The 115343-nt window shown below is 58.1% G+C and carries 112 protein-coding genes and 4 tRNA genes (1 of these 116 running past the window's edge); 55 read left to right on the forward strand and 61 right to left on the reverse strand.

Annotation, left to right across the window (positions count from 1 at the left end; all coding sequences use genetic code 11):
• Positions 1-136: 136 nt before the first annotated feature.
• The 6 genes from GOV80_RS18110 to GOV80_RS18135 form a co-directional block, all read right to left on the reverse strand.
• Positions 137-211, reverse strand: a tRNA-Phe gene (locus GOV80_RS18110).
• A 79-nt stretch (positions 212-290) separates the two neighbouring features.
• Positions 291-473, reverse strand: coding sequence for a DNA gyrase inhibitor YacG (locus GOV80_RS18115; RefSeq protein ID WP_170786818.1), 183 nt, complete (start codon positions 471-473; stop codon positions 291-293).
• Positions 470-1492 carry a ribonuclease E/G gene (locus tag GOV80_RS18120; protein WP_170786819.1) on the reverse strand — a complete coding sequence of 341 codons (1023 nt, stop codon included), beginning with the start codon at positions 1490-1492 and terminating at the stop codon, positions 470-472. Before GOV80_RS18120 ends, GOV80_RS18115 begins: the two co-directional genes overlap by 4 nt.
• Complete coding sequence (locus GOV80_RS18125; protein ID WP_170786821.1) at positions 1489-2067, reverse strand: Maf family protein; 579 nt, start codon at positions 2065-2067, stop codon at positions 1489-1491. Before GOV80_RS18125 ends, GOV80_RS18120 begins: the two co-directional genes overlap by 4 nt.
• Positions 2068-2078: 11 nt before the next feature.
• On the reverse strand, positions 2079-2297 hold the full coding sequence (gene infA / locus GOV80_RS18130) for a translation initiation factor IF-1 (protein ID WP_005978431.1): 219 nt from the start codon (positions 2295-2297) through the stop codon (positions 2079-2081).
• An 87-nt stretch (positions 2298-2384) separates the two neighbouring features.
• The gene (locus tag GOV80_RS18135; RefSeq protein WP_170786822.1) at positions 2385-3263 is read right to left on the reverse strand and encodes a carbon-nitrogen hydrolase family protein; all 879 of its coding nucleotides are present in this window, start codon (positions 3261-3263) and stop codon (positions 2385-2387) included.
• Positions 3264-3401: 138 nt separating this feature from the next.
• On the opposite strand from GOV80_RS18135, the gene GOV80_RS18140 reads away from it, so the two are divergent.
• On the forward strand, positions 3402-3617 hold the full coding sequence (locus GOV80_RS18140) for a hypothetical protein (RefSeq protein ID WP_170774005.1): 216 nt from the start codon (positions 3402-3404) through the stop codon (positions 3615-3617).
• Between the two features lie 15 nt (positions 3618-3632).
• On the opposite strand, the gene GOV80_RS18145 is transcribed toward GOV80_RS18140, so the two are convergent.
• The 10 genes from GOV80_RS18145 to GOV80_RS18190 form a co-directional block, all read right to left on the reverse strand.
• Complete coding sequence (locus GOV80_RS18145) at positions 3633-4232, reverse strand: GNAT family N-acetyltransferase (RefSeq protein WP_170786823.1); 600 nt, start codon at positions 4230-4232, stop codon at positions 3633-3635.
• Positions 4225-4623, reverse strand: a complete 399-nt coding sequence (locus GOV80_RS18150) for a ketosteroid isomerase-related protein (protein WP_170786825.1) — start codon at positions 4621-4623, stop codon at positions 4225-4227. Before GOV80_RS18150 ends, GOV80_RS18145 begins: the two co-directional genes overlap by 8 nt.
• A gap of 2 nt (positions 4624-4625) precedes the next feature.
• On the reverse strand, positions 4626-5078 hold the full coding sequence (locus tag GOV80_RS18155) for an arsenate-mycothiol transferase ArsC (RefSeq protein ID WP_170353273.1): 453 nt from the start codon (positions 5076-5078) through the stop codon (positions 4626-4628).
• A 3-nt stretch (positions 5079-5081) separates the two neighbouring features.
• Complete coding sequence (locus GOV80_RS18160; protein ID WP_170786826.1) at positions 5082-5561, reverse strand: UPF0262 family protein; 480 nt, start codon at positions 5559-5561, stop codon at positions 5082-5084.
• 76 nt (positions 5562-5637) lie between these two features.
• Positions 5638-6435 carry a glycosyltransferase family 32 protein gene (locus GOV80_RS18165; RefSeq protein WP_170786828.1) on the reverse strand — a complete coding sequence of 266 codons (798 nt, stop codon included), beginning with the start codon at positions 6433-6435 and terminating at the stop codon, positions 5638-5640.
• A gap of 35 nt (positions 6436-6470) precedes the next feature.
• Positions 6471-7772: a histidinol dehydrogenase gene (hisD, locus tag GOV80_RS18170; protein ID WP_170786830.1), complete on the reverse strand. Its 1302-nt coding sequence runs from the start codon at positions 7770-7772 to the stop codon at positions 6471-6473.
• Positions 7773-7793: 21 nt separating this feature from the next.
• Positions 7794-8264, reverse strand: a complete 471-nt coding sequence (locus GOV80_RS18175) for a GNAT family N-acetyltransferase (RefSeq protein ID WP_237215917.1) — start codon at positions 8262-8264, stop codon at positions 7794-7796.
• Positions 8265-8343: 79 nt separating this feature from the next.
• Positions 8344-8820 (reverse strand): DUF2948 family protein, encoded by a 477-nt coding sequence (locus GOV80_RS18180; RefSeq protein ID WP_170773990.1) that lies wholly within the window; start codon positions 8818-8820, stop codon positions 8344-8346.
• On the reverse strand, positions 8817-10085 hold the full coding sequence (murA, locus tag GOV80_RS18185; protein WP_170786831.1) for a UDP-N-acetylglucosamine 1-carboxyvinyltransferase: 1269 nt from the start codon (positions 10083-10085) through the stop codon (positions 8817-8819). Before murA ends, GOV80_RS18180 begins: the two co-directional genes overlap by 4 nt.
• A 6-nt stretch (positions 10086-10091) precedes the next feature.
• Positions 10092-10247, reverse strand: a complete 156-nt coding sequence (locus tag GOV80_RS18190; RefSeq protein ID WP_170773985.1) for a hypothetical protein — start codon at positions 10245-10247, stop codon at positions 10092-10094.
• 83 nt (positions 10248-10330) lie between these two features.
• Here GOV80_RS18190 and GOV80_RS18195 point away from each other — a divergent pair.
• Positions 10331-10405, forward strand: a tRNA-Thr gene (locus GOV80_RS18195).
• Positions 10406-10588: 183 nt separating this feature from the next.
• Positions 10589-11662 carry an acyltransferase family protein gene (locus GOV80_RS18200; RefSeq protein WP_170786832.1) on the forward strand — a complete coding sequence of 358 codons (1074 nt, stop codon included), beginning with the start codon at positions 10589-10591 and terminating at the stop codon, positions 11660-11662.
• Positions 11663-11671: 9 nt separating this feature from the next.
• Here the strand turns inward: GOV80_RS18200 and GOV80_RS18205 are convergent, their stop codons facing one another.
• On the reverse strand, positions 11672-12178 hold the full coding sequence (locus tag GOV80_RS18205; RefSeq protein ID WP_170786834.1) for a hypothetical protein: 507 nt from the start codon (positions 12176-12178) through the stop codon (positions 11672-11674).
• A 595-nt stretch (positions 12179-12773) separates the two neighbouring features.
• Positions 12774-14594 (reverse strand): BCCT family transporter, encoded by a 1821-nt coding sequence (locus GOV80_RS18210; RefSeq protein ID WP_170773980.1) that lies wholly within the window; start codon positions 14592-14594, stop codon positions 12774-12776.
• A gap of 546 nt (positions 14595-15140) precedes the next feature.
• Between GOV80_RS18210 and GOV80_RS18215 the strand changes: the two genes are divergently transcribed.
• From GOV80_RS18215 to GOV80_RS18245, 7 genes are all read left to right on the forward strand, one after another.
• The gene (locus GOV80_RS18215) at positions 15141-16046 is read left to right on the forward strand and encodes a LysR substrate-binding domain-containing protein (protein WP_170786835.1); all 906 of its coding nucleotides are present in this window, start codon (positions 15141-15143) and stop codon (positions 16044-16046) included.
• An 88-nt stretch (positions 16047-16134) separates the two neighbouring features.
• Positions 16135-17289: an aromatic ring-hydroxylating oxygenase subunit alpha gene (locus GOV80_RS18220; protein ID WP_170786836.1), complete on the forward strand. Its 1155-nt coding sequence runs from the start codon at positions 16135-16137 to the stop codon at positions 17287-17289.
• Positions 17290-17336: 47 nt separating this feature from the next.
• Complete coding sequence (locus GOV80_RS18225) at positions 17337-17582, forward strand: hypothetical protein (protein WP_170773974.1); 246 nt, start codon at positions 17337-17339, stop codon at positions 17580-17582.
• A gap of 106 nt (positions 17583-17688) precedes the next feature.
• Complete coding sequence (locus tag GOV80_RS18230) at positions 17689-20109, forward strand: GcvT family protein (protein WP_170786839.1); 2421 nt, start codon at positions 17689-17691, stop codon at positions 20107-20109.
• A gap of 104 nt (positions 20110-20213) precedes the next feature.
• Positions 20214-21686 (forward strand): NAD(P)-binding domain-containing protein, encoded by a 1473-nt coding sequence (locus GOV80_RS18235; RefSeq protein ID WP_170786841.1) that lies wholly within the window; start codon positions 20214-20216, stop codon positions 21684-21686.
• A gap of 1 nt (position 21687) precedes the next feature.
• Complete coding sequence (locus tag GOV80_RS18240; RefSeq protein ID WP_170786843.1) at positions 21688-22659, forward strand: alpha/beta fold hydrolase; 972 nt, start codon at positions 21688-21690, stop codon at positions 22657-22659.
• An 84-nt stretch (positions 22660-22743) separates the two neighbouring features.
• Positions 22744-22820 (forward strand) — tRNA-Met (locus tag GOV80_RS18245).
• 551 nt (positions 22821-23371) lie between these two features.
• Here GOV80_RS18245 and GOV80_RS18250 read toward each other — a convergent pair.
• The 5 genes from GOV80_RS18250 to GOV80_RS18270 form a co-directional block, all read right to left on the reverse strand.
• Positions 23372-24271 carry a bile acid:sodium symporter family protein gene (locus GOV80_RS18250; protein ID WP_170786845.1) on the reverse strand — a complete coding sequence of 300 codons (900 nt, stop codon included), beginning with the start codon at positions 24269-24271 and terminating at the stop codon, positions 23372-23374.
• 80 nt (positions 24272-24351) lie between these two features.
• Positions 24352-26274: an acyl-CoA synthetase gene (locus GOV80_RS18255; RefSeq protein ID WP_170786847.1), complete on the reverse strand. Its 1923-nt coding sequence runs from the start codon at positions 26272-26274 to the stop codon at positions 24352-24354.
• A gap of 48 nt (positions 26275-26322) precedes the next feature.
• The gene (locus GOV80_RS18260) at positions 26323-27945 is read right to left on the reverse strand and encodes a GMC family oxidoreductase (protein ID WP_170786849.1); all 1623 of its coding nucleotides are present in this window, start codon (positions 27943-27945) and stop codon (positions 26323-26325) included.
• A 124-nt stretch (positions 27946-28069) separates the two neighbouring features.
• Positions 28070-29014: an alpha/beta hydrolase gene (locus GOV80_RS18265; protein ID WP_170786851.1), complete on the reverse strand. Its 945-nt coding sequence runs from the start codon at positions 29012-29014 to the stop codon at positions 28070-28072.
• A gap of 80 nt (positions 29015-29094) precedes the next feature.
• A complete protein-coding gene (locus tag GOV80_RS18270; protein ID WP_170786853.1) occupies positions 29095-29811 on the reverse strand; it encodes a sterol desaturase family protein in 717 nt (238 codons plus the stop codon).
• Positions 29812-29919: 108 nt separating this feature from the next.
• Between GOV80_RS18270 and GOV80_RS18275 the strand changes: the two genes are divergently transcribed.
• A complete protein-coding gene (locus GOV80_RS18275; RefSeq protein ID WP_170786855.1) occupies positions 29920-30858 on the forward strand; it encodes a LysR substrate-binding domain-containing protein in 939 nt (312 codons plus the stop codon).
• 11 nt (positions 30859-30869) lie between these two features.
• Here GOV80_RS18275 and GOV80_RS18280 read toward each other — a convergent pair whose 3' ends face one another.
• Positions 30870-31913: an AraC family transcriptional regulator gene (locus GOV80_RS18280; protein WP_170786857.1), complete on the reverse strand. Its 1044-nt coding sequence runs from the start codon at positions 31911-31913 to the stop codon at positions 30870-30872.
• Positions 31914-32015: 102 nt separating this feature from the next.
• Between GOV80_RS18280 and GOV80_RS18285 the strand changes: the two genes are divergently transcribed.
• From GOV80_RS18285 to speB, 19 genes are all read left to right on the forward strand, one after another.
• A complete protein-coding gene (locus GOV80_RS18285; RefSeq protein ID WP_170786859.1) occupies positions 32016-32465 on the forward strand; it encodes a hypothetical protein in 450 nt (149 codons plus the stop codon).
• Positions 32466-32478: 13 nt separating this feature from the next.
• The gene (locus GOV80_RS18290) at positions 32479-32907 is read left to right on the forward strand and encodes a 4-oxalocrotonate tautomerase (protein WP_170786861.1); all 429 of its coding nucleotides are present in this window, start codon (positions 32479-32481) and stop codon (positions 32905-32907) included.
• An 18-nt stretch (positions 32908-32925) separates the two neighbouring features.
• A complete protein-coding gene (locus GOV80_RS18295) occupies positions 32926-34389 on the forward strand; it encodes a coniferyl aldehyde dehydrogenase (protein WP_170786863.1) in 1464 nt (487 codons plus the stop codon).
• Positions 34390-34443: 54 nt separating this feature from the next.
• Complete coding sequence (locus tag GOV80_RS18300; RefSeq protein WP_170786865.1) at positions 34444-35673, forward strand: NADH:flavin oxidoreductase/NADH oxidase family protein; 1230 nt, start codon at positions 34444-34446, stop codon at positions 35671-35673.
• 36 nt (positions 35674-35709) lie between these two features.
• Complete coding sequence (locus tag GOV80_RS18305; protein WP_170786867.1) at positions 35710-36174, forward strand: GFA family protein; 465 nt, start codon at positions 35710-35712, stop codon at positions 36172-36174.
• Between the two features lie 29 nt (positions 36175-36203).
• Positions 36204-36941 (forward strand): SDR family oxidoreductase, encoded by a 738-nt coding sequence (locus GOV80_RS18310; protein ID WP_170786869.1) that lies wholly within the window; start codon positions 36204-36206, stop codon positions 36939-36941.
• A 12-nt stretch (positions 36942-36953) separates the two neighbouring features.
• Positions 36954-37568, forward strand: coding sequence for a 2-hydroxychromene-2-carboxylate isomerase (locus GOV80_RS18315; protein WP_170786871.1), 615 nt, complete (start codon positions 36954-36956; stop codon positions 37566-37568).
• A gap of 159 nt (positions 37569-37727) precedes the next feature.
• Positions 37728-38309: an antibiotic biosynthesis monooxygenase gene (locus GOV80_RS18320; protein WP_170786873.1), complete on the forward strand. Its 582-nt coding sequence runs from the start codon at positions 37728-37730 to the stop codon at positions 38307-38309.
• A 123-nt stretch (positions 38310-38432) separates the two neighbouring features.
• A complete protein-coding gene (locus GOV80_RS18325) occupies positions 38433-38888 on the forward strand; it encodes an acyl-CoA thioesterase (RefSeq protein WP_170786875.1) in 456 nt (151 codons plus the stop codon).
• 487 nt (positions 38889-39375) lie between these two features.
• On the forward strand, positions 39376-40647 hold the full coding sequence (locus GOV80_RS18330) for an imelysin family protein (RefSeq protein ID WP_170786876.1): 1272 nt from the start codon (positions 39376-39378) through the stop codon (positions 40645-40647).
• Between the two features lie 130 nt (positions 40648-40777).
• The gene (locus GOV80_RS18335; RefSeq protein WP_170773887.1) at positions 40778-41071 is read left to right on the forward strand and encodes a (2Fe-2S)-binding protein; all 294 of its coding nucleotides are present in this window, start codon (positions 40778-40780) and stop codon (positions 41069-41071) included.
• Positions 41019-41504: a bacterioferritin gene (gene bfr, locus GOV80_RS18340; RefSeq protein ID WP_170773884.1), complete on the forward strand. Its 486-nt coding sequence runs from the start codon at positions 41019-41021 to the stop codon at positions 41502-41504. Before GOV80_RS18335 ends, bfr begins: the two co-directional genes overlap by 53 nt.
• Positions 41476-43005, forward strand: a complete 1530-nt coding sequence (locus GOV80_RS18345) for a di-heme oxidoreductase family protein (protein WP_170787054.1) — start codon at positions 41476-41478, stop codon at positions 43003-43005. Before bfr ends, GOV80_RS18345 begins: the two co-directional genes overlap by 29 nt.
• Positions 43005-44015, forward strand: coding sequence for an imelysin family protein (locus tag GOV80_RS18350; RefSeq protein ID WP_170786877.1), 1011 nt, complete (start codon positions 43005-43007; stop codon positions 44013-44015). Before GOV80_RS18345 ends, GOV80_RS18350 begins: the two co-directional genes overlap by 1 nt.
• Before the next feature lie 2 nt (positions 44016-44017).
• Positions 44018-45100, forward strand: a complete 1083-nt coding sequence (locus GOV80_RS18355; RefSeq protein WP_170786878.1) for a DUF1513 domain-containing protein — start codon at positions 44018-44020, stop codon at positions 45098-45100.
• A 99-nt stretch (positions 45101-45199) separates the two neighbouring features.
• Positions 45200-47089, forward strand: a complete 1890-nt coding sequence (gene speA, locus GOV80_RS18360; protein WP_170786879.1) for a biosynthetic arginine decarboxylase — start codon at positions 45200-45202, stop codon at positions 47087-47089.
• 14 nt (positions 47090-47103) lie between these two features.
• Positions 47104-48315 (forward strand): saccharopine dehydrogenase family protein, encoded by a 1212-nt coding sequence (locus GOV80_RS18365; protein WP_170786880.1) that lies wholly within the window; start codon positions 47104-47106, stop codon positions 48313-48315.
• A gap of 84 nt (positions 48316-48399) precedes the next feature.
• Entirely contained in the window at positions 48400-49569 is a 1170-nt protein-coding gene (nspC, locus tag GOV80_RS18370; protein ID WP_170786881.1) for a carboxynorspermidine decarboxylase, read from the forward strand.
• The gene (speB, locus tag GOV80_RS18375; protein WP_170786882.1) at positions 49566-50408 is read left to right on the forward strand and encodes an agmatinase; all 843 of its coding nucleotides are present in this window, start codon (positions 49566-49568) and stop codon (positions 50406-50408) included. The genes nspC and speB overlap by 4 nt, the downstream gene beginning before the upstream one ends.
• On the opposite strand, the gene GOV80_RS18380 is transcribed toward speB, so the two are convergent.
• The gene (locus GOV80_RS18380; protein WP_170786883.1) at positions 50405-50995 is read right to left on the reverse strand and encodes an HD domain-containing protein; all 591 of its coding nucleotides are present in this window, start codon (positions 50993-50995) and stop codon (positions 50405-50407) included. The two genes, speB and GOV80_RS18380, sit on opposite strands and share 4 nt — an antisense overlap.
• Before the next feature lie 102 nt (positions 50996-51097).
• On the opposite strand from GOV80_RS18380, the gene GOV80_RS18385 reads away from it, so the two are divergent.
• Positions 51098-51925: a LysR family transcriptional regulator gene (locus tag GOV80_RS18385; protein ID WP_170786885.1), complete on the forward strand. Its 828-nt coding sequence runs from the start codon at positions 51098-51100 to the stop codon at positions 51923-51925.
• On the opposite strand, the gene lptF is transcribed toward GOV80_RS18385, so the two are convergent.
• Both lptF and GOV80_RS18395 read right to left on the reverse strand, forming a co-directional pair.
• Positions 51922-53061 carry an LPS export ABC transporter permease LptF gene (lptF, locus tag GOV80_RS18390; RefSeq protein ID WP_170786887.1) on the reverse strand — a complete coding sequence of 380 codons (1140 nt, stop codon included), beginning with the start codon at positions 53059-53061 and terminating at the stop codon, positions 51922-51924. The genes GOV80_RS18385 and lptF overlap by 4 nt on opposite strands.
• A gap of 118 nt (positions 53062-53179) precedes the next feature.
• Positions 53180-53255: transfer RNA gene (locus tag GOV80_RS18395), tRNA-Trp, on the reverse strand.
• Positions 53256-53398: 143 nt separating this feature from the next.
• On the opposite strand from GOV80_RS18395, the gene GOV80_RS18400 reads away from it, so the two are divergent.
• Positions 53399-54103: a DUF374 domain-containing protein gene (locus GOV80_RS18400; RefSeq protein ID WP_170786889.1), complete on the forward strand. Its 705-nt coding sequence runs from the start codon at positions 53399-53401 to the stop codon at positions 54101-54103.
• On the opposite strand, the gene GOV80_RS18405 is transcribed toward GOV80_RS18400, so the two are convergent.
• The 5 genes from GOV80_RS18405 to GOV80_RS18425 all read right to left on the reverse strand — a co-directional run bounded on the left by GOV80_RS18405 (position 54100) and on the right by GOV80_RS18425 (position 61277).
• Positions 54100-54345 (reverse strand): MoaD/ThiS family protein, encoded by a 246-nt coding sequence (locus GOV80_RS18405; protein ID WP_170786891.1) that lies wholly within the window; start codon positions 54343-54345, stop codon positions 54100-54102. The two genes, GOV80_RS18400 and GOV80_RS18405, sit on opposite strands and share 4 nt — an antisense overlap.
• On the reverse strand, positions 54338-56593 hold the full coding sequence (locus GOV80_RS18410) for a xanthine dehydrogenase family protein molybdopterin-binding subunit (protein WP_170786893.1): 2256 nt from the start codon (positions 56591-56593) through the stop codon (positions 54338-54340). Before GOV80_RS18410 ends, GOV80_RS18405 begins: the two co-directional genes overlap by 8 nt.
• Positions 56593-57072 (reverse strand): (2Fe-2S)-binding protein, encoded by a 480-nt coding sequence (locus tag GOV80_RS18415; RefSeq protein ID WP_170353362.1) that lies wholly within the window; start codon positions 57070-57072, stop codon positions 56593-56595. Before GOV80_RS18415 ends, GOV80_RS18410 begins: the two co-directional genes overlap by 1 nt.
• Complete coding sequence (locus GOV80_RS18420) at positions 57069-57935, reverse strand: FAD binding domain-containing protein (protein WP_170786895.1); 867 nt, start codon at positions 57933-57935, stop codon at positions 57069-57071. The genes GOV80_RS18415 and GOV80_RS18420 overlap by 4 nt, the downstream gene beginning before the upstream one ends.
• 129 nt (positions 57936-58064) lie before the next feature.
• Complete coding sequence (locus GOV80_RS18425) at positions 58065-61277, reverse strand: reductive dehalogenase (RefSeq protein ID WP_170786897.1); 3213 nt, start codon at positions 61275-61277, stop codon at positions 58065-58067.
• A 77-nt stretch (positions 61278-61354) separates the two neighbouring features.
• Here GOV80_RS18425 and GOV80_RS18430 point away from each other — a divergent pair, with 77 nt between their 5' ends.
• On the forward strand, positions 61355-62251 hold the full coding sequence (locus tag GOV80_RS18430; protein WP_170786899.1) for a LysR family transcriptional regulator: 897 nt from the start codon (positions 61355-61357) through the stop codon (positions 62249-62251).
• 10 nt (positions 62252-62261) lie between these two features.
• Here the strand turns inward: GOV80_RS18430 and GOV80_RS18435 are convergent, their stop codons facing one another.
• Genes GOV80_RS18435 through GOV80_RS18445 form a run of 3 tightly spaced genes read right to left on the reverse strand, consistent with a single transcriptional unit; the run spans position 62262 to position 66796 of the window.
• Positions 62262-63533, reverse strand: coding sequence for an NAD(P)/FAD-dependent oxidoreductase (locus GOV80_RS18435; protein WP_336510175.1), 1272 nt, complete (start codon positions 63531-63533; stop codon positions 62262-62264).
• A gap of 39 nt (positions 63534-63572) precedes the next feature.
• Positions 63573-64607: an ACP S-malonyltransferase gene (locus GOV80_RS18440; RefSeq protein ID WP_170786903.1), complete on the reverse strand. Its 1035-nt coding sequence runs from the start codon at positions 64605-64607 to the stop codon at positions 63573-63575.
• Positions 64604-66796, reverse strand: a complete 2193-nt coding sequence (locus tag GOV80_RS18445; protein WP_170786905.1) for a dehydrogenase E1 component subunit alpha/beta — start codon at positions 66794-66796, stop codon at positions 64604-64606. Before GOV80_RS18445 ends, GOV80_RS18440 begins: the two co-directional genes overlap by 4 nt.
• Positions 66797-67031: 235 nt before the next feature.
• Between GOV80_RS18445 and GOV80_RS18450 the strand changes: the two genes are divergently transcribed.
• Complete coding sequence (locus GOV80_RS18450) at positions 67032-67916, forward strand: LysR family transcriptional regulator (protein WP_170786907.1); 885 nt, start codon at positions 67032-67034, stop codon at positions 67914-67916.
• Between the two features lie 176 nt (positions 67917-68092).
• On the opposite strand, the gene GOV80_RS18455 is transcribed toward GOV80_RS18450, so the two are convergent.
• Both GOV80_RS18455 and GOV80_RS18460 read right to left on the reverse strand, forming a co-directional pair.
• On the reverse strand, positions 68093-69250 hold the full coding sequence (locus tag GOV80_RS18455; RefSeq protein ID WP_170786909.1) for an acyl-CoA dehydrogenase family protein: 1158 nt from the start codon (positions 69248-69250) through the stop codon (positions 68093-68095).
• A gap of 89 nt (positions 69251-69339) precedes the next feature.
• Positions 69340-69918 carry a TetR/AcrR family transcriptional regulator gene (locus GOV80_RS18460; RefSeq protein ID WP_170786911.1) on the reverse strand — a complete coding sequence of 193 codons (579 nt, stop codon included), beginning with the start codon at positions 69916-69918 and terminating at the stop codon, positions 69340-69342.
• Positions 69919-70218: 300 nt separating this feature from the next.
• On the opposite strand from GOV80_RS18460, the gene GOV80_RS18465 reads away from it, so the two are divergent.
• The 7 genes from GOV80_RS18465 (at position 70219) to GOV80_RS18495 (ending at position 78621) form a co-directional block, all read left to right on the forward strand.
• Entirely contained in the window at positions 70219-70683 is a 465-nt protein-coding gene (locus GOV80_RS18465) for a nuclear transport factor 2 family protein (RefSeq protein ID WP_170786913.1), read from the forward strand.
• Positions 70684-70695: 12 nt separating this feature from the next.
• A complete protein-coding gene (locus GOV80_RS18470; RefSeq protein ID WP_170786915.1) occupies positions 70696-71316 on the forward strand; it encodes a pyridoxamine 5'-phosphate oxidase family protein in 621 nt (206 codons plus the stop codon).
• Positions 71317-71347: 31 nt separating this feature from the next.
• On the forward strand, positions 71348-71524 hold the full coding sequence (locus tag GOV80_RS18475; protein ID WP_170773835.1) for a hypothetical protein: 177 nt from the start codon (positions 71348-71350) through the stop codon (positions 71522-71524).
• Positions 71525-71618: 94 nt separating this feature from the next.
• Positions 71619-74090: a heavy metal translocating P-type ATPase gene (locus tag GOV80_RS18480; protein ID WP_170786917.1), complete on the forward strand. Its 2472-nt coding sequence runs from the start codon at positions 71619-71621 to the stop codon at positions 74088-74090.
• Positions 74087-74476: a Cu(I)-responsive transcriptional regulator gene (gene cueR, locus GOV80_RS18485; RefSeq protein ID WP_170786919.1), complete on the forward strand. Its 390-nt coding sequence runs from the start codon at positions 74087-74089 to the stop codon at positions 74474-74476. The genes GOV80_RS18480 and cueR overlap by 4 nt, the downstream gene beginning before the upstream one ends.
• Positions 74418-75446 (forward strand): NAD(P)-dependent oxidoreductase, encoded by a 1029-nt coding sequence (locus tag GOV80_RS18490; RefSeq protein ID WP_419555661.1) that lies wholly within the window; start codon positions 74418-74420, stop codon positions 75444-75446. The genes cueR and GOV80_RS18490 overlap by 59 nt, the downstream gene beginning before the upstream one ends.
• 109 nt (positions 75447-75555) lie before the next feature.
• Positions 75556-78621: an aminotransferase class III-fold pyridoxal phosphate-dependent enzyme gene (locus tag GOV80_RS18495; RefSeq protein WP_170786923.1), complete on the forward strand. Its 3066-nt coding sequence runs from the start codon at positions 75556-75558 to the stop codon at positions 78619-78621.
• A 51-nt stretch (positions 78622-78672) separates the two neighbouring features.
• Here GOV80_RS18495 and GOV80_RS18500 read toward each other — a convergent pair whose 3' ends face one another.
• Together GOV80_RS18500 and hemP are read right to left on the reverse strand one after the other, a co-directional pair.
• A complete protein-coding gene (locus tag GOV80_RS18500; protein WP_170786925.1) occupies positions 78673-79146 on the reverse strand; it encodes a hypothetical protein in 474 nt (157 codons plus the stop codon).
• Positions 79143-79310 (reverse strand): hemin uptake protein HemP, encoded by a 168-nt coding sequence (gene hemP / locus GOV80_RS18505; protein ID WP_170786927.1) that lies wholly within the window; start codon positions 79308-79310, stop codon positions 79143-79145. The genes GOV80_RS18500 and hemP overlap by 4 nt, the downstream gene beginning before the upstream one ends.
• A 223-nt stretch (positions 79311-79533) precedes the next feature.
• Between hemP and gph the strand changes: the two genes are divergently transcribed.
• Complete coding sequence (gene gph / locus GOV80_RS18510) at positions 79534-80208, forward strand: phosphoglycolate phosphatase (RefSeq protein ID WP_170786929.1); 675 nt, start codon at positions 79534-79536, stop codon at positions 80206-80208.
• A gap of 178 nt (positions 80209-80386) precedes the next feature.
• On the opposite strand, the gene GOV80_RS18515 is transcribed toward gph, so the two are convergent.
• Entirely contained in the window at positions 80387-81733 is a 1347-nt protein-coding gene (locus GOV80_RS18515; protein WP_170786931.1) for an ABC transporter substrate-binding protein, read from the reverse strand.
• A 533-nt stretch (positions 81734-82266) separates the two neighbouring features.
• Here GOV80_RS18515 and GOV80_RS18520 point away from each other — a divergent pair.
• Together GOV80_RS18520 and GOV80_RS18525 are read left to right on the forward strand one after the other, a co-directional pair.
• Positions 82267-83115 carry a response regulator transcription factor gene (locus tag GOV80_RS18520; protein WP_170773817.1) on the forward strand — a complete coding sequence of 283 codons (849 nt, stop codon included), beginning with the start codon at positions 82267-82269 and terminating at the stop codon, positions 83113-83115.
• Entirely contained in the window at positions 83115-83594 is a 480-nt protein-coding gene (locus GOV80_RS18525) for an A24 family peptidase (protein ID WP_170786933.1), read from the forward strand. The genes GOV80_RS18520 and GOV80_RS18525 overlap by 1 nt, the downstream gene beginning before the upstream one ends.
• Before the next feature lie 13 nt (positions 83595-83607).
• On the opposite strand, the gene GOV80_RS18530 is transcribed toward GOV80_RS18525, so the two are convergent.
• From GOV80_RS18530 to urtA, 14 genes are all read right to left on the reverse strand, one after another.
• Complete coding sequence (locus GOV80_RS18530) at positions 83608-84597, reverse strand: type II secretion system F family protein (protein WP_170786935.1); 990 nt, start codon at positions 84595-84597, stop codon at positions 83608-83610.
• A 12-nt stretch (positions 84598-84609) separates the two neighbouring features.
• Positions 84610-85635: a type II secretion system F family protein gene (locus GOV80_RS18535; protein ID WP_170786937.1), complete on the reverse strand. Its 1026-nt coding sequence runs from the start codon at positions 85633-85635 to the stop codon at positions 84610-84612.
• A gap of 14 nt (positions 85636-85649) precedes the next feature.
• On the reverse strand, positions 85650-87047 hold the full coding sequence (locus GOV80_RS18540; RefSeq protein WP_170786940.1) for a TadA family conjugal transfer-associated ATPase: 1398 nt from the start codon (positions 87045-87047) through the stop codon (positions 85650-85652).
• A 47-nt stretch (positions 87048-87094) separates the two neighbouring features.
• Positions 87095-88300, reverse strand: coding sequence for a CpaE/TadZ family protein (locus GOV80_RS18545; protein WP_170786942.1), 1206 nt, complete (start codon positions 88298-88300; stop codon positions 87095-87097).
• An 11-nt stretch (positions 88301-88311) separates the two neighbouring features.
• Positions 88312-88953 carry a TadE/TadG family type IV pilus assembly protein gene (locus tag GOV80_RS18550; protein WP_170786944.1) on the reverse strand — a complete coding sequence of 214 codons (642 nt, stop codon included), beginning with the start codon at positions 88951-88953 and terminating at the stop codon, positions 88312-88314.
• The gene (locus GOV80_RS18555) at positions 88950-89438 is read right to left on the reverse strand and encodes a TadE/TadG family type IV pilus assembly protein (RefSeq protein ID WP_170786946.1); all 489 of its coding nucleotides are present in this window, start codon (positions 89436-89438) and stop codon (positions 88950-88952) included. Before GOV80_RS18555 ends, GOV80_RS18550 begins: the two co-directional genes overlap by 4 nt.
• A gap of 8 nt (positions 89439-89446) precedes the next feature.
• Positions 89447-90964: a pilus assembly protein TadG-related protein gene (locus GOV80_RS18560; protein ID WP_170786949.1), complete on the reverse strand. Its 1518-nt coding sequence runs from the start codon at positions 90962-90964 to the stop codon at positions 89447-89449.
• Positions 90965-90992: 28 nt separating this feature from the next.
• Entirely contained in the window at positions 90993-91844 is an 852-nt protein-coding gene (gene cpaB, locus GOV80_RS18565; protein ID WP_170786951.1) for a Flp pilus assembly protein CpaB, read from the reverse strand.
• Positions 91845-92107: 263 nt separating this feature from the next.
• Positions 92108-92311: a Flp family type IVb pilin gene (locus GOV80_RS18570; RefSeq protein ID WP_170786953.1), complete on the reverse strand. Its 204-nt coding sequence runs from the start codon at positions 92309-92311 to the stop codon at positions 92108-92110.
• Positions 92312-92610: 299 nt separating this feature from the next.
• Positions 92611-93306 carry an urea ABC transporter ATP-binding subunit UrtE gene (gene urtE / locus GOV80_RS18575; protein ID WP_170786955.1) on the reverse strand — a complete coding sequence of 232 codons (696 nt, stop codon included), beginning with the start codon at positions 93304-93306 and terminating at the stop codon, positions 92611-92613.
• 3 nt (positions 93307-93309) lie between these two features.
• Positions 93310-94050, reverse strand: coding sequence for an urea ABC transporter ATP-binding protein UrtD (gene urtD / locus GOV80_RS18580; protein WP_170786957.1), 741 nt, complete (start codon positions 94048-94050; stop codon positions 93310-93312).
• Positions 94047-95276 (reverse strand): urea ABC transporter permease subunit UrtC, encoded by a 1230-nt coding sequence (gene urtC / locus GOV80_RS18585; protein WP_170786959.1) that lies wholly within the window; start codon positions 95274-95276, stop codon positions 94047-94049. The genes urtD and urtC overlap by 4 nt, the downstream gene beginning before the upstream one ends.
• Before the next feature lie 3 nt (positions 95277-95279).
• Positions 95280-97232 carry an urea ABC transporter permease subunit UrtB gene (gene urtB, locus GOV80_RS18590; protein ID WP_170786961.1) on the reverse strand — a complete coding sequence of 651 codons (1953 nt, stop codon included), beginning with the start codon at positions 97230-97232 and terminating at the stop codon, positions 95280-95282.
• Positions 97233-97293: 61 nt separating this feature from the next.
• Positions 97294-98574, reverse strand: a complete 1281-nt coding sequence (gene urtA, locus GOV80_RS18595) for an urea ABC transporter substrate-binding protein (protein WP_170773785.1) — start codon at positions 98572-98574, stop codon at positions 97294-97296.
• A 361-nt stretch (positions 98575-98935) separates the two neighbouring features.
• On the opposite strand from urtA, the gene GOV80_RS18600 reads away from it, so the two are divergent.
• The 9 genes from GOV80_RS18600 (at position 98936) to ureG (ending at position 104438) form a co-directional block, all read left to right on the forward strand.
• Complete coding sequence (locus GOV80_RS18600) at positions 98936-99790, forward strand: urease accessory protein UreD (RefSeq protein WP_336510176.1); 855 nt, start codon at positions 98936-98938, stop codon at positions 99788-99790.
• A gap of 1 nt (position 99791) precedes the next feature.
• The gene (locus GOV80_RS18605) at positions 99792-100094 is read left to right on the forward strand and encodes an urease subunit gamma (RefSeq protein WP_170786962.1); all 303 of its coding nucleotides are present in this window, start codon (positions 99792-99794) and stop codon (positions 100092-100094) included.
• 15 nt (positions 100095-100109) lie between these two features.
• Positions 100110-100271 carry a peptidase M23 gene (locus tag GOV80_RS18610; protein WP_170786964.1) on the forward strand — a complete coding sequence of 54 codons (162 nt, stop codon included), beginning with the start codon at positions 100110-100112 and terminating at the stop codon, positions 100269-100271.
• The gene (locus tag GOV80_RS18615) at positions 100268-100573 is read left to right on the forward strand and encodes an urease subunit beta (protein ID WP_170773781.1); all 306 of its coding nucleotides are present in this window, start codon (positions 100268-100270) and stop codon (positions 100571-100573) included. The genes GOV80_RS18610 and GOV80_RS18615 overlap by 4 nt, the downstream gene beginning before the upstream one ends.
• Positions 100573-102333, forward strand: coding sequence for an urease subunit alpha (gene ureC, locus GOV80_RS18620; RefSeq protein ID WP_170786966.1), 1761 nt, complete (start codon positions 100573-100575; stop codon positions 102331-102333). Before GOV80_RS18615 ends, ureC begins: the two co-directional genes overlap by 1 nt.
• Positions 102334-102454: 121 nt before the next feature.
• The gene (locus GOV80_RS18625) at positions 102455-102679 is read left to right on the forward strand and encodes a DUF1127 domain-containing protein (protein WP_170786968.1); all 225 of its coding nucleotides are present in this window, start codon (positions 102455-102457) and stop codon (positions 102677-102679) included.
• 28 nt (positions 102680-102707) lie between these two features.
• Positions 102708-103160, forward strand: a complete 453-nt coding sequence (locus GOV80_RS18630; protein ID WP_170773775.1) for an urease accessory protein UreE — start codon at positions 102708-102710, stop codon at positions 103158-103160.
• Positions 103126-103794, forward strand: coding sequence for an urease accessory protein UreF (locus GOV80_RS18635; protein WP_237215920.1), 669 nt, complete (start codon positions 103126-103128; stop codon positions 103792-103794). Before GOV80_RS18630 ends, GOV80_RS18635 begins: the two co-directional genes overlap by 35 nt.
• On the forward strand, positions 103791-104438 hold the full coding sequence (gene ureG / locus GOV80_RS18640; protein WP_170786970.1) for an urease accessory protein UreG: 648 nt from the start codon (positions 103791-103793) through the stop codon (positions 104436-104438). The genes GOV80_RS18635 and ureG overlap by 4 nt, the downstream gene beginning before the upstream one ends.
• A 127-nt stretch (positions 104439-104565) precedes the next feature.
• On the opposite strand, the gene GOV80_RS18645 is transcribed toward ureG, so the two are convergent.
• The 4 genes from GOV80_RS18645 to GOV80_RS18660 form a co-directional block, all read right to left on the reverse strand.
• Entirely contained in the window at positions 104566-106068 is a 1503-nt protein-coding gene (locus GOV80_RS18645; RefSeq protein WP_170786971.1) for an ABC transporter permease, read from the reverse strand.
• 9 nt (positions 106069-106077) lie between these two features.
• The gene (locus GOV80_RS18650) at positions 106078-107127 is read right to left on the reverse strand and encodes a quaternary amine ABC transporter ATP-binding protein (protein WP_170786973.1); all 1050 of its coding nucleotides are present in this window, start codon (positions 107125-107127) and stop codon (positions 106078-106080) included.
• A gap of 71 nt (positions 107128-107198) precedes the next feature.
• On the reverse strand, positions 107199-108164 hold the full coding sequence (locus GOV80_RS18655; RefSeq protein WP_170786975.1) for an ABC transporter substrate-binding protein: 966 nt from the start codon (positions 108162-108164) through the stop codon (positions 107199-107201).
• A 24-nt stretch (positions 108165-108188) separates the two neighbouring features.
• A complete protein-coding gene (locus GOV80_RS18660; protein WP_170786977.1) occupies positions 108189-110516 on the reverse strand; it encodes a DUF1989 domain-containing protein in 2328 nt (775 codons plus the stop codon).
• Between the two features lie 113 nt (positions 110517-110629).
• On the opposite strand from GOV80_RS18660, the gene GOV80_RS18665 reads away from it, so the two are divergent.
• Entirely contained in the window at positions 110630-111640 is a 1011-nt protein-coding gene (locus GOV80_RS18665) for a LacI family DNA-binding transcriptional regulator (RefSeq protein WP_170786979.1), read from the forward strand.
• Positions 111641-111783: 143 nt separating this feature from the next.
• Here the strand turns inward: GOV80_RS18665 and GOV80_RS18670 are convergent, their stop codons facing one another.
• On the reverse strand, positions 111784-112716 hold the full coding sequence (locus GOV80_RS18670; protein WP_170786981.1) for an SDR family oxidoreductase: 933 nt from the start codon (positions 112714-112716) through the stop codon (positions 111784-111786).
• Positions 112717-112744: 28 nt separating this feature from the next.
• Positions 112745-113740, reverse strand: coding sequence for a quinone oxidoreductase family protein (locus tag GOV80_RS18675; RefSeq protein WP_170786983.1), 996 nt, complete (start codon positions 113738-113740; stop codon positions 112745-112747).
• Positions 113741-113831: 91 nt separating this feature from the next.
• Here GOV80_RS18675 and GOV80_RS18680 point away from each other — a divergent pair, with 91 nt between their 5' ends.
• The gene (locus GOV80_RS18680) at positions 113832-114668 is read left to right on the forward strand and encodes a LysR family transcriptional regulator (RefSeq protein WP_170786985.1); all 837 of its coding nucleotides are present in this window, start codon (positions 113832-113834) and stop codon (positions 114666-114668) included.
• A 2-nt stretch (positions 114669-114670) separates the two neighbouring features.
• Here the strand turns inward: GOV80_RS18680 and GOV80_RS18685 are convergent, their stop codons facing one another.
• Positions 114671-115343: the 3' portion of an SDR family oxidoreductase gene (locus tag GOV80_RS18685; protein ID WP_170786987.1), read on the reverse strand. The gene runs 23 nt beyond the window's last position; 673 of the gene's 696 nt are visible here — the last part of the coding sequence; its start codon lies off the right edge, out of view; the stop codon is at positions 114671-114673.

Below are 115343 nucleotides of genomic sequence, written 5' to 3' on the forward strand. Positions count from 1 at the left end.
CGGACCGCAACCGGATCACGATGGAAGCACTAGAAAAGGAGAACGAACGCAGATCGAGAGTTGTCAAACCCTTCAAAAAAACTGTCAAACCATGAAAGGCTCAAAATTGAATATTGATAAAAATCAATCGCTTGAATGGTGCCCGGGGGCGGAATCGAACCACCGACACGAGGATTTTCAATCCACTGCTCTACCCCTGAGCTACCCGGGCACGGGAACGGCGACTGCCGTTGGGTGGAGGCGTTCTATGACTTGCCACTGGCAGTGTCCAGAGCCTTTTTTACATTTTTTCAATGCGGACGCGAACGACCGGTTTCGTCGACTTCGGTATCCGCCTCAGCGTTCTCTTCACGTTGCGACGGCACAGCGTAAGAACCGTTCAGCCACTTGGCAAGATCGACATCCGCGCAGCGCTTCGAGCAAAACGGGCGGTATGTGGCAACAGTGTCTTCACCGCAGATCGGACAGCTCATTTCAAAACCTCGCTCAGCGGCAGCCGGGCCCGTTTGCGCTGCAATTCGAAATGCCCTAACGGCGTCCAGCCTGCCAGTGTGGTTTCGATCGGGTCGGACTTGAAGGCGGCGCGCAGAGCGGACTCGAACCCTCGGCGGTCCTTCTTGGGCATTGGTGCCAGATCGAGCGTGATCTGCCCTCCTAAACCTCGCACACGCAAGGCGCGGGCCAGCGTTTTGGCGCAGGCGAAATTAGCCTTGGTTCCAGCTGCCAAGGATGTATCAACGCCGGTATTGACGTCAACGGCGACCAGCGCGCGGGTGGGCTGGATGAACAGGTGCCCCCCGCCGGGCAAAGGCTCAGAAATGCCGCTGGCCGTGTCCAATGCCTCCAGCACGCCATGGGTGCCGAAACTACCTGCGCGGGTTTCGACCTCGGCCGGGTCGGTCCAGTCGCGCCAGGCCAGAACATGAGGGCCGTCGCCTTCAAGCAGCAGTTCCGGCTCGGTTCCAGGGTCGTTCACCACTGCGTCCGCGTGGGCCAGCATGGCGCTGATATCTTCGGCAATTTCGCCCGCGTCCTCACCGGCGCAGCACGAGCGCAGGATCAGACCGTAATCGCTGCCTTCCATCACCTCATGCGCTATCTCAAGCAGGCGGTCACGCTCATCCTCATCGCGAATCGAGCGCGAGATGTTCAGACCGGGCGCATCCGGAGTGACAATCGCGTAGCGACTTTTGAACAGAACACGGTCGGTCACAGGCAAGGCTTTGCCCGGTTCGGCATAGCCCGTCACCTGCACCAGCAGCAGCGCACCGGGGGCAAGCCCCTTGACCTGCCGCAGAAACGCGGGGCCGTTGGGCGTAGACAGGAACATGCCGCCCTGCCCTTTTACCGGCCGATCCGCGCGGGCGCGGTAGATCGTGCCCGGTGCAGGCGCATCGGCGGCGATCAGGAAATCATCCAGCTTGCCGTCGACCATCAGTGCCGCAGCCTCACGACCCTTGATATGATCCAGAACGATGGTGCGACCCTTCATGTTGCCTCACGATACAGGGGATAGCCGATGCCTTGCAAAAGGGCGGCGGTTTCAGACAAGGGCAGGCCCACGATACCGGTGAACGATCCCGAAATCCACGGGATGAATGCGCCAGCGGGGCCTTGGATGGCGTATGCGCCCGCCTTTCCCTGCCAGTCTCCGGTCGCCAGATAGGCGTTGATCTCAACATCCGACAGGCGTTTGACCTTGACCTGAGAGACCACGTCGCGTTGCAGTACCCGATCCCCGCGTCGCACCGCGACCGAGGTGATTACCCGGTGACGACGCCCGGACAGTGCATGCAGAAACTCGACCGCCTCGCCTGCGTTTTCGGGTTTGCCCAGAATTCGACGGCCCAGCGCCACGGTTGTATCCGCGCATAAAGTGATATCGTCACTATCCGCCTGCACCGCCTGCACTTTTTCGCGCGTGATGCGGCAGCAATAGGGAACCGGAAGTTCGCCCTTCAGGGGCGCTTCGTCGATGTCAGGGGGGCGGATCGCATCGGGCTGCACGCCAAGCTGAGCCAACAGGTCCAGCCGCCTTGGGCTGCCCGATCCGAGGATAAACGCCATGAGATAGGGCGTTACTTGAAGCGATAGTTGATCCGACCCTTGGTCAGATCATAGGGGGTCATCTCGACCTGAACTTTGTCGCCAGCCAGAACACGGATGCGGTTCTTGCGCATCTTGCCTGCCGTATGTGCGATGATCTCATGGCCGTTTTCCAGCTCGACCCGAAACGTCGCATTAGGCAGGAGTTCCTTCACGACACCGGGAAATTCGAGCGTATCTTCCTTGGCCATGTTGTCTCCACATTTACGTTGCACTCGCAGAATCTGCGAGGATGTGCGCTTAAATGAGCCTATTTCGGGCTTATTTCAAGGCCGGAATCACGAAAGAGCAGAGATTGTGACCGATTCGACTCGGGGCGTTTGCTCATCCCAATGGGTTCGGTTCAGCACATGGCCATCGGCGCGGACCTCTGCAATGGCCGACAGATCGATATCCGCGTAAGTCCAGCCGGGCTGGTTCAACTGTCCTTCAGCCAATACGCCGGTGCCGGGGAACCCTTTGTCCGGCGGGCCGAAGATGCCACCGGTGCCTGTGTTCATATCCACGGCCTCGGACCACTCATTCTTACCAACCAGCGACGCCATGACCGTCACACACTGGTTTTCCAGCGCACGCGCCATCGCACCGATCCGCACCCGCCAATAGCCCGAGAGTGCCTCGGTGCATGAAGGTACAAGGATCAGATCCGCGTCATTGAGCGCGTGACCCAGTAGGGGAAATTCGCTGTCATAGCAGATAAGAACGCCGATCTTGCCCAGCTTGGTGTCGAACAGTTTCAACGGGCCGCCGGGGGCGATATCCCAAGCCTCACGCTCGAACCGGGTCATGATTTGCTTGTCTTGGTGATCCTGCTGGCCATCAGGCGCAAAAAGCGCCGCTCGGTTCACCGGGCGGCCCGGCCCATCCACAACCGGCGCAGACGCGCCCAGAATATAGGTGCCATATTCGCGCGCCAGCCGTTGATGCAGGGCCTGCGCATCTGCCATCCGGTCCGACACCGCGCGGATCGAACGTTCCAGATCACCTGCCACATCGGCCCCGTCCAATGTCGACAGCTCCATCGCGCCATATTCTGGAAAGACCAGCAACTCGGCCTCCTGCCCGGCGGCCTCGCTGACCCAGCGGTTCAGCTTGTCCTCATACTGCGCCCAACTGTCGAGCCAGTCGAGGTCATAGGCGGCGGTTGCGACTTTCATGGGCTGCGTCCTTCAGCATTGGATTGGAGCGACCCTAGGACAGGATCGCGCGATATGTATAGACCCGGCCGAGATCCGACGGGAAAGTGAATTGGCTTACCGGCCCAGACTTGGTTCAATAGGGTCAGGAGGATCACCATGCAAAACCCCGAAAGCTTCGAAAAGTTCTATTTCGCCAAGGTCGGTATGGGCGAGGCCTGCGGCTGCGCTGAGCGTGTCATTGACGTGTTCGAATTCAATCGCAAAGGCGGGGCACAGACAAAATCCGAGGTTCGACTGGAAAAACCCAAACGCCGGTCCTTTCGCGGATGGGCGGTGAAGTACGGCCTTCTCAGCCGCAAACAGACACGCTGAGACCGAACGGGGCAGCTACGCGTTCAGATCCCTGATCCAGAACTGCAACGGTTTCTGCGTCTCGCCGTCTTCTCCTATATCCTTCCACGAAAACTGCGCCACGACACCGGGTAGGGGTTCATACCCGCGTGCCCGCCAGAACGCATCCAAAGCCCTATAGCTTTCTGGTCGCATCGGATGGTCGACAGGGCGCTGCACACTGCAAAAGGCGCATTTCGTAAAGCCCAAAGCGCGCGCGTGGGCTTCGCGTTGATCGAAGAATTTATGACCAACACCCTGCCCCCGGTAGTCCGGCAGCAGAACAGATTCGGCGCAATAGAAAACATCTGACAAACCCACACCTGACCCGTCAAAGGCCGCAGCAAAATCTTCGGCATGATCGGCCAGAGGCGCACCGGTTGAGGCCCCGATCAGACGGTCGCCGTCAAAGGCCCCTACCACGATGGATCGGGCACTGTCGCGGTAGGCTTGCAGGTATTTCCGCTCATAGCCCAGATCCCCATCATAGAGATAGGGCCACGCGTGAAACACATTGATGCGCAACCGGGCCACATCGTCCAGAGCGGCCTCAAGCGCCGCTCCGGTCAGGGGGCGGACGTCTGTGACCTCAGCCACAGGACACCTGTTTGGTCCAGTCGGCCAGGTTGTAAAAGGTGGTCACGCGAGTGATCTTGCCGTCTTGCAGATCAAAAAACGATCCGGCGGGCAGGCGGTAGGTCTGACCATGCGCCTCGGGCAGACCCTCATCTGTTTCCAGATAGGTACCATTCACGATGAACTCGGCCGCCGCACGAGTGCCGCCTTGGGCGTCGAACACCACGATGTCGGTCAGGTTTTCACGGTAGCAGCGGTTCATGTGGGCGCAGAAGGCGGCGAATTTCTCTTTGCCGACGCGAATCTGGCCTTCGTTCACATGGTGGGCCACGTCGTCGGACAGGCAGGCCAGCATGCCATCAACGTCACCTGCGTTGAAGGCTTTGAAATAGGTTTCGACGGTCTGGTTCATGGTCACTCCGTTGGTTCGCCCCAGCGGTCCTTCAGATGTTTGATGATCTGATCGCGGGTCTGTCGGTAGTGCGTTAGCTTGTCTTCACGACTTTCGCCCAGTCCGGTAGGGTCCATTATTGGCCAATAATCGACATCCAGATGAAAAATACGGGTCAAATCCAACGCTCGCCTTTGGCTGGCGGGTGACAACGCGACGATCAGGTCGAACGAGCTGAGGTCATCGCCCCATTCCTGCATCTCGTCGAAGGAACGCGACCTGTGTCGCGAAAGCTCAACGCCGATTTCCTGGCAGACGGCGACGCAGAAACCGTCGATCTCCAGATCGTTATGGACACCGGCAGATTGCACATAGGTACCGGTGCCGTAGAACTTTTTCATGATGCCTTCGGCCATCGGGGACCGAACCGAGTTGTGGTCGCAACAGAACAGAATGGACTGCGGCAGAGACGTCACCCGTCAGCCCCCAAAGTGCAATACGCAAATCAGCGTGAACAGACGGCGGGCGGTGTCGGTGTCAATTTCGGCCTTACCTTCCAGCCTATCTTGCAGGACCCGGCTGCCTTCGTTGTGAATGCCCCGCCGCGCCATATCGATGGTTTCGATCTGACTGGGTGGCAGCGATTTCACCGCGTCGAAATAGCTTTCGCATATCTGGAAATAGTCTTTTACCACCTGCTTGAACGGGCCCAGCGACAGGTGGAATTCGGCGGCTTTTTCCTCGGTCTCGGTGGCGATATCGAAAACCAGCCGTTTGTCCCGGATGGACAGTTGCAGATGATAGGGGCCGTCAGGCACCACGCGATCGTCGCGCGCGGGCAGCGCAAAGGAGTTCTCCTCCAGCAGATCATAGATCGCGACCTTGCGCTCCTGCTCGATCTCGGGTGTCGGCGGGGGCAGGTTTCGGTCATCCAGTTCTATGTGCGAAATGCGGGTCATGCGTACGTGGTCCATTCAGGTCGGGTCAGACTTATCGCAAGAAAATTGAATGAGCAACGCGGCCCTGTGGCTTTTGTCACAGCGGATACAGGGACGGGTCAATCGCATGTTTGCGCAACAAGGTGTCGACCAAAGATCCGGAATTGATCTCCCGGTCCTTGAATATCTTTCGAAACCACGACCCAAAGAAATGGATGGACATTTTGCTTTGCCAATCCAGAAATTCCAGCTTGGACATATCAGGCTCGTTCCACAGACCGCGATGCCGGAGTGGAACGGCGTAAAGCTCGACTCTCGCCAAGCTCATGTCATGCTCTGGCGTCCCATAAAGGCTGTGGAAAAACAGCGGCGGCCCAAGCGTTGACAAAGGCAGGCTCCAGTAGGTGGATTGCCCGTAAATGTCCCGATAGGCGTGCTTTCTGTCATCCGACCACCAGAACGGCACGAGGTCGCTGTCGAAAGCGAAATCGCACATCTTCTTCAAAGCCGGGCTGTCGCTGGGCAGAGCCACAACCCCGTTCATCATCCGCTGCCGTGCCAGATTGGCTTTGGGAAACAAATACCCGTCACGGGTCTCGAACGGCCGTACCGCATAGGCATCCGCGTCCACCCAGATATAGTCGGTCTGCTGCATCAGTTTCAGGCGAAACAGATCGGCGTGGACTGCCACCGAGCGCATGATCGGGTCGCGGTAGATCTCGGGTGTGTCAAAGATTTCCCGCGCATCGCGGGCCTCGATATAGTCCGGGATATCCTCGAGATCGCCGTAGTGATAGACGATGGGCGTCTGGTCCACATCCGCGAAGGATTTAAGGCACAGGTGTTCAAGAAAGCTGAACCGTTTGCCGATCCACAAGGTTGCTACGCGTTCCAAACTGCCCTCCACCTGATATCTGTTGGTTCGCGCCTTTAGTCGTTCAGACGATCCAGACGGGCCGTGACGGACAGGCCATGAGCTTCAAGGCTTTCAGACCGCGCCAGTTGCGCCGCAGCAGGACCGATGGCGCGCAGCGCGGCGGGGGTCATCTGGGACAGCGTGGTGCGTTTGACAAAATCCATCACGCTCAACCCAGAAGAAAACCGCGCCGAGCGCGCGGTGGGCAGCACGTGATTGGGGCCGCCAACATAGTCGCCGATGGCCTCGGGTGTGTATTGGCCCAGAAATATGGCGCCCGCGTGGACGGTTTTTGCGCTCAGCGCCACTGGGTCAGCAACGCAGAGTTCAAGATGCTCGGGGGCGATGCGGTTCGACAGCGCGGCGGCCTCATCCAGATCGCGCGCGGTGATCACTGCGCCAAAATCGCGCCAGCTTGCGCCTGCGATGGCGCGGCGCTCGAGCGTCTCAAGGCGCTTGTCCACGGCAGCGGCAACCGACCGACCGAAAGCTGCATCATCAGTGATCAGGATCGACTGCGCACTTTCGTCATGTTCCGCCTGACTCAGCAAGTCCAGTGCGATCCAGTCGGGGTCGTTATCCTTATCGGCGATCACCAGAATTTCAGAGGGGCCCGCGATCATGTCAATGCCCACCTTGCCAAACACCCGCCGCTTTGCCGCCGCGACAAAGGCGTTGCCCGGACCTGTAATCTTGTCCACCGGGGCGATGCTGTCAGTACCATAAGCCAGAGCCGCAATCGCCTGCGCCCCACCTACGCGATAAATCGTATCCACCCCCGACAGCTGCGCGGCCAGTAGGACCAAGGGGTTCACCACCCCATCCGGCGTGGGCACGGCAATCGCCAGACGCTCAACCCCCGCCACTTTGGCCGGAATCGCATTCATCAAGACCGACGAAGGGTAAGAGGCCAGCCCGCCCGGCACATAAAGCCCGGCCGCCGACACGGCCGACCAACGCCAGCCCAGCGTGGCCCCGGCCTCATCCGTCCATTCGTGATCGGCGGGCATTTGCTTTTCGTGATAGGCCCGGATGCGCGCCGCAGCCAGTTCCAGCGCGGCGCGATCTTCATCCGTGACCTCAGCCACTGCCGCCGCGATCTCATTAGCCGAAAACGCCAAAGTATCGGGGGTCAGTTCCAGCCGGTCGAATTTGGCCGTCAGCTCAATCACCGCCGCGTCGCCGCGCGCGCGCACGTCCTGAATGATCTCGGCCACAACCGCATCCACGTCGGGGCTGTCTTCGCGCTTGGCCGACAACAGCGCTGCAAAGGCGGTTTCGAAATCGGTCGAGCTTGTCTCAAGGAAAACTGGCATCGTCTTGCACTCCGGGGCGTTTCATCGGGACATATCGCCCGAGGGGAAGGGCCTCAACCCTTCGTCGGCCGGGTGCAGCGATTTGCGCATCGGATATTGCAGGACGCCCTGCCATTCTTCGGCCTCACCCGCATCCTTCCAGCCGAACCGGCGATAAAATTCCCGTGCCGTCGCAGTGGCATAAACATGGGCCACCGCACACCCTTGATCGACCAATTCACTTTCCAGCCGGATCAACAGGGCCAAACCGACGCCGCGCCGCACATAGGCTGGATCGACATAGAGCAGCGACACTTCCGAACGGTTGTGCAGCCCGCCGACCCCGGCCACCTGTCCGTCAATCTCGGCCAGCCAAAGCTGCGCGCCGGACTGTATCCAGCGCCGGATCGTCTGCGGATCCTTGTTGGCCGTCCAGGCCGCCAGCAGCGCGGGCTGCTTGTGATGGTCTGCCGCACAAAGATAGGTGATCGAGCGGATCAGAGCGCGGCTCATCTGGAACACATCGAACACGGTCGCACGGCGCAAAACCAGGCCTGTGGAAGGCCCGGAAAACGCTTGCGCTATGCCCCGTTTATTCCGGATGATGCGGCGCCTGCCCAGACGGTGCCTGATAGGGCCGCGTGACGTCCTTGAGGGACACATCCACAGCCTCGACCAGCAATCGGATCGCGCCATCCCCAGCCAGAGTCAGTACCACGCGGCCTGCCCCATCTTCGCCGGGCTCAAAATCAATCGACAAGAGGGACATCACCATATCCTTGTCGCTGCGGTCGATCCCCTGACTTGCCACCGACAGCACCGAGTCGAACACCAGCACCGACTGTACCCGTTCAAACGGGCGGTCGCGCAGGGTGGCGGCGTCTTTGTCCTCCCACCGAAAGCGGTTCAACAGCAGGCCAAAGCGGCGTTGGGATGGCCGCCAAGTCATCTCGGTTATGGGAAACACCGCGTCCTGTGTCAGGGTCGAGATCACCTGCAGGTCATCTGCATCCTCGGCACCAAGATTCAGCGGGGCCTCGCGCCCGTCATGGAAACTTGCGTCTGTCATTGGCCTTTGATCCGTTCAATCTTTGCACCCACGCCTTCCAGCTTGCGCACCACATGTTCATAGCCACGATCCAGATGATAGACCCGGCTAACCGTCGTCTCACCTTCGGCCGCCAAACCGGCCAGAATCAACGAAACCGAGGCCCGCAGATCGGTCGCCATCACAGGCGCGCCTTTCAAACGTTCGACGCCCGTTACCGTGGCCGTGCCGCCATGTACCTCGATATTGGCCCCCATTCGTACCAGTTCAGGGGCGTGCATAAAGCGATTCTCAAAGATACGCTCTTCAAGAACGGACACACCTTCGGCAGTACACATCAGCGCCATCATTTGCGCCTGTAAATCCGTGGGGAAACCAGGGAAGGGTTCCGTGACCACATCCACCGACCGAACACGCCCGTTCTTGCGCGCGACCATCAGACCATTTGCGGTTTCCGTCACGCTGACACCCGCTGCTTCCAGCTTTTCGGCAAAAGACGCAATCAGCGACATCCGCCCGCCCAGCAACTCGACCTCACCGCCGCAGATCGCCGGGGCCAGCATATAGGTGCCCAGTTCGATCCGGTCAGTGACAACCTGATGGGTCGCGCCGTGCAAACGGTCGACGCCCTGAATTTCGATGGTCGAGCTCCCCTCGCCTGAAATCTGCGCGCCCATCTTGCGCAGGCATTCGACCAGATCAACGATCTCGGGCTCGCGCGCTGCGTTTTTCAGGACGGTGGTACCTTTGGCCAGCGTGGCCGCCATCACAATGTTCTCAGTCGCCCCGACCGAAGCAAAACGCATCTCATGCACCGCGCCTTTCAACCCACCGGGGGCCTTGGCGTGCAGGTACCCGTCTTTCAGTTCGATCTCGGCGCCTAGCGCTTCAAGCCCTTCCACATGCAGATCCATCGGGCGCGCACCGATCGCACAGCCACCGGGCAGCGACACGACCGCCTGCCCGAACCGCGCCAGCAAAGGTCCCAGCACAAGGTTCGAGGCCCGCATCTTGCGCACGATGTCATAATCCGCCGTCTGACTGGTCAGATCATGGCTGGACATGGCAATCACCTGCCCGTCCTGCAACGACGACACCTCGGCCCCCAGCGATTGCAGTAGGGCGGTCATGGTCTTGATATCGCTCAGACGCGGCGCGTTGGTCAGCGTCAGCGGTTCATCGCTGAGCAGCGTTGCGGGCATCAGCGTCAAACACGCGTTTTTAGCCCCTGCAATCGGGATCTGACCGTTTAGCGGCCCGTTACCCGTTACCAGAATCGAATCCATTTGCTCTTATCCCTCGTCCTTATCGGCCTTGCCCCCAGCGACCGCCCGCGCCTTGGCCTGCGCCTTGCGCCGCGCCATGTTTGCCTTCAGCGCGGCCTTCAGCCGCTCTTCGCGCGCATCACTGGGTTTGCCTTGTTTTTTTGGTGAATTTTTTTCCGTCATGATCTTTCTCTACAGGAGGCGAAAAAAACCGTCCAGACACCCTTGCGCCGCGTTTCGTTTGAGTCTAATCACCCGCCCACAGCGCTGCTGTAGCTCAGAGGTAGAGCACTCCCTTGGTAAGGGAGAGGTCGAGAGTTCAATTCTCTCCAGCAGCACCATTCCCAAATTACTGATTTTCAATACTCGTCTCGCTGCTGCGGCACCGCTGGCCAATTGCCCTCGGCACCAACAGTGTTGACTCGGCCCAACGCGGCATGGGACCCTTCGCCATTGTGTTCATAAGCTTCCCATTTCAGGTGGCATTTCTCTGTAACCTTGTGTGCAGGTTCGGGAGTTAAAGAGTGACTGATATTCGTTCCGACAATAGCAACGCGGCCCCAACGCAACCCTTGGTAGGGCGCTTGGGCTGGATTGATGCGGTAAAAGGCCTGACGATCATTTTCGTGGTTCTACACCATTCTATCGCCGGGTTCCGGTTCGACCCGACCTTCCCCGAATGGATCAGAACCTTCAACTACAGCCTCGATCCCGTGCGCATGCCCCTGTTCTTTCTGGTAGCCGGGCTGTTTGCCAAAAAGGCTATCGACGGCCCCGCAGACAAGTTCATCCGCGGCAAGGTGATCTATTTCCTCTATTTCTACCTTCTGTGGTCCATGATCATCTTCACCTTTCGGTTTGGACTGAACGCTATTACCAATTCGACCACCTATTGGTGGGAAATCCTGATAATCCCCTGGGACCCGCTGCCGACGATCTGGTTTCTCTACGCCCTCATGCTGTCTTTCGTAATATTGCGCCTGCTGCGCGGCGTTCCCCCGGTCTATATTGTCGGGTTTGCGGCCATCATACAGGCGCAGTTCCTGCTGAATGTCTGGCCCGAAGGCGTGGTCGTCATCGCCGATAAACTGGCCAAGCTGTTCGTCTATTTCGCGATCGGAGTATATGCGTCTGAATGGATCAGATCTTCGGCGGTCAAGGCGCGCGCGCTACCGGTGATCGCATTGTGGATCGGGTTCCTCGGGCTCAGCATCGCTGCGCTGTCGGGAGGATTCGAGAAACTTCCTCTGGTCTACTTTTCCCTATCGGCCCTGTCCGCCTCGGCAATCATTGGAACGGTAGTTCTGGCCTCGAACGCGGGTAAGGCCAAGTGGTTGGTTACAATCGGAAGTTTCAGCCTGTATATCTACCTCACCCATTTCCTTCCCGTGGCAGGGACGCGCATCATTCTATCCAAAATTTTGGGTATTACCGAGCCGCTGGTGGTGATCCCGCTTTCGGTTCTGGCGGCGCTAGTGTTCGGAATCGTCTTCTGTAAAGTGCTGACAGGATCAAGACTCCAATGGCTGATCAAAGTGCCTGATCGAGTGTTGAACCGCACGCTTTCTCTGCCGTTCGGAACCGCAACCCGGACCTGAAGAACCAGTCTAGTTCAAGCGCCCGGATGCGGCCAAAGCACCGGCCAGAGCGCTCTCGATCTCTTTGGGAAAGTCACGGCCTTTCTTATGCAATCCTGCCGCGACCCAGCCCACCATATGGCCTCGTGCACCAATGCCATTTGCGCGCACTTCGGTCGGGCAGGTCTGTTCCTTCTGAACCAGGGTCACCGCTTTTTCGACCTCGTGATCGGACAAAACCATTTTGACAGCGCTGATGATATCCATCGACATCTGAAGAGTCTGATGTTCCATCCTGTGCGCCGCGCCCGACAAAAGCCGGGTACAAAAGGCCGATAGGAAATACCAACGAAAGATCGAAAACACCCGATCCTGGAACTCGGTCGGGTGCTCTTGGGTGACCCTCGCTGTCTGTGCAATCCGTTCGAAAGCTGCCTCAGCCGCCTGAGAGGCTCGGCAAATCTGTGCCTCGCGCGACGTCACAGACGCAGCGATCAAAGCAGACGGGACAGCGGTACCAGCGGTTCCTAAGTTCATAATCGTCCTCCAGCTCTAACTCCTGCTGAAGACATGGGTACATCCAAAAACATTCGATTGTGATTTTTCGCCAAAAATTCCCTAAAGTGTTAAATGACTGTCTTCACGAAAATGTCACAGAAAGGCATTTAACGCAAACATTAGCTGCATCAGACGTCGGTCAATTCCCACCAAGTAGATTTCATGTCGCACAACAAATTAAGGCAAATCTGCAATTTGTTTCCAAATTGGCTCTTAAAATGGACATGTTCTGACAATAGTTCTGCCCATTTCGCCGGATACTGATGATCAATCCCGCAATTCAGTTGACCAGTATTGTTGTAACGAGGGGGTACGAGCGGGAATAGGGGGTGAGCGCCTGCCAAGCCCGACTCGCCCAAGGGCAGGCCAGCTCCCCCCGCATGCAGATCTTTCATCAGTTTCAGAAACCGTCTGAAAAGCTGCACCACAGAGGTCGCTGCTTTGCCAGATCGCCTGTCAACGACAGGCACATCCGCCTGTTTCGTTCCACTTTTTCACGGCCTTGAGTGAGGTCGTGACATGAAAAACGCCGCCCCAATTTGGGGCGGCGCGTCTTACCTTGAGCAATGGAGGCTTATTCAGCCGCCTGCGCCACTTCGCTCTTGTCGCGTAGACCGTCGCGGAACAATGCCTTGGCCAGCGCCACCATCATCAGCCCCATCACCATGGTGAAGGGCAACGCGCCGATGATCATTGCGTTGCGCAGCGCATCCAGCGGGTTGTTGTCACCAGCCGCCAGGATCAGCGTACCGATCACAGCCGTCAGGATCAGACCCCAGATAATACGGTGCTTAATGCCAGTCTCTTGGCTGCCGCCCGACATGATCGTGTTCATAACCAGAATACCCGAGTCCGCAGAGGTCACCAGGAAGGTCATGATCAGGATTACGCACATCACGTTCAGCATCGACAGCAGACCGCCGTCAATCATGTAGGACAGGGTCACGAACAGCTTGTTGGTATTCGACGCACCGATGATCGCGCCTTCCGCTGCACCAGCCAATTCCAGATCAATCGCGGTACCACCCAGAACGGTCATCCATGCAAAGCACACCAGCGCCGGTGCGAACACACAGCCCAGGATGAACTCACGCACCGAGCGACCCTTGGAGATACGCGCCAGGAACAGGCCCACGAAGGGCGAGAAGGCGATCCACCAAGCCCAGTAGAACGTGGTCCAGCCGGCTTGCCAGCCGAACTGACGGCCCTGCTCACCTGCAGCATAGGCTGCGGCCAGCGTCGCTTCGTCCAGCTCAGCCGCTGCGCCTTCCAGACCGCTCTTGAAGCCGTCAAAGCTGCCCCAAGCATTCGTCGCACCACCCATTAGCGCATCCGCATGGGCCTGCGCCTCGGCCGGCAAGGCCGCTGCAAAGGCTTCAGCCGAAAGCGGGCCATAGGCACCAAAGCTCAGCGATACGAAGTGCAGGATATAGTCGACCATGGCCGTACCATAGGTGGTCATTGCGAAGACAAACGAGCCAAACACAACGAACGTACCCAGAAGGATGATCGACAGAACAAGGTTCAGGTTCGATAGATACTTAACGCCGCGGCCAACACCCGACACCGCCGAGATGATCGACAGCCCCATGATGACAGCCAGACCCGAGATCAGACCCACTTTCGATGGTGTCGGAACCTCGCCGCCCAAATCCATAATCCATTCCATACCGGTAATTGCGTACAGCCCATCGATGAACTGGCTCACACCGAACCCGATCGTCACCGACACACCCAGGATGGTTGCAACCACGCCCAGCACGTCAACCACGTGACCCAGGAAGCCGTTCATCAGCTTGCCGAACAGCGGCGTCAGAGCTGCGCGGATGGTCAATGGCATGTTGCGTGTATACGCGTAGTAGGCCAACGACAGACCCGTCACCACATAGATAGCCCACGCGTGGAAACCATAATGCAGATAGGTGTAGCGATACGCCGACTGCACAGCATCTGGCACGTTACCCGGAACATCGCCCGCAACCACAACGGGGTTCGAACCCCACAGGCCCAAAGGCTCAGCCGTGGCGAACACCATCAGACCCACACCCAGACCGGCGCCGAACATCATCGAGAACCACGAGAAGTTCGAGAACTCGGGCTTTTCACCCGGCTGCCCCATTACGCGCTTACCCGTCGAAGGTAGAATCGCAACAACCGCAAGGAAGAAGAAGAACAATCCGACGATGATGATGTAGAAGCTGTTGAAAACTTCCAGGATTTGAGAGTTCCAGCTGCCCAAAGTGCTGTTGGCATTGGCCGGGAACACCAAAGCCCACAGCACCAGCGCAACCATGATGCCTTTACTGATTAGCGCAATCGGTACGCTGTTGTTTTCATAAAAACCGCTATCCGCCGTTTTTATGTCCAAGTCCGTAAACGGGTCCTTTATCGACATCTACTTCCTCCGTGTTGTCGTTCGTTTTTGGGGAAAGCTGCCGCGACCGGCGCGCTTCACCCAGAGATTTCGCAATTATGTGATAAATGAACTTTCCAGATCGGACGTGCCGCACGCTTTCCACCAATCGCCACCTGTTGATCCGACAATTCGATTTGCGTTGTGTGGAACACGCCGCAGATCGCTATTGACCTGTGGTTCAATCTGGCAATCGGGGGTGAGGCTATGCCAATCCATCAATTTCCCTTTCGGCCATTTTCCGACTGTCAGCATTCGCTGTTGTTTTTTCGCCCGCCTGTCTGAGCCCCCTTTAAGAACACTCAAAACCGCGTGCATGACCCAATAAATTTGGTGAATGCGACTATAGCGTGCCCCGTGCGGGACATTAGACAGAACCGACATTTTTGTCGTTTTTGGCGACATCCACCGAAATCGTGACCGTAAAATTCATCTAATTGGCGAGGCAATCTGGCATTCAACCCCAAATAAACTAATACTCGATTGAAATGATCTAACGCGACCACGAAAGCTGATTCTTAAGCCAACATGTCCAGACGCCACTATAACCTTCCGCCCCTTACCACTTTATCCGCCTTCGAAGCCGCCGCACGGCATCTCAGCTTCAAAAACGCAGCCGAAGAATTGTCTGTCACCCCAGGCGCGGTCAGCCATCAGATCAAAGCGCTCGAGGGGGATTTGAACGCCGTCCTGTTCCAACGCAAGCATCGGGGTGTGGATCTGACAGAAGACGGGAAAGCCCTATATGAGACTCTGTCGTCGTCCTTCACCAAAATCTCCAAGACACTGGCAACAATTCGGGATCAGGCCGCAATCGGCAAGGTGACAGTGGGATCAACAACGGCCGTTGCTGCACTATGGCTTTCACCAGCAGTGATCCGGTTTTGGCGCGAGATGCCTGAGATAAATGTCGACCAACTATCGCAGGACCGACCTTTTCGCGACAGACCCGATATTGATTTCTTCATACGCTATGGTCGTGACAGCGATCAAAGCCTCTCACACACCCCCTTGTTTCGCGACCACCTTGTGCCCGTAGCCAGCCCGGACATCGCCGAACGCCTGGTTGACGCATCGCTGGAAGATCTCGCCGCCGAGCGCCTGATCCATTTGGACTCAGATGATCGCAGCTGGACCACATGGCCGGAATGGTTCCATCAAATGGGTCACAATGGTGCGATCCCAATCGACTCGCGCGTGAACAGCTACTCGGTTGCGTTGCAATTGGCCCGCAAGGGGGCTGGTCTGGCGCTGGGTTGGCGACGGCTGATCCAACCGATGCTGCAATCGGGTAAATTGGTCATCATCGGCCCTCATAGGTTGACCGCACCCAACCAATTCTACCTTGTTGGGCGCCCCGATAACGAGTTGTCCGAGAGCGCTCGCGCACTGAAGAACTGGATCTTGCAAGAGGTAGAGGACGGCTCGGTTTAGATCAGATCACTCTCTGATGAGGTTTTCTGATATTGAGACGCCCGCACGCCTTCCCCAATACGGTTAAAACCAATCTTAGGAGAGCCCGATGAACAAGCATAGCCCTCTGTCCTCCGTTCTGGCCGAAGTGAATATCGCCAACGGTCTGCCGAATGAACATTATGTCGATCCTGCAATTTTTGCCGAGGAACGGAAATCGGTTCTTTATGCGAATTGGTCCGGAGTTGGCTTCGGTAAGGACGTACCCGAGGAGGGTGATGCCAAACCTGTGGACTTTCTGGGCATGCCCCTGCTGATCGTACGCGATCGCGACGGCGAAATCGGCGTATTTCAGAACACCTGCCGTCACCGCGGCATGATCCTGGTGGACACTCCTCGCAAGATCGGAGGCGCGATCCGCTGCCCCTATCACAGCTGGTGCTACAGCCTGAAGGGTGAGCTGCGCGCAACCCCTCATGTGGGCGGACCCGGTCACAACACCCATGAAGACGTTGACCGCAGTGATCTGGGACTGGTCCGCGTGCGGTCCTATGTCTGGCGCGATGTCATCTTTGTGAACGTCGACGGCAACGCCCCAGCGTTCGAAGACGCCCACGCCGCTCTTCTTGAGCGCTGGAAGGAGTTCGATCAGCCCGTGCATCACGGCGGCGAGACGTCCTCGTTCAAGCTAGAGGTCAAGACAAACTGGAAGCTGGCGGTCGAGAACTATTGCGAAAGCTATCACCTGCCGTGGGTTCATCCCGGTCTGAACAGCTATTCCCGGTTGGAAGATCACTACAACATCGAAGCACGCGGGCACTATTCCGGTCAGGGCACGTTGGTTTATCGCCAACTCACCGATCAGGATGGGGCAACTTTCGAAGATTTTCCGGGCCTCAGCGACAAATGGGACGAGGGTGCCGAATATATCGCTCTTTATCCCAATGTTCTGCTGGGCGTGCAGCGCGACCACGCTTTTGCCATCGTGTTAGAACCTGTCGATCAGGAAAACACCGTCGAACACATTGAACTGTACTACGCAAAAAGCATTGAAGATACGCCGCAGCATGACGGGTTGCGCGCCTCGAACGCGCAGCTTTGGAAGACGGTATTCGAAGAGGATGTCTTTGTTGTAGAAGGCATGCAAAAGGGTCGCCATGGTGTTCTGTTTGACGGCGGACGGTTCTCGCCCGCGATGGACGGACCGACGCATAATTTCCACCATTGGGTCGCAACGCAGATCGAAAACGGTCGCGCGGATTGAAACTGCGGACCGGTCGGTTTTCAATGGCCGGTCCCGACGGAGGTTCGATGGACAAGTCCAAGCTGGATCACCTGCTGCTCGAGGCCCATGCTCGCGATGATCACGACGCGCTGATCCGCTATTACACCTTGGCTGCAGACGAACGCGAGGCCGCGCGGGATACCGACGCGGCCTGTTTCTATCTGACCCATGCGTTTGTTTTTGCGCTGGAATCCGGCGCGCCCGAGGCAGATACCCTGAACGCAAGACTGGCCGCCCATGGGCGCGCGCACCGGTTGGATTTTTCGGATTAGCCTCAGGTTAAACCTGCTCAACCCAGATTGAAATTATTCTCCGTTGTCCGCGCGACGTCCTTGGTGACAGAAAGCGCAAAGAACCCAACTTGGATATGGCAGGCACATGAGAACGAATGCACAGGCAGTGGTGATTGGTGGCGGGGTGATCGGATGCTCGATCCTCTATCATCTGACCAAACTCGGATGGTCGGATGTCGTCCTGTTGGAACGGGATGAGTTGACCTCGGGCTCAACGTGGCACGCGGCGGCGAACATCCACGGGCTGCATGACAGCACAAATATCAGCCGCATTCAGCACTATACAATGAACCTTTATAATGCATTGGAAGCCGAAACGGGCCAAAGCTGCGGCGTGTTCCAGCCCGGCTCGCTGTATCTGGCGCAGACCGAAGAGCGCGAACATCAACTTCGCCTGCAGGCCGCAAAGGCCAAGCTCTATGGCATGAACTTCTATGAGATCAGCATTGAAGAGGCCCAACGCCTGAACCCGCTGGTCAATTACGATGGTATCCGCTGCGTTATGTTCGAACCTGATGGTGGCAATGTGGACCCGTCGGGCGTAACCAATGCTTATGCGGTGGGTGCGCGTCAGCGCGGTGCCGAGATCCACCGCTTTACCCCCGTCACCGCGACCGAACACCAGGAAGACGGCACCTGGATCGTGCGCACACCCAAGGGCGACATCAAAACCCCTTGGGTGGTGAATGCCGCTGGCCTGTGGGGTCGTGAGGTCGCCAAACTGGCTGGGATCGAACTGCCACTGCAACCAACCGAGCACCAGTATTTCGTCACCGAAGCTATGCCGGATGTGCAGGCGCATGGCGCCCGCCTGCCCTCGGTCTCGGACCGGGATGGCGAGTACTATTTGCGTCAGGAAGGCAACGGTTTGCTGGTCGGGGCCTATGAGAAAGACATGAAGTTCTGGGCCGAGGACGGCACGCCGCTGGACTTCGCCCATGACCTGTTCCCCGATGATCTGGAGCGGATCGAAGAGAACATGATGAACGCCATCGAGCGCCTTCCCGCCGTGGGCGAAGCCGGGATCAAGCGCGTCATCAACGGCCCGATGATCTGGTCTCCGGATTCGAATGTCTTGATGGGGCCGGTGCCCGAAGTTGATGGCTATTTCTGCTGCAACGGCATCATCCCCGGCTTTTCGCAATCCGGTGGCATGGGCCTTATGGCCGCGCAGTGGATCATCGAAGGCGAAACCCAATACGACATGTTCGCCTGGGACATGGCCCGCTTTGACACCTGGGCGACAAAGGAATTCACCAAAGCCAAGGTGCAGGACCAATACGCCCACCGCTTTGCGATTCACTTCCCGAACGAGGAGCGCGGCGCTGGCCGCCCTGCCCGCGTGCGCCCGATCTACGAAACCCAAAAGGCCATGGGTGCGGTCTTTGGCCTGAATGTCGGCTGGGAGCATCCGCTTTGGTTCGCGGATGAGTCGGGCACGGTGGATACCAACGGCTTTACCCGCCAGAACTGGTGGGCCCCTGTGGGCGAAGAATGCAAGATGCTGCGCGAGCGTGCGGGCATCATCGATATCTCGAACTTTGCCAAATACATCTGCAAAGGCCCCGGCGCGGCGGATTGGCTGAACGCAGTCTTTGCCAACACTATGCCAAAGGCGGTTGGCCGCTCTTGCCTGACGCCTCTGATCTCGAAACGCGGTGGGATTGCAGGCGACTTTACTGTCACCCGCGTGGCCGAGGACGAATTCTGGATCATCGGCTCGGGTATGGCCGAGCGGTATCACAAACGCTTTTTCAAGCAGGTTCCACTGCCCGAAGGCACCACATTCGAAAGCCACACCGAAGCGATGTGCGGCTTTAACGTCGCCGGTCCGAAATCACGTGAGATCCTGCACCGCCTGACTAACACCTCGCTGGCAACCGAGGATTTCCCGTTCATGCGTTCGGCGATGATCGAGCTTGCAGGCGTCGAAGTTCTGGCCCTGCGCGTGTCCTTCACCGGTGACCTGGGGTGGGAGTTGCATTGCAAGACCGAAGATCAGGCGCAGCTTTATGAGGCGCTGCTGAAAGCTGGCAAAGACTTCGGCGCAGGCCCCGTTGGCAGCCGCGCGCTGATGTCGCTGCGGGTGGAAAAGGGCTACGGCTCGTGGAGCCGCGAATACAGCCCCGAATACTGGCCGCATGAGGTTGGGCTGGACCGTCTGTGCAAGTTCGACAAGGATTTCCTGAACAAAGAGGCCGCGCAGAACGTGCTTGAAAACCCCGCCCGAGAACGGCTGGTTCTTCTGCATCTGGATGAGGCCGACGTGACCGCGTCCAACGCCGACGCGACCGGCGGTGAGCCGATCTTCAAAGACGGTGAAGGCATCGGTCGTGTAACGTCCGGCACCTATGGCTACACGGTCGGCATGTCGCTGGCGCTTGGGTATGTCAAAAACGCCCAGCCCGGCGATGAGGTCGAGGTGATGGTGCTGGGTCGACCGCACAAGGCCACTATCTTGAAAGAGCCCCCGTTCGACGCAAAAGGTGAGAAACTGCGCGCCTGATCAAACCGTGATCCGCCCCTGACCTAACGAGACCCTATCCACGCGCCCCACCCTGCCTATATCCTGAAACAACCATCTGGATCGTTTTGGGAGGGGCGGGGCGCGTGGAACATGAAACCGATATGCTGATCGTCGGCGCCGGGTTCTCGGGGCTGATTATGGCGATTGAGGCCCGCAAGCGCGGGATCACCGATATCACGATCCTTGAAAAAGCGAGCGATATCGGCGGCACATGGCGGGAAAACACCTATCCCGGCGTCGCGTGCGATGTCCCTTCGCATCTTTATTCCATGGCCACGCACCTGAACCCGGACTGGAGCCGCGCCTATGCGGGTGGGGCCGAAATTCAAGCCTATTTGCGCAAGGTCGCGCAGAATGAAGGTTTGTACGACCTTTGCCAGTTCCAGCAGAAACTGAAAACCGCCCGGTGGGATGGCAGCCATTGGCAGGTTGAAACCGAAGGCGGGGACATCTGGTCCGCGCGCATTTTGGTCTCGGCCATCGGCGCGCTGCATGTACCCAGCATCCCCGATATTCCCGGCGCAGACAGTTTTCCTGGCCCCAGCTTTCATTCTGCCCAATGGAATCACGAAGTACCTTTGTCGGGTAAACGGATCGCGGTGATTGGTACCGGGGCCTCGGCGGTTCAATTCGTGCCCGAGATTGCGAAAATGGCCGGGCAGGTCACCATCTACCAGCGCAGCGCGCCTTATGTTCTGCCCCGACCAGACGGCCCCATCGCACCATGGGTGCGCAGGTTGTACCAGCGCATGCCCTTGTTGCCGAAACTGCGGCGCAAGCTGATCTACATGGTGTTCGAATACCGCCACCGTGTTTTTCGCCGCGAAAAGGGAGCCGTCAATTTCGCCATGAAGATGTGGCGCACCGCGCTTGAAAAAGCCATCACCGACCCGGCCGAGCGCGAAAAGCTGACCCCCGCTTATCAAATCGGCTGCAAGCGCATCCTCAGCTCGAACGATTGGTACCCCACCCTTGCGCGCGACAACGTTACGGTGGTGCCGCATCGCGTGACCAAAATCGAGGGCGAACAGATCACCGCCGCCGATGGATCGCAGGCGCAGGCTGATATATTGATCTGGGGCACGGGGTTTCACGTCACCGATATGGTCGACTATCTGAACATCTCCGGCGCGGATGGGCTGAGCCTGCGCGACGCCTGGGGCGAGGGGATGCAGGCCAATCTGGGGACTGCGATTGCCGGATTCCCGAACTTCTTCATACTGCTTGGGCCGCATACCGGGCTGGGGCATAACTCGGTCGTTCTGATGATCGAAGCGCAAGTCCGCCATATTGGCCGCGTTCTGGACGAGATGCAGCGCGGTGGTCTGCATGCAATCACCCCTGACGCTTCCAGACAGGCCGCCTTTGAACAAGAGATGCAGGACCGACACACAGACAGTGTCTGGCAGACGGGCGGCTGCGCTTCGTGGTATCAGGATGCCGAGGGGCGCAACACAACCCTCTGGCCCGGCACCGTGTCCGAATTTGAAAAGCGCATGGCCCAATCAGGTCTGGAGCATTACCACCCCCTCCCATCCCAAAGCGGAGACCATTGAGATGACCTTTCTGATTATCGTTCTTTTCGTTGCTGTATTTTTTGGCGCGATGAACCTGTGGACCCGTAAGCTGACCCGGGACGGCAGCAGACGTGTCCCGCAACTGGGGCAGATCCAACCTGTGCGCGGCGGCAGCATCCACTATGTCGAAAAAGGCGATCCATCCAATCAGAGCCTTGTCCTGATCCACGGCCTCACCGGGCAGCTTCAGCACTATACCTATGCGTTGGTGGATATGCTCGCGGAGGACTACCATGTCATCGCTGTCGATCGGCCCGGATGCGGGTATTCAACCCGCGAGTCCGCCGATTTGGGGCGTCTGCCCGAGCAGGGCCGGATGATCCAGGAGTTTCTCGATATCAAAGGCGTGTCCGACCCCGTTCTGGTCGGCCATTCGCTGGGCGGCGCAGTTTCGCTGGCGATGGCGCTGGACTATCCTGACAAGGTCAAGGCACTGGCGCTTCTGGCTCCGCTGACACAGGTGATGTCCGGCCCGCCGCCCGTGTTCAAACCGCTCGAAATTAGGACCGAATGGTTGCGCAATTTCATCGGCAATACGATTGCCGTCCCCATGGCCGCCAAGACCGCCCCTCATGCTCTCAGCGCTGTCTTCGACCCCGAACCGGCACCGGATGATTTCCTGGACCGCGCTGGCGGAGCATTGGGTCTGCGCCCATCAGCCTTCATCACCGCCTCTCAGGACGTTGTCGGCATAGACGACAGCCTTGAAGCACAAGTGGTCCGCTATCCGGATCTCAAAGTGCCCGGAGGCATTCTTTACGGCGCACAGGACGCCATCCTGTCCCCCACTGCCCACGGCGCGCCGATGACGCAATATGGTCTGACCAACGAACAGATCGAAGGGTTGGGCCACATGATCCTGATCACCGCGCCCGATGCATGCGCCACCTTTATCCGCAGCATCGCAGAAGGCGCTGTCAACGCGAACCAATCCGCTTCCGAAACCGGTTGAGGCCCGGCACAAAAAGAATCCGGTTTCAGGGAGATTTCCCTCTTGACCCTCTCGGGCCCCTCCCTTAAATCGCCTCTCACCCATGGCGGAGTAGCTCAGTTGGTTAGAGCAGCGGAATCATAATCCGCGTGTCGGGGGTTCAAGTCCCTCCTCCGCTACCACACCCCCCCACTCTAGATTCTCTGTTTGGAATGAAGGCGCTTACACGCCAATGACAGCATCGATGATGTTGGCGAACTGGACCGCGTCTCTTTTCTCTGTGACCAGGACCCGCGAAACCATTGCGTCAGGCGGAACGCGTTCTGTATCACGCAGCGAGCGCTTCTTTGGCGTTAACCGCGATTTGTTTGCCAGTCATGTCCTTGCACCTTGCGAGTTCGTTGGCGCGGTCGGCGGGCACCTGCTAGGCTAGACCAGTGATTGTGCCCACCGACTCGCGTTCGACACAGCAGCAATCAATTCAGCCAACCCTACGTGGTGCAGTCCGCCCTGAATGACGGGACGTCCGCTGCCGAACATTTCAGTGTTTGCTGTTCTCATATCAGAACTCCCGGGCACCTCAGCCTGGCAATTACTTCTCGATCCAAGCCGCAGAAAACACTCGTTGAAAGCTCGCCCATTGGAAAGGCAGCGTCAAAAAAAACCTGCCCAAAAAGGGCAGGTTTTCGTGATCAGAATTTGCGTGTGCATACTCTGATATTTGGTCAGAGGCTTACTCTGCAGCCACGCTTTGACGTACATCTCCGCGACTTCTCCAGCGGAAGTAGAACATGAACGGCAAAACTACGAGGTACATTGTGATCGAATACAGCGCAGATGGCAGCGCCATCGGCACGTCACTCAGCGATGTGCTGGTACCGGTGATCACAATCGCCAGCGTAATGCCCAAGGGCGAGTTCTGAACGCTGGTTTCAATGCCAACCGTTTTGCCTTCGGTCTTGCTGAGGCCAAGGATTTTACCAAAGGCCAGACCAAGCAACATCAGCACCAGCGGCAGCGTCATTGTCGAATAGCCCAGCGTCGGCATGTAGGTGATGATCAGCTCGCGGTTGGCTGCGAACAGCGCCAGAATTAGAACGGCCCAAAAGATGACGGCGACGTTCTGCAGAGGGTTTTCAAGGCGACGGGCCAAACCGTTGAAGAAGTGGCGCACGATAATACCGGTCAGAACAGGCAGCGTTGTCACCAGGAAGGTAAAGATCGCGATCTCGAAGAACGAGAAGTCAGGCGCGCTTTCCCCCATGAAATACAGCACCGACCAGGTGGCCAGCGGCGGTACGGTAAGGAAGGCCATAACGCTGGTGACAGCGGTCATCGACACCGACAGGGCCAGATCGCCGCGTGAAAGCTTGGTGATCACGTTGCTGCTGACGCCGCCGGGGCAGAAGCTGAGCAACATCAGACCAGCCGCCATGACAGGCGGCAGGCTAAACGCCATGATGACGCAAAACGCCGCGATTGGCAGCAGGACGATTTGCGAAATGGCACCGATGGCGAAAGCGGTGCGGCGACGGAACACACGGCGGAAGTCGTCGATCTCCAGACCAAGCCCCAGTGAGAACATGATGAAAGCCTGCGCCGCAGGCACCACCACGTTGATTGCGAAATCCATTGTTTTCCTCCCTCTTTAGGAAAACGGGCCCGCCTGTTTCGCCTCCCACGACGCTATGACGGACCCGTTGGGTGAGTGGTTTACATATCCACGGTGAAAGTGAACTGCCCCAAAGCGTGACGCATGGCGTCTTCACCGCTGGAAAGGGCCAGTTTTGCAACAATGCCGCGGCTCGAATCCTGCACCACCTCAAGTGATCCGATTTCGGCTGCGTGTTGACCCGCCAGTTCACGGATGGTGCGTTCGATTTCCATCATGTTCAGCGTGACCTTGTGGATTTTACCAACAGCAGTCACTGGCAGGGCGTCGAGGCTGATAAAGTCTTTCGGCACCGCCGCACGTTCCGAGACATGCTCTTGCGCAAAGGCGGCAAGATCGGACACATCCACATCGATCCCCGCGGACTTCTGGAAGTACATCACTGGAACCTCTCCCACCTTGGCGTCGGGACGGCCGATTACGGCAGCCATGGCCACTGCAGGGTGCTTGTGCATCGCCTCTTCGACGATCTTGGGGTCGATATTGTGGCCGCCGCGGATGATCAGCTCTTTCTTCCGGCCGGTCATCCAGAAGTACCCTTCGGCGTCGCAGCGGGCCAGATCGCCGGTGTTAAACCAGCGCTTGCCGTCCTGCTCCAGCCAGATACCTTTGTTCTGGCTTTCGATCAGATAGCCGTCGAACACGTTCGGTCCGGTGATAAAGATCACCCCGGCCTCATCCACATCGGCCCAGCGAACGAATTCGTCATTGTCGTTCAGGATGCCGATCTTCATGTCCTGATAAGGGAAGCGCAGACCGATCGAGCCGATACGCGGATTGTCCGTGATGATCGGGTTCATGGACGAGGCCAGAACGCCCTCGGTCATGCCATAGGCTTCAATGATCTTGACGCCGGTTTCATTGACGAAGGTGTTGAACAATTCGACCGGCATCGGTGCGGCACCACAGGCCCCAAAGCGCAACGAACTGAGGTCTTTGTCCTTATGTGGCACTTGCAGCAGAGCGCCATAGATGGTCGGCACGCCAGAATAGGAGCTGATGCCGTAATGTTCGACCATGTCCCAGAACCCGGCAATCACACCATCGCCGCGATAGCCTGAGGGAGAGGCCAGCACGACGTGGCCGCCATGCATCCAGGGCAACAGACCTGTCACCAGCATAGCGTTTGTGTGAAACAGCGGCAAACCACACAGCGCAGCGGTGCCGGGGCCAACATTCTCGGCACCAACGTACAGGCTGGGGCACCACGAGTTATAAACCTCGCCGAAATGGGTCCGGCGCACGATCTTGGGCAGGCCGGTGGTGCCACCGGTACACAGCATGGTCGAGGTGTCATCGGGTCCGGGTCCTTCGAAATCCAGACCATCGGCATTTTCACCTGCGATCTCGTCCAGCAGACGGGTCAGGGTGACATCGTCGCGGCCTTCGATGGTGGCCGAGACGGGCGGCAGCGGCAGTGTATCGGGCCACACGCCATCGCCTTTCATATAGGTGGCGAAGTTGACCAGCAGGATATGCTCCAGCGAGGGCACATCCTTGGCCGCAGCGCTGGCTTTTTCCCAGATATCGACGCCCAGTGTTTGCTCCAGCGTGATCAGAATCTTGACGCCCGCGCCTTTCAGCAGATCGGCCATCTGATCGGCTTCCATCAACGGGTTGATTGCCAGAATGCCACCAGCCGCACTGCCACCCCAGATGGCGAAATGCGTCTCGGGCATGTTGGGCAGGATAAAGGCCGCCACATCGTCACGACCCAAACCCATCCGACGCAGCGCGTTGGCGGTTTGAGTGATACGCGCCAGCAGCTGCCCGTGGGTCAGCGTATAGGGCGTGCGCATCGCGGCCGCGCTCAGGAAAAAACTGAGCGCAGGCGCGTCAGGGTTGATGGCCGCCCCTTTTTGCAGCGCCTCATAGGTGGTCTGCGGCAGAGTGCGATCCTGCAGAGGTGTCTGTTCGAACGCCAGAATCTCATCCATGTTTTTCAGAACAACGTTGGTGCTCATCTTCTTTCCTCTTGTTCCTGCGCACCGCGATCGGCGCGCAGTTTTGCGTTAGCTTGCAGCCTTAATCATGTCGGCGGCTTTTTCGGCGATCATCATGGTTGGCGCATTGGTATTGCCCGAGATCAGGTTCGGCATGATCGACGCATCGACTACGCGCAGCCCCTCAAGCCCACGTACCCGCAGCTGCGGATCAACCACGGCCATGTCATCGGTGCCCATTTTGCAGGTGCCAACCGGGTGATAGATCGTGTCTGCGCGCGATCGGATGTGCTGTTCCCAATCCGCGTCTGTCTTTGCGTTTTCGGTGCCGAACATCTCTTTCTTGCGGTATTTCGCCAGCGCCGGAGTCTCAAGAATCTCGCGCGTCAGTTTCGCGCCTTTGATCATCGTTTCGAGATCACGGTCATCGGCCAAAAAGGCAGGGTCAATGGCGGGCATGGCAAAAGGATCGGCGCTGTTCAGCGTGACCGAGCCCCGGCTTTCGGGGCGCAGTTTGCAGACATGGCAGCTGAAGCCGTAGCCATAGTGCAGCTTGCGCGAGTGATCATCGACCAGCGCAATTGTGAAATGAAGCTGCACGTCGGGGCGATCCAGATCAGGCGAGGTTTTCAGAAAAGCCGCGCCTTCTGCAAAGCAGGTGGCTGCCATCGACACGCCGGTTTTGCGCCAGCGGTTTATGTGACCCATCAGCTTCATGCCGCCCAAAAGGCCAATGCCGAAATTGTCGGTATCAGCCGATTTGTAGGCCAGCGTGAAGTCCATGTGATCCTGCAAGTTTTTGCCCACACCGGGAAGGTTGTGTCGCACCTCGATCCCGTGCTTTTCAAGATCTGCCGGGTCACCAATGCCGGACAGTTGCAGCAACTGAGGTGTCTTCAGCGCACCGCTGCACAGCAAGACCTCGCGCGTGGCTTTGACCTCGATATCGCGGCCTTTGCCATTTTCCTTGTAAACCACACCTGTCGCGCGTTTGCCGTCAAAGGTCAGACCTTTGGCATGCGCCTTGGTGATCACAGTCAGGTTCGGCCTGTCCATGATCGGGAACAGATAGGCCGCCGCGGCCGAGCACCGCTCGCCATTCTTGGCTTTGTCGTGGAACTGCGTGACCTGATAATAGCCAACGCCCTCATTGTCGCCGGTGTTGAAGTCCTCGCGCTCGCGAATCTGCAATTGCTTAGCGGCTTCGATAAAGTCCCGCGTCACCGGGCGAGATTCTTTCTGGTCCGAAACCTGCAGCGGACCAGCCCCACCATGCATATCGTCGCCGCCACGCTCGTTATTTTCTGATCGTTTGAAATAGGGAAGAACACTGTCCCAATCCCAGCCTTCGCAGCCCAGATTCGCCCATTCGTCATAATCCTCGCGCTGACCGCGCACGTACAACATGGCGTTGATCGCGCTGGACCCGCCCAGAACCTTACCGCGCGGCTGATACCCCTTACGGCCATTCAGCCCCGGCTGCTCGACGGTTTCAAAAGTCCAGTTGTTGATCTTGAATGGCTTACCCGGAAGCATGGCCACAACAGCGGCCGGCATGCGAACCAATATGCTGTCTCCGTTGCCGCCGCCCGCCTCAAGCAGGCACACGCTTACATTCGGATCTTCCGACAGACGGTTGGCCAGCACACACCCTGCTGATCCCCCACCAACAATCACGTAGTCAAACTGCATCGCATTCCTCCCTGTCACCAAAATGGCCAAAGGGCTCGCTTCGCAATAGCGTCGCATCGGTCAATTGTTTGACACTTTCGGCCAAAGATGCGCCCTGATGAACAATCGGCGTTTGATTTGCTGGTTATTCCGAGCAGTAGCTATCCACCATGCGAGCGAATTCAGTGGAAACCCAATCGTTGAGTTCGAGAGCTTGGGGCGTTTGCGGAGCGCTGTCTTCCATGGCGTGAAAAACACCGTGGAATGTGCGGAAAGTTACGCTGCAAGCCGCTCGCTTCATGCGATCGGCCATCTCCTCGGCTTCGGCCTGCAAGATGTCCAGATCACCCACGTAACCAAGGCTAGGTGGCAGACCGGACACATCTTTGGCGCGCGCCGGAACAGCGTAGGGCGAGATATCGTACCGCTTTTGCGTTCGTAGTTCTCGCAGCAACAAATGCCAGGCGAGCACCCCGTGTTCGCGCGTCCATGTGATCTTGTTCTTTGGCAGCTTTGTCCAGTTGGATGCGCGGTCATCGATCATTGGATAAAAAGGCATCATGAACGCGATCTTTGCGTCTCCGGAATCCCGCGCGCGCAACGCCGTCGACAGGACCAGCCCACCGCCCGAACTGTTCCCGGCCAGGATGAGGTTGTCCGCATCGCCGCCCAATTGCTTGGCATGATCACGCACCCAGAGCAGCGTATCATAGCAATCGTCATGCCCTGCTGGGTAAGGTGCCTCAATCGATAGCCGGAATGCTGGTGCTACGATGATGCAGGGGCGCGACGCCATCAGGCGTTGAAATAGTGCATGATGGCGTTCCGGCCAGCCTGTCGCGTATCCACCACCATGGAAGAACACCACAATGGGCAGCGGACCCTTGCAATTGGTGGGCTTGTAGATACGTACACGAACTTCACCGGTTCCATCCCGGCGCGGAATCATGACCGTTTCGTTGACCGCGTTTTCAAGCTGTTTTTCCGCTGCTTTCTTTCTGCCGCGGGCTGAGATTTTGAGCCCCGTTGGACTTTTGATGAGCCACATGGCCACCCGTTGACCAAAAGGGCGCGGGTCTGATTTAGGCATAGGAGATCCTGAATTTTCAAACGCTCAGCAATACTTAGGCGACGGGCAATTCCCCGCCGCCTTAAACTGCGACTGCTCGGTTACTGAGGCTGCGGGTTCGCACCACTATCCGATGGTTTCTGCTGGTCATTTGCGTCGAAATAGAGCGTGCCGAAAATCCAATCGAACAAGGGCAGAGTGATGTTGAAGTTGCCCTCAACCATCACGTCGCGATTGTGATGCACAGTGTGAAACAAACGCAGGTACGTCCAGCCGGGGATAAGTCGGAAAATGCGTTCGGTGACCGAACCACGCTGCAGGTGGTAGCTAAAATGCAGGACTTCATACAGCAGATAGCAAGAGGTCATCGTGATGAAGAACAGATAGCCGTAGTTACCCCCAAAGAGGAAGTAGGACACCAGACCTCCGGGGATTGAAATTGCCACCGTGGTCAGAACGAGCAGATAGATCGGGAAGATCACGACGCGCCAATCCAGGACCATCTGATATTCCATGTCCGTATCCACGAAAAAGGTGTGATGGTCGCCTGTGTGACGCTGATAAAACAGCTTGAAAAGCTTTGTTTTGTGATGCCCCCAATAGTTATGAGATGCCCACTCACCCAGATTATAGGCGACATAGGTCGCGACAACGAACCAAAGTTGGTAGAGCTTAAAATCCACCAGTTTGGTCGTACCCCACCAGATCAAAGATCCTGCGCCGATCACAACGACAGACAGGTGCAGCAGACCGCTGTAGTTTGGGCTTACGCCCGCGCGGTACTTGGCTCGAAACTTCTCTCTTGCTTCATCATTCATAACTGGGTCCTCCCTAACCAAAAGTTGCCAGTCAGAATATGCAGATTTGATATAGCTTCTAATTTATATTACTTAAGGATATTATCACTCTGGGAAATAACTAAGCTAATGCTAAGAAATCACGACCTGAATCTGCTTCCAGTCTTCGATATTTTGATGCGAGAACAGCACTTGTCCAAGGCAGCAGAGCGTCTGAACATGAGTCAACCTGCTGTCAGCAACGCGCTCAAACGACTGAGACAGGGATTCGATGACGAGTTGTTTGTACGCACCGGTCGAGGTCTAAAGCCGACGCAACGCGCACTTGATCTGCATGCCAAGGTTGCCCCTGCGCTCGTACAGATCAGAAGCAGTTTCGAAGACCAGGAGTTTTCTGCAGAGACGTTTTCCCGAACCATCGATGTCTCGATGAATCATGCAGTCGAACACATCTGGGGGCCCGTATTGATGAGGGAAGCCCGAAAGCAGGCGCCAAATCTAAAGTGGAGGGTACATCCAGATTACCTGGATGAAATTCCTGTGCGTCTCAAGGATGGAAGATTGGGATACGCGGTTGACTACACGCCTATGCCGGAAGACCACTTTGACTCGCTGCTGATATTGCGTGAGTCGCTTACGCTTATCAGTGCCGCCGATCATCCATGCGCAAAAACAGGAGTGTCGCTGGAAGAGTTTCAAACGCTGGCACATGTGTCGCTGGTGCGAAGGTTTGGTATTGTTCGCAGCCAGAACAGTCGACGAACTACCCCTTTGGAGTTTTTGTTGGGAAACTCGCTTCCGGCTCGCAATATCGCTCTGCAAATGTCGAGTTTTGTTTCCATCCCTGAAGTCGTTGCCGCAACCGACCTTATTGCTGTAGTCCCCACCCGTTTGGCCCGACCCTTGGTCGACGCCGGTTCGCTGGTTTCGCACAACCTTCCGTTCGACTATCCAGAAATCGAGGTGCGCCTATACTGGCACAAAAGCCGAAACACTGATCCGGGTCACGGGTGGCTTGTAGACTTACTGGCGCGATCAGCGGCAACGCTTGCAGAAACCAACAATTGACGTTGCCACTGTTAGCACGTCAGTTTGTTGTCTCCATATCGGGATGAATGTTTCAAACTGCCGGGCGAGTAGCCGTATTTTTTGGTAAAGGCTCTTACGAAGCTGGATGGCTCCGAATAGCCGGTTCTCCAAGCGACGGTTGAAACATCCAGGCCGGCCGTGCTCAGTAACTCATGCCCAATTGCCAGTTTCGCCTCTGTCTGGATCTTTCTGAAACTTGTCCCCTCCTTGGCAAGACGACGGCGCAACGTGCGTTCACTTGTCCCTAGCTTTGAAGCGATTGAAACGATTGTTGGATCGTTGTTGATTTCCAACAAAGTGGCTTCGCGGACTTGCGCCGTCATTTCCGGAATATCGGAGTTTTCCAGGTTTAGTAGGCTTCGGCATTGCCTCAGGCAATTCTCCATCGTTGCTGGGTTGTGCTGCGGCAAGGGCATATCAAGAAGCTTTTGGGGGAGGATGATCGAGTTTCTCCGACAACTCAGCGTGACGCTGATTCCGAGTTCAGTTTTTATTGCGGACGCGACCGCCGGATTATCCAGCGTGGTTTCAAAGACCACGCGCGACATAGAAAACCTGGGCAGAAACTGCGAGGTGAAGTTGCTAACAACCGTCAGGTGCCTTTCCAGCACAAAACTCTCGACTGCCTTTGGCAGACCGCTGATATCCAAATTTAGGGCAGGTGGATCTTCGAGCTCGTTTAGACGCAATCGGGCGATCACGAACGACAGGTTCGCGAAATCTATAGCCGTTTTTAGTCCAGCACGAAGAGTTGGGCTGCTCAAAATAGCATATCCCCAAATGCCAAAGACTTCGGGTCTGTAGCGGCGACCAATTTCAATTCCCATTCCAGGGCGGTCAGGCGCGTACTTGATGAAATTTTCTATCGCCGCAACTTCTTGCCCAAGCGTCACAGTCGCCTCGTTCTGGTAGAGATCGAAAGTGACCAGCCCGGTATCCTCCAGGCATTGTTCGGGAGTTACACCATATTTTGCTGCTTCCTCGCACAGGATGCGGATGCTGCCCGGTGATCGTTTCAGGGACGCGTTTTGCATGTTTTGAACCTAAACACTGTGGCCGATAATGTCAAAAAGATGTCCGCTGCCATCATCGAAAATTGATCCCCAAAAACCGAAATTACCGGGCAGGAGGATGTTATGCGATCACTCATTGCCATTCAGGAAGGTCAGATCTCACTCGAGCAGATCAAAGCGCTCGAGGAAGTCGTGCGCAAGCTTTATGTCGAGCACGTATGCGACGACAAACTGACGATCATCTGGAACGTCGCTGCCAAACAGCACACGATCACAGATCGCCGTTGGTCACGCTCGTCGACTGTCTCGATGGAAGTGCCGGACGGGTTTGAAACGCAACGCCGCGAAGCCTTCATGCTGGAGGTCGATAGATGCTGGCGCAAAATCACCGGTCAGCACCCGGATCAGGTGTCTGTGGGTGCATTCGACCAGTCCCGTTATGGCGACATTCTGAAAGGCAACCTGACACGCTTGTCGCCTTGGGGACGCTTTACCTATCTGTTCAAACTGTTTTCGCGCGCGATGATCTCAAAAATGCGCCACGGCGTGCTGATCACGCAATTCAATCAATAGGAGAGGAATTGATATGCCGCTCTATACTCTTGCATCCAAGAAACCTTTCCCCGAGCAGATCCGATTTGACATCGCGCAGGTCATCACCGATGTGCATTGCGGCCTAACTGGCGCGCCGTCCGAGTTCGTGAACGTCGTTTTCATGACCGGCTACGGCATGCGACGCGGAACTGTTTTGGGCGTGAACGGCAACGTCCGCATGGGCGGAGACCGGACCGCTGGTCTCTATGAAAAACTGAACGAGCAGATGCACACGCGTATCTCCGAGGCGGCCCAGCTGGAAAAAAGCAAGGTGCTGGTCACGCTGATCGGCATCGAATCTAACTGGGTGGTCGAAGGCGGTATGGTTCTGCCCTTCCCAGGCGACGAAGCCGACTGGCTTGAGCGCAAGAACGCCACCCATGCCGCAATGGGGATTGGCCCCGTAACTGATTACATTTAAATCCAGGAGGGTTTAACAATGTCCGCACCGCACCTGACACCCGTTAAATCGGAAACGCCTGATCTCGAGGCTCTGCTTCTGGCTCAGAAAAAGGCCTATCTGGCCGATCCCATGCCCGACCGGGCGGCTCGGGTGCGGCGTCTGGACAAGCTGCACAACGCGCTGATCGACAACAAGGCGCGCATCATCGCGGCGGTCAGCAAGGATTTCTCGAACCGCTCGGCGGCTGAAACCGAACTGGCCGAGATCATGCCGCTGCTGGACGGTATCGCCTTTTACCGCAAGCGCCTGCGCAAGTTCATGAAACCGCAGCGCCGCCACGCGCCGCTGACCCTGATGCCTGCCAGCATTCAGGTGCAATATCAGCCCGTGGGCGTGGTTGGCATCGTGGTGCCGTGGAACTTCCCGATCTTCCTGGCCCTGTCGCCGCTGGTAGGCGCGCTGGCCGCGGGCAACCGCGCGATGCTGAAATCGTCGGAATTCGCACCGGCCTCGGGTGATCTGTTGAAAGAAATCATCGCAGATATCTTCTCTGAGGACGAAGTAACCGTTGTCACCGGTGGTGTCGAGGTCGCGACTGAGTTCACCAAGTTGCCGTTCGACCATCTGGTGTTCACCGGTTCGACTCAGGTCGGCAAGATCGTGATGAAGGCCGCTGCCGACAACCTGACGCCGGTTACGCTGGAGCTGGGTGGCAAATCGCCGGTCATCATCCACAAGGACTTCCCGATTGATGAAGCCGCCAGCCGGATTGCATTCGGCAAAGGCATCAATGCCGGTCAGGTCTGCGTGTCGCCCGATTACATCCTGTGCCCGCGCGACAAGGTGAACGCCTTTTGCACCGCGTTTGCGGATTCGATGAGCAAAGCCTACCCGACCCTGCGCGACAATCAGGACTATACGGCGATCATCACCGACCGTCAGAAGACCCGCCTGGAAGGCTATCTGAAAGACGCCGAGGCAAAAGGTGCCGAGCTGATCACCATCAACCCCAAGGGTGAGCATTTCAACGACACGCGCAAGATGCCGATGACCCTGATCCTGGGCGCGACTGACGAGATGCTGGTGCTGCGCGAAGAGATATTTGGCCCGATCCTGCCGGTGATCCCCTACGACTCGATTGATGAAGCTGTGGCTTACGTCAATGACCGCCCGCGTCCGCTGGCCTTCTACTACTTCGATTGGGATAAGAGCCGCGCCAATGACATTCTGGCCCGCACCCATGCGGGTGGTGCCTGCATCAACGACACCATGTCTCATGTGATGGCCGATGACATCCCGTTCGGCGGCATCGGTCCGTCGGGCATGGGTCACTATCACGGTGAAGAAGGCTTCCGCAATTTCTCGAAGGCCAAAGGCGTGGTCCGCAAGGGCCGCATCAATGCCACCGCATTTGTTGCCCCGCCCTGGGACAACTTCATGTTCAACAGCCTGAAAAAGCTTCAGGCGATGCGCTTCCGGCGCCGCAATATTCAGGAGTAAAGACCAATGGTTGCTGCTCAGAAAATCGAAACGACGAATCAAGGAAACACAGAAATGGCAACGCTTGGGGATTCCCTGACGCTGAAATCGGGAACGGTTCTGCGCAACCGGATCTGCAAAGCTTCGATGAACGAAGCTCTGGCCACTCCGGACGGTAAAGTCACACCTGCTCACGTCTCGCTGTACGAGGCATGGGCCCATAGCGGCGCGAGCCTGCTGATCACCGGCAACATGATGGTTGACGGCAAGCACATGAACGAACCGCTGGTCGTGGATGCGCTGCTGGACAGCAACATGGACCTGCTGCGCAAATGGGCGGCCACCGGCAAGGCGACCAACACCCATATCTGGCCGCAGCTGAACCACCCGGGCAAGCAGTCGCCCAAAATGGTCAACGACGCACCGGTTGCACCTTCGGTCGTGCCAATCCCGAATGAGATGTTCGCCCCCCCGCGCGAGCTGTCCGATTCCGAGATCGAGGACATCATCGACCGGTTCGCCGAAGCCGCCGCCCGTCTGGAAGAGGCAGGTTTCACCGGCGTTCAGCTGCACGGCGCGCATGGCTATCTGATCGGCCAGTTCCTGTCGCCGCATCACAACCGCCGCGAAGACAAATGGGGCGGCAGTTTTGACAACCGCTTCCGCTTTGTCGAAGAGGTCTACAAACGCGTCCGCGCCAGTACCGGCCCCGGTTTCAACGTTGGCATCAAGATCAACTCGTCCGACTTCCAAAAGGGCGGTTTCACCGAGGAAGACTCGATCGAAGTGGCCAAGCGTCTGGACCGTCTGGGCATCGACCTGATCGAAATCTCGGGAGGCAGTTGGGAAAACCCCGTCAACCGCAAGGGCAAGCAGGAAGTCAAAAAGGAGAGCACCCTCAAGCGCGAGGCATATTTCCTGGAATATGCCGAAAAGGTCAAAAGCCAGATCTCGACCCCTCTGGTCGTGACCGGCGGTTTCCGCTCGTCCGAGGGCATGAGCGAAGCTCTGGCAACCGGCGCTCTGGATATGGCCGGTGTGGCCCGTCCCTTCGCCGTCGATCCCAAGTTCGGCACTCATGTTCTGCAGAACCCCAAGCACGTATCGCATGTTGCGCCCATCCGTTCGGGTCTGAAGAAGATCGACGCAATGGCGATCATGGAGATCAGCTGGTACACCATGCAGATCGAACGCATCTCGCAAGGTAAGAAGGTGCAGACCAAAGCGGACGGTGTCTGGCCGGCGCTGCGCGTGATGTACCGGTTCTGGAAAAACGGCAAAGCGGTCAAAAAGGTCCGCGCCTGATCTCACGGAACCCTGCCCGCAACAAGGAAAAGTTAGATGACGCATTCCAACGGCACCTGTAGCTGCGGGCAGGTTCACTTCAAAACACAAGGTCGCCCGCTGTTTAGGGCGATCTGTCACTGCACCATTTGCCAGCGGTTCAACGATGCCGAATATGGCGATATCCTGCTGTTTCGTGCTGCGGACGTGGACCAGGCCGGGTGTGGTGAAATTGTATACGAAAGCCTGAAGCAGCCGCCTTTGCTGGCGCGTGGCAGATGCACAGCATGCGGCAACCCGGCACTGGAAAAATTGAACGTGCCGCTGTTTCCAAAACTGATTTTGGTGCCCTCGGCCCGGATCGTCGAACAGGCAGACCTACCTTCACCCGATTTCCACATCTTTTACAATCACCGGGTCCGTGAAGCGCAGGACGATCTGCCAAAATCCAGCGGCTATCTGCCCAGCCAGGCTCGATTTACGATCCATCTGCTGCGCGGTTTGTTTCGCGGTGACGGCTGACCGGATGTTGAGCTACTGAGGAGAACGAGATGCAGAACCCCAATGGTGCATGTTTGATAATCGGAGCTGGCGATGACACAGGCTCTGCTATCGCCCGGGCATTTGCCCGCGAGGGGTTAACCGCTTGTGTCGTTCGCCGCGACCGCCATGCCGATGCTCTTGAGGCGCTGGCGGAATCAATCCGCGACGAGGGTCATCAGGCCCGAGCCTATCCCGCTGATGCACGGGATGAGACCGAGATGCACAATCTGATCGGTAAGATCGAGGAGGAGGTTGGCCCAATCGAGGTCGCCGTTTTCAACATCGGGGCCAATGTGCGTTTTGGCATCACCGAGACCACCCCGCGCGTCTATCGCAAGGTCTGGGAGATGGCCGCTTTCGCCGGGTTCTTGATGGGTCACGAGGTCGCCGCCCGGATGCTACCGCGCGAACGCGGGACGATCATTTTCACCGGAGCATCGGCCAGTATGCGTGGCAATGCCGGGTTCTCGGCCTTTTCGGGCGCGAAACACGCGCTGAGGGCGCTGGCGCAGTCCATGGCGCGCGAGTTGGGGCCAAAAAACATCCACGTCGCCCATACGGTGATCGACGGGGCCATCGACAGCAATTTTATCCGCGAACATTTCCCGGATGTGGACCAGATGCGCGATGAAGACCGTATCCTGAATCCCGAGCATATCGCGCAGAATTATGTGATGCTGCACAAACAACCCCGTACGGCCTGGACGCATGAGATGGACCTGCGTCCCTGGAAAGAAACCTGGTAACTGGAGCGAACCATGACAGCTCAGGTAGACTTCATCTACGATTTCGGCAGCCCCAACGCCTATCTGGCCCATTGCCTGGTCAATGACATCGAGACCCGAACCGGCGCGTCGTTCAACTACATTCCTTGTCTTTTGGGCGGGATATTCAAAGCGACAGGCAATCAGTCTCCGTTTCTCATGTTCCGGGACGTCAAAGGTAAGCTGGATTACGACCGCGTGGAGTTCGAACGGTTTATTCGCCGGCATAAGCTGTCGAAGTTCCGAATGAACCCCCATTTCCCGGTTAACACGTTGCTTATGATGCGGGCGGCGGCAGCCGCTGAGGTTGACGGATTCCAAGGCAACTACATCACGGCAGGGATGGCCGCAATGTGGGAAAAGGGGCTCAAAATGGATGATCCGGACGTGTTTGTCTCGGCGATGAACGATGCAGGACTCGACGGTCAAAATCTGTTGGAGCGTGCCAATGAAGATGCGGTCAAAGAGCGCTTGAAAAACAACACCAGCGTAGCTGTCGAGCGTGGTGTCTTCGGCATCCCCACCTTCTTTGTCGGAGAAGAAATGTTTTTCGGCAAGGACCGATTGGATCTCGTGGAACGAGAGCTTGAAAGCATCTCGAGCTCTTGAAAACCAAGACATCAGGGATCTTCAGCGATGCGAGGGTCCACTTTGCAATTACACAGATTGATGTTGGTTTAGGAAAACCGCAGAGGCGCTGCGTTTCGGCTGATCAAAGGTCGTTCACGCGCCTCATAGCAGGAAACTTGGCTCACAATGACTGATCACATGACACATCACCGAGACACGGACAACAACCCCGTAACGATCTCTGTTTCACGTCGCGTCGTACCGGGGCGCGAGGCCGAATTCGAGGATTGGATCCGAGGCATAGCCGAGGCTGCATCGCATTTCGAGGGGCAACAAGGTTTAAGCATTTTGCGCCCTTCCGAAAAGACTGGCGGACGCTACGTCATGATTTATCGTTTCGATAATTACGAACATGCTGCTGCCTGGGAAACCTCGCCCGAGCGATCCGAGTGGATTGCCAAGCTGGAAGGGATATCCGATGGCGATGCAGATCGCAAAAGCGAGACCGGTCTCGAAGTGTGGTTCGATATGCCCGAGATCCCTGCAGCCGTTCCACCACCACGCCATAAAATGGCTGTTGTATTGATCGTTGTGATCTTTGCCCTTGTCTTTGCGCTTCAGGTTTTCCTCGTTCCTTTCATGACTGGTTGGCCACGTTGGGCACAGACGCTCAGCATCGTCACAATTCAGGTTGTGTCGATGACATATCTGATAATGCCAATCATAACTCTGCTGCTAAAGCCGTGGTTGTTTCGCAACCAAACTCAGGCAATCAAATAGATGTCTTGCCGTTCTTTGAAGGGATCAATGGACAATAGGACGTTCCTTATGGTTGTCAGAGTAGGCTCGTCAAAGGCCTCTTCACGTTCTCCATTTTAGACTCACAATGGTGTATTTCGCGCAATGAACGAAGACATTTCCTCACTTGCAGATTATCCAAACTCCTTCTGGAAACGGTTCAAGGTCACGGCGGGCGATCTGGACGGCTTCCACCACGTAAACAACGCTGTCTATTTGAAATGGATGGATGCTACCGTTTGGGAACATACGCGGCATGTCGGTTTGACCGAGCAAGCCTGCCTCGACCTGAATCGCGGTATGGCCGCAGTGCGCCACGAGATCGATTATCTGTCCTCCGCTTTTTTGGATGATGAGATCGTCGTGTACAACTGGCTCTCGGTGAATGATGAGCGTTTGCGTTGCAGTCGCCTGTTTCAGATGATCCGATTGGGTGACAGCAGAACGATATTGCGCGCCAGATCAGACTATGTGTGTACCAATCTGACAACTGGACGTCCGACACGTATGCCGAATGAATTCAAGACCGGATATAAAGTCACAATCCCTCGAAGCGGCTGACAGCGATCCGCTGCAAACATTGCGCAGTATCACCCAAAACCCCTTGAAAGTTTGATTTCGCAATGCGGAATATAGTTGTCCGCTTTTGGGGATTGGGTAGCGTTTGGGTGACAAATCCCGTGTGGTTGGGTGTGGCGCTTTGTGGTGGTTTGCCCGCCAGAAACTCACCGTCGCCAATAAGTTTACGATGTCGGATGTAGCGGCCTGCGAACTCTCGGACCGTACCAGAACTCGGTCATGATCCGCGCAACGGGGTTCAAGCCCCTCCTCAGCTTTCTCGTTCCCCAAACAGTTTTGGACCACAGACTCGCTGCGTTCGGTTCGACCGACCAGTATCTGTGCATCATCTGTCTTGGGTATTTGCGCGGAGTTTATACCTGATTAAAAAACTCAGGTTGACAAAGGAGACTAATTCACTCAGTTATTTGTCAGCCAGCACCAATCAGGTGCGCCGACCACTCTGAATTAACAAAAAAGACCTGATCCCATGACCAGATTCCATGCTGCTGCCAGCGCGCTGGCGCTGTGCGTTGCAACCAATGCGTCCGCGGCCGAGACCCCCTCGAAAGCCGACATCCTCGCCACCTACGCCAATATCGCCCAAGCGAAATACGATGACAGCCTGATCGCCGCCAAAATGCTACAGACGGCGGTGCATGCCCTGATCGCGAACCCTTCGGACGCGACGTTGGCGGCGGCCAAGGCGGCGTGGATTTCCGCGCGCGTGCCCTATCAGCAGACCGAGGTCTACCGGTTCGGAAACCCAATTGTCGACGAGTGGGAAGGCAAAGTGAACGCGTGGCCGTTGGATGAAGGGCTGATCGACTATGTGGATGCCACTTATGGCGGCCCATCGGACGAGAACGAGTTCGCCGCGCTGAACGTCATCGCGAACCCCAACTTTACCCTGTCGGGCCAAACCATCGATGCCAGCCAGATCACCCCCGAACTGCTGGCCGAAACCCTGCACGAGGCTGATGGGATCGAAGCGAACGTAGCCACCGGTTATCATGCAATCGAGTTTCTGCTTTGGGGGCAGGACCTGAACGGCCACGGTGTCGGGGCCGGAAACCGCCCGTGGACGGACTATGCCTCCGGCGCCGATTGCACCGGCGGGAATTGTGACCGTCGCGGAGAATATCTGCGCGCTGTGACCGATTTGTTGGTCAGCGATCTAGACTGGATGGTTGCACAATGGGTTGAAGGCGGTGATGCGCGCTTGGCACTGACCGAGAACGAGGCCACAGGCGTCAGCGCAATTCTGACCGGCATGGGCTCGCTGTCATATGGAGAACAGGCCGGTGAGCGGATGCGCCTCGGCCTGATGCTGAATGATCCGGAAGAGGAACATGATTGCTTCTCGGACAACACCCATAACAGCCACTACTATGACGGTCTGGGCATCCAGAATGTCTATCTGGGCAGCTACACCCGGATCGACGGTACTCCGATCTCGGGCGCGTCACTGTCCGACCTTATCACCGCGACCGACCCGGCGTTGGATGCCGAGATGAAGGTGAAGCTGGCCAACACGATGCAAGCGCTAGGCCGGATCAAATCGACGGCCGAGGCTGGGTTCGCCTATGACCAGATGCTGGAACGCGGCAATGCAGGTGGCGAAGCCTTGATCATGGGCGGCGTGAACGGCCTGATCGATCAGACCAAGACCATCGAACGCATCGTCACCAAGCTGGAGCTGGATCAGATTGATTTTGAAGGCTCGGACAGTTTGGACAACCCCAACGCAGTCTTCCAGTGATCCCGCACCTGTGAGGCGGCATCTCATAGTCGCCTCGCAGGTTTTTGAGGGCTGGTAGACGGTTTGCCGCAGGACATTCAGCAATTAACCGACTATTATAGTCAGAATAAGCAGCTAAAGGCGTTCTGCCATGATCGTTTGCCATTGCACCAACATCTCGGACGCAGACATCCGCGCCGCGATCGACTGGATGCGCGCATCAGATTCCCATGCGGTGATCACCCCCGGCAAGATCTATCATGCCCTTGGAAAATCAGCGGATTGTGGCGGATGCATGCCACTTTTCCTAGACACGATGCGGTCCAACGATAAGCTGGAAATCCCCATGCAGCTTCGGACATTGCGGTCCGCAGCATCACAGGAGAAAGCACATGAAGGGCGATCCCAAAGTCATAGAATACCTCAACAAATCCCTGCGGCATGAGCTGACGGCGGTCAGCCAGTATTGGCTTCACTACCGCTTGCAGGAGGATTGGGGCCTTGGTCACATGGCCAAGAAAAGTCGCGAGGAAAGCATCGAGGAGATGGGCCACGCGGACAAGCTGATCGAACGGATCATCTTTCTGGAAGGCCATCCCAACCTGCAAAAGCTGGACCCACTTCGCATCGGGCAGACACCCAAGGAAACTCTGGAATGTGATCTGGCAGCCGAACACGACGCGCGCGCCCTGTATGTGGAGGCCCGCGAATACTGCCGCGAGGCGGGGGACTATGTGACCATGTCCCTGTTTGAAGGCTTGATCAGCGATGAAGAGGGTCACATCGACTTCCTCGAAACGCAGCTTGATCTGTATGAAAGGATTGGCGAAGCCAATTATGCGCATCTCAATGCATCGAAAATGGACGAAGGCGAGTAAGCTTTCGATCGTGGCGGTGGCGGCTTTGGCGGCCACCCCCTCTTTCCCGACCGAGTTGCAGGACCTGCACCTCAACTTCCAGCCCAGAACCGAAGACGAGGCCGCCCGGATCGCGGATGTCACCGCCGCGCCCGAGGATTTCAGCGTGCCGCAACGGTTCGAGGACTTGCCGGCAGGGGAGGCCACAGTGCGGTTGCGCGCGGATGCGGATGCGTTCTCGCAACCATCGGGCAATCTGGAGTTTGAGCAGGAGTTGGATTTCAAAGTCGGCAACGGGCTGTTCAAGAAGATTTGGGTTTCGTCGCCGTCATCGACACTGGCCTCGGACGGGTTGGGGCCGCTTTACAACGCGCGGTCGTGCCAGCGGTGCCACATCAAGGACGGGCGCGGCCATACGCCGAATGGCCCACAGGACAGCGCGGTGTCGATGTTCCTGCGCGTCTCAATCCCTGGCGGGGCGGGCCAGTCCGAGATCGCGGACTATGTCGCCACGCAGCCAGAGCCAAACTACGGCGGTCAGATGCAGGACCTCGCCCTGCCCGGCCACCCGGCAGAATACCGGCTGGACATCACCTACACGGACGTCCCTGTCGAACTGTTGGATGGTGAGACGGTCACGTTGCGCGCACCGACCTATACCGCCGCTGATCTGGGCTATGGGCCGCTGCACCCGCAGGCGATGCTCAGCCCACGCGTGGCACCGCAGATGATCGGGCTGGGTCTGCTCGAAGCGATCCCGGTCGGGGATATACTGGCCAAGGCCGACCCAGAAGACGGTGATGGGGACGGTATCTCAGGCCGCCCCAACATTGTGTGGTCGACCGAATTCGATGCGCCGATGATGGGGCGGTTCGGCTACAAGGCTGGGATGCCGACTATCTTGGAGCAATCGGCAGGTGCCTTTGCCGGAGACATCGGGATATCCAGCCCTCTGTTCCCTGCGGCCCATGGTGACTGCACGGAGTTGCAGGAGAACTGCGTGAATGCCCCGCATGGCGATGGCGACGACCGTGTGTTCGAGATTGATCAGCAGGGTATGGACCTTGTGGCCTTCTACAGCCGCAATCTTGGGGTGCCAGAACGTCGAGATGCAGACGACCCGCAAGTGCTGCGCGGAAAGCAGGTCTTCCACCAGACCGGCTGTGCGTTGTGCCACACCCCTGCCTACGTCACGCACCGTATGGAGGACCGGCCTGAACACAGTTTCCAACTGATCTGGCCCTATACCGACTTGCTGCTGCACGACATGGGCGAAGGTCTGGCCGATCATCGCCCCGAGGCGCGCGCAACGGGCCGGGAATGGCGCACGCCGCCGCTGTGGGGTATTGGCCTGACCCAGCAGGTTTCGGGTCATACCCAATTCCTGCATGACGGGCGGGCGCGATCCCTGCTGGAGGCGGTCCTGTGGCACGGGGGCGAGGCGCAAGCGGCGCGCGATACGGTTGTGTCGATGCCCAAGCTTGACCGAGACGCCCTGATCCGCTTTCTGGAGAGCCTCTGATGCGCCCGCTGTTTCTTGCCCTTGCTTTGGCTTTGCCCCTGCCCGCCACAGCGCAGGACAGTGCTGCGATTCTGACGGACGTGGTCGAAGCACACGTTCTGCCCGGTTATGCGAGACTATCCGAGACGACCGCCACTTTGGCCGCGACCGCGCAGGCCGGATGCGATCCTGCATCACCTGACCTGCGGGCCGCATTCCATGGCGCATTCGACGATTGGATCTTGGTCAGTCACCTTCGGTTCGGACCGTCTGAACGGGACGACCGCGCCTTTGCGCTGGCCTTTTGGCCCGACACCAAGGGATTCACGCCCAAGGCCCTGAGCGGTTTGATCTCGACCAGCGACCCCGTTGTAGAAAGCCCCAAGGCCTTTGCCGAAACCTCCATCGCCGGGCGCGGGTTTTTCGCGCTGGAGATGATGCTCTTTGATCCCGCCTTTGCTGATCAGGGCCAAGCCCCCTATCGCTGCGCCCTGATCCGCGCGATCACAACTGACATCGACCGCAACGCAAAGGCCATCGCCGAGGACTGGCAGCCCTTTGCCGAACACGTGACACACTCCGGCGGCAACAGCCCCTATCGGTCTGAAAACGAAGCCCTGCAAGAGCTATACAAGGCACTGTCCACCGGCCTTCAATTCACGTCCGAGACCCGCCTTGGACGCCCGCTGGGCACATTCGACCGCCCCCGTCCAAAGAGGGCCGAGGCGCGCCGGTCTGCGCGGTCCTTGCGCCATGTGGAACTGTCGCTGATCACTCTGCGTGATCTGGCCATGCGCCTGTCTGCGGATCATCCTGCCATTGCGGCAGACATGGACGGCGCGTTCGACAATGCGATCGCCCGCGCGCAAGCCTTGAACGACCCTGCATTTGCGGGCGTGGCCAACCCGCTGGGCCGTCTACGCATCGAGGCGCTGCAACAGTCGATCAACGATATCCGCCAGATTGCCGCAAATGATCTGGGCCCGACCCTGGGCATCAGCGCCGGGTTCAACGCACTGGACGGTGACTGACCATGACCAGCCGCCGCCATTTTCTTGCCGGGCTTGCCGCCGCCAGCATGACACCCTTAGGCGGTTGGGCAGCGGTCGGCGCGCCCGACTACTTGGCGGCGGCGCTGTTTCCCGATGGCTCTTACCGGCTGGCGGGGCTGAGTGCCGAGGGAGATATTCTGTTCACGTTACCCTTGCCAGCAAGGGGTCACGCGGCGGCCGCGCACCCTCAGCGCGCGCAGGCGGTGGCATTTGCCCGCCGACCGGGCACTTTTGCGTTGGTGATCGATTGCGCAACCGGAGCCCAAACCGCCCGGTTGGACGCGCCAGAAGACCGCCATTTCTACGGCCACGGCGTGTTTTCGGCAGATGGGGCGACGCTCTACACCACAGAAAACGACTATGAGGCAGGCCAAGGCGTGATCGGCGTCTGGAATACCGGAGATTACGCGCGATTGGGTGAGTTCCCCTCGGGCGGCATCGGCCCCCATGACATGCGCCTGATGCCCGACGGCCAAACACTTGTTGTGGCCAATGGCGGCATCGAAACCCATCCCGAAACAGGGCGCACCAAGCTGAACCTGCCCGTCATGCGCCCCAACCTGACCTATCTGGACCACTCTGGCGCGGTTATAGAACAAATGGAACTGCCGCGCGCGCTGCACAGAAACTCGATCCGCCATCTGGCTGTCCGGCCCGACGGCCTGGTGGCCTTTGCGCTGCAATGGCAAGGGGACAAAACACGGCACCCGCCGTTGCTGGGCCTGCACCGGCCCGGCACGGCCCCGCGCCTGCTGACCGCGCCCGAGAGAGAACAGAGCACCCTTCAGGGCTACGCGGGCAGCATCGCTTTCGCCAGTGATGGCAAAACCGTCGCCATCACCTGCCCCCGAGGAAACGCGCTGCATCAATTCGATGTCGAAACCGGCAATTTGACTGCGGCCTATTCCTTGACGGATGTCTGCGGCATCGGCTCTGCCGAGCAGGGATTTGTCTTTACCACAGGCACCGGCGCGGTCGGAGAGATCACCGAGGGTGCCCACATCATGGCGCGCGCCAAATGCCATTGGGACAACCACTTGATCCCAATCCGCACCTTGGCCTAAATTCGGCAATTCGCGATACATAGATTACACTTGGACGAATCAAATTGCTGCCGTATTGGCGGGCGCTAAACCGGCACCCTACGTTAAGGACTGACTTGATTGAAACAGACGCCCGACGCACCGCATTCCATCTACGGGGTTGAAAAATGGGGCAAGGGCCTCATCGAGGTGACAGAGCAGGGCGAGATCGGTTTGCGCAACCCGATACACCCCGAAGCCGCCGCAATAAGCCTGCCCGGTATCTTGTCCGATCTGGACGACCGGGGGATCAAGGCCCCGATGGTGCTGCGCGTAACCTCGTATCTGGAACACGAGATTGCGCATCTGAACGAAAGCTTCCGCGATGCCATCGCGCGCGTTAACTACAAGGGCGCCTATCGTGGTGTTTTCCCCATCAAGGTGAACCAGCAGGCACAGGTCGTCGACCGGATCGTCGAGTTCGGGAAGAAATACAATTATGGGCTGGAAGCGGGCTCCAAGCCCGAACTGGTTGTGGCGCTGGCCCATCGTCTGGCCCCCGAGGCACTGATCGTCTGCAATGGCGTCAAGGATGCCGAATTCATCCAATTGGCCATTCTTTCCCGCAAGATCGGCTTCAACACCGTCATCGTTCTGGAAAGCCCGAAAGAGGCCGACACGGTGATCGAGGTCTATAACGATCTGGGCATCGAACCGCTGATCGGCGTGCGGGTAAAACTGACCAACCAGATCAGCGGAAAATGGGAAGAAAGCTCGGGCGATCGCTCGGCCTTCGGAATGAACACCGACCAGCTAGTCGCCACGGTGGACAAACTAAAAGCGGCGGGCCTGTTACACTGCCTCAAGCTGCAACACTCGCATCTGGGCTCTCAGGTGCAAGACGTCAACGATGTGCGCCGCGCCGTCGGCGAAGCTTGCCGCTATTACACTGAACTTACCCGCGAGGGCGTACCGCTGACCCATCTGGACCTCGGCGGAGGTATGGGCGTGGATTATACCGGTGAGAAAAAGGCCGCTGAGAACTCGATCAACTACACTGTCGAGGAATACTGCGCCAACGTCGTCGAGACCGTCGCCTACGCGATGGATGAGGCCGAAGTCGCCCACCCAACGCTGGTCACCGAAAGCGGTCGTGCGGTGGTGGCGACATCCTCGATGTTGGTGTTCAATGTGCTGGAAAGCACGCTTTACGATGCACCGACCGCACCGGATGTGGAACCTGACGACAACCATCTGGTTTCGGACCTTGCTGCCGTTCACGGATACCTCAGCCAAGATCGTCTGCAAGAATGCTGGAACGACGCGACCTTTTACCGCAACGAACTGCGCGCCCTGTTCCGTCGCGGCTATGTCGACCTGCGCCAGATGGCCCGCGCCGAGCGTATCTATCTGTCGCTGATGGCCCGCCTCAAGGCGCTGGCCGCAAGCGATGATCTGGACACGGATGTAGACGATCAGCTTGAGAAAGTGGCCGATATCTACCACTGCAACTTCTCGCTGTTCCAATCCCTGCCCGATGTCTGGGCGATCGACCAGCTACACCCGATCGTGCCGCTCCAAGGGTTGAACGAAACCCCCGACCGCCGCGCCGTCTTGTCAGACATCACCTGCGACAGCGACGGCAAGATCGACCGATTCATTCTGGCCGACGGTGTCTCACCCAGCCTGCCTGTGCATTCCCTGCCCAAGGACGGCGAGTACTTCATGGGCGTCTTCTTCGTCGGTGCTTATCAGGAAACGCTGGGCGATTTGCACAACCTGTTCGGAGACACCAATGTCGTCACCATCGACCTGCGTGCCGATGGCGGCTTTGACCTGCTGCACGAGCAAGAGGGCGACACCATCAGCGAGGTCCTGTCCTATGTCGAGTTCGACCCACAAGACTGTGTTGCCGCCTTCCGCAAAATGGTGGACGAGGCGATCTCGACCGGTACTCTGCAAGCCAAGGACCGTAAAACCCTGATGAGCGCCTATCGCGACTCCATCAACGGCTACACCTATTACGAATAAGAAGGAGACAGACCATGGGCAAAACACTGGTTGTCGGCGCGGGCGGCGTATCCCACGCAGCCGTGCACAAGATGGCGATGAATTCGGATATCTTCACCGAGATCACTCTGGCCAGCCGCACGAAATCGAAATGCGATGCCATCGCCGCAGCCGTGAAAGAACGCGTCGGCGTTGAGATCAAGACCGCCGCACTCGACGCTTACAAGGTCGAAGACACGGTCAAACTGATCAAGGAAACCGGGGCCGAGATCCTCGTAAACCTCGCCCTGCCCTATCAGGATCTGGTGCTGATGGATGCGTGTCTTGAGGCCGGTATCCACTACATCGACACCGCGAACTATGAGCCCGAGGACGAGGCCAAGTTCGAATACCACTGGCAATGGGCCTATCAGGAACGTTTCAAAGCGGCGGGCCTGACCGCCATCCTCGGTTCGGGCTTTGATCCGGGCGTGACCAGCGTGTTTGCCAAATGGCTCAAGAAACACAAGCTGGACACAATCCGCCAGATCGACGTGCTAGACGCCAATGGCGGCAGCAACGATCAGGAATTCGCCACCAACTTCAACCCCGAGATCAACCTGCGCGAAGTGCTGGCCGAAGTGCGCCACTGGGAAGGCGGCGAATGGAAAACCAGCCCGGCCATGACCCACAAGGTCGAGTTTGACTTCCCCGCCATCGGTCCCAAGAACATGTACCTCATGTATCACGAGGAACTGGAGAGCCTCAGCACCCACTTCCCCGAGATCGAGCGCGCCCGCTTCTGGATGACTTTCGGCGACGCCTATATCACCCACGCCAAGGTGCTGGAAAACGTCGGCATGACCCGCATCGACCCGGTGATGCATGACGGCAAGGAAATCATCCCAATCCAGTTCCTGAAAACCCTACTGCCCGACCCCGGCGATCTGGGCGCGGAAACCAAGGGCAAGGCCTGCATCGGCGACATCGCCACGGGTCAGGCCAAAGACGGCTCGGGCGAGAAGACCTTTTACATCTACAACATCTGCGACCACGAGGAATGCTATGCCGAGGTCGGCTCCCAGGCCGTCAGCTACACCACCGGCGTCCCTGCGATGATCGGCGCGGCACAGGTCCTGAAAGGTAACTGGACCGAGCCGGGCGTCTGGAACATGGAACAGCTCGACCCGGACGACTTCATGGACATGCTGAACAATCACGGCCTGCCATGGCAGGTCCACGAACTTGACGGCCCGGTCGAATTCTAGATCCAGAACTTCATCTGGCCATAAATATCCCGGGGGGTCCGGGGGGCTGGCCCCCCGGCTTCTCCAAAATCGGAGACGCCCGACATGTCCGACATGATGACCACCCAAGCCGGAGACGCCGGCGCCTTCCGCAATTTCGACCTCAGCCGCGTCCCCACACCCTGCTTTGTGGTCGACGAAAAAGCGGTCGAGCGGAACCTGACCATTCTCTCCGAGATCGGCACCCGGTCCGGCGCACATGTCCTCAGCGCGCTCAAAGCGTTTTCGATGTTCTCACTAGCCCCTCTGATCCGCCACCACCTCGGCGGCACTTGCGCCAGCGGCATCTACGAAGCGCGGCTGGGCCGCGAGGAATACGGCGGTGAGGTCGCCACCTTTTGCGCCGGATACAAGGGCGCCGACATCGACGAAATCCTGTCCCTGTCCGACCACATCATCTTCAACTCGCCTGCGCAAAAAGATCGCTTCCTGGCAAAAGCCCAAGCGGCCAATGTGCAGGTCGGTCTGCGCATCAATCCAGAACATTCCGAAGGCGAGATACCCAAATACGATCCCTGCGCGCCCTGCTCGCGCCTCGGGACACCCGTCAGCCAACTGTCCGAAGACACACTGATCGGAGTCGACGGGCTGCACATGCACACGCTTTGCGAACAGGGGTTCGAACCTTTGCAACGCACGTGGGAAGCGGTCGAGCCCAAGCTCAAACCGTTCATCAAACAGCTCAAATGGCTGAATTTCGGCGGCGGTCACCATATTACCCGCGATGACTACGACCGGGATGGGCTAGTGACTTTCATCAAATCCATCCGCGCGAAATACGATGTCGCCATCTACCTCGAACCCGGCGAGGCCGTTGCGCTGGACGCGGGTATTCTGGTCGGCGAAATCCTCGATCTGCCCACCAATGGTATGAACCTCGCCATCACCGATATCTCGGCCACCTGCCACATGCCCGACGTGATCGAGGCCCCCTATCGCCCCGCCTTGATGGACGAGGCCGAAGCAGGTCATACCTACCGTCTGGGTGGCCCCTCCTGTCTGGCTGGTGACGTGATTGGCGACTACACATGGGACAAACCGCTGGAGATAGGGCAGCGCTTTGCCTTCCTCGATCAGGCGCATTACTCGATGGTCAAGACCAACACGTTCAACGGGGTACCCCTGCCCACAATCGCCCTTTGGAACAGCGAAACGGACGCGCTGAAGATTATCAAACAATTCGGCTATGACGACTTTAAGGACCGCCTCTCATGAGCATTTTCCTCGACAGTGAACTGACCGCCGCTGAGCGCAGCGAAGACGCCCGGTTCCGCGTGATCCCCGTACCGCTGGAGCGCACCGTGTCCTACGGCGCGGGCACCGCCAAAGGCCCCGAAGCCATCATCGAAGCCAGCAACGAACTGGAGCGTATCACCGGCCATACCGAGCCCTGCGTCGAGGGCATTTTCACCGAAAACCCGCTGGATTGCGAAGGCCCCCTCCCTGACGTGATGGAGCGCCTCGCCCAACGCACCGAGGCCGCAATTCGCGCAGGCAAAGTTCCAGTAACGCTAGGCGGAGAGCATTCCCTCAGCTACGGCGCGGTGATGGGCGTGGCGCGGGCGCTGAACCAACCCATCGGCATCGTGCAGATCGACGCCCATGCGGACCTGCGCAACGCCTATCAGGGCAAGAAACACTCGCACGCCTCAGTCATGCATCTGCTGACCGAAGAGGGCATCAAACTGGCCCAATTCGGCGTCCGTGCCTTTTCCACCGAAGAGGCGCACAGCCGTCTGAAAAACCACGTCTTCCATGTGGATGCCGAGGAGCTGGTCACAGGCAATATCCACGCCGTCGACCTGCCCGAGGATTTTCCCGAACTGGTCTATGTCAGCTTTGACGTGGACGGTCTGGACCCCTCGTTGATGCCGGCCACCGGCACCCCGGTTCCGGGCGGGCTTGGGTATTACCAAGCCCTGCGGCTGGTCGAACACGCTCTGAAAGACCGCAAATGCGTGGGCTTTGACGTGGTCGAACTGGCCCCCGACGGCAATGCCGCCTGGGACTTCACTGCAGCTCAGATCGTCTATCGCCTGATGGCGGCCTGCTAGCTTTCCGAGGTTTCGTTCAGCTCCATGTGCCCTTCGCCCTTGTTCAACACGCGGCGCAACATGGGCTCGAAGAACTCCAACGGTTTGGTCGCGTAGTCTGGGTCGAACGCCTTCTGATCGTATTCATGGCAGAAATAGCGGCAGTCCTCCCAATAAGGACTGTCGCGGTACTTGTCGCGGGCGTTGCGATCGCCGCCAAGGTGGTGGTTATAGTAGTAGCCCTGAAACACACAGTGATGTTTCAAAATCCAATAGGTCTTCTCGCTGACATAGGGCTTCATCATCGCCGCTGACAGCTCACCGTGATTGTAGGGCGACAGGATATCGCCGGTGTCATGGATCAGAGCAGCGACCACCAGTTCCTCATCGGCCCCATCTTCGTAAGCGCGGGTCGCGGCCTGCAAACTATGCTGATAGCGGTTGACCGGGTATGGCGTCCACTCCTCGTCCAGCGACCGGATAGCGTCCAGAATACGGTCAGGCAAAGCGGCGTTGTACGCCTCTTCATAGTCCATGACCGCATCCCAATCGGCCTTTGTCGCCTCTTCGAAACTGGTCCAAGTGGGTTTGTGGCTTTTGTCCAGCATGGAAGCGGTCCTTTCATCGATCCGTTTACGAAAGCTTACCGCACCTAAACTGACCGAAAAAATGAATTGATTTTATCACTTCGATCAAAAAATACTTTCAATATGCAAATCAAAGCCCTTGAGACCTTTCTGTGCGTCGCCGAGACCGGAGGCTTCCACGCTGCCGCCCGCAAGCTGAACGTGACGCAAACCGCTGTCAGCGCCCGCATTCGTCTGATCGAGGATGAAACCGGCAAAGCCCTGTTCACCCGTGGTGCAGGCGGGACCGGCCTGACCGAATTCGGGCGGCAGTTCCGGCCCTATGCTGAACAGATGCTGTCGCTCTGGTCCTTTGCCTCACGCGATCTGCCCGTGCAGTCGCAGAACCGGGTCGCCCTGCGCCTGGGCGCGCAACTGAGCATCTGGGACCCGCTGCTGGTCGATCTGGCAATCCGCTATGAGGACAACCTGGGGCAGCTGCTGTTGACGCTCAACTATGATCATGACCTGAATATGGTTGATGCGGTAGCCACCCATGTTCTTGACGCGGCCTTGACCCATGAGAAACCGTCGGACAGACGGGTCATGTTTCACGAAGTGCCACCCGAGCGACTGGTGCTGGTCCAGACCCCTGATGCCGGAACTGACCCGATTTTCGTCAATTTGGAACTGGGGGAGGTCTATCAGAATCACATTCGATCCACCGCGCATCGGGCTTCGGGCCAGACGGTGTTTCTGGGCAATTGCATGATGGCCCTACGCTATGTCCTGCGGCGCGGTGGGTTGGGGTATTTCCCACATTATGTCATCGCGGAACACCTTCATTCTGGGGAGGTCACGCCCGTTGCAGATGCCTATGACCTGATGTTGCCGCTCTATCTGGTCACGCGCCGCGACAGCCCAGCATTTAGTGATGTTCTAAATTGCCTGCAGGAATTGCGGACGGCTTAGGCCTGCGGCCAGGCGAGATCGCTCTCTCGCGGCTTTTTCCGCAATAGTGGACGCCCCGCAATCAGCAAGAACAGGCAGGATATGAGGATGCCGATCACGGCGGGCAGGTAGAGAACCGCCCACAGCGCGGGATCGTCGATCACAATAGGCGACACGAACCCCCGAACACCTTCCAGCAAAACGAGAATAGTAAACGCCCCAAAAATCTGCGGCCACAAACCGAAACGGGAAAAGCTGCCCAGCATCAGGGTTGCATATCCCGCCATGGCCACCGCTACGCAGATGGCAATCCATGAGAACCGCTGGTGCAGTTCATCCACCAGCTCTCCTTCGCTGAACCCTTCGTTTGCGGTCAACGCCTGACGGTTTTCCAACAATTCAAGGGTCGGGATCGCCTCAAGACTTCGTTGGCTCATATCGTTGCCATGAGCCAGTTCGGATATGTCGTATGAAGCATCCTCGAACAGGGTCGATGATAAGGTCCTGCCCTGCTGATCCAAGCGCAACGCCACCCCGTCCACCATAACCAGATGAATGCCGCTGCCATTGTTGACCAGATAAGCGGTTTTACTGGAATAGGTGACTGTACTGGCCCGATCCCGGCGGTCCGAGACGAAGACTTCGTATAGTGTACCATCCAGGTCAATCCGTCCGATATAAACCGTTACGCCGCTGGCAGGATGTAGAAACTCACCCTCGTTCAGAAGCTGCGCGGTGACATCTCCTGCGACCTCGGCCTGTCGCTGTTCAAGCTGTTCGACCGAAGCCGGGCGCAGGAACACACTGATCGCGGCCATCATCAAACCTGTCACCAGCCCGAACAGAAATACTGCCCGCGCCAGACGCCATGGGCTGGAGCCCGTCGCCAACATAACCGTCAGCTCGCTTTCGCGGCTCAGGCGGTTGGTGGCATAAACGGCGGCGGCAAACACAGCCATGGGCATCACCGTTCGGATCAGGGTCGGCAGGGTCAGCGCGGTGAATTCCAGAAACACCATCGCCGATTGACCGCCGCTGATCACACGATCAAACAGGCTGACCGAACGGGTGATCCAGAAGACCCCCACCAGAACCAACGTGAAAAAGCCGAACAGAATCAGCAATTGCCGCAGGAAATATCCATCGAAACGCGACATGTATCCTCATCCGGTCCTTGGGTGTTTCGCCGGACAATATGCCAATCGCCGGGCCGAGGAAACCGGAATGCAAAGGAATGGCCCAAAATGGAGCGTGGATGTCAGCAACATTGGGAAATGGCAGGGGCAGCAGGGTTCGAACCCGCGACCTACGGTTTTGGAGACCGTCGCTCTACCAACTGAGCTATACCCCTAAGGTGCGCATCAGATATGCCAGCCGCGCGGCGGACTCAAGAGGCTTTTTCAGATTCCGTCGCTCTAAACCCATGCGACAAACAAGTTGCGCATGGCGTTGAGTTCTATAAGACACAATTTGCTTGGCAGAAGGACCCCGCTCGTGAGTATCCGCAAGAAGATCGCTGATAGTGAAGCCCTGTTGAACTGGGCTGCGCGGCGCATTGCGTGGTATATCCGGCTGGTCAATCGCAACACCGAATGGCAGCGTATTGGCTATGAGGAACTGGACCAGTTGGCCGAGCAGGGCGAACCGGTCATTGTGGTGCTGTGGCACCAAAGGCTGGCGCAATCGCCCTATTTCTACCCGCTGGACAAGGGGCCCATCTGCTCCATCACCTCGTCTGCTCGAGCCGGCAGCATGGTTGGTCGCGTGCAGAAATTGTTCGGCATGGACACGATTGCCATGACCAGCAAGAAATCGAACAACATTGCCGTGTCGCGCGAAGTGATCGGCAAAATGAAGCACGGCATTTCCATCGGCATCGCCGCCGACGGTCCGCGCGGGCCGGAAAGGGTGTTGTCCACGGTGCCTTTGGTCTGGGCGAGGACCTCGGGCAAGCGGGTGTTCGGGATTACTTTTTCCGCGGAACATGGTCGCGAGGCAGGCACATGGGACCGGTTGCTGATGCCGCGCCCCTGGCGCAACAAGGGCGTGTTTCTGTGCCGAGAATGGACGGAAACCGTGCCGCGCAAAGCGTCTGACGAGCAGATTGAGGCCCTGCGCCTTAGCCTTGAACAACATATGAATGACATCACGGCCGAGGCCGACCGCATGGTTGGGCGCGAGCCTTGGTCGCCGTCCTAACCGCCGCGCAGACGCTGCATCAGGTAAACTTCACTGCCTTCAGGGATCGGTTCGGTCAGACCGGTTGCGATGACGCGTCCGTCGATGGCGATGGACACTCCCGCCTCGATTGGGCCTTCCAGTTGCGGATGCGCCCGGATCAGTTCCTGCAACAGATCGCCGGTGGTTTTGGCCTCGACCTCCACCACCTGCTGACCCCCGGTCAAAGACCGGAGGCCGGACCAGAGGTGGACCTCAACCATTGTCCTTGAGCGCCGCCAGAATGCGCGGCGGGGACATCGGCAGTTGCTTCATCCGCACGCCAGCTGCGTTGGACACAGCATTGGCGATGGCGGCCAAGGGCGGCACGATGCCCGTCTCACCCACGCCGCGCACACCGAAGGGGTGGCCGGGGTTGGGCACTTCGACGATCACCGTGTCGATCATGGGCAGGTCGCTGGCGACCGGAATGCGATAGTCAAGGAAGATCGAGTTCTGCAACCGTCCATCCTCGCCATAGATATATTCCTCATTCAGCGCCCAGCCGATACCTTGCGCGGCACCGCCCTGGAACTGGCCCTCGACATAGGTCGGATGGATCGCCTTACCGGCGTCCTGAATGACCGTATAGCGGGTGATCGTGGTCTTGCCGGTTTCCGGGTCGACCTCGGCGTCAACAATGTGGGTGCCAAAGGACACGCCTGCGCCTTCGGGCGTCGCCTCAAAATGGCCCGAGATCGGACCCCCGGTGCGTCCCATTTTGGCAGTGATATCTGCCAGCGGCATCGGGTCAAAGTCGCCCGCGTTCGGGCCCGAAGGCACGGCGCAACCGTTTTCCCACTTCACGGCTTCAACCGGGATATCCCATTTGGCCGCTGCACGTTCGCACAGTTTTTCGACAGCATGGCGCGCCGCCTTGATCGTCGCCAGACCCGAAGCATAGGTCACCCGGCTACCGTGGCTGACGTCATTATACCCCAGCGTTGCGGTGTCTGCGACGGTGACACGGATGTTCTCATATGGAATGCCCAGCACCTCAGCCGCCATCAGTGCCATCGACGCGCGCGAGCCGCCAATGTCGGGCGTGCCCACCATCAACTGGGCTGATCCGTCTTCGGACAACGCCAAGGTTACCGAGGTTTCACCCCCGTGGTTGAACCAGAAGCCGCAGGAGACGCCGCGTCCCTGCCCCGGCTTCAACGGCGCCGAATAATGCGGATGCGCCTTGGCGGCCTCGAGCGTTTCCACCAGACCGATGCGTTCATAGCGCGGGCCATAGCTGGCCTTGGTGCCCTCATGCGCGGCGTTCTTCAAACGCACCTCAATTGGGTCGAGGCCCAGCTTGTTGCACATCTCATCAATGACCGACTCGACCGCAAAAGCCCCCATCGGCGCGCCCGGCGCGCGATAAGCGGCTTGCTTGGGACGGTTGGCCATTACGTCATAGCCGATCTGTTTGACGTTGGTCAGATTATAGGCCGCAAAGGCACACATGGCGGTCATATCGCCCGGCGCACCCGGGAACGCGCCGCCTTGCAGACGGAACTCGCCGCATGCTGCGGTAATCGTGCCGTCATTCTTCATGCCAATCTTGATATCCATCGAGGCCGAGGCGGTTGGCCCTGTCGCCCGGAACACTTCGGATCGGGTCATGACCAGCTTGACCGGGCGGTTCGCCTTGCGGCTCAGCGCCAGCGCGACCGGTTCGATGAAGACCGTGGTCTTGCCGCCAAAACCGCCGCCAATCTCGGACGCAGTTACGCGCAGCTGCGAGGTCTCAATTCCCAGCAACGCCGCGCAGGTCTTTTGCGCGATCCAGTGGCCTTGGGTGGTGCACCACAGCTCACCTTTGCCGTCATTGCCCAGCAGGCCAAGACAGGCGTGCGGCTCGATATAGCCCTGATGGGTCGCCTCGGTGACAAAGCTGTCTTCGAGGACCAAATCTGCCTCGGCAAAGCCCGCGTCGACATCGCCATGACCGCTTTCGTGATACCGCACAACGTTGGGGTGCATCCCTTCGGGCACGGAATAATCTGCCGCACCTTCGCGGATGACCGGCGCATCCGGGGCCATCGCTTTGTCCACGTCCGTTACATGAGGCAATACCTCATACTCGACCTCGATCAGCTTCAGCGCATCCCGCGCGGCCAGTGCCGAAGTCGCCGCCACCGCAGCCACCGCATGACCATCATAGAGAGCTTTCTCGCCCGCCATGACGTTTTCCAGCACGTTCCAGAATTCGCCAGCCAAACCGGGTTTGAACGGCACGTCGGCGAAATCAGCGCGTGTCACCACGGCTTTGACGTCTTTCAGCGCCTCAGCCTTTGAGGTGTCGATTTTCACGATCCGCGCATGGGCGTGGGGCGAGCGCAGGATCGCGCCATGCAGCATACCGGGCGCAGACATATCCGCACCGAACTTGGCGCGGCCCGTTACCTTGTCCAAACCGTCGGGGCGGTTCGGGCGGGTGCCGACAAAAGTGAAATCCGTTTTACGATCGTCCAGAGCCATTACGAAGCCTCCCGCAATTCTTCTGCCGTTTCCATGACGGCGCGAATGATCTTGTCATAGCCGGTGCAGCGGCACAGATTACCCGCCAGCCAGTACCGGGTTTCTTCCTCGGTCGGGTTGGGGTTTTTCTCCAGCAGCGATTTGGCGGCCACCAGAATGCCCGGCGTGCAGATGCCGCATTGCAGGGCGGCATGTTCGATGAACTTCTGTTGCAGCGGGTGCAGCACGTCACCATCGGCGATACCTTCGACGGTTTCGATGGTCTTACCCTCGGCCTCAGCGCCCAGCATCAGGCAGGAACAGACCAGACGGCCATCCACAGTGACCGAACAGGCACCGCAATCGCCGGTGCCGCAGCCCTCTTTCGCGCCGGTCAGGTTCAGCTTGTCGCGCAGACAGTCCAGCAGGGTTTCGCGCGGGTCGCACAGAAAATCGACCTCATCGCCGTTCACGGTGGTCGTTACGTGGAGCTTGCTCATGCTTTCTCTCCCTTCGCGCGGGCATAGGCGATCTTCGCGGCGCGCTTGGCCAGAACACCAGCGACCTCGGTGCGGAATGCGATCGTGCCGCGTTTGTCGTCGATTGGGTTACAGGCGGCCGATGCCGCAGCCGCCAGCGCGTCCAGCGCAGCATCGTCCAGAGTGCTGCCGATGATGGCCTTGGCACAGTCTTCAACCAGCAGGACAGTCGGCGCAACCGCGCCCAGCGAGACGCGGGCCTCAGTCACGGTATCACCGTCCAGACGCAGGCTGACACCTACGCCAACAACGGCGATGTCCATCTCAGTGCGCGGGATGAACCGCAGATAGGCGTCGCCAGCGTTGTCTCCGCGTGCGGGGATTTTCACAGCCGAGATCACCTCACCCTTGGACAGCGAGGTCTTGCCGGGTCCGGTTGGGATTTCCTCGACAGCCACATCACGCGTTCCATCTGGGCCTGTGACAGAAACGGTCACACCAGCGGCAACCATCGCAGGCACCGAATCCGCCGCCGGAGAGCCATTACACAGGTTTCCGGTCAGCGTCGCGCGTCCCTGCACCTGAGTCGATCCGATCAGGTCCATCGCTTCGACCACGCCAGGCCAGTCGCTGCCCAACTCAGGGTGCTCGCTCATCTCGGCACCTGTGGCAGCAACACCCAGTGTCCAACTGCCGTCCGCGTTGCGGGTTATATCGCTGACGCCGTCGATCTTTTTGATGTCGATAAGCGTATCGGGCGTGACCAGTTCCGAGCGCAACTGCACCAGAACGTCCGTGCCTCCGGCCAAAAAGCGGGTGACCCCCGTTGCGTTTGCAGCCAGAGCCGACGCCTCGGCAAAACTGGCGGGGCTGTGATAATCCATGAAAATACCTCGCACCTGTTGATCAGGATTCACTAGGGTTCGCTGGGGACGTTAGTGCAGCCGTGCCGTAACGTCCATGGCCAGAGCGACCAATTTTTGCGTTTCAGAATTTCGTTTCCCAACCTTGGCTCAGAGGTCGATCTCGATCACACCATCCGGCTGTGCCGCCCGGCTTTGACATAGGATGATAGCGCTCTCACGTTGTTTTTTGGACAAAACGAAATCGCGGTGTTCGACCTCACCCGAAATCACGCCGCATTTACAAACTCCACAGATGCCATCGGCGCATTTCACATCGACGTGAATGCCAGCCTCGTTCATCACCTGCGCGGCGTCTTTGTCGGCGGGTACAGTCAGATCGCGGCCCGATTTTGCCAGCCGCAGGGTGAAAGCGTGATTCTCATAGTCCGGCTGTTCCGGAACCGAGAAATACTCCAGATGCCGCGCCTCGTCGGGATATCCTTGACGCTTAGCTGCTTGCATAACTCCGTCCATAAAGCGATCAGGACCGCAGGTATAGACATGCCATCCATCCTGATACCCCTGCAGGATTACATCCAAATCGGCCCGTGTGCCTTCGTCCGAGAAATGATAGTGTACGTGATCCGCCCAAGGCATCGCTGCCAGATCCTTCAGATACCCGGCCCCGGCACGGGTACTGGCGGAATAGTGAAGCTCGAACGGTTTGCCCAAAGCATGCAGACGGTGGGCAAAAGCGATCATCGGAGTGATGCCGATCCCGCCGCCCATCAAGAAGGTCTTCGTTGCGCCCTCGTCCAGTTCGAAATGGTTGATGGGTTTCGAGATGAAAACTTTCCGCCCCTCGTTGAAAATGCGGTGCAGCAGGGCTGAGCCACCGCGTCCCTCATCCTCGCGCAACACACCAATCTGATAGGTGGCGCGGTCGGACGGATCGCCGGACATGGAGTATTGCCGCAGGAATTCCGGCGCGACCAGCACGTCCAGATGCGCGCCCGCCGTCCATTCGGGCAGTGGCGAGCCGTCCAGCGTCGAGAATTCGTACTTGGTCACATCCGCAGTCATCTTGTCGACCTTGGTCAGTGCGACGCGCATAACCGGGGCATCGCCCGCGATGGTATAGCGGTAGATCACCGACAGATCGCCCGCCGCCTTGCGGGCTTTGTATTCCTCGGCCGTCACCATAGCCTGATAGGCTGCGATCCCAGCCTCGCGGTCCATGGCGAACGGATAGGGCCAGGGATGCGGAGCCAGATAGGCAGGGTAAACGGCCAGAGTCTGATCCTCATATTTCAGGTCCAGATCGGTTTGCAGATCGCGCCGGTTCAGCGGTTGGTCGGTCGGGCGATAGGCCCCGTCCGGTTGCAGCTCCAGATCCCACCACCATTTCTTGACGTCGTTCAGCCCGCCATTGCCCACGGCATCATCCAACCGCGCCAACGCGGGAGCGGCCTTGGGAATATTCATAGCGGCCCAGCGGAAGGGGCGTTCCTTGAAGATGCCCTCAAGGTTCCAAGGGCAGGTCTTCATACACCGCCCGCACATCGCCCCACCCGGCGTGGTCACCCGGTAGGTGGCGCATTTTTGGCTGTCAGACTTCCAGATCTCATAGCCGTTGAACATCAGCTTCGGCCCGGCCGTGATCGCACCCGAAGGGCATTCGCGGGCGCATTTGTTGCAGCTTTCGCAGAAGGTCTGCAGGCCGAAATCGATCGGCTTGTCATGCGCCATTGGCATATCGGTCGTCACCGCGCCGGATTTCAGACGCGGGCCGAGGTAGGGGTTCAGGATCACCTCTCCGATCCGGCTGACCTCACCCAGCCCAGACAACAACAGCAGTGGCGGCTGTAACACCTCGCCATCCATCACCGTATGCGCGCGGGCCTTATAGCCCAGATTGCGGATCTGTTGCGCGATCACTCCACCCAGTAACGAAAACCGCAGATAAGCGCGCATCGACTGCGCGACACTGATCCAGTCATCGCCGCTGGCACCCTCCATCGTCTCATAACCCTGGTCGATGATCATGCTGATGGCCTGATCGTGCGGCGGTGTGATCTCTTCGCCCGTTGCATCGTGGGAATACCACACCCAGTCCGGACACGGGCTGAGACCCACCGCATCGACCCCCAGAAAATACGTGGCCGCCTTGATATTCGCCGCATTGCGCGCGGCATCGGTTGGTGGCGCGGTATCGGCGCTTTCCCCATCCTGCAACAGCACAAACGCGCCCAGCGCGCGGCGTTGCGCGGTACTGGGCGCGGCCTTACGTACATAATACCCGCCCTTGGCCCCGTCTTGCAGATGCTTGCCCATATCCCCGAACTGCGCGCGGGCAAACATGTCAGCGCGCTTGGGGACGCGGGCCACGTTTTCCTCATCAATATAGGTGGTGGGCGCATCAACCCGCTTGAGGTTTTCGAACGGATGCGCCCCGTCCACATAGCGCCGCTCGGCGTAAGGATCGCGGTTCAGTGCGTTCTTGGCGAACCCCGTGCCCAGCCACCATGAAGGGCCCTGAGTGCGGAACCATGGCTGATCTTTCATGGACCGCAAGGGTTGATCGTGGGCGATCTCCATCTCGGTTGTGACGGCAGCCAGTCCGAACCGTTTACCCAGCCACGGCGCGACCAGCTCTCCGTCTTCGACCGAACACAGCCCCGCCGCGACGGCCAGCTTACCCAGATCAACCTCAGAGGACATGACCGTATGCGCCCGCGCATCAAAGCCCAGAACGCGCAGGTAGTTGGCCACGACCACCGCATTCTCGGTCGCCAGCAGACAGGCCCGGTGATCCTGCGCATCCATGATCCAATCCGCGCCGGTCTCGTTGGGGTCCGGGTCGCGGTTGTGTTCGTACAGAAAGACAATTGCATGGCGATGGGTGTCCATCGGGCGCGGCGTGGCCTCCATGCTTTCTTTGAGATCGGCCATGATCAGGTCGATCCCCGAAGCCAGCGTCTTGGTCTGCCGTGTCTTCAGCGCATGGGCCAGACGGTCAATATCGGAGTTGCGGCGGGGTTCGGTCAACAATGCCTCGCGCGGCAGAGGACCACACCCCATCATCGAGGCATCATTGAAATAGCCAAACGCTTTTAGATGGTTGGCGCGCTCGGTCACGTCAGCAGGCACCTCGGAGACCACAGGATTCACGAACCCATCGCGGATCGTGTCCAGCATCGCCTGAAACTCCCCCATCGCGTTGACGATGCTTTCCGGGCGCTTGGAGCGATGAAAGCTGAGCGACTGCATCGGCGGCACCGCCGACAGATCAGGCATTTCCGCTTGCCGTGCCAGCCGCTCTGACGGATAGCCGCCCATGTGAACGGGCCTGTTCTTGTCCGAGAAAAAGCGGATTGCCATCCTGTGCCTCCTGTTGGGTTCAGCTTTCCCTAATCCGCCATGGACCTCAAAACCATTCATGAATAATCATAGATGGTATGAGTAATATTGATTTTACCGATCTGGACGGCAAGGTCCTTCGTGTCTTCCTGACCATTCTCGAGGAAAGCTCGGTCTCGAAGGCGGCCGACCGGTTGGGCGTCACGCAATCGGCCATCAGCCATACGCTGGCTAAGCTGCGGCAGGTTCTGGGCGATCCGCTATTCGTGCGCTCGGGCCAGGGCCTGACCCCGACCGAGCGCGCCTTGGCGCTGAAAGACCCGGTTCAGCATGTTCTGGACGGGATGCGCGCCCTGACCGAAGACCGCCCCTTTGATCCGCAAGCCGAACAGATGCAGATCCAGATCGCCACCAACGACATGCCGCGCGAGTTGATCTTTCCCACTCTGCTTCGGGCCGCGCGATCTGAAGGCATTGGCCTGCATCTGGGGTTCATCCCATCGGGCGTGCCGGACCCGGACCTTCTGCGCAGCGACCGATGCCAGTTGATGTTGACACCGCTTCCGCCCGACGGGCCGGACATTTTTCAAAAACGCATCCTCAGCAGCCCGCTGATGATCTTCTATGACGCCGCACAGCGCAAACCGCCGGACAGTTGGGACGTCTATTGCAGCACCGAACATGTCGAGGTGCGGTTCGCCGATGGTCGAAGCTCGCGCGCGGTGATGCGCGGCGTGGACCAGAGCCAGATCAGACCGCCCACCGTCACCCTGCCCCATTTCAACGCCATCCCGTCCTTTGTGAAAGGCAGCGACCTAATCTCGACCGACACCGCCTTGATGAAACGCGGGCCGTTGGCGGCGCTGGATTGCGCGCCGTTGCCTTTCACGTGTGAGGAGGTCTCGATCTACATGGTCTGGCACCAGAGATCGGCGAATGACCCGGCCCATCGCTGGCTGCGCGGCCGGATCGAACGGATTGCCGCCGCACTATGAAGGGGGCGGTTTAGAACCGGGCTTTGATGAGATGCGTCAGCGCCGCACCGGTCTCAAAATATGCGCGCCGCAGCCCGGTCCAGCTTTCGCGGTATCCCTCAACTGGCGGAACGGGCAGGAGGGCGGGATCATCGCGTAGCAAACTGTCGGCCATCTGGCGACCAAAAACAGTCCCCGGCCCGATCCCACGCCCTGAAAACCCGTGCGCCGCCAGCGCATTCGGGCCGATCCGCGTGATTTTCGGAATGTGGTCCGAGGTCATTGCGATCCGCCCGTGCCAACCTTGCACCAAAGGCTGGTCGGCCAGCTGCGGATAAAGCGCCGCTATCTTGCGTTTCGCCCACGCCTTATGGGCACTGCTTCCTGCATGACCAAGATCCCCCATCGCGCCGATGATGAACCGCCCGTCCTGATCCAGCCGGAAAGACGTCATGATCAACCCGGTATCCCACGCCCCTTCGCCCCCGCGCAGGATACTGGCGCGCAGGTTGTCCGACAAAGGGGCCGTGGCAAACTGAAAGTAATAAACCGGCACATAGGCGGGCGCGGTATCCGGCATGCCCCGGTGATAGGCATTCGTGGCCTGTATCAGAGCCTTCGCCCGGACAGAGCCTTGGGCTGTTGTGAGGATCCAGACATCGCCATCATGGGACAGAGAGAGAACCGGACTATGCGTAAAGATCTGCGCCCCGGCCTGAGTCGCGGCGCGGGCCAAGCCCCGCACATAGGCCAGTGGCTGAATCGTTCCCGCCCGCGGATCGAAAAGCGCCCCGTGAAAGGCTGCGCTGCCGGTGCGTTGCCCGGCCTGATCGGTGCTCAACAGCTCCACTGGCGCGCCTGCCGCCTTGAGCTGCGCATGGCGGTTTTGCAAGTCCTTGAACCCCGCCCCCGAATGCGCGCAATGCAGGGTGCCGTTGCGGACAGGCTCGCAATCGATCCCGTGCAGCGCGATCAGGTCGAACACGTCCCCCGGTGCAGCGCCCAAAAGGTCGATTAGGCGATTGCCCGCCTCGGCCCCGAGATGCGTCCGGATCTCGTTCGGTGGCAGCCATAGCCCCGCATTGGCAAAGCCCACATTGCGACCCGACCCACCATGCCCGATCTCGTGCGCCTCTAGCAGCGCCACCGACGCCCCCGATTGTACCGCCGTCAAAGCCGCAGAGCAGCCCGTATAGCCGCCACCGATCACGGCAAGATCGACTGTCAGATCGTCGGTCAGAGGGGTTCTGGCCACATGCTCGCGGCAGGTGTTCAGCCAGAGGGACTGGTCATGGTCGCTCACATCGGGCTCCTTGCGCATGCGCGGATCATCAGGGCTGTGTCAGCCGGTTGCAAGCGCGCGCTGATCTTCTCGCCCCATGGCGATCAGAAAGGGCTGTGCGTCCTGCTGGGCCTGAAACGCGGATTTATCCCCTATCCCGCGCCAATCAGCCAGAACCAGCGACTGCGCCACCGCCCCACCCAGGGTTGTCCCCGGTCCGGTAACAATGAACAGATCAGGCGCAAACTCGCGCGCGGCTGTCTGGATGGCGCGGGTGAAATCAAAGGTCTCGGTGACTTGATGTCCCAGCGTGTAGTCCCACAGCGCTTGGGTGTCCGTCGCCCCTGGCCACCAGATTTTTCCACGCCCATCGATCAGAGGGCGTTCAGGCTGGTCAAACATGTCCGCAGACAAACGCGCCCGCCCTTCGGCGGCAACCGGCGCTTGTAGCGCAGTGTGAAACGCGGCGTGGTTTGCCAAGCGCATGGGAAAGCGATCCTGCACAGTTGGTTGCGCGCGTTCAAACGCGCTTAGACCGGCCTCATTGCCCGCCAGAACCAGCATACCGCCCAGATCAATCGACAGTGCCAGCTCGTGCCCGTCCAGAGCGTCAATCCGCACGACATCGGCCAACAGTTCAGCCTTGCGCGCGGCGTCGTTCAACCAATCCTCTCGGGCGAACGGATACACAAGCTGCCCACCGATCAGGTGGTCCTGCATCAGCGTGCCCATGGTGTTCACCACGCGGAATCCGTTTTCTGGCGTGACCGCGCCGCCCGCCGCCAAAGCGATATACCACCCCATCGAGTTTCCGGTGACGGCAACGACCTCGATATCATCCGCCAACGCCTGCGCATCGGCCAGCGAGGCTGCGTAAATCAAAGGCGACGCGATATCGCCACGGGAATACGTGCGGACCGTATACCGACCTACACCATCCAAGGCCGTGACCGCCTCTTGACTGGCTTCCTCGCGGATTGCATCAAATTGGGCGAACAACTGCATCCGGTCAGCATGATGGCGATGCAGATAGCCCAATTCGGGTTTGTTGTATGTCCCCCGACCGGGACAGATAACGACAGCAGTTCGAGTCATGCGCGACCTCCGGTCAAATTCAGTGCGGCGGCGACGATCCCGTCTTTCGACGGCAAGGGCGCGGCATAGGCGGGACCGGTGGCGATAAAGCTGTCCTCGGCCACAACTCGGGCGATTGGAGTGGCGGGACTTTCTTCGACGAAGAAAGTCATCAGCGCCTCGGACTGACTGCCGGTGCGGCGGCATTCGTCGACGACCAAAACATGCGCGCATGTTTTGGTGGCCGCGCGCAGTGCATCCATCGGCATCGGGGCCAACCAGCGCATATCCACAATCCGCACCTTCAGCCCCGCCGCTTCCAACTCGGGCAGCGCCTGTTTCGACAGGTAATGCCCGTTGCCATAGGTCACGATGGCCAGATCGGTGCCGTCGCCATGCACGCCCACCTCACCCAGCGCTATCCGCCGATCCGGCGCGGGATAGGGGGTCATCCATCCGCCATCCTGCGCCCCATGCAGGTCACGCATCGGATAGAGCGCAATGGGTTCCAAAAACACCACCACCCGCTGTTCTTCGCGCGCCAACCGCACGCATTCGCGCAGCATCTGCGCGGCATCTTCCCCAGTCGAAGGGCAGGCGATGATCACCCCTGGAATATCGCGCAGCACGGCCAGCGAGTTGTCATTGTGGAAATGCCCGCCGAACCCCTTCTGATAGCCCAAGCCAGCAATCCGCACGACCATAGGGTTGGTAAACTGACCGTTCGAGAAAAACGGCAGCGTTGCGGCCTCGCCCCTGATCTGATCCTCGGCATTGTGCAGATAGGCGAGAAACTGGATCTCAGGGATCGGCACAAATCCGTTGTGCCCCATGCCGATTGCCAACCCAAAAATCGACTGCTCATCCAGCAGCGTGTCGATCACCCGGTCCGGCCCGAACCTTTGTTGCAGCTTTTGCGTGACGCCATAGACGCCCCCTTTACGGCCCACATCCTCGCCCATGCAGACGATTTCGCCATGTTCCAGCATCAGATCGGTCAGCGCCCAGTTGATCAGGCGGCTCATGGGCTGAGGGTCTTTCATCGCCCGCATATCGCCACCAAACGCCTTTGCGCGCGCCTCGGCACTAGGGCCATTGGTGGGTTTGCAAACGCGCTTGGGCGGGATCAGGCTGGCCATCACCTCGGCGGCGCCGCCCAGATGCGGGCGCGTAGCGGCCTCGGCAGCGATGCGATCGGTGCGGGCGCAAGTATCCTGATATATCTCCAGCACCTGATCCGGCGACAGTGCCCCGGCCTGATCCAACAGGCGCACAGAATGCAGCAAAGGGTCATTGGCCTCATCCGCTTCGACCTCGGATTTAGGCATGTAGGTGGTGGGTACGTCAGCCCCTGCGTGGCCGTAGAGACGCACGGTCTTCAGGTGCAGGAATGCGGGTTTGCGGCGGGTGCGCACATAGTCGGCGGCCTCTTGCGCGACGGCATAGGTCTCGTAGATATCCAGCCCGTTGGCCTGAAAATATCGAATACCGGGGCGATGCTCCATCGACGCCTGTATCCAGCCCTTTGGCGTTTTGACCGAGATGCCGATTCCATTGTCCTCACACACAAACAACAAGGGCAGCGGCGTCGATTGCACGCTGGTCCAGCCCGCCGTGTTGATCGCCCCCTGCGCGGTAGAGTGATTGGCCGAGGCGTCGCCGAACGAGCACATGGCGATCCCGTCCTCGGGCAGTTCGCGATGCTCAGGTGCGTGACGCCGCGCCGCGCCCAGAGAATAAGCCGCGCCGACCGCCTTGGGCAGATGGCTGGCAATGGTCGAGGTCTGCGGTGGGATGGTCAGCGCTTTGGACCCCAGCACCTTGTGCCGTCCGCCCGAGGTGGGGTCTTCGGAAGAACAGGCAAAACTCAGCAGCATGTCCCAGGCGATCTGCTGACCCGGCACCTGCTCAGCGCGGGCGATTTGAAAGGCGGCGTCGCGATAGTGCAGAAACGCAATATCCGTTGGGCGCAGCGCATGGGCCACGGCCGCCATCCCCTCATGCCCGGATGAGCCGATCGTGTAGAACCCCTGCCCCGCCTTCTGCATGGCGCGGCTGGTGCGATCCAACGCGCGGCTCAGCACTTGCGAGCGGAACAGTGATACGGCATCGGCGTCGCTCAGACCGGACCGGGGCGCGTTGCCTTCGGGAAAATCGCGCGCGGCGACGCGTTTGAGGAAGTTCTCATGCACGATCTGAGCGCGATCCATCTGCGCCTCCGTCCTATTGTTGTCGGATCATGGGCGCTGCCGTGCCCTGTGATCCCCGTTGTGGCCTATGAACGGCCGGGTCTTCTGTTACAGCAATAATCGCGCCCACGATTGGCGGGCAAGACCTCTGCCGGATCATCGCCGCCGAAGACCGCGTTAAAACGCATCAATCTATCAGGCTGGTGCAATCGAAATGCCAGTGATAATCCATCCGAAAGGTATGAGGAATAATCATATGATCGCCCCCCGACGCTTCCTGCCCTCCATCCCGTCCCTGCTGGCGCTCGAGGCCGTGGACCGCCTTGGCAGCGCCTCTGCAGCGGCCGAGGAGCTGTCGCTGACACAAAGCGCAATCAGTCGCCAACTCAAAACAATGGAGGAACAACTGGGCGTCGATCTGATCCAGCGCAGCCAGATGCGCCTGCATCTAACCCCGGCAGCCAAGGAATATGTTCAGGTCGCACGCACCGTGCTGCATCAACTGGCGCAGGCGTCGGTCAAGCTGAAAGCAAACCCGAAGGGCGGGTCGCTGAACCTGTCGATCCTGCCCGCCTTCGGCATGCACTGGCTGGCCCCTCGCCTTCAGGATTTTGCACGCCGCCATCCCGAGGTAACGGTGAACCTCAACACACGGCTCCGACCCTTTGATTTCGAGGCCGAGCATTTCGACGCCGCCATCCATTTTGGACAACGGGATTGGAGGGGCGTCAATTACTTGCCCATCATGCGCGAAGATGTCGTACCAGTCTGCGCCCCGTCGATCCTGCCAGAGCGGGCGGATCGTATCGACTGGCTGCTCAGCGCACCTTTGCTGCATCTCGAAACTCGCCCGGATGCGTGGGAGAGATGGTTTGCGTTTCAGGGCAAAGAGGTGTCAGGGCTGGGCGGAATGCTGTTCGACCAGTTTTCGACCATGGGGCAGGCAACCGTTCACGGGTTGGGCGTGGCGCTGCTGCCAAGTTACCTTGTGGAAGACGATCTGCGCACAGGGCGTCTTGTTCCCGCTTGGCACGGTCCGGGCGTCAGTCTGGGGGATTTCTATCTGGTCTGGCCTCAATCCAGGGCCGAATCCGAGCCGTTGAAATCCTTTGTTGAATGGCTACGCGGACAGGTCGGGTAACCCAAACCTTAAACCAGCATGCGTAACAACAGTAGCAAACTGCGCGGCCTTCGGCCTTGCGTCCTGCGGACGGCAGGGGGCCGGGCAGGCGCGGGCTCTGCCCGCGCCTGCCCGGCCCAACGGGAGGAGATGTTTCGCAGGAAACGTCGACGACGGGCGGGAGCGCCCTGTCGTTCTTATTTGTCCAGGGAGCGGGCGATGAGTTCTTTCATGATCTCATTGGTGCCGCCATAGATGGTCTGTACCCGCGCATCCGCGTAAAGCCGCGCAATTGGGTATTCCATCATGAATCCATAACCGCCAAACAGCTGGAGGCATTCGCCCATGATTTCATTCTGAATTTCGCTACCCCAGTATTTCGCCATCGACGCCGTGGCCGCATCTAGCGTACCCGCCTGCAACTGAGCCAGACAGTCGTTGAGGAAGCTGCGTAGAACTTCGGCTTTGGTCTTGCACTCCGCCAGCTTGAAGCGCGTGTTCTGAAAATCCATCACGCGCTGACCAAAGGCCTTACGCTCTTGCGTGTAGCGCACCGTCTCGGCAATGGCGAAATCAATCGAACCCAGAGCGATCAGAGCAATCGTCAACCGCTCCCAGGGCAGCTGCTTCATCATCTGATAAAAGCCCTGCCCCTCTTCAGGACCAATCAGATTGGTCATCGGCACTTTGACGTCCTCAAAATACAGCTCGGCCGTGTCGTTGGCCTTCATGCCCAGCTTCTTGAGGTTGCGCCCCTTGCGGAAACCGTCGGCGCCCTTGGTCTCGACCGCGATCAGCGACACACCCTTAGAGCCTTGCGACTTGTCGGTTTTGGCCGCCACAAGGATCAGGTCAGCCGACTGGCCATTGGTAATAAAGATCTTCGACCCGTTCAGGCGGTAGGAATTGCCGTCCTTATCTGCGGTGGTGCGGATCGCCTGCACGTCCGACCCGGTGCCGGGTTCGGTCATGGCCAGTGCGCCGACCATCTCACCCGAGGCCAGTTTCGGCAGCCATTTCTGCTTTTGCTCTTCGCTGCCGTAGGCCATCAAATAGTGGATCACGATCGACTGGATCGGATAGCCCCAGCCGCAATTGCCGTGCGACGACTGGGCATAGAGAGTGACCGCATCAAACCCCAGATCCCCGCCAACGCCGCCATGTTCCTCTGCGATCGAGCCAGCCATCAGGCCCATCTCACCGGCTTTTTGCCAGAATGCGCGGTCGACCATCCCCTGATCATTCCAACGCTCTTCGTTGGGGACCAGTTCGTCCTGCATGAACCGATCCGCCATTTCGGCGAACATGCGGTGTTCTTCAGTGACCCAGCTTGCAGAGCTTGTAAACAAAGACATCAAGTGTCCTCCCGTTTCAATTTCTCCGGAAGGTACTCTTCGTCTCGCTGCAATCCAATGCGCCAAAAGACGCCACAACGTAACGTCTTTCAGGCTTTTTCCCATCCAGGCAGCGCGCCTTTCAATAGAGTCAGCGCCGCGTCTTTTGCATCACGTGCCGGATCGCAGCTTTTCAACAGAACAGCGGACACGATAGCGCCTTCTTTCAAGATCAATATCTGACAGCCCAGCTTTTCAGGATCAGCCGCCCCGGCGGCGCGGGCCAGGTCGGTGAAATACTCCAACAACAGGCGCTTGTGCTCGGCCGCCTGAACGTGGATCGGGTGATCCTTATCCTGATATTCAGCCCCTGCCTTGATGAACATACAGCCGCGATATCCGTCTTCCTGAAACCATTCAGCCAACGCATCGAAACTGGCCAACAGCTTTTTCGCCGGCGTTTGGCCCAGCGCATCGATCCGCTGATAAAACCAAGTGCGAAAGTTCTCGTCCCTCAGCTGCAGGGCCGCGACGATCAACTCTTCCTTGGTCCGGAAGTGTTTGTACATCGAGGTTTTTGAAACGCCAGTTTCCGCCACCAGCTTGTCCATACCAGTGGCGTGAAACCCGTCCCTGTAAAAGACCTGCAGCGCATTGCGGACAAGTTCGTCGCGTTTGTTGGGGCGCATGATTCGGCTCCTGAGTGTACTGATCAGTACATAATTGTAGCCGCGTCCCGCGACAAGGTTACACGAAATCCAACGTCAACAGCCCTGAAAAGAAGCCGATTTAGCGTCGGTCGCAAAGTTTTTTCACTTTGAGACTTGCAAAAGTTTACCGATCAGTACACATTCTCTTCAAGATGTACCGATCAGTAAACTTAGGAGCTTGACAATGAAACGCCGCACCAGCCCGTTTTCCCCTCAGTACGTCCCGTTCCTGTTGACACTTGCGATGCTTGCCGCCGCGCTGACCTGAAAGATCAAGACATGAGCCGACCCCCTCTGCCCCCCTTCACCCTGGAAACTGCTACACAAAAAGTGCGCATGGCTGAAAATGGCTGGAATAGCCGCGACCCCGATCTGGTAACGCCCGCTTATACCGAGGACAGCCAATGGCGAAACCGCGCTGAATTCCTATCGGGACACGAAGACATCCATTCCTTCCTGACCCGCAAATGGAACAAAGAATTGGACTACCGTCTCATCAAGGAACTTTGGGCCTTTTCCGGCAACCGGATTGCTGTGCGCTATGCGTATGAATGGCACGACGACAGCGGCCAATGGTTCCGGTCTTATGGCAATGAGAATTGGGAATTTGCCGAAGATGGCCGGATGGCCAAGCGCCATGCGTCGCTGAACGACCTGCCGATTGCCGAGGAAGACCGGTTGTTCCGCTGGCCTCAAGGCCCACGGCCCGAAGATCACCCCGGCCTGTCTGATCTGGGCCTGTAGAAAGGATCGCCCATGCCCCGCGCCTTTTCCGAATTGACCTTCACCCCGGCGGTTCTGGCCCATCAGGAACGGATGGGATCAGCAAGGACCTATGCCAAGTTCATCGAAGACGGGCCGCAGCAAGGGCACCAGATCGGTCCGGCAGAGAAAGCGTTTATCGAGGCGCGGGACGGGTTTTACCAATCTACAGTGTCCGAGACCGGCTGGCCCTATGTACAATATCGCGGCGGGCCGATTGGGTTCCTGCGCGTGCTGGGGCCCACGACTATCGGCTACGCCGATTTTTCGGGCAACAAGCAATATATCTCGCGCGGGAATCTGGACGGGAATGACCGGGTAGCGATGATCCTGATGGACTACGCCAACCAACGCCGGTTGAAAATACTGGGTCGGGTAGAGTTCACCGAGGGCGAAGCCGCCGCCGCCAGCCTCTATCCCGATGGGGCCGAAGCACCAGCCGAACGCGCCGCGATCATCCGGGTGGAGGGGCTGGACTGGAACTGCCCCCGACACATCACGCCGCGCTTTACCGAGGCCGAATTGCGCCCGCATCTGAACACGCTTGGTCAGCAACTGGCGCAGCTTCAGGTCGAGAACGAAAAGTTAAGGCAAGAGCTGGCACAAAGATCTTGAACCGACCCGTAAGGTCTCAGTGAGTTTAGGAATGGAAAAACTGTCAATGCTACGCACGACACTCAACCTCACCGGCCTGTGCCTTTTGGGCCTGCTGGCTTGCGTATCGGTCCTGATGCTGGGCTTTTTTGCCTCGCCCGAAGCGGTGCGCGCAGCGCCGCCTGCGCAGTATAACTCGCTGTTGTTGCAAGCCTTGCCCCAGCGCTGAGCCACAATGCATGGCGGGTATGCGGCATAAACCCTTGACCTTCCCGTGACTGGAACCCCCACTTAGAGGGCAACAGCAGATCAGGATGAGTCGGATGACCACCGCACATGAAACCCGATTGAACATCACAAGAATGGGCTGCGCATCCTGCGTGGGGCGCGTGGAAGCGGCCTTGCAAGGCGTCGCGGGCGTGTCCGAGGCAACGGTGAATTTCGCGGCCGGGACGGCGCAGGTCGCGTACGACGGCCCCCTCAGCGATGTAACGCAAGCGCTGCAGGCTGCGGGGTATCCGGCTGCAACAGCCGATGTCACGATGAAAATCGACCAGATGAGCTGCGCCTCTTGTGTGAACCGGGTCGAGCGTGTGTTGCGCGCCGACCCCGCCGTGATCGCAGCGGATGTGAACTTGGCCACCGAAAGCGCAACGATCCGCTATGTAGAGGGCGCGACAGACCCTGCCTCGCTTGCAAAACTGGCGGGCGATGCAGGGTATCCGGCGCATATCGCCCAGACGGACGAGACCTCCGCCGACAAGGCACATGAGGCCACGGCACTGACCCGCACGACTTTGATCGCGGCAGCGCTGGCCTTGCCCGTATTTGTCCTTGAAATGGGCGGACACATGATCCCCGCCTTTCATCATTGGGTACATCAGACCATAGGATTGCAGGCCAGCCACCTGATCCAATTCGCCCTGACCTCGGCCTTGTTGGTCGGACCGGGCCGGGTGTTTTACGTCAAGGGTATTCCGTCGCTGCTGCGGCGCGCACCGGATATGAATGCGCTGGTTGCAATGGGTACGGGCGCGGCGTATCTGTACTCGGTCATCGCCACTTTCGCGCCGGGCCTCTTACCGCAAGGCAGCGCGAATGTGTATTTCGAGGCTGCCTCGGTCATCGTTGTCCTCATCCTTCTGGGCCGCGCGATGGAGGCGCGGGCCAAAGGCCGCACCGGCGCTGCGATCCGCAAGCTGGTAGGCCTGCAGCCAAAAACCGCGCGCGTCGAACAGGGCAACACCACCGTGGACCGCCCGATTTCCCAGATCAACGTCGGCGACGTCCTGCAAATCCGCCCAGGCGAGCGGGTTCCGGTAGATGCCGTGGTGCTGGGCGGCACGTCCTATGTCGATGAAAGCATGATCTGCGGCGAGCCCGTCCCGGTTGGTAAAGCCCCCGACGATCAGGTGGTGGGCGGCACGGTAAACGGCACCGGCGCACTGCGCGTGCGTGCGGCGCGGGTCGGGGCCGATACGGTTCTGGCGCAGGTGATCCGGATGGTTGAACAGGCGCAGGGGGCCAAGCTGCCAGTTCAGGGGCTGGTCGACAAAATTACCGCGTGGTTTGTGCCTGCCGTGCTGGCTGTTGCACTGTTGACCATTGCGATCTGGCTGATCTTCGGACCAGCACCTGCCCTGCCGATGGCGCTGGTCACGGGGGTTTCGGTCCTGATCATTGCCTGCCCCTGCGCGATGGGTCTGGCGACGCCAACTTCGATCATGGTCGGCACCGGGCGCGCGGCTGAGTTGGGTGTTCTGTTCCGTGAGGGCGATGCGCTGCAACAGTTGCAACAGGCCAAAGTTGTGGCCTTGGACAAGACCGGTACCCTGACCATGGGCCGGCCCGAGCTGGAAAGTGTCACCACCGTCAACGGGTTCGATCGCGACGACGTGTTGCGCCTGGCCGCTGCGGTGGAATCGCGGTCCGAGCACCCCGTCGCCACCGCCATCACGCGCGCCGGGCCTGCGGACTTGCCGCAGCCAACAGAATTCACATCTCAGACCGGGCTGGGCGTCCGGGCCGTGGTTGAAGGGCGCGAGGTGGTGATCGGTTCTCCCCGGCTGATGTACCGGAACGGGGTGGATTTGTCGGGCCTGACGCCCGAGGCAGATCAGCGCGCCGCCGCAGGGGCCACGCCTTTGTTTGTGGCGATTGACGGTCAGGCTGCGGCTTTGCTGACGGTGTCGGACCCCGTCAAACCCGGCACGATTGAGGCTCTGGACAGGCTGCACGCGATGGGCCTGACACTTGCCATGGTCACGGGGGACAACGCCCGCACAGCGCAGGCGCTGGCCGATAAGCTGGGCATCGACCACGTGACCGCCGAGGTGCTGCCCGATGGCAAGTTGCAGGCGATCAATGCTCTACGCGACCAATTTGGCGCGCTGGCCTTTGTGGGCGATGGCATCAACGACGCCCCTGCGCTGGCCGCTGCCGACACCGGCGTGGCGATTGGAACCGGCACGGATGTGGCGATTGAAACCGCCGATGTCGTGCTGATGTCCGGCGATCTGCGCGGTGTGGCCAATGCCGTTGAGATCAGCCGCCGGACGATGCGCAACATCCGTCAGAACCTGGGTTGGGCCTTCGGGTACAACACCCTTTTGATCCCGGTGGCGGCGGGCGCTTTGTATCCCCTTGGCGGACCGCTGCTGTCCCCGGCTTTGGCAGCAGGAGCGATGGCCTTGTCCAGCGTCTTTGTCGTCACCAACGCCCTGCGCTTGCGACGGGTGCGGGCCAGCCTGCCCGAACGGGACATGAAACACCAAACTCAGGCGGTGGCCTCATGAATATCGGAGACGTGTCGACCCAGACGGGCCTGCCCGCCAAAACGATCCGGTACTATGAAGACATCGGGCTAGTCAAACCGCTGCGGGACGACAACGGGTATCGGGTATTTCGCAGCCAGGACGTGCACAAGCTGAACTTTCTGGGCCGCGCTCGCGCCTTAGGGTTCACCATCGAAGACTGCCGAACCCTGATGGCACTTTATGAGGACGAAACCCGCGCCAGCGCGGATGTCAAAAAGGTCGCCCGGGCACATCTCGCGCAGATCGAGGCCAAGATCGCCGATCTGAACGCCATGCGGGATACGCTGGGCCATCTGGTAGAGGCCTGTGCCGGGGACGACCGTCCAGATTGTCCGATCCTGCAAGATTTGGGTGGCGAACCATAGCGCAGGGTTGCCCTTTTCGCGCAGCTTTGCTTTGTCTCTGCTAAACATTCCGATCTGCTGCACTAAGTGGGTATCGGACAGCAGAGAGGATCTCCACATGGCAAAAGTCGCGTTTTTGGGTTTGGGTGTAATGGGCTATCCGATGGCCGGCCATTTGCAAGCCGCCGGTCACGACGTCACCGTTTATAATCGCACCACAGCCAAAGCTGAGGCTTGGGTCGCCCAGCATGGTGGCTCGATGGCGGCGACACCACGCGAAGCCGCTGAGGGCGCGGCCTTTGTCATGGCTTGTGTGGGCAATGACGACGATCTGCGCATGGTCTGCAATGGTCCGAACGGCGCGTTTCATGGTATGTCCGACGGGTCGATATTTGTTGATCACACAACCGTATCCGCCAAAGTCACGCGTGAGCTTTACGAGGCCGGAAAGGCCGCAGGTATTGCGTTTGTTGACGCTCCGATCTCAGGCGGGCAGGCGGGGGCTGAGAATGGGGTCTTGTCGATCATGTGCGGCGCAGATCAGGCGGCCTATGATGCGGCAGAACCGGTGATGCAGGTCTATTCCAAAATCTGTCGCCGTATCGGCGAAAGCGGCGCAGGTCAGATGACCAAGATGTGCAACCAGATTGCCATTGCCGGATTGGTGCAAGGTCTGAGCGAGGCGCTGCATTTCGCGGAAAAGGCCGGGTTGGACGGGCGATCGGTTGTTGAAGTGATCAGCCAGGGGGCGGCCGGCAGCTGGCAGATGGCCAATCGCTATGAGACGATGCTGGACGATCATTTCGACCATGGTTTTGCTGTCGACTGGATGCGCAAGGATCTGGGGATTTGCCTTGATACCGCGGATGAGACCGGAGCCTCGCTGCCGGTGACAGCCTTGGTCGATCAGTTCTACAAGGATGTGCAGAAACTGGGCGGGGGGCGGTGGGATACGTCCTCGCTGATCAAGCGGTTGCGCGCTTTGGGGTGATCGGGAAAGGGGGGCTGTCTGCCCCCCCATCGCGCCAGGGCGCGATTCCCCCCGAGGATATTTTTGGCCAGATGAAGAGGATCCCGTTTTGCGCGGGTCAGGGTTTGGAATGGACAACATAACTGTGTTCTGGGCGGCCGCGTTGCGGACGCAATGGGGATTGGACGCCAAGCTGACCCGGCTGGATGGCGAATATGATCTGAACTTCTTGGCGCGGGCGACCAATGGGCAGGATTATGTTCTGAAGGTTATGCGGCCAGGATGCGAGGCCGAGCTGGTGGACTTGCAGATCAAAGCGTTGGAGCATCTGGCCTCGGAAGCGCCTGGACTGCCGTTTCCCAAGGTGTTTGGCGATTTGAATGGGAGGTTATTGCCCCAGATTACGGATCAGGACGAAAACCCCCGGCTGGTGTGGCTGCTCGAATGTCTGCCGGGTTCGTGTTACGCCAACGCCGCGCCTAAATCCGAGGAGTTGATCCTGAAACTGGGCCGCGTTCTGGGAGCAACCGACCGAGCACTTGAACGGTTCGATCACGCAGGTTTGCATCGCGCGGGTTTCAAATGGGACCTGATGCAAGCCAGTTGGATTGCGGATCATCTGGATACGGTCAATGACCCCGCGCGCCGCGTGTTATTGTCCGACATTTGCGCAGAGTTCGACACTGTCCGGGAGGTTTTGAACGACCTTCCGAGACAAGCCATCCACAACGATGCCAATGACTACAACATTTTGGTTGAGGGAGAATTAGGGCAGCGCCAATCTATCTCGGGCTTAATTGATCTTGGGGACATGTGCGCGGCACCCCGGATTTGTGATCTGGCGATCGCTGGTGCCTATATCGTTCTAGACCACCCACAGCCTCAGAGAGCGCTGGCCGCTTTGGTACGAGGGTATCATGCGGCCAATCGATTGCGGGCAGATGAGGTCGATCTGATCTGGCCGCTGTTGCGGATGCGATTGGCGGTGTCGGTTGCAAACTCGACCTTGATGGCAATTGAGAATCCAGATGATCCCTATGTGACGATTAGCCAGGCCCCTGCCTGGCGGTTTCTGGAAAATGATACGGTCAATGGCGGCTTGATGGCGGCGCGGTTGCGCGTGGCCTGCGGGTTGCCTGTGACCGATGGGGCCGAACGGATCCACGCTTACCTAACCGAACATCGAGGGCAGTTCGCCCCGATGTTCGGACAAGATCTGAGTGATGTGCCGATGGGGTCGCTGTCTGTTGAAAACTGCGTCTGGCCGCAAAACCCGTTCCACATGCCCTTGGCCGAGGCCGCGCGCGTAGGTGAGGAATATGGCGAAGGCCTGTGGCTGGGCTACTATAACGAGCCGCGCCTGATCTATGCCGAACCCGGGTTCCGCAAGGGGCCGTGGAAGGCCTCGGACCGGCGCACGGTGCATCTGGCGGTAGACGTCTTTGCCCCGGCGGGCACCGTGTTGCATGCTCCGGTCAGCGGGCGGGTTGAGGCGGTCGAGAACCGCGATACCCATCTGGACTACGGCGGCGTGGTGATCCTGCATCATGAAACGCCCGAAGGGGATGCGTTCTATACGCTGTATGGTCATCTGGACCCCGAGGTATGTGATCGGCTGAAACCCGGTGATCCGGTGGCACAGGGCGCGGCGTTCGCGCGGCTGGGGGATGCCACACAAAACGGCGACTGGGCCCCGCATGTGCATTTTCAACTGGCAATGACCACCGACGGGATGCAAAGCGACTGGCCCGGTGTCGGTGATCCCGATGAGATGGAACTGTGGCACGCGGTTTGCCCCAACCCGGCGGCGCTACTGAACCTGCCCGATGACAAGGTGTTTTATCAGCCGACCGACAAACACGCGATTCTGCAGGGGCGGCACGACCATTTCGGCGGCAATCTCAGTCTGACCTACGATGATCCGGTGATGCTGGTGCGGGGGTGGAAACATCATCTGTTTGACGAATGGGGTCGCCCTTATCTGGACGCCTATAACAACGTCCCTCATGTGGGCCACGCTCATCCCCGTATTCAGGCGGTTGCGGCGGATCAGTTGAAACGGATGAATTCAAACACCCGCTATCTGCACCCGGCGCAAACCGCTTTTGCAGATAAGATTCTGTCGAAACTGCCGGATCATCTGGAGGTCTGTTTCTTCGTCAATTCCGGTACTGAGGCGAACGAACTGGCGCTGCGTTTGGCCCGCGCTCATACCGGGGCCAAAGGGATCGTGACACCCGATCACGGCTATCATGGCAATACGAATGCGGCGGTTGCGATCTCGGCCTATAAGTTCAACAAGCCTGGTGGCGTGGGTCAGGCGGATTGGGTCGAACTGGTTGAAGTGGCCAACGACTATCGTGGATCGTTCAAGCGCGACGATCCCGACCGCGCCACAAAATTCGCGAATTTTGTGGACCCTGCGATTGCCGCTTTGCAGGACAAGGGCCACGGCATCGCCGGTTTCATCGCCGAGACCTTCCCCTCGGTCGGGGGTCAGATCATCCCTCCCAAAGGATATCTGCCCGCAGTCTACGAAAAAATCCGCGCCGCCGGAGGGGTGTGTATCGCCGATGAGGTGCAGACCGGACTGGGGCGTCTGGGTGAGTACTACTTTGGCTTTGAGCACCAGGGCGCGCTGCCCGATATCGTGGTGATGGGCAAACCGATCGGCAACGGGCACCCCTTGGGCGTGTTGGTCACGACCAGGGAAATCGCACAAAGCTTTGACAACGGGATCGAGTTCTTCTCGACCTTCGGCGGATCGACCTTGTCTTGCCGGATCGGGAAAGAGGTGCTGGACATCGTCGATGACGAGGGGCTGCAGGACAATGCCCGCGTGATGGGCGGACGGCTGATGGACGGGTTACGCAGGATCGAGGCCGATTTTGGTTGTGTCGGCGATGTGCGGGGCATGGGCCTGTTTCTGGGGGTCGAGTTGATCAACCCAGACGGCTCCGAGGGCACCGAGATCTGCAAATACGTCAAGAACCGGATGCGCGATCATCGCATTCTAATCGGCAGCGAAGGGCCCAAAGACAATATCCTCAAAATCCGACCGCCTCTGACAATCGAGGCCGTGGACGTTGACATGATCCTGTGGGCATTGGGGAATGTTTTGGCCGAGGTGGGCGACTATGCCCCTGCCCCAACATGTGATCATGATCACCACCATGCCGGCTGCGGGTGCTGCTGAACGAGCAGACCTCTGACCAGAAATGACCAGAGGTCTGGATCGGCATCGCTGTCAATGCAACGCGGCCGAGGGGGATAAATGCCCGGTTGAGGGCAGAGGTTGCGGCGCGGTCATCTGGCGCAGCGCCAGACCCAGCTCTTCGGACAAGGCGGTAAGTGCGGGGGCAAAGTCCGGCCGGACAATCAGCGTCGCCATCATCATCGCGTCCTCGCGCGCCCCTTCCGAGGCCGCAGCGATCATCTGCGCAAAACAGTTCTCATCCGCGCCAAGACAGGAACACCCAACCTGATGACGGATCAAAGGGCGTCGCCCGTGATGCGCACAGAGCGCGCACAGTCGATCAATGGTCATCATTGCAACAGCTTCAGGTTCGGTGCCAAGGTCGACCCCGATCTTGCAGGCGATATCTTTGCGCGCCGTGGCGTCGCCCCAAAGCCGCAGGTACAGGACCGCGCTGGCCTCGATCGGGCTGAGATCGGACAGCTTTCCAACCGCCGCCCCTCCGCGTGATAACGAGGCGGTCATTTAGTCAGGATCAGCTTGCCCGTGCGTGTAATGCGCAGGGTGTAAAGCTGGTCGCCCAACGCGATATGAGCAAGGTTCCCGCCTTTGGTCAGCTCTTCGGCCTTGTGTGCCGGCAGCATCGATACGGGGTAGGATTGCGTCGGGTTCGGGTTCTGCACATTCATCAGGTCAACTCCAGAGGGTCACGGGCGAAAGGCCGATTTCTGTTCTCATTTTTTGGGATGGCTGACCCGATTTCGGGTTGGCTGTGTGTCTTGCTGGATAATCTGATTATTTTACTCAGGTATGTCAAGTGGCAATCTATACGCTGCAACCAAGAGTGTGGAATTGCGCTGAAATTGCGAAAAGGCTAGGTCTGACTGAACAATTTCAACGACCGAGGTTTCAATGACCGCAACGCTGATGTTCGACCTGGATGGTACGCTGATTGACAGCTTGCCCGATATCGCCGCAGCGGCGAACCGGATGCTGGGCGACGAAGGCAAACCCGCGCTGCCGCAGGACATCATCCAGAAATTCGTGGGCAACGGCCTGCCGAAACTGGTTGAGCGTGTGATGGGCCACTGCGACATACCGCTAGACCGCCACAGCGAATTGGCAAAACGAACTCTGGACTACTACGGGGCGGCCTCCAGTGCGCAGACCGTTGTCTACCCGGGCGTACCGGAGGCTTTGGCCCAATTGCAGCAAATGGGCTGCGTACTTGGCATCTGCACCAACAAGCCCGAGGCCCCGGCTCGCCACATCCTGGACGCGCTAGGGCTGTCGCAATTTTTCGATACCGTTTTCGGCGGCGATACGCTGAACACCCGCAAACCCGACCCCGCCCATCTGCACGCCAGCTTTGACGCGATCCCTCAAACCGGTCCGCGCTTGTTCATCGGCGACAGCGAGGTCGATGCGGAAACAGCGCAACGCGCAAAGGTTCCATTCCTGCTATTCACGAAAGGCTATCGCAAATCATCGATTGACGAGATCCCCCACATGCTCAGCTATGACCAAGCGATAGAATTGCCGTCAGCGGTGAGGGCGTCGCTGACGATGTTGGAAGAAACAGCCTGACCCGAAAATGAAGGGCCGGCCGAGGGGGAAAGTAGCCAGCCCCTCATCCGGGGAAGTGGATTGTCCTCGGTGTAACCTTGGATGAACTAGAGTTAACCGCCCGCGCCCTCCGAAGATATTGGGGGTTTCCCGTATTCGGCGAGACAGAGAATTTTCGTCGAAAATTCTTGTGCGTCAATTATGCGCCCGGATTGCACTTTCCTAACTGGCCACCAGAAAACATCGGATGCTGAGGGTCATATTCGACCTGCGCCCTTGGGGTAACATCGACGACTTCCAGCCTGTCATAAGGGTCGGTCGGGCTATCACGTCCCTGCACAACAAGTACGTCTTTGAAACACTGGTGATCCGCACCACGGTACCAGCTTGGCCCATTACCCAAACCGTCAAACTCGAAATCTTCGAGAGCCTCGACAACGCCACATGGGTTGAAGGTCCCCGCCCGTTCGACGGCATCGGCATAGAGCAAAATCTGTGAATAGCCGGTCTGTGCCGCGATCGAAGGCGGGAAGCCATATGCTTCCTGAAATGACGACACGAACGCCTTGGTCCCCTTATCCTGAAGCTGCCAGTTCCAATTCATCGAACCCAGCACGCCCTTGATACTCGCACCCGCCCTCGCGGCCATGAGATCGGAAAGTACCGGGACGACAATCTTGAAATCCTTGCCATTCGCGACCTTGTCCAACAAACCGAATTGCAACGCGCTGGCCAACGAATCCTCCAAGTTGGCACCATAGTGGTTCAGGATCAGAACATCCGCTCCCGAGTTTAGAATCGACGCGATATGTGTCGTAAATTCCGTCGATGTCAGAGTGGTTTTAACCCGATTGACTGTTTGCCATCCCAACGCTTCGGTCGAGGCAACAATCGCCTCTTCCTGGGACCAGCCCCAATTGTAGTCAGCACTCAGATGATAAGCACGGCGGTCCGTGCCCAGCTCAGCCGCCAAAACCGGAGCAAGGGAGGCACCCGTCATATAGGCATTGAAGTAATTGCGGAAACCATTGGCTTTCTTCTCCTTACCCGTGAGGTCATTTGTATGCGCCAGGCCAGCCATGAAGATCACGCCCGCGTCTTGGCACAGGTTCTGAACCGCAATGGCCTCGCCCGACGTCGACCCGCCATTCAGCATCACCGCGCCATCGGAATTTATCATTGCCTTGGCAGAAGAATGCGCCTTGGACGCCTTGCCTTCTGAATCTGCCACGACAAACGTGACTTTCTTGCCCAAAACACCATTCCCGGCCAGCGCCCGCGAGGAAAACGCGTTCAGGCACCCGCCATCTCCCTGGCCATTAAGATGCTCGACGGCCAGTTTCTGCCCGCGCAATTGGTCATTTCCTTCTTCCGAGAAGGGTCCTGACAAAGCCGCATTGAAGCCAAACGTAACCGTGCTTCCGTTTGGTGCATTCGTGAAACCAGCAGAGGACGAAGTGGGAAAGATCATCGGCAACGCCAGGCCGGTGCTCGCTACGACTCCACCGGTCAGCGAGTAGCGACGTGTGACAGATTTGCTACTCATCCACTCTTTCCATTCCCCGTGTCATGCCGTCAAACCTATCCAGTCACAGCCGAAACTGAGGGTAACCGTAGGGTTGTGCAAGAAAACAGTTTCAAAGCATCGGGCTTCAATCGCAACACACCTACGCCTATGACGACACATCGGGCCAGCAGGATTTTCTGATTGGAGCGCACCTATCACACTATTTCCATTGAAAATATCGAGGCTTACACCAACTGCCTTTCGCTTTGAGAAACGACGCCACGGCAGCCGTTTTGCTCAGATTTTAACGCGAGAGCCGCCATATCTGGGGCATAGAACGCATCTCTGATTAAGGCTTCTAAAGATACATTTCGATACTTTACAACCGTTTGTCTCCGACATTCGACCAATAAGACACATGATTAGATGCACCGCTAGGATATATGTAATGTTAATTTTCGGTTCATGTACGATTGGTAGGATTTTTGGACTATTGAAGAATCGGTTGAGGCGAAAATACAATTCGTGCCATTAGCCAGTAAGTTGTTTTAACCAGTGTGGAACGGTAACTCATGATTGGGGGGAAAGCTCATAGCGGTGCGTGGCTGCCAAACGCGCAACATGCCAGAGCGATCATCAATTTCATTCATTGGAGTCAGGGCGGTCTTGTATTGGACGCCGCGCTGAATGGTATTGCCGAAGCATTTGGCGCCGAATGCGCCGTAATCAGCCGTCTGTGGCTGAACAAGGGTTCTCATCGCGTTGCCGCCAGGGCTGACACCCGAGATCCTGCCCATTGCCGTCCTCTATTCCTGTCTTTCGCGAATGACGCGTTGGGGCCGTTTCGCAATATGCCCAAGCGGGCCTCGGTCTTTAGTCTGGTTGAAGATGGCGAAGACCCGAGCGATCTTTCCCCCGTCCTGACCGAGTGGATTTCACATCGCAGCCTTTCGGACATTCTGTTTGTCTGTCTTGATCACCAGGGCGGTGAGATTGACTTCTTAGAGCTGCATTTCGGGCGCAACCCGGAACCGGGTTTCAAAGAGGCAATTGAACAAATTGCACCCCAATTGTCCGAAACATTCCAAAGTCGCCGTCCCGGTCTGGTAACCGAAGCGCTGTCGCGCCAGTCGGTTGCGACCATTCGGAAAAGTAGCACGGAAAACGTTGCGATTCTCAGCACCGACAACCCGACTGGCCTGACGCGGGCTGAGTGGCGGGTCTGTGTACTGGTATCTCGAGGATTGTCCTCGCAGGCTATTGGCGCCGAGTTGGACATTGGCGCTGCTACTGTCAGGACACACCTCAAGCATATCTATTCCAAAACAGGTCTGGACAACTTCCATATGCTGGCCCGTCGGCTAGTATCCGTTGAAGAGCGTGAAGCTCTGCATGGGAAGCAGCATCAAGCAAGGGCTTAATGCCACAACTGGACTGGCAAAACTGGATCTCGCTTTGGCTGTTCGCACCTCTGTTCGTGGCAACGGCCTGGACCGATTTCACCCAGCTTCGCATCCCTAATCTGTATTGCCTGATTGGCCTAGGCCTATGCCTTGTCGCGGCCCCGTTTCTGGACTGGAATACTTTGCTGATCCGGCTGCTGATCGGCGCTGCATGTTTTGTGGTTTGCCTAGGGCTTTTTGCGCTGAACTGGTTGGGAGGTGGGGACGCCAAGATGTTGCCTGTTGTTTTTTTGGCCATGCCCCCAAGCGCCGTGCCATTGTATATGATTGTATTTTCCGCAGCCATGGCTCTTGGTTTGATCGGGATGTCGCTCTTTCGGCGCTACGCCAAGCGTTTATCCCCTAAATTTGAGTCGACAGCGCAATCACGAGAGTTTCCAATGGGCGTCGCCATAGGGGCGTCAGGCCTGGTCATGATTACGCTGTCTGTGTTTTAATTGTCCTAGTCGCTTAGTTACCTGCTGCTAACGAGCTAGAATAGCGGATAACAACCGGGGCCAGGATCAATCCTGCAAGAGCCGGTAGCATCAACATTGCCATTACGCCAGACATCTTGACCGGCAGCTTGTTTGCCATCTCTTGCGCTCTGAGTTCGCGTAGTTCCCGCATCTCGTCAGCGTATGTTTTCAATGCGGAAGCAAGTGGCACACCAAATCGCGTCGATTGCAGAACAACACTGACAAAGGAACTCATTTCTTCAATTCCGGTTCGGCGCGCCATGCGCATTAAGGCTGCATCACGGTCACGGCCCGCTTGAATTTCACTCAGAGCAACTAGAATTTCTTCCGACAATTCTGGCGAAACAAGCTGCAACTCTACCGCCACTTTTAGCAAAGCCTGATCGAACCCCATTCCAGCCTCGACACCAATCTGAAGCAAGTCCAGCATATTTGGGAAAGCGTTTTCCATCAAACGGCGGCGTTCTTTGATACGCGAGTTCATCCAAAGCTGCGGAACGAAGAAGCCAATGGCACAAAGGATCACGACATTGCGTAGGATAGAAAGCACATCCAGCCCAGACACATAGTCTGCGATCCGCGCCCCAATGCTCGTCGGAAGTTGCCAACTCAATAACGCCAAAAAGATCATGGGCAAAGACGTCGCTAGCGCCAGGCGAACTGCATAGTATCCTGCTATCGCGTTCTTGCCACGAAATCCAGATTGCGCCAACACCTGCCCCACTTCGAATCGCAGGTTGGCATCAGCGGGTATTAAGGCTGCAGTCAGACCAGTTGGAGCTGGGTCTTCACCTCTATCGATATTGACGCGTGCCAAGTTTTGCCTCGGTCGGCTTGGCACCATACGGTCTGCTGCCGACGAGCGCTCGTTCAGCGAAGACGAAATACCAAAGAAAGCAATGAACGCCCCGGCAATCACTAGAAGAAAAATCAAAGCTTGAAGGGCAAACTCATTTTGCAGCAAAGAGTCTAAAAGTTGCATCGCAAACGCTCCTTATATCCGGAAATTCACGAGTTTGAACATAACGATGGCGTTCAGGACAATCGCAGCTGCGATAACTCCCATCACCGGCCAAAAAGACGGTGCGTCCATTACATCTCCGTAGTAAGACGGCGACAAGATCGTCATGGCCACCGCAATCACCACCGGAATAGACGATAGAATGTAAGCTGTCATACGCCCTTCGGCTGAGATGGCCTTGATCTTACGGCGCAAAGACATGCGCGCTCGGATCACCTGGGCGAGGGTCTTAAGGATTCCGGCTAGATCGCCGCCGGAACCATGCTGCATCATTAAAGCAACCGCCAGATATCGGACGTCTTCCTCGTCAACTCGATCAGCCATATTTTTCATCGCCTCGGTCAATTCCTCGCCAAAGGCTACCTGATCGACAACGAGACCGAACTCTGTTCCAATAGGATCAGGCATTTCTTCAGAAACGCTCTGAAGTGTCGTGTTTAACGGATGACCAACTTTTAGACCTCTCGACATCAAATCCAACGCGTCGGGCAGTTGCTTAATCAATGCTGCCTTTTGCCGTCTCAGCGCGGATCCGAGAAAAATCAAAGGAGCGATTATGAACAAGAGGATAGAAATCGGGATGACCTGAAGTGGATTTGCAACCATTGTGCCACCGATGGCACTAATCAGAAACGCAACACCACACCCGATCAGAAACATTTCCGGAACCATGTTCAACCCAGCTGCCTTCAAAGCGGCCGGCAAATCACCCACAAAGGGAAACTTGCGCAGGATTGGGCGCGTCTCCTGAGGTTTGAGAAGGTTGAGAACATCTTCGCCAGTCTTGCCTTCGTTCAGCATCTGAATACGGCGGTTTATCGCTTCTTCCCGGTTTTCACCGCGACGGGAAAACTGACGAATACCTTCAAAAGCGATAAGAGCGCCAAGAAAAATCACTAGTGCGATAATAAAGCGGACATCAAACCCGGCGACTTCCATTTCGGGGCCGACGATCGTGCTTAGATCCAGGTTTTCTATAAAAGCGCGAAGCTGTTCCATACCGCTGGCCCTCCTTAGTTGAACTGGATCGAGGACATGTCGATCCCGGCAGCGGCCAGAGCATCGCTGGACTTCGGACGGATGCCGGTCGGCATAAAGCGACCCTTAACCTTGCCGTTCTCGTCCTTGCCTTCGCGTTTGAAGACAAAAATGTCTTGCATGGTGACGATTTCGCCCTCCATACCAGTGACTTCGGCGATCGAGGTTACGCGGCGGGTACCATCGGACAGGCGGTTCAGCTGCAACACGAAGTGAATGGCCGAGGCAATAGTTGCACGAATGGCCGAGTGCGGCAGCTCCATACCACCCATCTGAACCATCTGTTCAACACGAGACAGGGCGTCCCGAGGGCTGTTGGCGTGGACCGTAGTCATTGAACCATCGTGGCCAGTGTTCATCGCCTGCAGCATGTCGAACGCCTCAGAACCGCGCACTTCGCCCACCACGATGCGATCAGGGCGCATCCGCAGAGCGTTGCGGACCAGATCACGCTGTGCAACGGCACCGGTTCCGTCCAGACCTGCCGGGCGGGTTTCCATACGCAGTACATGTTCCTGCTGCAGCTGCAATTCGGCCGCGTCTTCGATGGTCACGATGCGTTCGCTCCCACCTATATAGGTTGAAAGTGCATTCAGCATCGTGGTCTTACCAGAGCCGGTGCCACCCGAGATCAGAATGTTCATCTTGGCCTCGACCAGACCGCGCAGCAGCGACGCCGCGCTATCATTCAACGCGCCATTGTTCACAAGGCGCTGCATAGTCAGAGGCACGCGGGCAAACTTACGGATAGACAGCGCGGGCCCGTCCAGCGCACAAGGCCGGATGATCGCATTCACACGGCTGCCATCCTCAAGACGCGCATCCACCCAAGGTTGACGTTCGTCGATACGGCGACCAACGCGGCTGACGATCTTGTCGATGATACGCAACAGGTGACGTTCATCACGGAACCGAGCCGGGGTTTTCTCAAGAATACCGGCGCGTTCTACGAAAATCTGCTGATGGCCGTTCACAAGGATATCGTTGATTGTCGGATCGGCCAGCAAAGGTTCAAGCGGGCCAAGGCCCAGAACCTCATGCATCAGCTCTTCGACCAGTTGTTTGACCTCTTCGCTGCGCATGGCGCGGCCTTCGTGGCGCAACAGCTCGGTGGCATGTTTGCCGATCTCACCGCGCAGCGTGTCTTCTTCAACCTTGTCGATCACCGCCAGGTTCAACTTGTCCAGCAGCGAATTGTGCATCCGCGCTTTCAGGTCGATGCGATCCATCTCTCTGGCGTGCTTGGTCGCCTTTTTCTCGGCTTCAAACACAACCGTATCCGAAGCTTTTTCAGAAACCTGCTTCGTTTCCAGCGGAACGACCTTCGCGGCGTTCGAAGTTGTGCGACCTGTCCTGTCAAATTCACGAAACATGTTCTTAAACCTTTACTACTTTTTACTTCACGTCTGCGGATATACGGTTACGAGTTGCCAACACGCGGCGGCATGGCAGCGCGGGCATCATCGGCCAGTTTCTTGATCGCCCGCGTTGCAGGCGCACGGTTGGAAACATCTTGCAACGGGATGCCTCGGTCCACCGATTCACGGACCGTGCGGTCGTCCTTGGGCACCCAATGGGCAAAATCCTGTTCCAGCAACTTGGCCGCTGCGCGGTGATGAGCTGCGGGCAGCAGAGGTTTCTTTTCAAGGCTCGCCACAAGTTGGATATCGATGGCGGGGTTCTCGCTTTGATAGAAATCCATCAATTTGCGGGCCGATCGCACCGACGGGACGGCGACATCCGTCACCAGATACAGTCTGTCGGCCTGCGTCAGCACCGGAGTGATCCATTCCACCAGCGCCCGTGGCAGGTCGACGACCACATAATCATGGGTCCGCTTCAGGTTATCCAGAATAGCCGTGATCTGGTCTTCCTGAATGGCCGACAGCGGGCCATAGCGCGAGGGTGCGGCCAGAACGTCGACACCGCAGGGTGCCTTGACCATGGCCTGTTCCAAAAACGCACCGTCTGGGATGCTTTCATCCATCGCCATGCGCCACATCGCGTCGCTTTCTTCCACGTCCATCAGCGCCGCGATCGACCCGAACTGGAAATCCAGATCCACAACCGCAACCTCATTGGTCGCTTTCTTCTTGAAGAAACCCTCCTTGGCCTGCAACTCGTTTGCCATATTCGCAGCCACCAGCGAGGACCCAACCCCGCCACGCGACTTGGCAACCGCAATCACCTTGCCGAGAGTTGCATGTCCACTCCAAACGGTGGGCAGTTGCGCCTGACGGCGGTTGCGGATCGCATCCACCTGCGGCACGATCTCTTCGTTGATGGCATTTCGGGGCAATACCTCGTCCACGCCCAGTTTCGTAAGCTGCCGCGCTTTTTCCAGCGGTAGATCTTCGGGGGCCAGCGCGATGATAATGGCATTGGGCATCCGCGCATCGCAGATATTCTGCGCCGTCTTCAACGCACCATCGGCGTCATCTTCGACATCGAACAGGACAACATCATGCAAAGACGCAAGGTTTGCGGCCTTTCCATTGACGCCGGACACCGTTTCTTTCCGACCGGTAAAGCTGCAATTCTCCTGATCCGCCAGAGATCCTTCGATGGCCGAGTAAATCTCTTCATCGGGCGAAATCAAAAACACTGAAATCTGCTTGGAATTCATTATCTTACTCCTTACTCTACCGCCCCGACAGCCAGGTCTTCGGCAGGAACCGAAGTGCTCATCGCGGGAAGGGAAATACTGTTCGGGGTATTGGACGTGACCGCCGGATTGCCCGAGGCCAACGCAGCCAGACCAGCCAGCGGCATTACGAAATTGAAATCGACACCGATCAAATCAGCCGTCACGACCGGGGTATAGGGACCACCTAGGAATCCCAGACGGGCATCATGTGAATAAGTGAACTGTACATTCGCAGGTCCTGTGCCCGGCGGCAACAGAGGACCGATCTGGTTCCAGATGCGCGCGCCGTACGGGGTCGAAGTATCCAGCGTGCACGGCGCCGGAAGATTGGGGACAGCGCAAATGCCACCATTGCTTCGGCACAAGGCCCCAAAACGGGTATTCGCATCTCCACCAGGGCCCAGTGTGTGAGTTGCCGGCAACGCTCCACATTGCGGTGGGCCAACCGTCGCCAAACGGGCAGCGGTGTGCATCGCTTTTTGCGACGCCGTCGTCGACCAGTAAAGACGCCCGTAGTCTACGACCCCGAAAATCAGGAACAGAAAAAGCGGGATGACGATTGCCAACTCGACCAAAGCGGCACCACGCTGATTGCGGGCAAACGCTTGTAGGATATGAAGAACCTGGTTCATACGCCATACACCCTGCTTTGATCCGCAACTTGGAAATTCAACGCGCCAACCCCGTCACCAAAAAAGTCAAAAATTCCACCAAATATCAAATCAATGCGTACATCGGCCGTAACCTCGACCACCGAGGTGGGATTCAAACGATAGTCACCAGCCCGCTCGAAACAAGCGAAAGACACATCCGACAAAATTGCGCCTGCCGGAATTACAGTCGACCCATCCAATTGTGTTTCAACAATATCAGTCGCCAAATCTTCCAAATCCTGAAAATCGCCGGGGGTCCCCGTCTCGCACAGATCCAATGGTGCAATACGCGCAATCATTCGCGAAGCGTCGCGGACCCCGGCGGATGTGGATTGGTGTATCCATGTGATCCTGCCCCCTTCGATGATCACCGCCAAGAACAGCAAGATCAGGGGCATGACCAGTGCGAATTCGACCATCGGAGCACCGGATTCACAGCGCTTGAGTCGTGAGATAAGGGACATCAGACGTTTCACCGGTACAACCTCACGACATCACGGAAGATACCTTCGTCAATACCGGTTCCGGCGCCACCGACCTGTTCGACCACTTCGACGTAGATATCGAAATCAGTTCCCGAGGTTTGCTCCAGTGGCTGGATCAGAAAGACTTTTACGAATTCCTGCACCGGCACGTCTACGGCGCGACCTACAACTGGATTGGTATCGCAATCGATAGCGGCGGCGATGAATGTGCGGCGATCAGGGTCAGGGTTCGTTGTGCTCGCACATTGCCGACGACCCGTTTCACTGCGTCCCTCAAGAATGTCACGGCCAGCGAACTTGGTAATCTCATCCAGATACATCTGGTAGCGCGTGTTGCCGGTAGGCAAGCTTATGGTCCCATCAGCAATCAGCGGATGCGGTTGCAGCGGGTTTAAAGGGTCTGTTCCAGTACCATAGTTCGTCGCCAAATAGGCGGCTCTCCCATCATCCCAGTCCCCATCACCGAAGCGGCCGGCACCTTCGGGCACCAATGTGGCGCAGTTTCCGGCATCAAAACAGTCGTCGCGCGGGAACGGCATGGTGTCATCTGAAATCGTTGGATTGTTTTTCAAGCACTGGCCGGTCGGATTCTCCCACCCAGCAATAACTTGAGGACCAGGGGCATAGGCCGGATCATTCCGCAAGCTGTTCATCGTTGCGAGGAATAAATCAAAACGAGAGTTATAGATGGCCGAACCAATACCGTTCCGTTGCCCCGGTTCCGTGTCCACCCCACGCTGCGACACACACTTAGTCAAGTTGCCCTCGGCGGCGATAAGACAGATATAAAGGCTTGATCCATTCAAACCCGCACAGGGGCCGTTGGGATTGATCCCAATATCTTGAGGGTCAAGAAAGCCGAAGTTTCCAGGACCCCAGGCCGAGTCGTTGCCACCGGTACGCAACTGGATAGCCTGACCGACATTTGCGTTAGCCGTCCAGCCGCCCGGAATGCAAAACATCAAGGGGGTCACGTCACAGGCAAATCCTGTATACCCAGCAATCGCTGTGGCACCGACTTGTTCATTCGGAGCAGGGGCCCCCAACAACGCAGCCAAACCACGTGTAAAGGGCAGGAGAACGGTTCGCGGCGTTGCTTGCACCTCGACCATGATGGCTGCACTCGCATCGTTGGTCAAAAACCCGTCTACCGCGTCATCATCATCCGGGTCGACAGCAGGGTCCGGCAAACCGGTCAGAAAGCGCAGGCTGAAATCGGCAGCCGAGTCCAGCGTCTGATCCCCATCGGCAAAGAACTGGCGATCCGCGATCATGTTCTCGGCGGCTGCACGCGCGCGGGTAATAGCGTCGGCATTGCCGTCAAGTTCGCCTGCCGCGGCCAATGCCACATGGTCGGCATAAGACTGCAGGTCGGTCTGGGTCGAGGCCATACGGCCAAGGTCAAAGGTCAAGGCGGCGAAGCCGAGGATCATGGCCAGGCTAAGTGCCACAAAAATCAGGATCGTTCCGTCTTCTTCTTTCTGGAACTTGGAAACAAAAGTCATCGTTTACCCTCCCTGACCCTGACTAGCATCAATTCACGGTGCTGGATGTGTCCGTAAGCGGAACCTCGTCGTCGGTTGCCGTAATAGTTACCTTCTCTTCCTGAACGTCCGAGATACCGCGACGCACTTTCACAACAGGTTGCGGGGTACCATCTTCGACTGGTGATTTTTCCAGCAGGATGTCGCTCAAACGTACAGCCTCAAGAGGTTTGTTTTCAGTCTCATCCAGTGAACGCAGAGACAGGCTCAGCTGTCCGGCCTTCTGTGCCAGGGCCAATCGCTGGCTTTGTTCCGGAGTCACCTCGACGGTAACGGTCCGCGCAATGCCAGGTCTGTCAATTTCTTCATCGGCTTGCTGGTCGACACCAATTATGCGGATATTTTGAAGGATCGTAATGGCGCGCAACTCCTCATCTCGCCCGCGCGTCAGAACAATGTCGATATAGTCACCAGGGGTTACAAACCCACCGACGCCGGTTTGCGCATTTACGTTGATCGCCATGGCACGATTACCTTCGCCAAGCGTCTGCACGATGGTAACTTTTTCGCCAAATTCTGATACTTTCGAAGCAAGAAGAATTTCACCCTGGGCCAATGCGCGTTTGGCCCGGCGCGGTTCTCCACCCGCCGTGGGAAGAACATCGTTGTAATTGGTAAAGACACCAACGGGCACTGCTTCGGCTGGCCACTCGATCGTAGTCAATTTATGACTTTCAATCGGGCTTCCAAACGGAATGTCTTCTGATACAGCCACAACCCGCACGATACTCGCATCCACAGCTGCTGCTTGGTTTCGCTCAAGCTGGTCTTGGGTCCAGAGCACAGCGCCTCCAGCGAGACCAATACCGAAGATAGACATTAATAGAGATTTAACGCGCATTTTGCCCTCCAATTTCCGAAAGTAATAATGGCTGTCAGGTTTGGGCGGTGTTCAAAAAGACTGAGCAGTTTAGCATTCACTCTGACGCATTTTACCATCTACGTGTTGCTCCCGCCCCTTCAAAAAGGCGGGGGCAACTTCACTAACGTCAGCTCTGCGGCGCTTAGTTTACTTCCTAACAAGTGTGCTTGGTATCTCGTGACAAAATGTAACAAGACATAGCCCAACCAACTACCGTGACTGCTGCAGAACAAACTATAATATTAGGGTGCCGGAACCACCGCGCGAACATCGCTAAGAACATTTGCCGCATCATCAAAGTTGGCCGAGGTGTCTTCCGCGATGCTAATCAGTGCAGTACCGCCAACAATAACGGCGAGCAGCAGGGCCACGCCATATTCGACCAGGGTCGCACCGCGCTCGTCTTTGCGCAGCTTCAGAAAGAAATTGCGAATAGTATTCGACATAATTTTTACTCCAGACTGTTTTACCAAGTGCGAAATCCGCACGCTTACGAGGTACCAGGCAGCATCCCCGTTAATAGAATGTTTACCAGCCGTGAACCTTTAGAGCCTCCCCACAAACGAAAAGGTTTTCCCGTATAACGGGAATTTTTTGTCGTTTAAGGCGGATTTGTGACCTTGCTCTTGCGTTGAATCAGCGATTCGACCGGTGATTCCCGCTTATTTCACACCGCAAACACATTTATGGCCGATCTGAGGACACAGATCGGCCACATTTGCCCCCAATTCGCGGATTGGGTGTGCTACACGGTCACGCCTTGCAGGACCTGCTCGCGCGACAACTCCTGCCGCGATCCCTGCATCAAAATCTCACCGCGCCTCAGAACAACGAAGCGGTCGGCGAGGTCATAGGCGAAATCGAAATACTGCTCGACCAGAACGATCGCCATCTCACCTCTAGAGCGCAGATGGCGAATGACCTCACCGATCTGCTGGATGATGTTGGGCTGAATACCCTCGGTAGGTTCATCCAGCAGCAGCAGGCTGGGTTTGGTGATCAGGGCACGTGCGATGGCGAGTTGTTGTTGCTGGCCACCTGACAGATCACCTCCGCGGCGGTTCTGCATTTTCTTGAGAACCGGGAACAAGTCGAAAATCTCATCGGGGATAAAGTGTTCGCTGGACGGCAGGCAGGCAAAGCCAGTTTCCAGATTTTCGCGCACAGTCAGCAGGGGAAAGATCTCGCGCCCCTGGGGAACGTATGCCACCCCCTTCCACGCCATTTTATGCGCCGGAAAGGGCGGGAGGGCCTCACCATTCAGCTCCAGCGTACCGCCAGAGCGGGGATGCGTGCCCGAGATTGCCTTGATCAGGCTGGTCTTTCCGACACCATTGGTGCCCATCACGCAGGTCACCTCACCCTGCGCGGCTTGCATCGAAACACCGTGCAGGATTTGCGAATGCCCGTAGTGCAGGGTCAGATCGTTCAGTTTCAGCATCGCCTAGCGCCCCAGATAGACGTCAATGACGTCCTGATTTGATGTCACGTGGTCCAAGGACCCCTCGGCCAGAACCGAGCCCTCGTGCAACACAGTCACCTTGCAGTTCAGACGGCGGACAAACTCCATATCATGCTCCACCACAACCACGGCGCGGGTCTTGGCGGCCTGCACCAGAATATCGGTGGTGTGTTCGCGTTCCTGCGGGGTCATCCCGGCAGCGGGTTCGTCTACCAAAAGCAAGCGCGGCTCTTGTGCCAGAAGCATCCCAATCTCAAGCCATTGCTTCTGCCCGTGGCTGAGTTCGCCCGATTTGCGGGTCAACTCGTCCTTCAAGCCGATCTCGGCGGCCAGTTCCTCGACTTTCTCCAGATCGCCCTTTGAAGGGCGGTAGAACAGCACGCCCAACCATCCGCGTTTGTTCTTCAACGCCATCAGCAGGTTTTCCTGCACGCTCTGATCTTCGAACACGGTGGGTTTCTGGAATTTCCGCCCGATCCCGGCCTGCGCGATCGTGGCCTCACTCATGCGCAGTAGGGAAACGGATTTCTCGCCCCAGATGACGCGGCCTTCGTCGGGTCGGGTTTTGCCTGTGACGATATCCATGAAAGTGGTCTTGCCCGCACCGTTCGGCCCGATCACGGCGCGCAGTTCCGCGTTGCCGATCTGGAACGACAGGTTGTTGATGGCGCGGAACCCGTCAAAGGTGACGGAAACGCCGCTGACTTCTAGCAGAGTGCTCATTCCGTGGCCTCCTTTTCGCGCAACGCGCTTTCATCAGGCCCCAGGGCCGCACCGTGGCGCTGCGGTGCCCTGCGGTTGGTCCAGAGGTCGAACAGCCCCCCGATCCCTTGTGGGGCGAACAGTGTGACCAGCACGAAGGACACGCCCAGCAGCACCTGCCACCAGTCAACCCATTTGATTGTATAGAAGCCCAGCGGGATGTCCGGGGCCTGCCCGCCGGTGAACCATGTGCTAAGCAGACTGACGAACGCCGCGCCGATGACGGCACCGTACAGGCGACCGCGCCCGCCGATGGCGACCCAAACGGCCAGATAGATCGAGGCGATGGGGGCCATTTCCTCGGGGTTGATAATGCCTGCCTGCGGATAATAGAGTGCGCCCGCGATGGCGGCGATGCAGGCGGTCAGAGTGAAGACGGCCAGCTTGTAGACCTCGACCGAATAGCCGAGGAACCGCACCCGCGCCTCGTTATCGCGGATGCCGCGAATGACCGAGCCGAACTTGCCCGACACCACCCATGCCGCCAGCAAATAGCCCAGCCCCAAGGCCAGTGCCGAGGCCCAAAGGAACCAGATCGACACCACGTCCTGCGAGACGGTGACACCCGGCAGGTTCTGTAGGCCCGACAGGCCATTGTTGCCGCGCAAGCCACTGTCGTTCTGAAACAGGTACAGCGCCAGTGCCAAAGTCATCGCTTGGGTCAGGATCGACAGGTAGACGCCCGTCACCCGACTGCGGAACGCCAGCCAACCAAAGATCAGCGCCAGCAGGCCAGGTACCAGCACCACCAGTACCAGCTGCAGGAACAGGCTGTCCGAGAAGGCCCAGATCAACGGGAACTCGGACGACCCGACCACACCGAAGATCTGCGTGCCGATGGCGTCCACGACCTCGGATGACGTCGGAGGGATTTCGGCTTGCGACAGTGACTCGACCACGATCAGCCGCGTGCGTTCATACATCAGCCACATGCCGATCATGTAACCGCCCAGCCCGAAAAAGGCGAAATGGCCGAGGGACAGGATGCCGGTGAAACCCCAGACCAGATCCATCGCCACGGCAATCAGGCACAGGCACAGGGTTTTTCCCAGCGTCTTGACGAAACTGGTCGAGATCACGCCGATCCCGAACCCTTCGGACAGGACGGTGACGCCTAGAGTGAACAGGGACAGGATGGCCAGAAAGACCAGCACCGATGGGTTTTTGGCGACAAAGCTGCGTTCCATGGCTCAATCCCCCGCCGCGCGACCTTTGAGGGCGATAATGCCCCTTGGCCGGAACTGGATGAAAATGATGATGAAGATGATCATGTAGGTCTGCGCGGCCAGAGTGTTCGACGGGTTCATCCACTCGATCCCCTTTTGCAGGAAGCCGATCATGCCCGCACCAGCCAGAGCACCCCAGATGTTGCCGACACCCCCGACTACCACGGTCATGAAGCTTTGGACGATGTAATCGCTACCCAGATCCGACGTGACCTTCGCGAAGAGACCAATCGCGACCCCGGCGATTCCTGCGATGCCTGAACCCAGCCCGAAGGTCAGCATATTCACCCGTCCCGGATTGATGCCCATCGAACCGGCCATACGCGGGTTCTGCGTCACCGCGCGCATCTCTAGCCCCAGCCGCGTGCGTTTCATGATGTACAGGAACAGTCCCAGAAAGATCATCGCCAGCACGAAGATCGCGATACGGATGTAACTGATCGAGACCACATCGTTCAGCACCCATGCTCCGTCCAGCCAGCCCGGTGCAGTCAGTGGGCGGGCCTGCGTGCCAAAGATGTTCTTGGCCAGTTGTTGCAGCGCAATCGAGATACCAAACGTCGCCAGCAGAGTCTCCAGCGGGCGAGAATAAAGCCAACGGATCACCAGCCGCTCCATCGCGACGCCCATGGCGAAAGTGACGGCAAAGGCCATCGGGATCGCCACGATGATCGACAGCGTATGGTCGGGGATGAACTGCTGCACCACATAGCCGGTATAGGCGCCCATCATGATGAACTCGCCATGGGCCATGTTGATCACGCCCATCACACCAAAGGTGATGGCAAGACCGATGGCCGCGAGGAAATAGATCGAGGCCAGAGAAATCGCGTCCAGCGTCAGGTCGAGGGTCTGGTTCAGGCCGACTTTTAGCTCGATCTGGTCCAACGCCTTTTCGGCGGCGGCTGTGACTTCGCCCGACGGCTCTGCATAGGTTTCAAAGAACACATGCGCACCCAGCGCTGCGTCGATGTCAGTCTGCGTGATCAACGCGGGGACAGTTCCGGCTTCAGCCAATACCGCGTAAGCCTGCGCACGCGCGGCGTCGGAGTTCAGTTGCGCGACCGGAACACCGCCCACGCGGCCTCCGTTGATATTGGCAGCCAACGCCGCACGGATGTCATCCGCTGAAACACGCGGCGCGGCCAAATCGCTGGCAACCAACAGGTCATAGGCCGTATCACCCGACAGGTCATCCGAGCCGGGCTGCACAACACCGGCGATATTCACATCCGAAGGCAGGTCCACCGCCGTCTGCAGCCTGGTCACGACCAGAGGGTTCAAAGCCGCGCGCACGTCCACACCCAGATCGTCGGACATCTCCTCGATCGCGGCCACACGGGCTGCAGTATCTTCGTCATAGCCGATGGTCAGCAACCGCTCGAGGCGTTGCTTCTGCGCTTTCAGATCGGCGTCGGGTTCGCCATCAATCGACGCGCGCAGCGGCTCAAGCAGAGCGCCCTCTGGATCGCGTTGGATAGACGTCAAAGCGGCCAGTCGTTTTGCACGATCCGGGTCGGTCAACTGGAATTGCACCAGCGCCGTGCCGATCATCGCGCGGATGCCACTATTGGGTTTCAACTGTTTCAGGTCGGATTTCTCAAACGTCCCGATGATCTCGCCGGTGTCGAAATCGGCCAGCTCATAAGACCGCCCCTCGGCCTTTTTGCCAGCAAAGAACAGGCCGTCGGACTTGCGCATCCACACGTTTTTGGCGGCCCAAGTCTCCAACATCACCTGTGCCTGTGGCAAACCACTGCTGGCAATCGCGTCAATCGCAGGCCCGATCGTCTTGCGCGAGCTTTTGGCAATGATCTCTTGATGCTCTTGCAGAATCGGTTGCAAACCGCCCTCTTGCGCGTTGGCCGTCAGGCAGGCGCACAGGATTGCGAGGCCCGCAAGGAATAGTCGTAACATGTGGTGAAACCCGAGGTGTCTTAGGGGCAAGGCGGGCGATCACACCCGCCTTGCGTGTCGTTTAGTAGTTCGACAGCGTCTGAACGCAGGTCTTGGTCTCGGTGTTGTACATACCGCAACCCAGTTCTTTCCAATCCGAGATCAGAACCGCCGATTCCGGCAGGAAGTCGGTCCAGGCATCACCCGGCACAACGTCTGTCTCGCTGATGATGTCGAACTGACCGTCTTCCTGAATCTCACCGATCAGAACCGGTTTCGCCAGATGGTGGTTCGGCAGCATGACGGCTGTACCGCCGGTCAGGTTCGGGAATTCCTGGCCGTACATCGCAGCGCGTACATCGTCGACTTCGGTAGAGCCGGCTTCAGTCGCGGCGTTCACCCACATGTTGAAGCCGATGTAATGCGCCTCCATCGGGTCGTTGGTCACGCGGTCTTCACCCATGGTGGCTTTCCACGTCTCAACGAATTCGGCGTTCACGTCGGTATCTGCCGACTGGAAGTAGTTCCACGCGGCCAGGTGGCCGACCAGATTGGTGGTATCCAGACCCGAGAGTTCTTCCTCTCCGACCGAGAAGGCTACGACCGGAATGTCATCGGCTGAGACGCCCGCAGCCGCCAGTTCTTTGTAGAAGCCGATATTCGCGTCACCATTGATGGTCGAGATCACGCCGACTTTCTTACCATCCGCACCCAGCGCGACAACGTCAGCAACAATCTTGGACCAGTCGGAATGACCGAACGGGGTGTAGTTGACGAAGATATCCTCGTCCGCGATGCCTTTACCCTTCAGATAGCTTTCCAGAATGTTGTTGGTGGTTCTGGGGTAGACATAGTCTGTGCCGAGCAGAGCGAATTTCTCGACCCCCAGTTCCTCCAGGAAATAGTCGGTCGCAGGGATTGCCTGCTGGTTCGGCGCGGCGCCGGTGTAGAAGACGTTCTTGGACGATTCTTCGCCCTCATACTGAACCGGGTAGAACAGCAGGCCGTTCAGTTCTTCGATCACCGGCAGAACCGATTTGCGGCTGACCGAGGTCCAGTTGCCGAAGATCACATCCACTTCATGCACGGTCAGCAGCTCGCGCGCCTTTTCAGCAAACAGCGGCCAGTCGGATGCGGGGTCGACGACAACCGCCTCAAGCTGTTTGCCCAGCAGGCCACCCTTGGCGTTTTGCTGGTCTATCAGCATCAACATGGTGTCTTTCAGCGTGGTTTCCGAAATCGCCATGGTGCCAGAAAGCGAGTGCAATACACCGACTTTGATCGTGTCTTCGGCAGACAGTGCAGCGGTCGCCATGGCGGCAAAGACAAGAGATCCGGCGAGCGTGGATTTGAGAGATGTCATATGATTCTCCTGGGCGGGGCCGGGAGAGAGGGCTTGCGCAGATACGCACTCTTCTTCTACCTGATCCCCGCAACTGTTGTTGCGATCCGTGTGGCGGTTGTGTCCGAGGTCCAATTCGCGCAGCCGTCACACACCCTCGGGGATCGTCCCCGTGGCGGGCACCCATACCGTTTCTGCATCGCAGAGAATTTGGCAAATAGTTGACAGATCATTTCCGACAATCCGCCTCATTTGTTTAATTTTCAGGCAGTCGTTAACCAATTCGCTCAAAAATTAATCCAATCCGCCGGATATTGGCCCAATTCCGACAAGGCAGAATAGAGTTCCGACGTCCAAACGGCGAAACAAGCGGCAGAACAAAGTGATCCGCAGGTGCGCCATTACACATCATGCCTCGATATTGCCCACGCAAGCCGCGACCCCGCCGCGCGCGCAAGGTGCGATTCGGCTGAGTGCCAAACGATTGGGCACATCCTCGGTTCTGGACGGGTTCCGGCAGTCGGGCTCGTTCAAGTGCCTGTTTCCGCGCACCGATGGCGACGCACTGGATGCGGTGCTGCTGAACACCGCTGGCGGGATCACCGGCGGCGACAATTTCCGCTTTAACGGCCATGCGGGCGACGACACCACCCTGACGCTAACAACTCAGGCCTGCGAGCGCGCGTATAAAGCCAAACCTGGTCCCTCGGGCCAGATCGTGAACCACCTAAGCGTCGCTCCGGGTGCGCGGCTGAACTGGCTGCCGCAGGAAACCATCCTGTTTGACGGCAGCGCGCTGGAGCGTCGGTTGCAGATCGACCTTGCCCCGGAAGCAACCGCACTGATGGTAGAACCGCTGGTCTTTGGCCGCATGGCGATGGGCGAGACCCTGACCGATATCCGCCTGCGCGACCAGGTCGAGATCCTGCGCGATGGCACACCGCTGTTTCTGGACGCGATGCAATACGACGGTGATCTGCACGCGCATCTGGCCAAACCGCATATCGCAGGCGGCGCTGGGGCAATGGCGCTGGTTGCCTTTGTCTCTCCCACAGCCGAGGGCCAACTCGACCCCATCCGCGATATGCTATCCGAAACCGCCGGAGCCTCGCTGATCCAAGACGATCTGCTGGTAATCCGGGTGCTGGCCGAGAACAGCTTTACCCTCCGCCGCACGCTGATGCCGGTTCTGCGGCGATTGAACAATGACACGCTTCCCAGATGCTGGATGATCTGACATGAACCTGACCCCCCGAGAAAAAGACAAACTGCTGGTCGCCATGGCCGCCGAGGTCGCCCGCAAACGGCTGGCCCGCGGCGTCAAGCTGAACCACCCCGAGGCGATCGCCCTGATCACCGACGCGGTGGTCGAAGGTGCGCGTGACGGCCGATCGGTGGCTGACATGATGCAAGCCGGGGCCGAAGTGATCACCCGCGCGCAATGCATGGAAGGCTTACCCGAGATGATCCACGAAGTTCAGGTCGAAGCCACCTTCCCTGATGGCACCAAACTGGTGACCGTCCACAACCCTATTCGCTAACAAAGGAAAACTGATATGACCCGTATGCTCTTCCCCGCCCTGATCCTCGCTGGCCCCGCTGCGGCCCACAACGGCACACATGTCCACGCGCATGCCACAGACTATGCCACTTTGGGCGTCGGTTTGGCGGTTGTCGCGCTGGCAGCTTTGGTCGTGATGACAAAGCTGAACAAATGATCCCCGGAGAGCTGTTCCCAGCCGAGGGTGAGATCACCCTGAACGCGAATGCCGAGGCAATCACCCTCATGGTCGCCAATACCGGCGACCGCCCGGTTCAGGTCGGCTCGCACTATCATTTCGCCGAAACCAACCCCGCGCTGGAATTCGACCGCACTGCCGCACATGGCCTGCGTCTGGACATCGCGCCGGGCACCGCCGTTCGGTTCGAACCCGGTCAGGCGCGCGAAGTCTCGCTGATCCCCATCGGGGGGGCGCGCAAGGTTTACGGGTTCAATCAAAAGGTCATGGGGTCGCTCTGATGCCAGCAACAATCAAACGCTCTGACTATGCCGCCATGTTCGGCCCCACCACCGGCGACAAGCTGCGGCTGGCAGATACCGATCTGGTGATCGAAGTTGAACGCGACCTGACCGCCGAACGCGCCGGCGCTGCCGCGACTGGGGGAACGGGCGACAATGCGCTGCTCTACGGCGAAGAGGTCAAGTTCGGCGGCGGCAAGGTGATCCGTGATGGGATGGGGCAGTCTCAGGCCACGCGGGCCGAGGGGGCCGTGGACACGGTCATCACCAATGCGCTGATCGTGGATCACTCGGGCATCTACAAGGCGGATGTGGGTCTGAAAGACGGACGCATCGCCAAGATCGGCAAGGCCGGCAATCCCGACACGCAGCCCGGTGTCGACATCATCATCGGCCCCGGCACCGAGGCCATTGCAGGCGAAGGGCGTATCCTGACCGCCGGCGGGTTCGACAGCCATATCCATTTCATATGCCCGCAACAGATCGAAGATGCGCTGCATTCCGGCCTGACCACCATGCTGGGCGGCGGCACTGGCCCGGCACATGGGACGTTGGCCACCACCTGCACCCCCGGCCCTTGGCATATCGGGCGGATGCTGCAGGCCGCCGACGCCTTTCCGATGAACCTCGCCTTTGCAGGCAAAGGCAACGCCTCGCTGCCCGCCGCGCTGGAAGAACAAGTCAACGCAGGTGCCTGCGCCCTGAAACTGCACGAGGATTGGGGCACAACCCCTGCCGCCATCGATTGCTGTCTCTCGGTGGCCGATGCGATGGACGTGCAGGTGATGATTCATACTGACACGCTGAACGAATCCGGCTTTGTCGAGAACACCGTGGGCGCCATGAAGGGCCGCACGATCCATGCCTTCCACACCGAGGGCGCAGGCGGCGGCCATGCCCCGGACATCATCAAGATCTGTGGCGAGAACCACGTTCTGCCCTCCTCGACCAACCCGACGCGCCCCTTCACCGTGAACACGGTCGAAGAGCATCTAGACATGCTGATGGTATGCCACCACCTCGACAAATCCATCCCCGAGGACGTGGCCTTTGCCGAAAGCCGCATCCGGCGTGAAACCATCGCAGCCGAGGACATTCTGCACGACATGGGCGCGTTCAGCATCATCGCATCCGACAGTCAGGCCATGGGCCGCGTGGGTGAGGTTCTGATCCGTACGTGGCAGACCGCCGACAAGATGAAGAAACAACGCGGTCGCCTGCCCGAGGAAACCGGCAAAAACGACAATATTCGCGTGCGCCGCTATATCGCCAAATACACGATCAACCCGGCGATTGCCCACGGTCTAAGCCATCAGATCGGCAGCATCGAGGAAGGCAAACGCGCCGATCTGGTGCTGTGGAACCCCGCCTTTTTTGGGGTCAAGCCCGAGATGGTTCTATTGGGCGGCACCATTGCCTGCGCGCAGATGGGCGACCCGAATGCTTCGATCCCCACGCCGCAGCCAGTCTATAGCCGACCGATGTTTGGGGCCTATGGGCGCTCGGTCGAGCATTCGGCGATCACATTTGTCTCGGGCGCGGCGCAGGCTGCGGGGATTGGCGATACACTCGGGCTGGCGAAGCAAACCGTTGCCGTCGAAAATACCCGCAATATCGGCAAGCGCGACCTGCTGCTGAACAACGCCACGCCGCAGGTTGAGGTTGATCCCGAAACCTACGAAGTCCGCGCCGATGGCGAATTGCTGACCTGCCAACCGGCCGAGGTTCTGCCGATGGCCCAGCGGTACTTTATGTTTTGACCAAAAATTGTGCTGCGTTGCTGCATTTGCAACGCGGCCATGACCAAAAACCCACTACTCAATGAGGCTGACATGACACATTTTCAAGCTCATGGGAGGACCAACGGAAACGAGGGTCCAAATGGCACATTCAGCAACGCACACTCCGGCACGGGTTTCACTGTCCGGCCTGATCGCATCCACCACATCGCGAATCTACTCGGCATTGATCCGCGTGGCCGAAGCCCAGACACGCGTACGGCAAGTCGAATTCCTGCAATCGCTCAGCGACGAAGAACTTCGCAAACGTGGACTTACACGGGATCGGATCGTTCACCGGGTATTCGCGGACTCGATCTGGCTCTGAAAATCTCCGCTGCAGAGGGGGCAAGCATATGACCGCCCTACTCTGCACCGCGCGCCAATATTCGAACCACTCACATGGTGAACCGGCCGATCATCTGTCGCTGACCTATGAAGACCGCTTTCTGCGCCGCAAGGTTCTGACCTGCGACAGCGGCGAGCAAATTCTGATCGACCTCGCCCAGACCACCTCGCTGGATCACGGTGGCGCGCTTGTCCTTGATGATGGGCGCGAGGTGGTCATTCAGGCCGCCCCCGAAGCATTGCTGGAAGTCACCGCACCTGACCTGACCCGCATCGCCTGGCATATCGGCAACCGTCATACGCCCTGCCAGGTCGAAACCGAGCGTCTGCTGATTCAGATCGATCACGTCATTCGCGATATGTTGCTGAAGCTTGGCGCCACGGTGCGAGAGGTGCGCGAACCTTTCACCCCCGAAGGTGGGGCCTATGGCCACGGCAGGACCCATGGCCACGCCCACTGACACCGACATACTGACGCTGGCGCAATGGCTCTCACCTGCCTACCCCGTAGGCGGATTTGCCTATTCGCATGGGCTGGAATGGGAAATCGAGAGCGGCAGCGTTTCCTCGGTCGCCGAAACAGGCGCGTGGATTGCCGATGTCGTCGAGTTCGGCACGGGGCGCAACGATTGTATCTTGCTGTCGGCGGCATATGCCGCTCCGGCAGTTGCTCTGGCCGAAATCGATCAAACCGCACGCGCCTTCTGTCCCTCATCCGAGCGTCTGCGGGAAACACGTCTTCTGGGTGAGGCGTTCAGCGGGCTTACAGCCGATGTCTGGTCGCTTGACCTGCCACCCCTGACCTATCCTGTCGCGCTGGGCCATGCCGCCGGACTGTGGGGGCTGCCCTTGGCGCTGACCGCGCAGATGTACCTTCAGGCATTCATGTCGAACCTGGTCGCTTGCGCGACACGTCTTGTGCCGTTGGGCCAGACAGAAAGCCAGCGGTTGATCCGGGATTTGACCCCGTTGTGCCAACGCGTCGCAACGGGTGCTCTTGCAGCTAAAATGGACGACCTTGGCGCGACCGCCTTCTTGTCCGACATCGCGTCGATGAAACACGAAACCCAATATTCAAGGATGTTCCGAACATGACCAGTATGAACGGCCCCCTACGCGTGGGCATCGGAGGCCCCGTGGGTGCAGGCAAAACCACCCTGACCGCCGCTCTGGCAGAGGCACTGCGCGACAAGCTTTCGGTGGGCGTGATCACCAACGACATCTACACCCGCGAAGATGCCGAAGCGCTTATGCGCATGCAGATCCTGCCGCAGGACCGGATCATCGGTGTCGAGACCGGAGGCTGCCCCCACACGGCGATCCGCGAGGATGCTTCGATCAACCTTGCCGCCGTGGCCGAAATGCAGGACCGCCATCCGGAGGTCGATTTGGTGCTGATCGAAAGCGGTGGCGACAATCTGTCAGCCACATTCAGCCCGGAACTTGCGGATGTGACGCTTTACGTAATCGACGTTGCCGCTGGCGAGGAAATCCCGCGCAAAGGTGGCCCCGCGATCACCAAATCCGACATTCTGATTATCAACAAAACCGACCTGGCACCGCATGTCGGCGCATCGTTGGACGTCATGAACCGCGACGCGACACGGATGCGCAGCGGCAGACCTTTCGTATTTGCGTCACTTCGACATCGCAAAGGGGTGGATGATATCGTGTCTCTTCTTGCTCGGATCGGAGGCCTGCCAACACTCATGGCGGCAACCGAGCCGGAAACGGTCTGAGGTTAGCACCCGCAAACTTGGCTTGGCGCTAAGCCGGATGAGCGTGTCCGGTTTGGCGCACATTTGACCATTTACTTGCGTTAAACAGCTTCTGCTCTAGACCGACTTCCCTTCGCAAAGGCGGCGGCTATCGTTTTCCGGCGACAATCCTGTCAAGGATCAGAGCGCAGAACAAGATCGCTAGACCGGCAAGAATGCCTTGTCCCGCTGCCGCGTATTGCAGAGCTTCAAGCACATCTTCACCCAGCCCTTTGGCACCGATCAGTGAGGCCACAACCACCATCGCCAGAGACAGAAGAATAGTCTGGTTCACGCCTGCCATAATGGTCTTCGCCGCAAGCGGAAGATCGACACGCCACAGCAAATAGCGCGGTGTCGCACCAAACGCCAATGCGGCTTCGCGTACGGTTTCAGGCACTTGTTGAAGCCCGAGTACAGTAAAACGGATGACCGGTGGGCTGCCAAAGATCATGGTCGCGACGACACCCGCGGGTTTGCCCGATCCGATAAATGCAACAACCGGGATCAGGTAAACAAAGCTTGGCATGGACTGCATGAAATCGAGGATCGGACGAACAATTGCAAATGCCTTGGGACGACGGGCGCAATAGATCCCAAGTGGGATGCCAAGCGTGATCGAGATCAACGCCGCAGCCCCTAACAATGCAATGGTTGTCATTGCTTTTTCCCAGAAATCGAGCAAACCCAAATATGCGAGCGCAGCCCCGGTGAAGATGGCAACGCGAGCACCGGCAGTGAGATAGGCCAGCAACACGATGACAAGCCCGACTACGGGCCACGGGGTTTGCACAAGAATAACCTCTATGCAGTCAAGAAGGGTTCTCATGCCGAATGTCAGACTGTCAAAAAAACCGCGTCCAGTGGTTTTGGTCCAATCAAATACGGCCTGAACGCCATCGCCGACGGTCAATCTCCAGGTGCGATCCGTGGGAAAGGACTTCAGCACAGCAAACGCATCAGGCTGGGCAAACTTAATTACGGACAGGCTCACAACGCTGCCAAAAAGAAACACCGCGACCAGCAGACGCTGGGGTGACCACCCACTCGCTGCGCTTCGGTCCGAGCGCCACCGCGCGAACTGGCCCTCAAGCGTCCAGTTGGCAAGAGCGGCTTGGATAAATTTGAACGCCACCAACAACAGCAGCCCAACAATAATGAATCCAAGTCCAGTCGCATCCGCCTGAACCGCCGCGTCCTGAGCTTGTGCCAGAGCTGTTTCCAGTGACTCTGCAGCCCGTTTCAAGGAATCCAGAGATGATGCCCCTGTTTGCTCAGCGACTGCGATCTGTTCACGACGAAGGTCGAGCGTCTCTCCGATTTTTTCCGCGCGCTGCCGGGCTTCGCGGCCAAGATCCCCAAAAAGACCTTTGCCAATCTGAATATAGGCAAAGGTTTCCAGCACCATAAAGCTCAGAAACCACGACCAAAGACCGCGCGCGCCAAACCAGAGCGGCCCAAGGATTGCAGCGGCCAGATTCAGCGTGAAGCGATAGCCAGGGGCTTCCATCATATAGGCAAATGTTTTGCGGTAGTAATCCGCGCCGTTGCCAACAAATTCTTCGACCAGACGGCCCAGTCTTTCGGCGGTTTCGGGTTTAATATCCGACATAGCCAGTCCTCACGCCTGATTTTGTTGAATTGCGCGGATGAGGCCGGTGCGATTGATCACTCCGACTGTCTTGCCATCATCGACGACGGCTACAATCCCATGTCCTTCAACGCACAGGTTCATGAGTTCGTCCAGATCCATCTCAGGATGCGCTTCATGAGGGTCATCGGGTATGGGACCGTTCTGGGCCTCGTGTTCATCAACAGGTGTCATTACGGAATGTGCAAAGATCATGTGAAGCTTTGATATTCCGGCGACGAAGTCCGCAACATAATCATCTGCGGGGTTAAGGATGATCTCTTCCGGGGTGCCTACCTGTACGATGCGCCCATCCTTCATGATTGCAATTCGGTGACCAATGCGAATTGCCTCGTCTAGGTCATGGGTGATGAACATCGTTGTCTTGTTCAACTCGCGGCTCAGCGCCATGAACTGATCCTGCAACTGTTTGCGGATCAATGGATCAAGCGCAGAAAAAGGCTCGTCCATCAGCAGGATTTCCGGATCCGACGCAATGGCGCGGGCCAGCCCGACGCGCTGCTGCATCCCGCCCGACAGTTCATGCGCATATTTGTCTTCCCAACCGGTCAGCTCCACCAGGTTAAGAACGCGCTCGGCCTCTTCCCAGCGCCGCGCCTTACCTGTACCGCGAATTTCAAGCGGCATCGCCACATTGTCTCGCACGGTCCGATGCGGCATCAGGCCAAAATTCTGGAATACCATGGCGACGCGACGATTGCGCAAGTCCCGCAATCCTTCGGGCCCCAAACCCATGACATCTTCGCCATCAAGCAGGATCTCACCTGCAGTCGGCTCCAATAGCCGATTGACGTGACGTACCAAGGTCGATTTGCCCGATCCAGACAGCCCCATGACGCAGAAAAGCTCTCCGCGTTCGATCTCAAAGCTGGCATCGGCGACACCTACAACGCAGTTAAATCGTTCAAGAACCTCAGGTTTTCCCAACCCTTCCGCGTGAATGGCCGCAAGTGCTTCTTTTGAACGATCCCCAAAAACTTTCCACACGCCTCGCGCGTCGATGGCTATATCTTTGGCCATGGCTCCACCCAGAAAATGATAGTGCGTGCCGACGGCGCTGCCCGCCGTCGGCGATTTCGATCAAGCCCGGTTTAGTTTAGGCCCAGCCATCCATCCACGGTGTCCCCATTCTCGGCAATCCATGCGGCGACTACTTCGGAAATGTCGCCACCCTGAACAACGACCTTGTAGGTGAGCTCCGACAGCGCATCCGAATCCATGTCGATATTTGCCAATAGCGACGCGGCTGCAGGGTTCCGTTCGTTCAACGAGTTCGAGTAGGCAACCTTGACGGTTTTAACAACGTCGCCACTGGTGATCTTCGATTTGGCATACCAATCCGCGTCATCACCGGGCTGAACAATCGTGTATTCATCAGGGTTGTGGGGCGGTTCTTCGATCATCGTCATATCGTAAAGCGCATGAACATAGTGCGGTTTATAGCAATAAAAGACGACACCCTCTTCGTTCGACACTGCATCCTTCAAGCGTGCGTAGAAGACGGTTTCGTCTTCAGTGCTCGGCTCAAGAAATGTCTCGACGCCGTAGTCGCGCACTTTGACCCGGTGCACGTTGGTCGACGCCCATCCCGAAGCACCGATCCAGATCTCACCCTTACCGTCACCATTGGCGTCATAGAGTTGCTGAGCGTCCGGGGTCGCCAGATCAAAGATGGATTTGATGTTGTGCTTTTCGGCCATGTAAGTCGGGGTGCAGAAGCCGGCTTTACCTTCGTATGAACCAGACGAAAGAGACACCGTGCCCTTTTCATCCACATACTCATCCGTGAAGGACGACTGGTTTGGCAGCCAGACATCCGGGTGCACGTCAATGTCACCACGCCCGCCGTCCATCGCGGCGAAAATGACGGCATTCGCACCGGGGGCATAGCCCACTTCGCCGCCCAGACGACCTTCGATGATCTGGCCAATTACGTTGGCCATGATCTTTGCTCCGGGCCAGCTCGGCTCACCAACCATTACCTTTTCTTGCGCAAATGCACTGGTTGCGCCGAGGCTTAGCACAATGGCTGTTGAAATTTTAGTTAACGTTTTCATCCTGTTGGTTCTCCTTTTTTTGATTTATGCTCTGGCGCGCGTGCGTTGCGGATCCACAAACGGGATATCCACAACCACCCCACCAAGACGTTTTAGGCGACCGTCCAATTGTCCAATTTCCAAGCGGGTGCCAGTCTCGGAAAATTCGATCGATAGCCGTACCATCGCAATGGCGCATTCAAACGTGGGCGAATACGTGGCAGAGGTTACCTCGCCGATTTGCCGTTCTCCGGCAAAGATCGGGGCGCCATGCGCGGGAACATCGCTGCCGCCTAGCGTCATGCCTTTTAAAACCCGACGTGGGTTTTCGGCATTTCGCGTCAATGCACCCTTGCCGACGAATTTGGGTTTGTTCAGATCAATCGCAAAGCCCAGCCCCGCTTCAAACGCATCGACGCCTGGGGTGAATTCAGCACCGGCCGCAGCTAGCCCCGCTTCGATCCGAATGGTCTCAAGCGCGGCCGACCCCATTGGCGTGATGTTAAACTCTTGCCCGGCTTCCATAAGAGCATCCCAGAGCAAAAGCGCATCGACCTGAGAACAGAACACCTCATATCCGAGTTCGCCGGTATACCCCGACCGTGACAGCATAAACGGCGCCCCGTCGCGGGAGTGCAGCCGGGCGATTGTGACACCAAACCACTTTAGTTGTTCCAGAGACGGGACATGCGGCTGCGTAAACACAATCTTGCGCAACAGGTCCCGCGAACGCGGCCCTTGCAGCGCCAGATTGGGAAGAGACCCTCGCATCGCATGAATGCGCACATGAAGGTTGTTTTCCAAGGCCAAAGCTTCAAGCACGCGGGCACTCTCTTCAGTGCCGCAACACCAGCGGAACAGGTGATCGCTTAGCCGGAACAGCGTGCCGTCATCAATCACAGCCCCCGTCTGATCGCACATCAAAGTATACGATCCGCGCCAAACCGACAGCTTTGCAACGTTGCGTGTCGTGGCCAATTGCAAAAGCTTCTCAGCATCCGGCCCGATGATGTCAAATTTCCTTAGGCCGCTCATATCCTGAAGGGTCACGGCTTCGCGACACGCCCAATATTCTCCGATCGAACCGACTGAAGGAAAGCTGACAGGTGCCCAAAGATCCCGCGCAGGTGCGAAGTCCTGCGTCAAAGGCTCCAACCGCTTGAAGAATGCAGACTCCTGACTGAGCGACATTGGGGCATCTTCCTTTTCACGATAAGCAACAGCGCGGCGAATTGGGGTGTTCGTCGTGTAAATCCGGACGTGTACGTCTGTTGGATTCCAGCCGTTGATCGGGTCTATGTCGTCCGGACAGGCGGTTGACACACAGGTGAGCCGCTCCATCGCTCGCATCGCCACATAATCACCAGGTCGCGAATAGCTCTCCGCAGTCCGGAGATCATGGGTGTGGGGATCAACCCAGGTATTCCAAAAGAAATTGATCGCAGGCCAGGCTGAACGCCGCCGTACTCCGAATGGGTCCAACGCCGCCGAAATATTGTCCGAGCAGTTTACGTGGCCTGGAAAACCGCGCTCTTCGTACCCCCGTGCGGTGCAGGCCAGTCCAAAGGTATCATGACGCCCACAAGTGTCCTGAAGTACATTCAAAAGCGGGTTCATGTCCTGATCAAAAAATTTGTCCAATGATCCGGGTCCCGGATAGCTGCGCCGAACCAGAGATCGCGTGGCCGTATTGTCAATCAACAGCTCTTCGCCCCTGTCCAGCCCGTCGGTGCGCAGAGCAAGAAAATCCGAACATTGCTGTCCTTCGACATCAATGATCTGAACAACTTCGCCGGGGGCCAATTCATAGGCCACGCCAGTACCCCGTGCGACGGTGAACTCGTCTCGCACATCTCCCAATTCAGGCGGCAAGATTGGCGTATTGCGTTTGGCGGGCTGAAAGGATGCCGTGACCCAGCTGTTGAGAGCGCCAGATACCAGTTGTTCGTTATTGCCCAAGCGCACCACCCAGACAGTGACGCGCGCTTTCACGCTGAAAACCACCTGATCTTCCGACGCCGGAACATTGGTGACGGGAATGTCACAAGATGCATTCCCACCCATTGTAGTCACCCAACCCAACAAAGCCCGACAATCAGCAGCATTCATGTCCAGCTTGCCTGTGGCATTTACCCCGAGGGCCGCGAGAGCATCTTTGCCTTTTGAGTCGAATGCACCGATCTGCAGATCGGACGTCAGCCAGCGGCCCGATAGTGAAAGCAGGTCCCCGGGCTGCATGTCAAACCGTTTAGCTTCTCGTGCCGCGAGCCGATGGGTTGTCCCGCTTTGCGCCTTCGGAAAGCCAAAGAAGGATCGCTCGGGAGAAGTCCACCCGATGTTGCTGAAGTCGTGAATGACCGAATGGGACGTCATGGAAACCTGCAGCCGCAGCCAAATGTAACTAGTTACATAAGTTGATGAAACTAGTTACATGTGTCAAGTTTATTTCTATAGCGCTTGCTGAACAGCCTCGATTAAGAAAGTAAATGACTGAAAAAGAGACAAAGAAACGAGCCAACCTCAGGGACGTGGCCAGAGCCGCCGGTGTTTCCGTCGCCACGGTTTCGCGTGTATTAAACACACCTGAGGCTGTATCCAAGAACACGCGCGACCGCGTCCAGCAGGCAATCGAATCCCTTCACTTTGTCCCCAGCGCAGCTGCCAGGGCCATAAACTCGGGGCGAACTCGGGTGGTGGGTGCTTTGGTGCCGACACTGGACAATGCGATCTTCGCCAGATTCCTCTCTGCACTCGAATATGAACTCGGCGAGTTCGGGTTATCCTTGGTGGTTGCAACAACCGCAGGAGACCCGGGAATCGAAGCCGAGAAGGCGCAACGTCTGATCGACATTGGTGCAGAAGCGCTAATCGTTTCCGGAATTACCCATAGCCCTGATTTCGACAACCTGATTTCTCGCACGCGGCTGCCAACCATAGCCACATCTTACTACGACGACGGATATTCACTGCCTACCATCGGCTATGACAATGCGCGCGCTTCCCGCATGGCACTGCAATACCTCATCGACGCGGGGCACCGCCAAATTGCCGTTATTCACGGCCCAGCGGACAACAACGACAGAACGCGGGCGCGCCTTTCAGGCCTGCTTGTCGATATGCCGGGTTTGGAGACTTTCAAATTTGAAACTAAAATCACTTTGGAAGGCGGCGCAACAGCCATCCAAAACGCCCTGAGCGCTGGAACTCACTTCACCGCCGTAATGTGCACGTCGGACGTTCTCGCGCAGGGCGTACTTTTTGAGCTACATCGGCAAGGCATGGTGGTTCCATCAAACGTCTCTTTGGTTAGCATCGATGACCTGCCCGTATCCGGTCAATCGGTACCAGGCATTACAACGGTTCACTTGCCGGTGGTTGAAATGGGAAAGAAGACCGCAAACGCGGTCATCCGATGGATTGAGGACGGCATCCGCCCTGACTCACAGTTGATTGATGTTACTCTTAAATTGCGACAGTCGGTGGCTGAAATAACATGACAGTTAGCAGGTAGCCCCCCTGAACTCGGATGACCGCTTGTTGCGCCAAGTCAGCCCTTTTCTTATGCAGTTCGAATGTCTGGTTTGTCCGCCAATCGGACGTTCGGTGGGCTACAACACGCGGCTAGACAGTGAGCGGCGACTCAGGAGCCCAATTTGCCTAACACTGCAGACCGATTGAATGTCAGCAATGCAGGCTGCGCCTGCGCTCGCGTTCGGCCCAACTTGGACGCTGCCTCCAAACCCATAATCTGCTTTGATGAAGCCAGAACCGCCACCCTAAACAAGTCCGTTTTGGGCAAACTGCCTATTTGCCTTTGGACTTGTGGCAGACGTAAATCACGCACAAGGTGACCGCCATCCACATCCAAGACCGAGCCCGTTAGAAACCCGTTTGTCATCGCCATGACAACGGCTTGTGCGATGTCCTCGGCCTCTCCAACCCGTCCTGCGGGCAGGCTGCTGCCAACCTGCGCATACATGGCTTCACGTGTCTCTTCCGGCGTTGCGGCATAGGCTTCGGTTGCAACCATGCCAGGGCTGATGCAATTCACCCGCGCCCGACCAGCCAACTCTAGCGCCAGCCCTTTGGCCAGCGCTTCGACCGCCGCGTTTACTGCGCCCAGGCCAGTAGCTCCGGCGGATGGGCGACGACTGAGCACGCCGGAAAAGAACGTGATGGAGCCGCCTTTGACCAACACCGGCAACACTTCACGTGCAGTCATATAGGGGCCGATGAACTTGGCCTCGAACATAGCGCGCAGATCGTCGATGGGCAGGTCGGTGAACGCCCCACGCGCAGCACTTGAAGCAGAGATCACCAAGTGGTCAACCGATCCCAGCCCTCTGGCCCAGGAGGACACTCCTGCTCCATCAGTCGTATCCACGGGCGCGATCCGTACCCCGCTCCCAATTTCGCCCGCGGCAGCCTGAAGCTTGGCAGTATTGCGACTGGCGATTGTAACTTTTGCCCCGAGGGCGGTAGCCATTTTTGCTGTTGCTTTCCCCATGCCGCTGCTGCCACCAACGATGACAATGTGTTTGCCACTCAGGGCGGTCTCGAAAACAGTGTTCATTGCTGTGATTCCTCTTTTACTGGATGGGTCAGTCGAAGCTCAGCACCAGCTTGCCGGTTGTTTCACCGGCTTCTAGGCGGCGGTGCGCCTCGGCAGCTTGAATAATGGGCAGGGAGGTGACTTTAGGGCGCAGAACGCCCCTCTCAAGCAGATCAAACACTGTGGCCATATCCGCGCCAAACTGATCAGGTCGATTGATGAAATAGGTGTATATGTCGCTGACACGGACCGAGACGGACTTTTGGAAGTGCTTCGCCAAGTCTTCGGCAAAACTGCCTGTGGGCGGACCGGCAAGAAACCCGAATAGAACGGTTGTGCCCAGAGGTGCCAGTACATCGAGGTCTGATTTCAGGGTATCGCCCCAGATCGGGTTCAGCGTCAGATCCACACCGCGCCCCTCGGTAAGGTCCATCACCCGCGCGGTGACATCCTCGGTGCGATAGTCGATGACGTGATCGGCGCCCTGATCTTTGGCATATACAACCTTGGCAGTGCTGGTCGAGGCGATTACCGTCATGCCCAGATGCTTGGCAACATGCAGGGCCATGGTGCCGACACCCCCGGCTGCCGCGTGAACCAATACCGATTTGCCAGCCGCCGCGCCGCCCAGATTGACCAGCATCTGATAGGCTGTCATCCCGTTGACGGGGATTGCAGCGGCTGTTTCGAAGTCCACGGTATCGGCCAGCCGAGTGACGTAGGGCGCAGCGATTAGCGAATGGGTACCGTATCCACCGGCCCCGATCGGTCCCATCCAAGCCACACGGTCCCCAACAAAAAAGCCTTCGGCACCCTCACCCAGCGCCTCGACCACACCGGCACCTTCGACCCCTGGTACATGCGGCAGATCGGGCATCATCCCCTCGGGCATCTCACCGCGTCGGATGATCGTGTCGATAAAGTTGACCGCCCCGGCTGAGTTGCGGATCAGGATTTCCCCGGCATCGGGGGTCGGGGTCGCCTTGTTGGTCTTAAATAAGACGTCCGGTTTGCCGGTTTGGGTGATTTCCATGGCGAAAGGCATCAGCTATCTCCTTCTGTTGCGCAGAAGGTAGAGGTCACATCAAGCAATGATAATGATTGATATCAGGAGTTATAATCTCAAAAATAGAATAATGATCTACAACGACCTTGCCCTTTTTACTGTCGTCGCAAACCATCTGAGCTTTTCCAAGGCTGCAGACGGTCTGGGCATACCGCTCAGCCGGGTCAGCCGCAGGATTGCAGAGTTAGAAGACCATCTGGGCACCAAACTGTTCGAGCGGACAACCCGGCAGGTTCGCCTGACGGAGGAGGGCCGGCGCCTTCTGGACCGATGCCAGGATCCGATCGAGGCGTTGCAGGGTGTTGCAGGCTTTACCGACGATACCAGACGCCAGAGTATCCGCATCACGGCACCTCCGCTGGCAGCACGCACAACGATTGGCCCTCGGCTGTTGGATTTTGCGGAACAGAATCCGGATGTGGCGCTTGAGATGACCACCACCAACATCATGCTGGACTTCTTTCGCGACAATATTGATGTGGCTTTTCGGGTAGGCCCACTCACCGACTCCAGCCTTGTCGCGAAACGGCTCTGGTCGGTTCCCTACTGCTTTTGTGCCGGACAAGGGTTTATTGGAGAGCGTGGGCTAAGAGGGTTGATTTCCAGACCGGACTTTCTTGCTTTGCCCGCGCTGACAGCTGGTCAACCCTGGGTGCTAGAGAGCGGGGAAACACTGCACCCGAAGCAAACCGCACACAACTTAACCGACCTTGATGTCATTGCGCAGGCCGCCCGTCGAAACCTGGGTGTCGCGATGCTGCCTTCGGATATGGTAAACAGCGATCTAAAACGGCTTGAGGTTATAGACACCGTCCCTCTGACGCGGGACATGTTCGCAGTCTATCCCAGCCGCCGTCTGTTGCCCGCACGGATCAGGAAGCTAATTGATTTCATGACACCCGGCTGAACCTACCAATCAATTGCAACACCATCGCGAAAGAACCCTCCGGTCGGGCCGCCTTTCGGCAAGGTCGCTGCCCAGACGACTCCTTTGGCCCCTTCGGAAATCGGACGTCCCCCGCCGCCCATATCCGTGGCAACCCAACCGGGGCACACGGCGTTGACGAGAATGCCTTGAGGTTTCAACTCAGCGGCGGTCTTGAGGGTCAACGCGTTCAACGCCGCTTTGGACACGCCATAGCCGGGTGTGCCGGCACTCATGCTGGTCAGCGACCCCGCGCCAGAGGACACATTGACGATCCGGGCTGCCGCACCTCGTTGCAACAGTGGCACCGCCGCGATCGTCGTCTCCCATGGGCCGAAAAGGTTCGTATCGAATGCTTGCCGGACCCTGTCCAGATCGGCGTGGTGAACCTGTTGGTCGGTGTCATAATCCACGCCCGCGTTGTTCACCAGAACATCAAGGCGACCATAGACCGATTCAATCGTCAAAAAGAAAGCGGCAGCAACAGAGTCCGGATTAGAGACATCCAGTTGCAACGCTTCCGCCCCATATCCGATCTCATCCGCAGCAGCCTGCCCTTTTGCCAGATCGCGCGCACCCATCAGGACCTTCATCCCATGGTCTCGGGCCAATTGAAGGGAGACTTCTTTACCAATACCGCGATTGGCTCCGGTCACG

Origin of the sequence: Ruegeria lacuscaerulensis (assembly GCF_013034685.1) — a bacterium.
Classification (GTDB): Bacteria; Pseudomonadota; Alphaproteobacteria; order Rhodobacterales; family Rhodobacteraceae; genus Ruegeria; species Ruegeria lacuscaerulensis_B.

Bases quoted from the DNA above. Each gene is read 5' to 3' on its own strand.
- GOV80_RS18650 (WP_170786973.1), bottom strand. From the start codon at position 107,127: ATGGCCAAAGATATAGCCATCGACGCGCGAGGCGTGTGGAAAGTTTTT.
- GOV80_RS18305 (WP_170786867.1), top strand. From the start codon at position 35,710: ATGACGCATTCCAACGGCACCTGTAGCTGCGGGCAGGTTCACTTCAAA.
- GOV80_RS18365 (WP_170786880.1), top strand. From the start codon at position 47,104: ATGGGCAAAACACTGGTTGTCGGCGCGGGCGGCGTATCCCACGCAGCC.
- GOV80_RS18560 (WP_170786949.1), bottom strand. From the start codon at position 90,964: ATGACTTTTGTTTCCAAGTTCCAGAAAGAAGAAGACGGAACGATCCTG.
- GOV80_RS18380 (WP_170786883.1), bottom strand. From the start codon at position 50,995: ATGCTGGACAAAAGCCACAAACCCACTTGGACCAGTTTCGAAGAGGCG.
- GOV80_RS18150 (WP_170786825.1), bottom strand. From the start codon at position 4,623: ATGAACCAGACCGTCGAAACCTATTTCAAAGCCTTCAACGCAGGTGAC.
- GOV80_RS18530 (WP_170786935.1), bottom strand. From the start codon at position 84,597: ATGCAACTTTTAGACTCTTTGCTGCAAAATGAGTTTGCCCTTCAAGCT.
- GOV80_RS18670 (WP_170786981.1), bottom strand. From the start codon at position 112,716: ATGAACACTGTTTTCGAGACCGCCCTGAGTGGCAAACACATTGTCATC.
- GOV80_RS18280 (WP_170786857.1), bottom strand. From the start codon at position 31,913: ATGCAAAACGCGTCCCTGAAACGATCACCGGGCAGCATCCGCATCCTG.
- GOV80_RS18355 (WP_170786878.1), top strand. From the start codon at position 44,018: ATGACCAGCCGCCGCCATTTTCTTGCCGGGCTTGCCGCCGCCAGCATG.
- cpaB (WP_170786951.1), bottom strand. From the start codon at position 91,844: ATGCGCGTTAAATCTCTATTAATGTCTATCTTCGGTATTGGTCTCGCT.
- GOV80_RS18325 (WP_170786875.1), top strand. From the start codon at position 38,433: ATGAACGAAGACATTTCCTCACTTGCAGATTATCCAAACTCCTTCTGG.
- GOV80_RS18120 (WP_170786819.1), bottom strand. From the start codon at position 1,492: ATGAAGGGTCGCACCATCGTTCTGGATCATATCAAGGGTCGTGAGGCT.
- bfr (WP_170773884.1), top strand. From the start codon at position 41,019: ATGAAGGGCGATCCCAAAGTCATAGAATACCTCAACAAATCCCTGCGG.
- GOV80_RS18655 (WP_170786975.1), bottom strand. From the start codon at position 108,164: ATGAAAACGTTAACTAAAATTTCAACAGCCATTGTGCTAAGCCTCGGC.
- urtA (WP_170773785.1), bottom strand. From the start codon at position 98,574: ATGACATCTCTCAAATCCACGCTCGCCGGATCTCTTGTCTTTGCCGCC.
- GOV80_RS18635 (WP_237215920.1), top strand. From the start codon at position 103,126: ATGGCCACGGCAGGACCCATGGCCACGCCCACTGACACCGACATACTG.
- GOV80_RS18680 (WP_170786985.1), top strand. From the start codon at position 113,832: ATGATCTACAACGACCTTGCCCTTTTTACTGTCGTCGCAAACCATCTG.
- GOV80_RS18205 (WP_170786834.1), bottom strand. From the start codon at position 12,178: ATGAACTTAGGAACCGCTGGTACCGCTGTCCCGTCTGCTTTGATCGCT.
- GOV80_RS18430 (WP_170786899.1), top strand. From the start codon at position 61,355: ATGAGTAATATTGATTTTACCGATCTGGACGGCAAGGTCCTTCGTGTC.
- GOV80_RS18410 (WP_170786893.1), bottom strand. From the start codon at position 56,593: ATGGCTCTGGACGATCGTAAAACGGATTTCACTTTTGTCGGCACCCGC.
- GOV80_RS18290 (WP_170786861.1), top strand. From the start codon at position 32,479: ATGCCGCTCTATACTCTTGCATCCAAGAAACCTTTCCCCGAGCAGATC.
- GOV80_RS18495 (WP_170786923.1), top strand. From the start codon at position 75,556: ATGGACAACATAACTGTGTTCTGGGCGGCCGCGTTGCGGACGCAATGG.
- GOV80_RS18500 (WP_170786925.1), bottom strand. From the start codon at position 79,146: ATGACCGCCTCGTTATCACGCGGAGGGGCGGCGGTTGGAAAGCTGTCC.
- nspC (WP_170786881.1), top strand. From the start codon at position 48,400: ATGTCCGACATGATGACCACCCAAGCCGGAGACGCCGGCGCCTTCCGC.
- urtE (WP_170786955.1), bottom strand. From the start codon at position 93,306: ATGCTGAAACTGAACGATCTGACCCTGCACTACGGGCATTCGCAAATC.
- GOV80_RS18425 (WP_170786897.1), bottom strand. From the start codon at position 61,277: ATGGCAATCCGCTTTTTCTCGGACAAGAACAGGCCCGTTCACATGGGC.
- GOV80_RS18385 (WP_170786885.1), top strand. From the start codon at position 51,098: ATGCAAATCAAAGCCCTTGAGACCTTTCTGTGCGTCGCCGAGACCGGA.
- GOV80_RS18515 (WP_170786931.1), bottom strand. From the start codon at position 81,733: ATGAGTAGCAAATCTGTCACACGTCGCTACTCGCTGACCGGTGGAGTC.
- GOV80_RS18330 (WP_170786876.1), top strand. From the start codon at position 39,376: ATGACCAGATTCCATGCTGCTGCCAGCGCGCTGGCGCTGTGCGTTGCA.
- GOV80_RS18270 (WP_170786853.1), bottom strand. From the start codon at position 29,811: ATGAATGATGAAGCAAGAGAGAAGTTTCGAGCCAAGTACCGCGCGGGC.
- GOV80_RS18190 (WP_170773985.1), bottom strand. From the start codon at position 10,247: ATGACGGAAAAAAATTCACCAAAAAAACAAGGCAAACCCAGTGATGCG.
- GOV80_RS18535 (WP_170786937.1), bottom strand. From the start codon at position 85,635: ATGGAACAGCTTCGCGCTTTTATAGAAAACCTGGATCTAAGCACGATC.
- GOV80_RS18115 (WP_170786818.1), bottom strand. From the start codon at position 473: ATGAGCTGTCCGATCTGCGGTGAAGACACTGTTGCCACATACCGCCCG.
- urtB (WP_170786961.1), bottom strand. From the start codon at position 97,232: ATGTTACGACTATTCCTTGCGGGCCTCGCAATCCTGTGCGCCTGCCTG.
- GOV80_RS18415 (WP_170353362.1), bottom strand. From the start codon at position 57,072: ATGAGCAAGCTCCACGTAACGACCACCGTGAACGGCGATGAGGTCGAT.
- GOV80_RS18450 (WP_170786907.1), top strand. From the start codon at position 67,032: ATGATCGCCCCCCGACGCTTCCTGCCCTCCATCCCGTCCCTGCTGGCG.
- GOV80_RS18275 (WP_170786855.1), top strand. From the start codon at position 29,920: ATGCTAAGAAATCACGACCTGAATCTGCTTCCAGTCTTCGATATTTTG.
- GOV80_RS18310 (WP_170786869.1), top strand. From the start codon at position 36,204: ATGCAGAACCCCAATGGTGCATGTTTGATAATCGGAGCTGGCGATGAC.
- GOV80_RS18210 (WP_170773980.1), bottom strand. From the start codon at position 14,594: ATGTCGATAAAGGACCCGTTTACGGACTTGGACATAAAAACGGCGGAT.
- GOV80_RS18260 (WP_170786849.1), bottom strand. From the start codon at position 27,945: ATGCAGTTTGACTACGTGATTGTTGGTGGGGGATCAGCAGGGTGTGTG.
- GOV80_RS18460 (WP_170786911.1), bottom strand. From the start codon at position 69,918: ATGCGCCCCAACAAACGCGACGAACTTGTCCGCAATGCGCTGCAGGTC.
- GOV80_RS18455 (WP_170786909.1), bottom strand. From the start codon at position 69,250: ATGTCTTTGTTTACAAGCTCTGCAAGCTGGGTCACTGAAGAACACCGC.
- GOV80_RS18215 (WP_170786835.1), top strand. From the start codon at position 15,141: ATGTCCAGACGCCACTATAACCTTCCGCCCCTTACCACTTTATCCGCC.
- murA (WP_170786831.1), bottom strand. From the start codon at position 10,085: ATGGATTCGATTCTGGTAACGGGTAACGGGCCGCTAAACGGTCAGATC.
- GOV80_RS18480 (WP_170786917.1), top strand. From the start codon at position 71,619: ATGACCACCGCACATGAAACCCGATTGAACATCACAAGAATGGGCTGC.
- GOV80_RS18610 (WP_170786964.1), top strand. From the start codon at position 100,110: ATGACCCGTATGCTCTTCCCCGCCCTGATCCTCGCTGGCCCCGCTGCG.
- GOV80_RS18660 (WP_170786977.1), bottom strand. From the start codon at position 110,516: ATGACGTCCCATTCGGTCATTCACGACTTCAGCAACATCGGGTGGACT.
- GOV80_RS18230 (WP_170786839.1), top strand. From the start codon at position 17,689: ATGAGAACGAATGCACAGGCAGTGGTGATTGGTGGCGGGGTGATCGGA.
- GOV80_RS18520 (WP_170773817.1), top strand. From the start codon at position 82,267: ATGATTGGGGGGAAAGCTCATAGCGGTGCGTGGCTGCCAAACGCGCAA.
- GOV80_RS18240 (WP_170786843.1), top strand. From the start codon at position 21,688: ATGACCTTTCTGATTATCGTTCTTTTCGTTGCTGTATTTTTTGGCGCG.
- hisD (WP_170786830.1), bottom strand. From the start codon at position 7,772: ATGCCAGTTTTCCTTGAGACAAGCTCGACCGATTTCGAAACCGCCTTT.
- GOV80_RS18645 (WP_170786971.1), bottom strand. From the start codon at position 106,068: ATGTCGGATATTAAACCCGAAACCGCCGAAAGACTGGGCCGTCTGGTC.
- GOV80_RS18135 (WP_170786822.1), bottom strand. From the start codon at position 3,263: ATGAAAGTCGCAACCGCCGCCTATGACCTCGACTGGCTCGACAGTTGG.
- speB (WP_170786882.1), top strand. From the start codon at position 49,566: ATGAGCATTTTCCTCGACAGTGAACTGACCGCCGCTGAGCGCAGCGAA.
- GOV80_RS18220 (WP_170786836.1), top strand. From the start codon at position 16,135: ATGAACAAGCATAGCCCTCTGTCCTCCGTTCTGGCCGAAGTGAATATC.
- GOV80_RS18175 (WP_237215917.1), bottom strand. From the start codon at position 8,264: ATGAGCCGCGCTCTGATCCGCTCGATCACCTATCTTTGTGCGGCAGAC.
- urtD (WP_170786957.1), bottom strand. From the start codon at position 94,050: ATGAGCACTCTGCTAGAAGTCAGCGGCGTTTCCGTCACCTTTGACGGG.
- GOV80_RS18250 (WP_170786845.1), bottom strand. From the start codon at position 24,271: ATGGATTTCGCAATCAACGTGGTGGTGCCTGCGGCGCAGGCTTTCATC.
- GOV80_RS18180 (WP_170773990.1), bottom strand. From the start codon at position 8,820: ATGACAGACGCAAGTTTCCATGACGGGCGCGAGGCCCCGCTGAATCTT.
- GOV80_RS18405 (WP_170786891.1), bottom strand. From the start codon at position 54,345: ATGGTTGAGGTCCACCTCTGGTCCGGCCTCCGGTCTTTGACCGGGGGT.
- GOV80_RS18550 (WP_170786944.1), bottom strand. From the start codon at position 88,953: ATGAACCAGGTTCTTCATATCCTACAAGCGTTTGCCCGCAATCAGCGT.
- GOV80_RS18345 (WP_170787054.1), top strand. From the start codon at position 41,476: ATGCATCGAAAATGGACGAAGGCGAGTAAGCTTTCGATCGTGGCGGTG.
- GOV80_RS18335 (WP_170773887.1), top strand. From the start codon at position 40,778: ATGATCGTTTGCCATTGCACCAACATCTCGGACGCAGACATCCGCGCC.
- GOV80_RS18570 (WP_170786953.1), bottom strand. From the start codon at position 92,311: ATGTCGAATACTATTCGCAATTTCTTTCTGAAGCTGCGCAAAGACGAG.
- ureC (WP_170786966.1), top strand. From the start codon at position 100,573: ATGCCAGCAACAATCAAACGCTCTGACTATGCCGCCATGTTCGGCCCC.
- GOV80_RS18255 (WP_170786847.1), bottom strand. From the start codon at position 26,274: ATGAGCACCAACGTTGTTCTGAAAAACATGGATGAGATTCTGGCGTTC.
- GOV80_RS18470 (WP_170786915.1), top strand. From the start codon at position 70,696: ATGCCCCGCGCCTTTTCCGAATTGACCTTCACCCCGGCGGTTCTGGCC.
- GOV80_RS18125 (WP_170786821.1), bottom strand. From the start codon at position 2,067: ATGGCGTTTATCCTCGGATCGGGCAGCCCAAGGCGGCTGGACCTGTTG.
- GOV80_RS18445 (WP_170786905.1), bottom strand. From the start codon at position 66,796: ATGGATCGCGCTCAGATCGTGCATGAGAACTTCCTCAAACGCGTCGCC.
- GOV80_RS18440 (WP_170786903.1), bottom strand. From the start codon at position 64,607: ATGACTCGAACTGCTGTCGTTATCTGTCCCGGTCGGGGGACATACAAC.
- lptF (WP_170786887.1), bottom strand. From the start codon at position 53,061: ATGTCGCGTTTCGATGGATATTTCCTGCGGCAATTGCTGATTCTGTTC.
- urtC (WP_170786959.1), bottom strand. From the start codon at position 95,276: ATGGAACGCAGCTTTGTCGCCAAAAACCCATCGGTGCTGGTCTTTCTG.
- GOV80_RS18320 (WP_170786873.1), top strand. From the start codon at position 37,728: ATGACACATCACCGAGACACGGACAACAACCCCGTAACGATCTCTGTT.
- GOV80_RS18160 (WP_170786826.1), bottom strand. From the start codon at position 5,561: ATGACCCGCATTTCGCACATAGAACTGGATGACCGAAACCTGCCCCCG.
- GOV80_RS18475 (WP_170773835.1), top strand. From the start codon at position 71,348: ATGGAAAAACTGTCAATGCTACGCACGACACTCAACCTCACCGGCCTG.
- GOV80_RS18295 (WP_170786863.1), top strand. From the start codon at position 32,926: ATGTCCGCACCGCACCTGACACCCGTTAAATCGGAAACGCCTGATCTC.
- GOV80_RS18525 (WP_170786933.1), top strand. From the start codon at position 83,115: ATGCCACAACTGGACTGGCAAAACTGGATCTCGCTTTGGCTGTTCGCA.
- GOV80_RS18545 (WP_170786942.1), bottom strand. From the start codon at position 88,300: ATGAATTCCAAGCAGATTTCAGTGTTTTTGATTTCGCCCGATGAAGAG.
- cueR (WP_170786919.1), top strand. From the start codon at position 74,087: ATGAATATCGGAGACGTGTCGACCCAGACGGGCCTGCCCGCCAAAACG.
- GOV80_RS18615 (WP_170773781.1), top strand. From the start codon at position 100,268: ATGATCCCCGGAGAGCTGTTCCCAGCCGAGGGTGAGATCACCCTGAAC.
- GOV80_RS18625 (WP_170786968.1), top strand. From the start codon at position 102,455: ATGGCACATTCAGCAACGCACACTCCGGCACGGGTTTCACTGTCCGGC.
- GOV80_RS18285 (WP_170786859.1), top strand. From the start codon at position 32,016: ATGCGATCACTCATTGCCATTCAGGAAGGTCAGATCTCACTCGAGCAG.
- GOV80_RS18555 (WP_170786946.1), bottom strand. From the start codon at position 89,438: ATGTCCCTTATCTCACGACTCAAGCGCTGTGAATCCGGTGCTCCGATG.
- GOV80_RS18675 (WP_170786983.1), bottom strand. From the start codon at position 113,740: ATGCCTTTCGCCATGGAAATCACCCAAACCGGCAAACCGGACGTCTTA.
- GOV80_RS18605 (WP_170786962.1), top strand. From the start codon at position 99,792: ATGAACCTGACCCCCCGAGAAAAAGACAAACTGCTGGTCGCCATGGCC.
- GOV80_RS18225 (WP_170773974.1), top strand. From the start codon at position 17,337: ATGGACAAGTCCAAGCTGGATCACCTGCTGCTCGAGGCCCATGCTCGC.
- gph (WP_170786929.1), top strand. From the start codon at position 79,534: ATGACCGCAACGCTGATGTTCGACCTGGATGGTACGCTGATTGACAGC.
- GOV80_RS18465 (WP_170786913.1), top strand. From the start codon at position 70,219: ATGAGCCGACCCCCTCTGCCCCCCTTCACCCTGGAAACTGCTACACAA.
- hemP (WP_170786927.1), bottom strand. From the start codon at position 79,310: ATGAATGTGCAGAACCCGAACCCGACGCAATCCTACCCCGTATCGATG.
- GOV80_RS18350 (WP_170786877.1), top strand. From the start codon at position 43,005: ATGCGCCCGCTGTTTCTTGCCCTTGCTTTGGCTTTGCCCCTGCCCGCC.
- GOV80_RS18420 (WP_170786895.1), bottom strand. From the start codon at position 57,935: ATGGATTATCACAGCCCCGCCAGTTTTGCCGAGGCGTCGGCTCTGGCT.
- GOV80_RS18540 (WP_170786940.1), bottom strand. From the start codon at position 87,047: ATGTTTCGTGAATTTGACAGGACAGGTCGCACAACTTCGAACGCCGCG.
- GOV80_RS18665 (WP_170786979.1), top strand. From the start codon at position 110,630: ATGACTGAAAAAGAGACAAAGAAACGAGCCAACCTCAGGGACGTGGCC.
- GOV80_RS18300 (WP_170786865.1), top strand. From the start codon at position 34,444: ATGGCAACGCTTGGGGATTCCCTGACGCTGAAATCGGGAACGGTTCTG.
- GOV80_RS18140 (WP_170774005.1), top strand. From the start codon at position 3,402: ATGCAAAACCCCGAAAGCTTCGAAAAGTTCTATTTCGCCAAGGTCGGT.
- GOV80_RS18315 (WP_170786871.1), top strand. From the start codon at position 36,954: ATGACAGCTCAGGTAGACTTCATCTACGATTTCGGCAGCCCCAACGCC.
- GOV80_RS18265 (WP_170786851.1), bottom strand. From the start codon at position 29,014: ATGCCTAAATCAGACCCGCGCCCTTTTGGTCAACGGGTGGCCATGTGG.
- GOV80_RS18630 (WP_170773775.1), top strand. From the start codon at position 102,708: ATGACCGCCCTACTCTGCACCGCGCGCCAATATTCGAACCACTCACAT.
- ureG (WP_170786970.1), top strand. From the start codon at position 103,791: ATGACCAGTATGAACGGCCCCCTACGCGTGGGCATCGGAGGCCCCGTG.
- infA (WP_005978431.1), bottom strand. From the start codon at position 2,297: ATGGCCAAGGAAGATACGCTCGAATTTCCCGGTGTCGTGAAGGAACTC.